At 40.8% G+C, this 115343-nt stretch carries 118 protein-coding genes, 1 pseudogene and 1 riboswitch; of the genes and pseudogenes, 21 read left to right on the top strand and 98 right to left on the bottom strand.

Going from position 1 to position 115343, the window contains the following annotated elements:
• Positions 1-132 precede the first annotated feature (132 nt).
• From ABRT01_RS00595 to ABRT01_RS00545, 11 genes are all read right to left on the bottom strand, one after another.
• Entirely contained in the window at positions 133-1899 is a 1767-nt protein-coding gene (locus ABRT01_RS00595; protein WP_269412334.1) for an ATP-binding protein, read from the bottom strand.
• Positions 1899-2612, bottom strand: coding sequence for a response regulator transcription factor (locus ABRT01_RS00590; protein WP_269412333.1), 714 nt, complete (start codon positions 2610-2612; stop codon positions 1899-1901). The genes ABRT01_RS00595 and ABRT01_RS00590 overlap by 1 nt, the downstream gene beginning before the upstream one ends.
• A 176-nt stretch (positions 2613-2788) precedes the next feature.
• Positions 2789-3976, bottom strand: coding sequence for a c-type cytochrome biogenesis protein CcsB (ccsB, locus tag ABRT01_RS00585; RefSeq protein WP_367746050.1), 1188 nt, complete (start codon positions 3974-3976; stop codon positions 2789-2791).
• Positions 3977-4014: 38 nt separating this feature from the next.
• Positions 4015-5997 (bottom strand): cytochrome c biogenesis protein ResB, encoded by a 1983-nt coding sequence (gene resB, locus ABRT01_RS00580; RefSeq protein ID WP_439649455.1) that lies wholly within the window; start codon positions 5995-5997, stop codon positions 4015-4017.
• Between the two features lie 24 nt (positions 5998-6021).
• On the bottom strand, positions 6022-6594 hold the full coding sequence (gene resA, locus ABRT01_RS00575) for a thiol-disulfide oxidoreductase ResA (protein WP_269412330.1): 573 nt from the start codon (positions 6592-6594) through the stop codon (positions 6022-6024).
• A gap of 54 nt (positions 6595-6648) precedes the next feature.
• A complete protein-coding gene (locus ABRT01_RS00570; protein WP_269412329.1) occupies positions 6649-7389 on the bottom strand; it encodes a pseudouridine synthase in 741 nt (246 codons plus the stop codon).
• 107 nt (positions 7390-7496) lie between these two features.
• Positions 7497-8027 carry a spore maturation protein gene (locus ABRT01_RS00565; RefSeq protein ID WP_269412328.1) on the bottom strand — a complete coding sequence of 177 codons (531 nt, stop codon included), beginning with the start codon at positions 8025-8027 and terminating at the stop codon, positions 7497-7499.
• 2 nt (positions 8028-8029) lie between these two features.
• Entirely contained in the window at positions 8030-8614 is a 585-nt protein-coding gene (locus tag ABRT01_RS00560) for a nucleoside recognition domain-containing protein (protein WP_269412327.1), read from the bottom strand.
• A 1-nt stretch (position 8615) separates the two neighbouring features.
• Entirely contained in the window at positions 8616-9719 is a 1104-nt protein-coding gene (locus tag ABRT01_RS00555; protein WP_269412326.1) for a D-alanyl-D-alanine carboxypeptidase family protein, read from the bottom strand.
• A gap of 116 nt (positions 9720-9835) precedes the next feature.
• The gene (gene scpB, locus ABRT01_RS00550; protein WP_269412325.1) at positions 9836-10429 is read right to left on the bottom strand and encodes an SMC-Scp complex subunit ScpB; all 594 of its coding nucleotides are present in this window, start codon (positions 10427-10429) and stop codon (positions 9836-9838) included.
• A complete protein-coding gene (locus ABRT01_RS00545; RefSeq protein ID WP_269412324.1) occupies positions 10426-11169 on the bottom strand; it encodes a segregation/condensation protein A in 744 nt (247 codons plus the stop codon). The genes scpB and ABRT01_RS00545 overlap by 4 nt, the downstream gene beginning before the upstream one ends.
• Before the next feature lie 206 nt (positions 11170-11375).
• Here ABRT01_RS00545 and ABRT01_RS00540 point away from each other — a divergent pair, with 206 nt between their 5' ends.
• Positions 11376-11459, top strand: coding sequence for a YjcZ family sporulation protein (locus ABRT01_RS00540; RefSeq protein ID WP_064503397.1), 84 nt, complete (start codon positions 11376-11378; stop codon positions 11457-11459).
• Between the two features lie 149 nt (positions 11460-11608).
• Here ABRT01_RS00540 and ABRT01_RS00535 read toward each other — a convergent pair whose 3' ends face one another.
• The 15 genes from ABRT01_RS00535 to ABRT01_RS00465 all read right to left on the bottom strand — a co-directional run bounded on the left by ABRT01_RS00535 (position 11609) and on the right by ABRT01_RS00465 (position 24513).
• A complete protein-coding gene (locus ABRT01_RS00535) occupies positions 11609-11980 on the bottom strand; it encodes a GNAT family N-acetyltransferase (protein ID WP_269412323.1) in 372 nt (123 codons plus the stop codon).
• A gap of 369 nt (positions 11981-12349) precedes the next feature.
• The gene (locus ABRT01_RS00530) at positions 12350-12811 is read right to left on the bottom strand and encodes a M50 family metallopeptidase (protein WP_269412322.1); all 462 of its coding nucleotides are present in this window, start codon (positions 12809-12811) and stop codon (positions 12350-12352) included.
• Positions 12812-12846: 35 nt separating this feature from the next.
• A complete protein-coding gene (locus tag ABRT01_RS00525; RefSeq protein WP_269412321.1) occupies positions 12847-13284 on the bottom strand; it encodes a peptidylprolyl isomerase in 438 nt (145 codons plus the stop codon).
• A 118-nt stretch (positions 13285-13402) separates the two neighbouring features.
• A complete protein-coding gene (gene lysA / locus ABRT01_RS00520) occupies positions 13403-14707 on the bottom strand; it encodes a diaminopimelate decarboxylase (protein ID WP_269412320.1) in 1305 nt (434 codons plus the stop codon).
• Positions 14708-14883: 176 nt separating this feature from the next.
• Positions 14884-16380, bottom strand: coding sequence for a spore germination protein (locus ABRT01_RS00515; protein ID WP_269412319.1), 1497 nt, complete (start codon positions 16378-16380; stop codon positions 14884-14886).
• Between the two features lie 28 nt (positions 16381-16408).
• Complete coding sequence (locus ABRT01_RS00510; RefSeq protein WP_269412318.1) at positions 16409-16837, bottom strand: stage V sporulation protein AB; 429 nt, start codon at positions 16835-16837, stop codon at positions 16409-16411.
• Positions 16830-17432: a stage V sporulation protein AA gene (locus tag ABRT01_RS00505; RefSeq protein ID WP_269412317.1), complete on the bottom strand. Its 603-nt coding sequence runs from the start codon at positions 17430-17432 to the stop codon at positions 16830-16832. Before ABRT01_RS00505 ends, ABRT01_RS00510 begins: the two co-directional genes overlap by 8 nt.
• A gap of 107 nt (positions 17433-17539) precedes the next feature.
• A complete protein-coding gene (sigF, locus tag ABRT01_RS00500) occupies positions 17540-18295 on the bottom strand; it encodes an RNA polymerase sporulation sigma factor SigF (protein ID WP_269412316.1) in 756 nt (251 codons plus the stop codon).
• A gap of 11 nt (positions 18296-18306) precedes the next feature.
• Complete coding sequence (spoIIAB, locus tag ABRT01_RS00495; protein WP_269412315.1) at positions 18307-18747, bottom strand: anti-sigma F factor; 441 nt, start codon at positions 18745-18747, stop codon at positions 18307-18309.
• The gene (gene spoIIAA, locus ABRT01_RS00490; protein WP_269412314.1) at positions 18744-19097 is read right to left on the bottom strand and encodes an anti-sigma F factor antagonist; all 354 of its coding nucleotides are present in this window, start codon (positions 19095-19097) and stop codon (positions 18744-18746) included. The genes spoIIAB and spoIIAA overlap by 4 nt, the downstream gene beginning before the upstream one ends.
• A 176-nt stretch (positions 19098-19273) precedes the next feature.
• Entirely contained in the window at positions 19274-20455 is a 1182-nt protein-coding gene (locus ABRT01_RS00485; protein WP_367746046.1) for a D-alanyl-D-alanine carboxypeptidase family protein, read from the bottom strand.
• 178 nt (positions 20456-20633) lie between these two features.
• The gene (locus tag ABRT01_RS00480) at positions 20634-21938 is read right to left on the bottom strand and encodes a pyrimidine-nucleoside phosphorylase (RefSeq protein ID WP_367746045.1); all 1305 of its coding nucleotides are present in this window, start codon (positions 21936-21938) and stop codon (positions 20634-20636) included.
• A gap of 108 nt (positions 21939-22046) precedes the next feature.
• Positions 22047-23228, bottom strand: a complete 1182-nt coding sequence (deoB, locus tag ABRT01_RS00475) for a phosphopentomutase (RefSeq protein WP_367746044.1) — start codon at positions 23226-23228, stop codon at positions 22047-22049.
• Between the two features lie 182 nt (positions 23229-23410).
• Entirely contained in the window at positions 23411-24301 is an 891-nt protein-coding gene (gene xerD / locus ABRT01_RS00470; protein WP_367746043.1) for a site-specific tyrosine recombinase XerD, read from the bottom strand.
• 5 nt (positions 24302-24306) lie between these two features.
• Positions 24307-24513 (bottom strand): DUF4227 family protein, encoded by a 207-nt coding sequence (locus ABRT01_RS00465; protein ID WP_367746041.1) that lies wholly within the window; start codon positions 24511-24513, stop codon positions 24307-24309.
• A gap of 269 nt (positions 24514-24782) precedes the next feature.
• On the opposite strand from ABRT01_RS00465, the gene ABRT01_RS00460 reads away from it, so the two are divergent.
• Genes ABRT01_RS00460 through ABRT01_RS00440 form a run of 5 tightly spaced genes read left to right on the top strand, consistent with a single transcriptional unit; the run spans position 24783 to position 30089 of the window.
• On the top strand, positions 24783-27119 hold the full coding sequence (locus ABRT01_RS00460; protein ID WP_367746039.1) for a xanthine dehydrogenase family protein molybdopterin-binding subunit: 2337 nt from the start codon (positions 24783-24785) through the stop codon (positions 27117-27119).
• The gene (locus ABRT01_RS00455; protein ID WP_367746037.1) at positions 27119-27952 is read left to right on the top strand and encodes an FAD binding domain-containing protein; all 834 of its coding nucleotides are present in this window, start codon (positions 27119-27121) and stop codon (positions 27950-27952) included. Before ABRT01_RS00460 ends, ABRT01_RS00455 begins: the two co-directional genes overlap by 1 nt.
• Before the next feature lie 2 nt (positions 27953-27954).
• Entirely contained in the window at positions 27955-28443 is a 489-nt protein-coding gene (locus ABRT01_RS00450) for a (2Fe-2S)-binding protein (protein ID WP_367746035.1), read from the top strand.
• On the top strand, positions 28427-29527 hold the full coding sequence (locus ABRT01_RS00445; RefSeq protein ID WP_367746033.1) for an XdhC family protein: 1101 nt from the start codon (positions 28427-28429) through the stop codon (positions 29525-29527). Before ABRT01_RS00450 ends, ABRT01_RS00445 begins: the two co-directional genes overlap by 17 nt.
• A complete protein-coding gene (locus tag ABRT01_RS00440) occupies positions 29460-30089 on the top strand; it encodes an NTP transferase domain-containing protein (RefSeq protein ID WP_367746030.1) in 630 nt (209 codons plus the stop codon). The genes ABRT01_RS00445 and ABRT01_RS00440 overlap by 68 nt, the downstream gene beginning before the upstream one ends.
• A gap of 11 nt (positions 30090-30100) precedes the next feature.
• Here ABRT01_RS00440 and ABRT01_RS00435 read toward each other — a convergent pair whose 3' ends face one another.
• The 6 genes from ABRT01_RS00435 to ABRT01_RS00410 form a co-directional block, all read right to left on the bottom strand.
• Complete coding sequence (locus ABRT01_RS00435) at positions 30101-30493, bottom strand: hypothetical protein (RefSeq protein WP_367746028.1); 393 nt, start codon at positions 30491-30493, stop codon at positions 30101-30103.
• 72 nt (positions 30494-30565) lie between these two features.
• Entirely contained in the window at positions 30566-31237 is a 672-nt protein-coding gene (locus ABRT01_RS00430; protein WP_269412302.1) for a DUF421 domain-containing protein, read from the bottom strand.
• A gap of 195 nt (positions 31238-31432) precedes the next feature.
• The gene (gene fur, locus ABRT01_RS00425) at positions 31433-31888 is read right to left on the bottom strand and encodes a ferric iron uptake transcriptional regulator (protein WP_269412532.1); all 456 of its coding nucleotides are present in this window, start codon (positions 31886-31888) and stop codon (positions 31433-31435) included.
• A 117-nt stretch (positions 31889-32005) separates the two neighbouring features.
• Positions 32006-32644 (bottom strand): stage II sporulation protein M, encoded by a 639-nt coding sequence (spoIIM, locus tag ABRT01_RS00420; protein WP_367746026.1) that lies wholly within the window; start codon positions 32642-32644, stop codon positions 32006-32008.
• Between the two features lie 171 nt (positions 32645-32815).
• A complete protein-coding gene (locus ABRT01_RS00415) occupies positions 32816-33994 on the bottom strand; it encodes an endonuclease Q family protein (protein WP_367746025.1) in 1179 nt (392 codons plus the stop codon).
• A 3-nt stretch (positions 33995-33997) separates the two neighbouring features.
• Positions 33998-34543, bottom strand: coding sequence for an NUDIX hydrolase (locus ABRT01_RS00410; protein WP_269412299.1), 546 nt, complete (start codon positions 34541-34543; stop codon positions 33998-34000).
• A 112-nt stretch (positions 34544-34655) separates the two neighbouring features.
• Here ABRT01_RS00410 and ABRT01_RS00405 point away from each other — a divergent pair, with 112 nt between their 5' ends.
• Positions 34656-35576, top strand: a complete 921-nt coding sequence (locus ABRT01_RS00405; protein ID WP_367746024.1) for an aldo/keto reductase — start codon at positions 34656-34658, stop codon at positions 35574-35576.
• Positions 35577-36491: 915 nt separating this feature from the next.
• On the opposite strand, the gene ABRT01_RS00400 is transcribed toward ABRT01_RS00405, so the two are convergent.
• From ABRT01_RS00400 to ABRT01_RS00390, 3 genes are all read right to left on the bottom strand, one after another.
• On the bottom strand, positions 36492-37268 hold the full coding sequence (locus ABRT01_RS00400; protein WP_367746023.1) for a class I SAM-dependent methyltransferase: 777 nt from the start codon (positions 37266-37268) through the stop codon (positions 36492-36494).
• Positions 37269-37349: 81 nt separating this feature from the next.
• Positions 37350-38534: a 2-methylaconitate cis-trans isomerase PrpF gene (prpF, locus tag ABRT01_RS00395; RefSeq protein WP_367746021.1), complete on the bottom strand. Its 1185-nt coding sequence runs from the start codon at positions 38532-38534 to the stop codon at positions 37350-37352.
• Between the two features lie 241 nt (positions 38535-38775).
• Complete coding sequence (locus ABRT01_RS00390; protein ID WP_269412295.1) at positions 38776-39366, bottom strand: histidine phosphatase family protein; 591 nt, start codon at positions 39364-39366, stop codon at positions 38776-38778.
• A 193-nt stretch (positions 39367-39559) separates the two neighbouring features.
• Between ABRT01_RS00390 and ABRT01_RS00385 the strand changes: the two genes are divergently transcribed.
• From ABRT01_RS00385 to ABRT01_RS00365, 5 genes are all read left to right on the top strand, one after another.
• Entirely contained in the window at positions 39560-40789 is a 1230-nt protein-coding gene (locus tag ABRT01_RS00385) for a DNA polymerase IV (RefSeq protein ID WP_269412294.1), read from the top strand.
• An 18-nt stretch (positions 40790-40807) separates the two neighbouring features.
• On the top strand, positions 40808-41149 hold the full coding sequence (locus tag ABRT01_RS00380; RefSeq protein ID WP_367746019.1) for a YolD-like family protein: 342 nt from the start codon (positions 40808-40810) through the stop codon (positions 41147-41149).
• 63 nt (positions 41150-41212) lie between these two features.
• Positions 41213-41368 (top strand): hypothetical protein, encoded by a 156-nt coding sequence (locus ABRT01_RS00375; RefSeq protein WP_269412292.1) that lies wholly within the window; start codon positions 41213-41215, stop codon positions 41366-41368.
• A gap of 388 nt (positions 41369-41756) precedes the next feature.
• Positions 41757-41861 (top strand): YjcZ family sporulation protein, encoded by a 105-nt coding sequence (locus ABRT01_RS00370; RefSeq protein WP_269412531.1) that lies wholly within the window; start codon positions 41757-41759, stop codon positions 41859-41861.
• A gap of 44 nt (positions 41862-41905) precedes the next feature.
• Complete coding sequence (locus ABRT01_RS00365) at positions 41906-42043, top strand: YjcZ family sporulation protein (RefSeq protein WP_269412291.1); 138 nt, start codon at positions 41906-41908, stop codon at positions 42041-42043.
• A gap of 157 nt (positions 42044-42200) precedes the next feature.
• Here ABRT01_RS00365 and ABRT01_RS00360 read toward each other — a convergent pair whose 3' ends face one another.
• The 13 genes from ABRT01_RS00360 to ABRT01_RS00300 all read right to left on the bottom strand — a co-directional run bounded on the left by ABRT01_RS00360 (position 42201) and on the right by ABRT01_RS00300 (position 52861).
• Positions 42201-42794 (bottom strand): class I SAM-dependent methyltransferase, encoded by a 594-nt coding sequence (locus ABRT01_RS00360; protein WP_367746018.1) that lies wholly within the window; start codon positions 42792-42794, stop codon positions 42201-42203.
• A 38-nt stretch (positions 42795-42832) separates the two neighbouring features.
• Entirely contained in the window at positions 42833-43609 is a 777-nt protein-coding gene (locus tag ABRT01_RS00355) for a class I SAM-dependent methyltransferase (RefSeq protein WP_367746016.1), read from the bottom strand.
• Between the two features lie 31 nt (positions 43610-43640).
• Positions 43641-43940, bottom strand: coding sequence for a calcium-binding protein (locus ABRT01_RS00350; RefSeq protein WP_367746015.1), 300 nt, complete (start codon positions 43938-43940; stop codon positions 43641-43643).
• Positions 43941-44002: 62 nt separating this feature from the next.
• Complete coding sequence (locus ABRT01_RS00345) at positions 44003-44467, bottom strand: DUF6398 domain-containing protein (protein WP_367746013.1); 465 nt, start codon at positions 44465-44467, stop codon at positions 44003-44005.
• A 23-nt stretch (positions 44468-44490) separates the two neighbouring features.
• The gene (locus ABRT01_RS00340) at positions 44491-45063 is read right to left on the bottom strand and encodes an RQC-minor-1 family DNA-binding protein (RefSeq protein WP_367746012.1); all 573 of its coding nucleotides are present in this window, start codon (positions 45061-45063) and stop codon (positions 44491-44493) included.
• The gene (locus tag ABRT01_RS00335; RefSeq protein ID WP_367746011.1) at positions 45030-45248 is read right to left on the bottom strand and encodes a hypothetical protein; all 219 of its coding nucleotides are present in this window, start codon (positions 45246-45248) and stop codon (positions 45030-45032) included. The genes ABRT01_RS00340 and ABRT01_RS00335 overlap by 34 nt, the downstream gene beginning before the upstream one ends.
• Before the next feature lie 149 nt (positions 45249-45397).
• A complete protein-coding gene (locus ABRT01_RS00330) occupies positions 45398-46573 on the bottom strand; it encodes a hydroxymethylglutaryl-CoA synthase (protein WP_367746010.1) in 1176 nt (391 codons plus the stop codon).
• Positions 46574-46956: 383 nt separating this feature from the next.
• The gene (gene pnpS, locus ABRT01_RS00325; protein WP_367746009.1) at positions 46957-48333 is read right to left on the bottom strand and encodes a two-component system histidine kinase PnpS; all 1377 of its coding nucleotides are present in this window, start codon (positions 48331-48333) and stop codon (positions 46957-46959) included.
• A complete protein-coding gene (locus tag ABRT01_RS00320; protein WP_269412283.1) occupies positions 48330-49034 on the bottom strand; it encodes a response regulator transcription factor in 705 nt (234 codons plus the stop codon). The genes pnpS and ABRT01_RS00320 overlap by 4 nt, the downstream gene beginning before the upstream one ends.
• 137 nt (positions 49035-49171) lie before the next feature.
• Positions 49172-49960 (bottom strand): phosphate ABC transporter ATP-binding protein PstB, encoded by a 789-nt coding sequence (gene pstB, locus ABRT01_RS00315; RefSeq protein WP_367746094.1) that lies wholly within the window; start codon positions 49958-49960, stop codon positions 49172-49174.
• Between the two features lie 30 nt (positions 49961-49990).
• Positions 49991-50875 carry a phosphate ABC transporter permease PstA gene (pstA, locus tag ABRT01_RS00310; RefSeq protein WP_367746007.1) on the bottom strand — a complete coding sequence of 295 codons (885 nt, stop codon included), beginning with the start codon at positions 50873-50875 and terminating at the stop codon, positions 49991-49993.
• Positions 50876-51847 carry a phosphate ABC transporter permease subunit PstC gene (pstC, locus tag ABRT01_RS00305; RefSeq protein WP_367746005.1) on the bottom strand — a complete coding sequence of 324 codons (972 nt, stop codon included), beginning with the start codon at positions 51845-51847 and terminating at the stop codon, positions 50876-50878.
• 111 nt (positions 51848-51958) lie between these two features.
• Positions 51959-52861: a phosphate ABC transporter substrate-binding protein gene (locus ABRT01_RS00300; RefSeq protein ID WP_367746002.1), complete on the bottom strand. Its 903-nt coding sequence runs from the start codon at positions 52859-52861 to the stop codon at positions 51959-51961.
• 877 nt (positions 52862-53738) lie between these two features.
• Between ABRT01_RS00300 and ABRT01_RS00295 the strand changes: the two genes are divergently transcribed.
• Positions 53739-53945: a putative holin-like toxin gene (locus ABRT01_RS00295; RefSeq protein WP_367746000.1), complete on the top strand. Its 207-nt coding sequence runs from the start codon at positions 53739-53741 to the stop codon at positions 53943-53945.
• A gap of 662 nt (positions 53946-54607) precedes the next feature.
• Here ABRT01_RS00295 and ABRT01_RS00290 read toward each other — a convergent pair.
• The 4 genes from ABRT01_RS00290 to ABRT01_RS00275 form a co-directional block, all read right to left on the bottom strand.
• Positions 54608-55648, bottom strand: a complete 1041-nt coding sequence (locus ABRT01_RS00290) for a GIY-YIG nuclease family protein (RefSeq protein WP_367745999.1) — start codon at positions 55646-55648, stop codon at positions 54608-54610.
• A gap of 214 nt (positions 55649-55862) precedes the next feature.
• Positions 55863-56447, bottom strand: a complete 585-nt coding sequence (locus ABRT01_RS00285) for a histidine phosphatase family protein (RefSeq protein WP_483101654.1) — start codon at positions 56445-56447, stop codon at positions 55863-55865.
• 105 nt (positions 56448-56552) lie between these two features.
• Positions 56553-56810 carry a phosphoribosyl-ATP pyrophosphohydrolase gene (locus ABRT01_RS00280; protein WP_367745996.1) on the bottom strand — a complete coding sequence of 86 codons (258 nt, stop codon included), beginning with the start codon at positions 56808-56810 and terminating at the stop codon, positions 56553-56555.
• Between the two features lie 140 nt (positions 56811-56950).
• Positions 56951-57181 (bottom strand): YfzA family protein, encoded by a 231-nt coding sequence (locus ABRT01_RS00275; protein ID WP_483101653.1) that lies wholly within the window; start codon positions 57179-57181, stop codon positions 56951-56953.
• 667 nt (positions 57182-57848) lie between these two features.
• Between ABRT01_RS00275 and ABRT01_RS00270 the strand changes: the two are divergent.
• Positions 57849-58850, top strand: a pseudogene (locus tag ABRT01_RS00270) (LLM class flavin-dependent oxidoreductase).
• 182 nt (positions 58851-59032) lie between these two features.
• Here ABRT01_RS00270 and ABRT01_RS00265 read toward each other — a convergent pair.
• The 6 genes from ABRT01_RS00265 to ABRT01_RS00240 form a co-directional block, all read right to left on the bottom strand.
• On the bottom strand, positions 59033-59113 hold the full coding sequence (locus tag ABRT01_RS00265; protein ID WP_367746093.1) for a putative holin-like toxin: 81 nt from the start codon (positions 59111-59113) through the stop codon (positions 59033-59035).
• 169 nt (positions 59114-59282) lie between these two features.
• Complete coding sequence (locus ABRT01_RS00260) at positions 59283-59705, bottom strand: helix-turn-helix domain-containing protein (protein WP_367745993.1); 423 nt, start codon at positions 59703-59705, stop codon at positions 59283-59285.
• 393 nt (positions 59706-60098) lie between these two features.
• Positions 60099-60308, bottom strand: a complete 210-nt coding sequence (locus tag ABRT01_RS00255) for a hypothetical protein (protein ID WP_367745992.1) — start codon at positions 60306-60308, stop codon at positions 60099-60101.
• 18 nt (positions 60309-60326) lie between these two features.
• A complete protein-coding gene (gene sspO, locus ABRT01_RS00250; RefSeq protein ID WP_269412276.1) occupies positions 60327-60479 on the bottom strand; it encodes a small acid-soluble spore protein O in 153 nt (50 codons plus the stop codon).
• A gap of 222 nt (positions 60480-60701) precedes the next feature.
• Positions 60702-61508, bottom strand: a complete 807-nt coding sequence (locus ABRT01_RS00245) for an SDR family NAD(P)-dependent oxidoreductase (protein WP_269412529.1) — start codon at positions 61506-61508, stop codon at positions 60702-60704.
• A 3-nt stretch (positions 61509-61511) separates the two neighbouring features.
• A complete protein-coding gene (locus tag ABRT01_RS00240; protein WP_367745991.1) occupies positions 61512-62474 on the bottom strand; it encodes an MBL fold metallo-hydrolase in 963 nt (320 codons plus the stop codon).
• A gap of 299 nt (positions 62475-62773) precedes the next feature.
• On the opposite strand from ABRT01_RS00240, the gene ABRT01_RS00235 reads away from it, so the two are divergent.
• From ABRT01_RS00235 to rnz, 3 genes are read left to right on the top strand one after another with little or no spacing between them, the layout of a single operon-like run.
• Positions 62774-63520 carry a glycerophosphodiester phosphodiesterase gene (locus ABRT01_RS00235; protein ID WP_367745990.1) on the top strand — a complete coding sequence of 249 codons (747 nt, stop codon included), beginning with the start codon at positions 62774-62776 and terminating at the stop codon, positions 63518-63520.
• A gap of 12 nt (positions 63521-63532) precedes the next feature.
• On the top strand, positions 63533-64549 hold the full coding sequence (gene namA, locus ABRT01_RS00230; RefSeq protein WP_367745989.1) for an NADPH dehydrogenase NamA: 1017 nt from the start codon (positions 63533-63535) through the stop codon (positions 64547-64549).
• An 11-nt stretch (positions 64550-64560) separates the two neighbouring features.
• Positions 64561-65487, top strand: a complete 927-nt coding sequence (gene rnz, locus ABRT01_RS00225) for a ribonuclease Z (RefSeq protein WP_367745988.1) — start codon at positions 64561-64563, stop codon at positions 65485-65487.
• Positions 65488-65556: 69 nt separating this feature from the next.
• On the opposite strand, the gene argH is transcribed toward rnz, so the two are convergent.
• From argH to ABRT01_RS00135, 18 genes are all read right to left on the bottom strand, one after another.
• Entirely contained in the window at positions 65557-66933 is a 1377-nt protein-coding gene (gene argH / locus ABRT01_RS00220) for an argininosuccinate lyase (RefSeq protein WP_367745987.1), read from the bottom strand.
• A 58-nt stretch (positions 66934-66991) separates the two neighbouring features.
• A complete protein-coding gene (locus tag ABRT01_RS00215) occupies positions 66992-68221 on the bottom strand; it encodes an argininosuccinate synthase (RefSeq protein WP_367745986.1) in 1230 nt (409 codons plus the stop codon).
• A gap of 124 nt (positions 68222-68345) precedes the next feature.
• Positions 68346-69314 (bottom strand): ornithine carbamoyltransferase, encoded by a 969-nt coding sequence (argF, locus tag ABRT01_RS00210; RefSeq protein WP_367745985.1) that lies wholly within the window; start codon positions 69312-69314, stop codon positions 68346-68348.
• The gene (gene carB / locus ABRT01_RS00205; protein ID WP_367746091.1) at positions 69311-72502 is read right to left on the bottom strand and encodes a carbamoyl-phosphate synthase (glutamine-hydrolyzing) large subunit; all 3192 of its coding nucleotides are present in this window, start codon (positions 72500-72502) and stop codon (positions 69311-69313) included. Before carB ends, argF begins: the two co-directional genes overlap by 4 nt.
• A gap of 19 nt (positions 72503-72521) precedes the next feature.
• Positions 72522-73691: an aspartate aminotransferase family protein gene (locus ABRT01_RS00200; protein ID WP_367745983.1), complete on the bottom strand. Its 1170-nt coding sequence runs from the start codon at positions 73689-73691 to the stop codon at positions 72522-72524.
• Positions 73688-74497, bottom strand: a complete 810-nt coding sequence (gene argB, locus ABRT01_RS00195) for an acetylglutamate kinase (RefSeq protein WP_367745980.1) — start codon at positions 74495-74497, stop codon at positions 73688-73690. The genes ABRT01_RS00200 and argB overlap by 4 nt, the downstream gene beginning before the upstream one ends.
• A gap of 13 nt (positions 74498-74510) precedes the next feature.
• Entirely contained in the window at positions 74511-75734 is a 1224-nt protein-coding gene (gene argJ, locus ABRT01_RS00190) for a bifunctional ornithine acetyltransferase/N-acetylglutamate synthase (protein ID WP_367745979.1), read from the bottom strand.
• Between the two features lie 12 nt (positions 75735-75746).
• Complete coding sequence (argC, locus tag ABRT01_RS00185) at positions 75747-76790, bottom strand: N-acetyl-gamma-glutamyl-phosphate reductase (RefSeq protein ID WP_367746090.1); 1044 nt, start codon at positions 76788-76790, stop codon at positions 75747-75749.
• Between the two features lie 155 nt (positions 76791-76945).
• Positions 76946-77395, bottom strand: a complete 450-nt coding sequence (locus tag ABRT01_RS00180; RefSeq protein ID WP_367745978.1) for a hypothetical protein — start codon at positions 77393-77395, stop codon at positions 76946-76948.
• A 20-nt stretch (positions 77396-77415) separates the two neighbouring features.
• Complete coding sequence (locus ABRT01_RS00175; protein WP_367745977.1) at positions 77416-78414, bottom strand: ABC transporter ATP-binding protein; 999 nt, start codon at positions 78412-78414, stop codon at positions 77416-77418.
• Entirely contained in the window at positions 78407-79432 is a 1026-nt protein-coding gene (locus tag ABRT01_RS00170) for an ABC transporter ATP-binding protein (RefSeq protein ID WP_367745976.1), read from the bottom strand. The genes ABRT01_RS00175 and ABRT01_RS00170 overlap by 8 nt, the downstream gene beginning before the upstream one ends.
• 33 nt (positions 79433-79465) lie before the next feature.
• Complete coding sequence (locus tag ABRT01_RS00165; protein WP_269412262.1) at positions 79466-80323, bottom strand: ABC transporter permease; 858 nt, start codon at positions 80321-80323, stop codon at positions 79466-79468.
• A 51-nt stretch (positions 80324-80374) separates the two neighbouring features.
• A complete protein-coding gene (locus tag ABRT01_RS00160; protein WP_269412261.1) occupies positions 80375-81319 on the bottom strand; it encodes an ABC transporter permease in 945 nt (314 codons plus the stop codon).
• A gap of 72 nt (positions 81320-81391) precedes the next feature.
• Positions 81392-82996 (bottom strand): ABC transporter substrate-binding protein, encoded by a 1605-nt coding sequence (locus ABRT01_RS00155; RefSeq protein WP_269412260.1) that lies wholly within the window; start codon positions 82994-82996, stop codon positions 81392-81394.
• Positions 82997-83290: 294 nt separating this feature from the next.
• Complete coding sequence (locus tag ABRT01_RS00150; protein WP_269412259.1) at positions 83291-84898, bottom strand: ABC transporter substrate-binding protein; 1608 nt, start codon at positions 84896-84898, stop codon at positions 83291-83293.
• Positions 84899-84926: 28 nt separating this feature from the next.
• Positions 84927-86123 (bottom strand): M20 metallopeptidase family protein, encoded by a 1197-nt coding sequence (locus tag ABRT01_RS00145; RefSeq protein WP_269412258.1) that lies wholly within the window; start codon positions 86121-86123, stop codon positions 84927-84929.
• 94 nt (positions 86124-86217) lie between these two features.
• Positions 86218-86322: riboswitch (SAM riboswitch) on the bottom strand.
• Between the two features lie 130 nt (positions 86323-86452).
• Positions 86453-87700 (bottom strand): DNA polymerase IV, encoded by a 1248-nt coding sequence (locus ABRT01_RS00140; RefSeq protein WP_367745975.1) that lies wholly within the window; start codon positions 87698-87700, stop codon positions 86453-86455.
• Positions 87701-87796: 96 nt separating this feature from the next.
• Positions 87797-88924 carry a M20/M25/M40 family metallo-hydrolase gene (locus tag ABRT01_RS00135; RefSeq protein WP_269412255.1) on the bottom strand — a complete coding sequence of 376 codons (1128 nt, stop codon included), beginning with the start codon at positions 88922-88924 and terminating at the stop codon, positions 87797-87799.
• A 171-nt stretch (positions 88925-89095) separates the two neighbouring features.
• Between ABRT01_RS00135 and prli42 the strand changes: the two genes are divergently transcribed.
• Positions 89096-89242 (top strand): stressosome-associated protein Prli42, encoded by a 147-nt coding sequence (gene prli42 / locus ABRT01_RS00130; RefSeq protein WP_367745974.1) that lies wholly within the window; start codon positions 89096-89098, stop codon positions 89240-89242.
• A gap of 19 nt (positions 89243-89261) precedes the next feature.
• Here prli42 and ABRT01_RS00125 read toward each other — a convergent pair whose 3' ends face one another.
• The 8 genes from ABRT01_RS00125 to ABRT01_RS00090 form a co-directional block, all read right to left on the bottom strand.
• Complete coding sequence (locus tag ABRT01_RS00125; RefSeq protein ID WP_367745973.1) at positions 89262-90251, bottom strand: aromatic acid exporter family protein; 990 nt, start codon at positions 90249-90251, stop codon at positions 89262-89264.
• Between the two features lie 99 nt (positions 90252-90350).
• The gene (locus ABRT01_RS00120) at positions 90351-90782 is read right to left on the bottom strand and encodes a BrxA/BrxB family bacilliredoxin (RefSeq protein ID WP_269412252.1); all 432 of its coding nucleotides are present in this window, start codon (positions 90780-90782) and stop codon (positions 90351-90353) included.
• A 117-nt stretch (positions 90783-90899) separates the two neighbouring features.
• Entirely contained in the window at positions 90900-92174 is a 1275-nt protein-coding gene (locus tag ABRT01_RS00115; RefSeq protein WP_367745972.1) for a dihydrolipoamide acetyltransferase family protein, read from the bottom strand.
• A gap of 52 nt (positions 92175-92226) precedes the next feature.
• Entirely contained in the window at positions 92227-93210 is a 984-nt protein-coding gene (locus ABRT01_RS00110; RefSeq protein WP_367745971.1) for an alpha-ketoacid dehydrogenase subunit beta, read from the bottom strand.
• Between the two features lie 15 nt (positions 93211-93225).
• The gene (locus ABRT01_RS00105; RefSeq protein WP_367745969.1) at positions 93226-94218 is read right to left on the bottom strand and encodes a thiamine pyrophosphate-dependent dehydrogenase E1 component subunit alpha; all 993 of its coding nucleotides are present in this window, start codon (positions 94216-94218) and stop codon (positions 93226-93228) included.
• Positions 94219-94366: 148 nt separating this feature from the next.
• A complete protein-coding gene (lpdA, locus tag ABRT01_RS00100; protein ID WP_269412248.1) occupies positions 94367-95788 on the bottom strand; it encodes a dihydrolipoyl dehydrogenase in 1422 nt (473 codons plus the stop codon).
• A 116-nt stretch (positions 95789-95904) separates the two neighbouring features.
• Entirely contained in the window at positions 95905-96999 is a 1095-nt protein-coding gene (locus ABRT01_RS00095; protein ID WP_269412247.1) for a Leu/Phe/Val dehydrogenase, read from the bottom strand.
• A 166-nt stretch (positions 97000-97165) separates the two neighbouring features.
• Entirely contained in the window at positions 97166-99247 is a 2082-nt protein-coding gene (locus ABRT01_RS00090; protein WP_367745968.1) for a sigma 54-interacting transcriptional regulator, read from the bottom strand.
• A 184-nt stretch (positions 99248-99431) separates the two neighbouring features.
• On the opposite strand from ABRT01_RS00090, the gene ABRT01_RS00085 reads away from it, so the two are divergent.
• Positions 99432-99671, top strand: coding sequence for a DUF2627 domain-containing protein (locus ABRT01_RS00085; RefSeq protein WP_367745967.1), 240 nt, complete (start codon positions 99432-99434; stop codon positions 99669-99671).
• A 100-nt stretch (positions 99672-99771) separates the two neighbouring features.
• Entirely contained in the window at positions 99772-101118 is a 1347-nt protein-coding gene (locus ABRT01_RS00080; protein WP_367745965.1) for an aspartate kinase, read from the top strand.
• Positions 101119-101204: 86 nt separating this feature from the next.
• Here ABRT01_RS00080 and spo0A read toward each other — a convergent pair whose 3' ends face one another.
• The 14 genes from spo0A to accB all read right to left on the bottom strand — a co-directional run bounded on the left by spo0A (position 101205) and on the right by accB (position 114664).
• The gene (gene spo0A / locus ABRT01_RS00075) at positions 101205-101987 is read right to left on the bottom strand and encodes a sporulation transcription factor Spo0A (RefSeq protein ID WP_269412244.1); all 783 of its coding nucleotides are present in this window, start codon (positions 101985-101987) and stop codon (positions 101205-101207) included.
• Positions 101988-102239: 252 nt separating this feature from the next.
• Positions 102240-103520, bottom strand: coding sequence for a SpoIVB peptidase (gene spoIVB, locus ABRT01_RS00070; RefSeq protein WP_367745964.1), 1281 nt, complete (start codon positions 103518-103520; stop codon positions 102240-102242).
• A gap of 204 nt (positions 103521-103724) precedes the next feature.
• Positions 103725-105455, bottom strand: coding sequence for a DNA repair protein RecN (gene recN / locus ABRT01_RS00065; protein WP_367745963.1), 1731 nt, complete (start codon positions 105453-105455; stop codon positions 103725-103727).
• A gap of 49 nt (positions 105456-105504) precedes the next feature.
• The gene (ahrC, locus tag ABRT01_RS00060) at positions 105505-105954 is read right to left on the bottom strand and encodes a transcriptional regulator AhrC/ArgR (protein ID WP_269412241.1); all 450 of its coding nucleotides are present in this window, start codon (positions 105952-105954) and stop codon (positions 105505-105507) included.
• Positions 105947-106789: a TlyA family RNA methyltransferase gene (locus ABRT01_RS00055; protein ID WP_269412240.1), complete on the bottom strand. Its 843-nt coding sequence runs from the start codon at positions 106787-106789 to the stop codon at positions 105947-105949. The genes ahrC and ABRT01_RS00055 overlap by 8 nt, the downstream gene beginning before the upstream one ends.
• 23 nt (positions 106790-106812) lie before the next feature.
• Entirely contained in the window at positions 106813-107385 is a 573-nt protein-coding gene (locus ABRT01_RS00050) for a hypothetical protein (protein WP_367745961.1), read from the bottom strand.
• 1002 nt (positions 107386-108387) lie between these two features.
• Positions 108388-109272: a polyprenyl synthetase family protein gene (locus ABRT01_RS00045; RefSeq protein WP_367745960.1), complete on the bottom strand. Its 885-nt coding sequence runs from the start codon at positions 109270-109272 to the stop codon at positions 108388-108390.
• The gene (locus tag ABRT01_RS00040; RefSeq protein ID WP_269412524.1) at positions 109272-109508 is read right to left on the bottom strand and encodes an exodeoxyribonuclease VII small subunit; all 237 of its coding nucleotides are present in this window, start codon (positions 109506-109508) and stop codon (positions 109272-109274) included. The genes ABRT01_RS00045 and ABRT01_RS00040 overlap by 1 nt, the downstream gene beginning before the upstream one ends.
• Entirely contained in the window at positions 109492-110892 is a 1401-nt protein-coding gene (gene xseA / locus ABRT01_RS00035; protein ID WP_367745959.1) for an exodeoxyribonuclease VII large subunit, read from the bottom strand. The genes ABRT01_RS00040 and xseA overlap by 17 nt, the downstream gene beginning before the upstream one ends.
• On the bottom strand, positions 110889-111743 hold the full coding sequence (gene folD / locus ABRT01_RS00030; RefSeq protein ID WP_367745958.1) for a bifunctional methylenetetrahydrofolate dehydrogenase/methenyltetrahydrofolate cyclohydrolase FolD: 855 nt from the start codon (positions 111741-111743) through the stop codon (positions 110889-110891). The genes xseA and folD overlap by 4 nt, the downstream gene beginning before the upstream one ends.
• Positions 111744-111824: 81 nt before the next feature.
• A complete protein-coding gene (gene nusB, locus ABRT01_RS00025; protein ID WP_269412235.1) occupies positions 111825-112199 on the bottom strand; it encodes a transcription antitermination factor NusB in 375 nt (124 codons plus the stop codon).
• Between the two features lie 171 nt (positions 112200-112370).
• Positions 112371-112766 (bottom strand): Asp23/Gls24 family envelope stress response protein, encoded by a 396-nt coding sequence (locus ABRT01_RS00020; RefSeq protein ID WP_367745957.1) that lies wholly within the window; start codon positions 112764-112766, stop codon positions 112371-112373.
• A 26-nt stretch (positions 112767-112792) separates the two neighbouring features.
• Entirely contained in the window at positions 112793-114148 is a 1356-nt protein-coding gene (gene accC / locus ABRT01_RS00015; RefSeq protein ID WP_269412233.1) for an acetyl-CoA carboxylase biotin carboxylase subunit, read from the bottom strand.
• Between the two features lie 12 nt (positions 114149-114160).
• Positions 114161-114664, bottom strand: a complete 504-nt coding sequence (gene accB, locus ABRT01_RS00010; protein ID WP_269412232.1) for an acetyl-CoA carboxylase biotin carboxyl carrier protein — start codon at positions 114662-114664, stop codon at positions 114161-114163.
• A 383-nt stretch (positions 114665-115047) separates the two neighbouring features.
• Here accB and ABRT01_RS00005 point away from each other — a divergent pair.
• Positions 115048-115343, top strand: a 296-nt coding sequence (locus tag ABRT01_RS00005) for a transposase (protein ID WP_367745956.1), incomplete at its 3' end; no start/stop codon positions are given.

The raw sequence follows: 115343 nt of genomic DNA, 5'->3' as shown, positions 1-115343 counted from the left end.
AAAATCATGATTTCCATTCCTGCAAAAAAATGAATCCCCAAACGGTTCATGGTCCATTTGATGAATCGTTTGGGGATCAGAATACTTTTAAGCGGATGTTCAAAAGGTCCGGTAAAATTTTGAACACGCACGTTAATGATTTTCATGTGTCGGGATTTTAAATGTAAATGTCGTACCCTGGTTCAACTTACTCTGAACTGAAATGCTGCCATGGTGGGCATTAATGATATTTTTGGCGATTGACAGCCCTAAACCGGTCCCTTTCTTCTTGGTATTTCTTGTTCTCGATTTATCCGCCTTATAAAACCGTTCAAACACAAATGGAAGATCTGCTTCAGGAATACCACTTCCGCTGTCTGTTACCATCACATGCATCTCATCGGCATTCGTTTCCACAGTTACCTTTACAGTGCCGCCTGAATCCGTATGGCGAATAGCATTATCAATTAAATTGGTAAATACCTGTTCGATTTGATCCTCATCACATGTGACGATAGGATTGGCGATACTTTTTGACAATGTTAGCTTGACATCCTGTTCATCAGCAATACCTTTAAACTTCTTCATGATTCGTTCCGCAAATGGTTCAACTTCCACAGGTGCCAAATTCAACTGGGTATGACCTGCCTCCATGCGGGCGAGATCCAATAACTCATTGACCAGACGACCCATTCGTAGTGATTCTTCATGAATAATTTGTGCCAGGTCATTTTTTTCTTCCGGGCTTTCAGCAACATTATCAACAATTGCTTCACTATATCCTTGCATTAACGATATAGGTGTCCGCAATTCATGCGATACATTGGCAATAAAATCTTTACGCATTTTATCCAAGCGCCGTTCCTCGGTCATATCACGGATGACTGCCACAGCACCTCGCACAAACGACTGATCGTATAACGGTGTCATGATCATTACCCAGTTTCTTCCCAGTATACTAATTTCTTTTAGAACCTCTGTTTCTCCCTCAATAACCTCCTGGAGAACCTGGTTTAAATCAGTGGGAAGTTTCCAATTTGCTTCGTCAACAGGAAGATTATGTTCAAAATACCAATCCCGAACAAACCGTTCCGCTGGTGGGTTCGTTACAATCATATCGCCATTTCGATTCATTGTGATAACTCCATCAGCCATTGAATTAACGATCCCGGATAATTGTTCTTTCTCTTGTCTTAGTGCATTAATATGGAAATTTAACTGTTCACCCATCTGGTTAAAAGCTGTGGCCAATTCACCTATTTCATCATGCGTCAAAATAGGTACCTTTTTATTAAATTCTCCTCTTGTTAAATCAATGGCAGCTTCCCGCATTTTGATTAATGGTGAGGTAATTCTTGTTGAAAGGAACACAGCAAAGATTATTGTTAACACAATGGCAATTCCGGCGGCCAGAAAGATAATTTTAGTTGTTTGAGCTGTTGTTTGATTAACAACATTCAATGATTGGTAAACAAAAACGGCTTCATCATCAGAAACGGGTAATCCAACAATCATCATCTTCTCATCTTTGCCTGGAATTGCTGCTTGCTTTTTGACTTTATTGTGCTTATCCAATACATCGGACAAATCTTGATCATCGGCTATCCATTGCTCGTTTAATTTTTCCAAATACGTATTATTGCTGGGAGAGACCCATAACCCGTCATCTTTATGGACAATGGCCACCCTGCTGGAAGGGTCTTTGATCCGATCGGTCATTTCATAGAGTAAATCTTCGTCATCGTACTGTTCCATCAGATAAGATACCTTTGTAGCGGTTTGCATTAAATCTTTCTCCGCCTCTGCGATATGAAAGTTCTCAAAAAACTCCAATAACAAAATAGTCAGTATAAATAAGACAAAAGAAACCAGCAATAAAATAGTTACTGCCAGTTTCCCAACTACACTGCGCCAGAACATTATGATTCGTTCACCTCAAATTTATAGCCGACACCCCAGACGGTTACAATCATTTTTGCCGCCTCATCAGAGACTTTACTTAACTTTTCGCGAAGTCGTTTAACGTGGGTGTCCACTGTTCTCAGGTCACCAAAAAATTCATAATTCCAAACTTCCTTCAGCAATTGTTCCCGATTGAATACTTTATCAGGCGCCTTTGCTAAAAAGCAGAGCAATTCGTATTCTTTTGGGGTTAAACTAACATCATTGCCATCAGCAGTAACCCGGTGCGCATCTTTATCAATCGTCAGGTGCTCAAAAACAAGTAAATTCGTCGGACCTGTCTGTTCTTCACTCACATTGGTGCTAGTTCTGCGTAATAAGGCCTTCACTCGTAAAACCACTTCACGGGGGCTGAACGGTTTAACAATATAATCATCAGTTCCCACCTCAAAACCTTGTACCCGGTTGGATTCCTCCCCTTTTGCGGTTAACATAATAACAGGCGTATCCTTTTCTTTACGCAATTCCTGGCAGACTTCAATGCCGTCCATCCCGGGCATCATAATATCAAGCAGTATCACATCATAGTCTGTTTCCGTGGCCATTCGCAAAGCATCCCTGCCATTATCCGCTTCTTCAACAACAAAATCATCACGTTCCAAATACATCCGAATCAATCGTCTGATTCGTTCTTCATCATCCACAACTAGAATGGTTGCATTTGTTTCCATTTTACTTCACTCTCCTCTTATACCCTACCTAAAGTAAGTATAAATGAACTATCTAAAAAAGTATAAGAAAACACTAATATTCAGGATCACACGCCCACAGCATGATGAAACGGAAATGAGGAAACCGATCAAATCGATTTCCCCCTGTCTCATTTTATAGTTAATGTTGTTTACAACTATGCATAGGAGTGTAATCCAGCCAATATCAGATTAACCGCAATCAGGTTAAACATAATGATAGCAAATCCACCCGCGGCAAGCCAGGCAGATTTTTCACCATGCCAACCTCTGGATAATCGCAAATGAAGAAATGCGGCATAGAAGAACCATGTGACAAGTGCCCATACTTCTTTTGGATCCCAGCCCCAAAAGCGACCCCAGGCCTGCTGCGCCCAAATAGAGGCAAAAACCAGTCCCCCTAAGGTAAAGAGTGGGAAGCCAATGGCGACGGCTCGATAAGACACCTCATCCAGTAAATTTGGACTAACTTTTTTTATTAATGGCTGAATGGTAGCGCCGACTCTTTTTCTGGCAATCAAGCGGAAAATGAGATAGATAACCAGTCCCACAAACACGGACCAGATAACCGAATTAAATTTACGTCCCGCGTCTGCCCCATGCATCCAGGAAGGTGCTTGAAACCATGGACTCATGGCATCTTGCGTTAATAATTTCCCATCATGCGGTCCCGCAATTGCCGGCATTTGATAATCGACTGTTGTTTCGTTTCCTTGTTCAATATATTGGAACTCAGCATGATAATCCATAGCCTTGAATATACCACCTGCTACACTAAACCCAAGCAGAATAAACAGTCCGAATAAAATAACCTCAAGCCAGAAAGTGCGTGCACTACCTTTTGATTGATCAATTTGGCGAATCAAATACATCAAACCGGCAACAAAACTGATCGACAAGATGGCTTCGGCTATTGATACAGTTGTTACATGGATGTATAACCAATGGCTTTGCAACGATGATATCAAAGGCGAAACATCTGTTGGAAAGATACTCGCATAGGCGATGACGATTAATGCAAGTGGCAAAGCGAATAAACCCAAAATGTTTAACTTGTAAATAAAGTAAATGATGATAAACGCCAAAACAAGTCCCATACCAAAAAAGGTGACAAACTCAAACATATTACTGACGGGAGCATGTCCACTGGCGATCCATCTGGTCACAAAATACACAATCTGTGCCGCGAAGCCAACCAGGGTCAGGGTAATGCCGATTATCCCCGACACCCCCTGCTTCTGCTTCTTCTTGTCGTCTTTAATCGTTGCCCCAAAGAAAATGGTAGCAATCAAATATAGAAAAAAGGCGGTATATAACGCTGTACCGCTAATTTTTAAATAATCCATCAAAAAACCCCCTTTTGAACTACCTTTTTATGCCTTCCTTAATCATCTTCCAATTCTTGTTGATCCACTACCATATTCACATTGGTTCCTTCAATTGCTTTTTCAATATCTTTCTTAATGCCGAACCAGTTCTTGTTTGTATGGGCAGCCACAAGCAGTCCGTTGTCTTTTGGATGAATCCAAATCCTTCTATGGTGCCAGTACATACCTTGTGCCACCCCGATTAAAAAGATGATTGCTCCAGCAATGAAAAATGGGAGGGTATAATCTTTTTTCACCTGGATGCCACTAACATCATGAAGTTTCATACCAGCGAGACCAAGCTTGTATTGATTTCCTTTTGTGATCGCGTCATTTTTGCCAATACCAACAAAGCTTTTTTCTGCTTTGTCACTGCCGGGTGGATAAACCGACAATTCTAAAGCTGGATTTCTGGGATATTTGGATTTTGATTTTGCCTGTCCGTCTTCCTCTTCATAATCAGGGTAATACTCATCAACGACCACCCTGGTTCCATTATCAAGTTTGTATTCTGATTTTGGTTCGTTAAAATTAATTTTGAATTTGCCAAGTTCGCCTTTCAGCTTGTAATCTTTAATGTCCAGCTTATATTGCGAATCTTCTCCAGCTGCCGAAATGCTCCCGTCCAACCCGACAAAACTTGTCTCGGGTTTATCACTGTCTGGCGGATAAACGAAGAACACAAATGCGGGATTTTTCGGTTTATCACTATGCGATTCTGGTTTGCCGCCTTCCAGATAATAATCGGGATAATATTGTTCAGCTTGCACACGGTAACCATTATCAAGTTTGTATACGTCTTTTTGATTGTTCAAATCAATCGTAAACGTTCCCAGCGTTTTGTCATTGTCCTTATCCGTTGTATGCAACTTAAACGTTAAATGATCATATTCTTTATCTTTCGTATCCGCCTTTAGAATGTTAAATGACATACTCGTAAACTCATTTTGCTGATAACCGGATTGATACAAGGTATATTTGTCAAATTTCAGTGGCTGGTTGAGCCGAATTTTCCCCTCGGTTACTTTTTCCAAATCCGGTTCTTCGCCTGGAATGGAATCACCTGATTTTTTATAAATCACCGCATCGGTTTGATGGTTTTTCGGTACCTCTCCTTGTTTTTCTATGGCATCTTTAAATTTGCCACCTGCTTCTTCTGGGTCCCATGTATCAAGAATAAAACCTTTATTTTCGATATAGTATTCCCCATTTGTGGAAGGAATAACGGTACGCTGACCTTCCCTGACCCATACATAGTCATCCGAAAAAAGAAGTGGTGTCATTCGCAGTATCGCAGCTAATAAAATAATAATCAGGCCAATATGATTTACATAGGGCCCCCAACGCGAGAATCTTCCTTTTTCCGCTAAAATATGGCCATTTTCATCCCGGACTTTATAACGCTGTTTCCTAAGTGATGCCTTGATTTTTTCTTTCTCTTCTGCGGTAACATTTTCTGTTTCACTATATAGACGCTGGCGATTTAAAAACGTTTCATGGCGTTTTGGTTTCTGCCTTTTTAACGCTTTGTAAAGTGGTACAAAACGGTCAAGGCTGCAGATGACCAAAGAAACACCGATTAACGCAATTAATATCATATACCACCAGGAACTATATAAATGATGAAATCCCAGTTGATAATAAATTTTCCCGAGTATGCCATAGGTAGCCTCGTAATAGACTGCGGGATCGCGTGAAACAGCATCTGCCGGTATGTATTGTTCTTGCGGGAAGATGGTCCCAATTGCTGACGCGACTAAGGCAAGACAAATTAACCATACCCCAACCTTCACAGAGGAGAAAAAGCTCCATATTTTATCAATAATTGACTTATTATATGTCTGTGATCGCCGGGCGCTACCGTCATAACGCATATTTAGCAATTTTCGTTTATCGTTACCATCAATGTGCTGATTTCCCTCAATTGGCTTCCCGCATGCTTCACAAAGCACGGTACCTTCGGGGTTAACGTGCCCACACTCACATTTTACATCATTCACACTCATAGAAATCCCTCACATTAATTATTTGGGCTCAATTTTTTTCAGATGATCCTCCAGTGTATCCAACGTTAATGCTCCTTCAACAACCTCTTCCACCTTGCCGTCCGGATTAATGAAAAAAGTACTTGGAAGCGGTTCGACACCATACTGATCCAATACCTGATTTTTGGTGTCATGGAGCACAGGGAATGTCAAATCATACTTATTAATAAACTTGTCAATAACAAGCTGCGTCGCATCAAGACTGACTGCGACAATTTCCACCCCTCGTTCCTTGTATTTGGGATATAACTTCTCCATGTAGGGCATTTCAGCTTTACATGGATCACAATAGGTCGCCCAAAAATTAAGCATAACACCCTTTCCCTTTAAATCACTTAGTTGAACCGACTGTAAATTGTTACTATCGTTCACCTGGTTTAATTTAAAATCAGGAGCATCATCACCTTTTGCCACTTTTGCATTATCCTCGGTTAAATTGGAAATCAAGGCATAACCTACAGCCACTACCAATATCGCCAAAATAACTGATCTAAAAATTAAACGGTTTCGTTTTTTCTTTGTTTTGTCCGGTCGCTGTTTTTTCTCCGTCAATGCAGTCACTCCCCATGTTATTATATCATGTGTGTGATATGGTAAATTTGACTATTATTCAACAATTTTTGTAGCTGCTTCACGCATCATCTTTACTTCATGTGGTGTTAATGCCCTGAATTCACCGGATTTCAACCCTTTTAATGTTAGCATCCCGTACCGCTCCCTTTTCAACTTGATAACAGGGTAACCAAGCCCGTCCATCATGCGCCTGACATGGCGGTTTTTTCCTTCATGCAATGTCATTTCGATAATTGCTGTGTTTGCATCTTTATCGGTTGACAAAAATTTATAGCCAATAATTTTTAACTTGTCATTATCTACACGGATGCCATTACGCAAACGATTCATTTCTTTTTTGGATGGGATTCCCTTTACTTTTGCCACATAAACTTTGTCCATTTCATAACGGGGATGCATTAACAGGTTGGCAAATTCCCCATCATTCGTCAATAAAATAATCCCAGAAGAGTCATAATCAAGCCTTCCAACCGGGAAAATTCGCTCTTTTACCTCAGGGAAAAAATCAGTAACTACTTTTCTATTCTTGTCATCTTTCACACTCGATATAACGCCACGCGGCTTATACAGCAAATAATAAACAGGTGCCTCTTTTTCGAGTGGTACGCCGTTTACTTCCACGTCATCATGAGGCGAGACTTTGGTGCCAAGTTCTGTCACTGTTTTTCCATTCACTTTTACCTTTCCATCAACAATAAGCTGTTCAGCCTTCCTTCTTGAAGTAATTCCGCTTCTTGCAATCACCTTCTGCAAGCGTTCCTCTATGTTTGCCATATTTATCACCATGTTTCCTGAAATTTAATGATCCTTTGGTATTTTACCTTTTATCTCCCACCAACACAATAGTAGCGTTAACTATAAGTTAACGCTACTCTAAAGGTTTATCCAAATATAATAGTGACGATTACAATCGAGGCAATTATACCAATTAAATCAGCAATGAGTCCAACTTTTAACGCATATCGCATTTTTTTAATACCAACAGCACCAAAGTAAATGGTTAATATGTAGAGTGTCGTGTCGGTACTTCCCTGCATGGTAGATGCCAGCCGGCCTATAAAGGAATCAGGTCCGTTCGCGCTAATCAACTCTGTCGTAATACTCAAAGCCGCAGTACCGGAAATCGGCCTGATCAATGCAAGTGGTACAATATCAGCAGGAACGCCAATCATGCTTAAAAATGGTGTTAACATATTTATAAAAGCTTCAAGTGCACCAGACGCCCGTAAAATCCCGATGGATACAATCATTCCTACCAAAAAAGGGAGTATGGAGAAGGCCATTTTGATACCTTCTTTTCCTCCCTCCACAAACACTTCATAGGTTTGAACGCGCTTGTAGGTTGCCACAATGAGGACAAGCATGATAAAGCATGGAATAAGCCAGGTACTTATTGTGGTCATGACCGCCATCTTTATTCCCTCCTAATACTGCGATGGTAAAATATCCGATCTACTATTATAGCCCCAAGTGATGACATAATGGTGGCAACAATTGTTGTACCGACAATTTCCGTTGGCGAAACGGAATGATAATGCATACGAATAGCAATGACTGTTGTCGGGATAATTGTCAAACCTGATGTATTTAATGCCAAAAACGTAATCATCGATCTTGACGCGGTATCTGTGCCACTTAATTGTTTCATTTGCTCCATGGCTTTAAGACCCATTGGAGTTGCTGCATTCCCGAGTCCGAATATATTTGCAGTGAAGTTGGATAAAATATAACCCATTGCCGGATGATCTTTGGGAATCTCTGGAAATAATTTGGCGACAGCTGGACGAAACAGCTTGGTGAGCCTGCGTAATATCCCAGCTTTTTCAGCAACCTTCATAATCCCCAGCCAAAATACCATAACACTGATTAATCCAATTGATATGGTTACAGCCTCTTCAGCACTCTCAAATAATGCCTTATTTACTTCATCCATTGTGCCATTTATCATCGCGTAAAAGATGCCAATAATGGCCATGGAAGCCCAAATAATATTAACCATACTAATCCAACCCTGTCATTTGTTTTAATACTGACTTGGTATCTGTGAATAATGTCTTCTTCTTTGCCTGCTGATCCTCTTTATAAACAGGTACTTCTTCAAGCGGGGTTCCATCCAAATAAACGATGGTCTTGCCAATTTTCTCCTTATTGTTTTGCAGGTCTTTATTCAGCATGAACGTTTTCAAACGGATACTATTTTGCTCTTGTGAATCCAAGGGATAAGCGATGTTTTGATGAATAAACCCTGTCGTTTTTTGATTAGTCCCTTGTACATGGTACGTCATTTTACCTTTATCAAGTACCGATGTCATCTTATATTTGTCAAATGCCCAATCATACATTCCGATATGGTCCTGCCAGTCATCAGGGGCATTTAAGGTAACAGCAATCAATTCCATGTCATCTTTACGTGCTGTTGAAACCAATGTTCTCCCGGCAATTTTGGTAAAACCCGTTTTCCCGCCGATGCAATAATCATAGTACCGCGTTAATAGCTTATTTTTATTTTGCCAGGCATATTTTTTTGTCGTGGCTTTATAGGTGATTGCCCCGGTAATTTTTCGAAAGGCATCGTTATCCATGGCATATTGCATCAGCAGTGCCATATCATATGCGGTGGAATAATGCGTTTTTGAATCGAGACCATGCGGATTATCAAAATGGCTATTTGTCATTCCCAACCATCGGGCTTTTTGATTCATTAAGTAACTGAATCCTTCTACACTGCCACCGACGTGTTCTGCAATTGCTACCGCAGCATCATTTCCCGAGCGCAACATTAACCCATAAACAAGATCCCTTAACTTGATCTTCTCACCCTCCTCAAGATAAATAGATGACCCCCCAGCATAGACTGCCCGTTTCGAAACAGTCACCGTATCGTCCATTTTTCCAGATTCGATTGCGATAATGGCGGTCATGATTTTTGTTATGCTGGCAATTGGACGGCGTTGATTGGCATCTTTTTCATATAATACTCTTCCGGAAGATTGCTCCATTAAAATAGCCTGTTTCGCGGATGTGCTTGGCTTTGCTTGTCCATCTCCGGGGAAAGCAAGCATACATAATCCAACAAATATGACGGTTACAAATATCCAGCGCATATGGGGGTCCTCCCGTAGTTTTTGTGTCTCTACAGTCTATGCTGGACAACTTATAGTATGATAAAAAGGTGTAACTGCAAAAGAAAAAACCTTTACACAATCATTGTGCAAAGGTTTCATTTGGAATGTGGTTCTTCGTCTGTACCGGTAGTAAAATTCTCAAAAAATAAATCTGCTTCATGTTCAACTGCATTCTGATCAATCTCTTCAGGCAACGGTGGTAATTCCTCCAAAGAGGTCAGCCCAAAATACGTTAGAAATTCTTTGCTTGTCCCAAACAGGATTGGACGCCCAATTCCTTCACGGCGCCCTACTTCTTCAATCAAAGATCTGGAAAGCAATGTCTGTACCGGCCGTTCGCTTTTCACCCCACGTATTTCATCAATTTCTGTTCTGGTTATTGGTTGCCGATAAGCGATAATCGCCAATGTTTCTAATGCTGCCTGTGACATTTTAGATGATTGTGGCGTTTCCAATAGTTTTTTTAAATAATCACTATGTTCCGGTTTCGTTGTCAGATGAAATGCCTCATGAGATTTTATAATCATCATCCCTCGTTCGGTGTGCTCATATTCGTAGGCTAATTCCTCAAGCATTTGTTCAACCGTATCCGAATGAACCTCCAGTATGCTTGCAAGTTGTTTCACGGTAATGCCGTCGTCACCACTGGCAAACAGCAAACCTTCCACAATCGCTTTTAATTCATTCATGCTTTCACGCTTCTTCCATCAAAAACATATAAATCCGCAAGTTGTTTTTCTTGTTTACAATATACTTGTTTCGTTTTCATCAACTCTAATATGGCGACAAAAGTCACAACAATATGAGAACGTGAACGGTAGGTAAACAGATCATCAAACAGAATCCCGTCCCGACTCTGTTTTACCACCTGGATCACTTCCTCCATCCGTTGCTCCAGTGAAATGTCAACCCGGTTTATTTTTGTTTCGAGAGGCTCTTTCCACTTTTTCCTTTCCAACATGTTATTTAATGCACCCAGCATATCATAAATGGAAACATCCCCTTGCACCATAGGCTTTTGTGTTTCAGTATCAGGGATTCGAACTGGGGCACGGGTGAAGATTTGGTGGTTATCCATTTCCTTTTCTTTCAATGTCTCGGCTGCTTGCTTATATTTTCGGTAGGCTATTAGGCGCTCCATCAACTCTTCTCGCGGATCCTCTTCATATCCTTCATCTTCCATGTCCAATTCCTGTTTTGGCAATAGCATTTGGCTTTTTACGGCTAGCAATGTGGCAGCCATAACCAGATATTCGCTGGCTACATTTAATTCCAACTGTTGCATGGTGTGGATGTACTCCATATATTGTTCCGTTATTTGTGCGACCGGAATATCGTATATATTAATCTCATATCGGTTGATTAAATGCAATAATAAATCAAGCGGTCCTTCAAATGAATCAATTTTTACCTGATAAGCCTGATTCATTGTTTTCTTCCTTTCGCATAAAAAATATCGACCAACGTAACTGTTTAAACAAATACAGCATACCAAAATTATAGGTTTTAATCATTAAAAAATGATAAACATAACATATGCGCCTATACACTATTCCAATGTCCTACATAAGTTATTAACGAAAGATAAATGTTGATTAGACATTTATTCTTTAAGTTCAAAAGGAGGAATTTCAAATGGGTGCAGGTTATGGCGGTGGATTTGCGTTAATCGTCGTATTGTTCATTTTACTCATTATCGTTGGTGCTGCTTGGCTATAGAATGATAGCCTTGCGTGCGAATGCATAACAAATTGTTCATTTGTTTGTAGTTTGCAAACAAATAACGACCGACAAAGAGCCAACCCAATGAAAGGGTTGGCTCTTTGACTTGATCTCGTCATTTTGATAAAGCCGTGAAAAAGATGTTATCAGTCATCATCTTTTTCACTATCATCAGAGGTACATTTATTGTAAAAATCTTGAATATGTTCATCTGCGCAAACGGCATATTTATCCTGATACATTGACTTAATTTCATTGATCATTTTCTTGCCAATCCCCGAATTGCGATGGGAAGGATTGACTGATATGTGCTGGACAACTGCATTAAGATCATTCTCAATACGTACACCAATCGCACCTAGCACATCATCTTCTTTCCATAGAAAAAGGTGCCAATCGGGATTTGTCTCGTATTCCTTTATGGTTTGTTGCAATTTTTTTACATCCTTTTCATTTGGCATAAAAGAAAGTAAACCCATTGCAATTTTTTCCGAATTTTTTTTATAACGAATTAACATAGATACCCCTCATTATGAAAATAACCTGAAGATCATGGAAAGAAAACGTAGCCGGCAAATACTTAAAAAACATTTCTATATCGATATCGAAAGCATTCTACCAAGTATAGCGTAATATATATTAATGTGCCTGAACAACATGTTCTTGTCAACTATTATTGATTTCGCGATACCTTATGCACATCCTCTTACAGAACGAACACAAACCAATAAACAACTCCCCATGTCATTCCAATGACAAGCAAAAATGCAAATAGGATCCAATTCTTTTTACGCTGACTCAACTATTTTTTCACCCTTTATTTCAGCATTGACAACATTCTATTTTGCTATACGAAAGTCAAACCCTTGAAAAAAACACCACGTATTTTATTTGCAGGTTTTGTAACGGTTTAATATGGCTTTTACAATCGTATAGCCATCCGATTGTTTCCCGTTTAGGTGAAACGGTATTAAATTAATCACTGCCAGCCACATATTAAACAAAATGAATGCACGGACAAATCCATAAGAGAAACCGGCGAAATAAAATACCACAGCTGCAGCAATTACGTTACTGACAGGACCACACAAACTAATGATAATGATTTCCCTTGATTTATACGGTTTATTTCTTTCATTGTAGGCCATGCCGCCCAGAAAAAACAATAGATGAAGGGAAACCCGAATTCGCTTACAGGAAAATGCTGCTATCTTATAACCGGATCCAATGGATAGTATGATAGAATCAGCTTTTGCCCATTTTGCACCAAGCACATGTCCTAATTCGTGCAATAAAGTGCTAATTGGTGCAATAATAAAAACCAGCAATAGCACAAGATAAATATTCATACCACACATCCCAGTGCATTCACATGAGGTAATGCTTATTCGTCAAAAACTTTAACTTCCTTCATTACATCCCCGTTGTGCATTGCTTTGGCATGTTCCACACCAGATGTTACTTGTCCAAAAACGGTATGAACACCGTCCAAGTGCGGTTGAGCCTCGTGGACAATGAAAAATTGACAGCTCCCGGTATCTTTTCCTGCATGTGCCATTGATAAGGATCCTTCCACATGCCGGTGCGGGTTTCCTTCTGTTTCACATTTGATGGTATAACCAGCATTGCCAGTCCCGTTTCCGTTTGGACACCCGCCCTGGCTGACAAAACCATCGATTACCCGGTGAAAGGTCAGACCATCATAAAATGATTCATTTGCCAGTTTTTCAAAGTTTGCGACTGTTCCTGGTGCTTCATTTGGATATAATTCAAATTCGATTTTATCGCCATTTTCCATCAAAATATAGCCTCTTTTAGCCATTATTTATTCCCCTTTATGATTGAAATCAATGTTATCTTACCATGTATTTTCTGTTTTTAAAAGAATTACGAGCAAAACGGCAAGATACTCAAGCAAAATTTGACATCTGGGCCTGCCCTTATTCATAAGACAAATCAAACTGTACAACATCTTGATAGGTTTCCCGGGCAACAACCAGTTTCGCGACACCGTTCTCAACAAAAACAACAGCGGGCTTGGAAAACCGGTTATAATTATTGGACATGGAATACCCATAGGCACCCGTTGAAAAGACCGCCAGAATATCTCCATTGTCTATTTCAGGGACCGGTAAATCCCATATGAGCATATCACCTGACTCACAGCACTTGCCGGCAATAGAAACGGTTTGTATTGGCTGATGCTCTGCTTTATTGGCAATGACACCCTCATATTTCGCTCCATATAAAGCGGGACGCAAATTATCGGTCATTCCCCCATCAACTGACACATATTGCCGCACGCCAGGGATTTGCTTCATTGCCCCAACCGTGTATAACGTAATACCAGCATTGCCAACAATCGCACGTCCCGGTTCGAGCCAAATTTCCGGCATAGGAATCGACAATTGTGTGGCACGCCGCTGAACTGCATCTACCAAATGCTCTACATAGAAATGTAATGGGATCGGGTTATCTGATTCGGTATAGCGGATGCCAAAGCCGCCACCAAGGTTTAAGACTTCCGGTATATAGCCGTATTGTTGGTTCCACTTTTTGATTTTTTCGAACAACTTATCGGATGCCAATAAAAAACGATCGGTTTCTGTGATTTGTGATCCAATGTGGCAATGCAGTCCTTTAAACCGAATTTGTTCATGAAAATACAGCTTTTCAAAGGCTTGATCAACTTGTCCATTTTGCAAACTGAAGCCAAATTTGGAATCCTCATTCCCGGTCAAAATATATTGGTGTGTTTTTGCTTCAATACCCGGGGTCACACGCATCAGTACGTCCATTGTTTTATTGTATTTCTTTAATAGTATATCAAGTAAGGAAATGTCATGGAAATTATCGACCACGATACAGCCAATCCCATGTTTAATTGCCATTTCCATCTCGTTTTTGCTTTTATTATTACCATGCAAATGAATCCGTTCCACTGGAAAACCAGCCCGTAATGCGGTATATAACTCTCCCTCAGAAACAACATCAAGGCTCATATTCTCCTGTTTGGCTACCTGAAGCATGGCAATCGAGGAAAATGCTTTACTTGCATAGGCTACCTGTGCCTTTACCCCTTTCTGTTCAAACGTCTTTACAAACGCTCGACAATTGTTACGAATCAATGAAACATCATATACATATAACGGGGTTCCATATTGCCTTGCCAAATCAACAGCATCAACACCCCCGACCATTAAATGGCCCTGTTCTGTTGTAAATGGATGATTATCTATTATCATGTATTGTTACCGTCCCTTTCCAAACTAAAACCGTTCCAAAGTGCTTGTTCAAAAAGATGAAACAGTTGCATTTGTTAAACTTATGAAAAGAACTTTATCATATTAAAGAAAAAATGAAAAGGAAATAACAATGGAAATGTTTCCTTCCATTGTTATTTCCAATGTCAATTTCCGGGTTATTCATCAACTTTTCCCCTCGGTAGCGGCTGACGATAGGCATTGCGAGGATGGACAATACTTGGCCGTATATCAGAAAATGGCATGGGAATTCGAAATACAACATGCATCAGCGCCTTCCCATTAAATGGTATAAACGGCCAAAAATATGGTGTTTTCAACGATTTCAGGCTTACCAGGAATAGGGTGAACACAGTAATACCAATAACAAATCCATACACCCCAAAGAATGCTACAGCAAGCACTAAAAGAACTCTAACTATATTATTGGCGACACTTAACTCATAACTTGGTGTAACATAGGAACCGATTGCACTGACGGATACATATAGTATTACTTCCGGACTGAGCATCCCTACATCAATCGCTATCTGCCCAATAAGTACAGCGGCGATTAACCCCATCGATGTTGCCAACGGTGTAGGTGTATGAATGGCAGCCATTCGTAAAAATTCTACTCCTATGATTCCTAAAATAATTTGAACAGCAATCGGGATTGTACCTTCTTCATTTGGACCAATGAATGATAAGGATTCAGGCAATAACGTTGGGTCCAAGGCAAATAATAACCAAAATGGCAAAAGGAAAAGAGATGCCAAAATCGCCAGCATTCGCTCCCACCGAATAAATGTACCTATCGCTGGACGCTGGCGGTACTCTTCCGCATGTTGTACATGGTGAAAGAAAGTCGTAGGAAAAATAATTACACTTGGTGATGTATCAACAGTGACAACAACATGACCTTCCAGCAAATGATGAGCAGCAACATCCGGTCGTTCTGTATAACGAACCATTGGATACGGATTCCACTTGTTTTTAATCATAAATTCTTCCAGTGTTTTATCGGTCATCGACATTCCATCAATATCCACTTTTTGGATTTCTTTTTTGATTAAATCCACCAGACCAGGGTCGGCAACATCCTGTAAATAAGTTACACAAACATCCATTTTTGACCGTTCGCCAATTCTCATCATTTTATTGCGAAGCCGTTCATCGCGAATACGTCGCCTGGTGAGGGAAGTATTTTCAATGATATTTTCCGTATAGCCATCCCGTGAACCTCTTACCACATGTTCAGTATCAGGTTCCTCTGGCGTTCGTCCAGGATAATGACGTACATCAATCACAAATGCATCACTATAGCCGTCAATAAAAATCACAATTAACCCGGACAACATTTGGTCTACTGCTTCATCCATTGATTTAATCTGTTCTACCTGTTGGTGGATCAAGCGATTTTCAATAATGGACTGGACTTTTTTCCTTTCCGTTTCACGGTCATTTATTTCGATCAGCACTTTTAAGATTTGAATAATGTTGGATGAATCAACCATCCCATTTAAATAATAGAGCTGAATTTTAGTTTTTAATACGGTGATCTCGCGAAAACCTACATCAAATGATACATTGACACCAACATGTTTCTCCATGTATTTCTCTGTCTCATGAATATCCGGTGAGATGGGACTCTTATTTTTTTTCGTGTCCGACATGTTTGACTCACTCCATTCTATGCTCGTTTTATCTGACAAAGATCAGCCATTGAAACAACGATCCGGCTACTTTTCCAAATACAATCGCCATAAGCAGACCTAATAAATATGGTTCCAGACCAATCCGTTTGGATAGAATCGGAAAGACATTAAGAACCTCAGTTAAGGCAGCTGCCAGCATCCCATTAAAAATCCCGTGAAATGCACCTAAAATTACAAGTATAATGGCAGGTTCACTCCATGCTATATCGGAAAATGACATATAGGTACCAAACAAAAGACCGGCAATAATACATGCACTATAAGCGGGAATCAGCCGATCTGTTTTACTTAGTTGGATAAGTCGGGGGATGACACCTAAAACGGTTAAGAAGCCAACAAAACCACCGCCCACAGCAAGACCACTGGCAAATCCAATAATGATCTCGGCGATAATTTGCAACCCATGACTAATCATCTAACTTATTTTCGTAATGCATGACATATTGATTCAGATCCTGCTGATAATTAAATAGTTCAATTTCGAGCGGACTTGGTTCTTCATTAAACCGTTTTTTAAACCAGTGATTAAAGAATAACAACATCCCGACTCCCAGCCCAAATGAATATGGTATTTGTATCCAAAGTGGGTACTTGCTATGTTTTCCAGTTAATAAATAGTGTATTTTTTGTTGCACTTCCTGCATGCTGACATCGTAATGAAAATTCATAATCGTCATTGCTGCTCCGATAAACAATATAATCCAGACAAAAGATGCTAATATGACAGATGGTGTTTTTTTTGTTTTTGTAATCCAAATGATAGTCTGTTGTGGTCCAACAAGTTGAAATTCCAAATCCGAAAATAACTGACTTAAATGATCAATAATGATAAAACCATCGATAACAACGATATTCCGATCCTTTTTCGTGATATGATAAAGGGTTGTTTCCTCCATTTGCTGTTTGAAATGAGAGGATGTAGACAAATAAGCAATGTCTTTTAACAAGATTGTCTTCATTCCAGTTATTTCTATCTTTTTCTTCATGCGAATGTACACGATATTTGTCATATGTATCACCCCATACGGTTAGCATTCGCAAAAACTCACTTTTTATGAACACAAAAAGCAGATCATCTTTGTGATGATCTGCTTTTTGGTTTTTGTCTGTTGCTATGTCAGCCCATTTTATCCTTCATATCATGCAATATTTTTTTCTCTAATCTTGATACTTGTACTTGCGATATTCCCAAGCGATCCGCCACTTCAGATTGGGTTTGATCCTTGTAATACCGCAAGTAGACAATAAGTCGTTCCCGCTCATTTAACCCCCGTATTGCCTCCTGTAGTGAAATTTTGTCAAACCATCGTGTATCCGTATCAGCGATTTGATCCAATAATGTAATCGGATCCCCGTCATTTTCAAACACCGTTTCATGAATGGAATGCGGTGATTTCGCTGCTTCCTCCGCATGGACAACATCTTCAGCCAAGATATCCAATTCATCAGCTATTTCATGAATGGTAGGGGATCTGCCCAGCCGTTTGGTTAGTTCATCTTTCTTCTTGCGGATTTTATTTCCAGTTTCTTTAAGTGTCCTGCTCACTTTTATGCTACCATCATCGCGAATAAACCGCTGGATTTCTCCAATGATCATAGGAACAGCGTACGTGGAGAACCGGACATCATAGGAGAGATCAAATTTATCAATGGATTTGATCAAACCAATACTGCCAATTTGAAATAAATCATCCGGGTCATAGCCACGATTGATAAAACGCTGCACAACTGACCAGACAAGCTTCATATTCCTTTCTACGAGTAAATCCCTGGCATCTTGATCGCCTTGTTGACTCTTATAAATATATTCCTTTACTTGCTCATCGGTTAAAGGATCATCTTTGCGATTGAAATGCTTAACATTTACATCCATTGGCAAGTCTCCTACTTACTCACCGTTTTATTTTTTGTTAATTGTTTCGTCATGTAAACAGATGTGCCTGCTCCTGCCTCCGAGATAACTTTAACCGAATCCATAAAATTCTCAATGATCGTAAAGCCCATGCCCGATCGTTCCAGCTCAGGTTTCGAGGTAAATAAAGGTTGTCTGGCCTCTTCTATATCGCCAATCCCTACCCCATCGTCTTTGATGATTAATTCTAATTCATCGTCACGCAATACACATGTGATATAGACTTGATGATCCGGTTCATTATTGTACCCATGAATAATCGCATTTGTTACAGCCTCGGATACAACTGTTTTGATTTCCGTCAGCTCATCCATTGTCGGATCAATTTGTGTGACAAATGCGGCCACTGCCACACGGGCAAACGATTCATTTTCACTAATACTGGAAAACGCTACATTCATTTCATTATTCATGATGCCACCCCCAATGTAACTAATGCATATTGTTCGTTCTCCTCCAAACGAACGATTTTAAACATCCCGGACATCTCAAACAACCGATTAACAGCCGGCGAAACAGAACAGACTACCATTTCGCCACCCAGTTGAAGAACCTCTTTATACCGTCCCAAAATGACTCCCAGACCTGAACTGTCCATAAATGATACGGCTTCTAAATTTAGTACCACATGTTTTACATCATTTTTATACAACATATCCTTCCACGCAGTACGTAGCTTCTCTGTTTCATGATGATCGAGTTCTCCGGCTAATCGGACAATCAACACATCTTCTTTTACATCGAATGTAGTCTCCAAACTCATTTGTGTCTCCTCCTCCATAGGTTGTACCTTTTCATTTCAATATGAAGCCCCTCAATTCCTGCATGACGACAAAAGAAGAAAAAAACCGACAAAAACAGAATGAAATTTCATTTAGTAAGGTTCGTCGTAACCACACCAAAAGCGCAGACGGTTGGTGCTGCGCTTGGTTTGATTGGTTAGCGTGATTTTGTTAGTTCGCCCAGAGAGCGTTTAAATAACGTGAAGAAGGATGCTTGTTTTACATCTTTATTCACGGTTAACGGTGTTTTTGACAAGACCTTTTTACCGTCTTTTACAACTAACGTTCCGACCTTATCTCCTTTTTTCAATGGCAGGTTTATGTCATCCATTTGCACTGAGGTGGCAATATTTTTCGGTTCTTTTCCTTTTTCATACAAGGTGCTGATCGATTCCGAGGCGACAACATCCACCTTACCATCTTCTGCTTTTAATAATTTCAGGGTTGTAATTGGTTGCCCTTTTTTAAATAGTTTCTTGGTACTAAACTGGTTAAACGCGTAATCCAGCATGTTGGTAACGTTGGCATTTCGTTCTTTTGTTGTTTTGGTCCCCATCACAACAGCAATCGCCCGCATATCATTCTTTTTGGCAGTTGCTGTCAGGCAATATTTCGCCTCATTCGTATAGCCTGTTTTCAATCCATCAACACCTGGATAAAATTTTACTAGTTTATTGGTATTGACCAGCCAGAATTCATCCTCGGTTCCTTTGCGTAAGTAATCTTCATATAACGAGGTATAGTCAGTAATCTTTTCGTATTTTAATAGTTCTTTGGCCATTACTGACATGTCATGTGCTGTACTGTAGTGGTCATCAGCCGGCAAACCGGTACAATTATTAAAATGGGTATTTTTCAGACCCAAGTCCTTAACCTTTTTATTCATTTTTTGTACAAATGCTTCCTCACTGCCAGCAATACGTTCTGCCAAGGCGACACTCGCATCATTACCGGAAGCAATGGAGATTCCCTTTAACAGATCATTGACAGTCATTTCCTCGCCAGCTTCCAAAAAGATTTGTGATCCTCCCATGGAAGCGGCGTTTTCGCTAACTCGAATTTTTTCGTCCAATTTTAAATTACCCCGATCGAGTTCTTCCATGATGAGCAGGAGGGTCATTATTTTCGTCATACTCGCAGGTGGAAGCTCTTCCTGGCTATTTTTATCAAATAGTATTTTTCCAGTATCCCGCTCAATCAGGATAGCCGATTTTGCATCGGGAGCAAGATCAAGGGATTCCTTGGATTTATCCGTTCCTTTCTCTGCGGCAAAAACAGACAAACTAGAGAACCATAATAAAGTCATAACCATACTAATCAAAAAAACATTCTTTTTCATAGCCTTACCTCCAAGAGTCAATATATTTCTAGGATTGACAGGAAGCATTGTTTTTATAACTTGAAATGGCATCTGTTTTTCGGTAATTAATGATGGTATGTACCGAAAAATTGAAGATTAGCACCGATATAGACAACGGGCACATCATCTGGATGATGTGCCCGTTGTCTGTGAAATATCATTCAGTTATCATATCGTAAATCAAAGATGGCGCTTTTGCCGGGTGCTCAGCAATGGTAATGCTTGTATACAATTTTTCTTTCACCTCATCGAGCTGCTCTTGATTCGCATGGATCGTTACCAAAGTTTCTCCCGCCTTGACACTATCACCAACTTTTTTGTGAAGTACAAGACCTACTGCAAGATCAATATCTGATTCTTTTGTCGCCCGTCCAGCCCCAAGCATCATCGCTGCCGTACCAATGTCGTCTGCGATAATACTTTGAATCGTGCCGGAGTTCTTCGCCTTTAACTCGATTTTTTGGGCAGCTGCCGGTAGTAGTGTTGGGTCATCCACTACGCTTGCGTCTCCACCTTGGGAGGCAATGAAGGTTTTAAATTGTGCCAAGGCTTTACCAGTTTGGATACTTTCCTTTAGTTTTAACCTGGCGTCATCAAGATTATCTGCTTTGTTGGCTAGAACGACCATTTGGCTGCCAAGTGTGAAACATAATTCGGTTAAATCTGTTGGTCCATTACCTTTAAGTGTTTCAATGGCTTCCTGAACCTCCAATGCATTTCCGATTGCTCTGCCAAGTGGCTGACTCATATCTGAAATGACGGCCATCGTTTTTCTGCCTACATGATTGCCAATGGAAACCATTTGATGCGCCAGTTCCTTGGCATCTGCCAGGTCCTTCATGAAGGCACCTGCACCCGTCTTCACATCCAACACGATCGCATCAGCCCCGGAGGCGATTTTTTTACTCATGATTGAGCTGGCGATCAGTGGAATAGAATCCACTGTAGCGGTCACATCCCGTAAACTATACAGTTTTTTATCAGCAGGTGTTAAATTACCGGTTTGTCCTACAACGGCCACCTTATTCTTATTAACCAACTCAATAAATTCATCGCCTGTCAATTCCACATGAAATCCCGGGATAGCTTCCAGTTTATCAATGGTTCCGCCAGTGTGTCCCAATCCGCGCCCACTCATTTTTGCAACCGGGACACCTAATGAAGCAACCAGTGGTGCCAGGACTAATGTGGTAGTATCGCCTACACCACCAGTGGAATGTTTATCAACCTTTATCCCGGAAATCGCAGAAAGGTCGATTTTATCTCCAGAATCAACCATTGCTGATGTTAAGGTAGCACATTCCTCCGGGGTCATGCCCTGATAGTAAATCGCCATTAATAGAGCACTAACCTGGTAATCAGGAATGTCTTCTTTGGTATATCCCTCAACAAAAAAACGAATCTCTGCTTCAGTTAATTCCCCACCATCGCGTTTTTTTTCAATGATATCATACATTCTCATATAAACCCCTCGATTCATCCTTAAATTACTCTCGTCTGTCAAGATGGAAATTATGTATCGATTGGAAATCAGGGAATAACCGATTTCCAATTCATATTTGTCTGTTGATCAAATGTCACCCAAAAAGCTTTTTCCATGCTCTGGCATTTTTATGTCAAAATTATCGGCAATGGTTGCACCAACATCTGCAAAGGTTTTTCGTAATGGCAGCTCTTTGCCTTGTTTACTGCCGATATGATAAACAAGCAATGGAACGTATTCACGCGTATGATCAGTTCCATGATGAATTGGATCATTCCCATGGTCAGCTGTAATTATCAGCAAATCTTGATCAGTCAGTTTATGCAAAACTTCTGGAAGTCTGGCATCATATGCTTCTAACGCCTCCCCATATCCTTTTGGATTACGTCGATGACCATATTTGGCATCAAAGTCAACCAAATTTAAAAAACTGATTCCGGTAAAGTCCTTATCCATAGATTCCACTATTTTGGTCATGCCATCTTCATTGTCTTTCGTCCGAATTGCTTCGGTAACTCCTTCCCCATCATAAATATCGGAAATTTTCCCAAGGGCAATCACGTCATAACCACTGTCCTTTAATTCATTCATTACTGTCCGTCCAAATGGTTTTAGTGCATAATCATGCCGATTGGGAGTGCGTTCAAATGCCCCTGGCTTGCCAACAAATGGTCTGGCAATCACTCGCCCAACCATGTATCGTTCATCTAATGTCAGCTCCCGGGCAATTTCACAGATCCGGTAAAGTTCATCAAGCGGAACTACCTCTTCATGGGCGGCTATTTGTAACACGGAATCGGCTGACGTATAAACGATCAGGTCACCCGTTTTCATATGGTCCTCGCCAAGTTCTTCAATAATAGCTGTTCCGGAAGCAGGCTTATTACCAATTATTTTCCGGCCTGTTTTTGCTTCCAGTTCATTGATTAATTCAGGTGGAAAACCATCAGGAAATGTCCGGAACGGCTGTTGGATGTTCAACCCCATAATTTCCCAATGACCGGTCATCGTATCTTTTCCATTAGATGCCTCTTGCATTTTTGTATAACAGGCTAATGGTGTAGCTGCTTTTTCTACCCCATCAATTTCTCGAATGTTACTTAACCCCAATTTACCCATATTTGGCATATGAAGCCCATGCCCATGCATCCGCTCCGCAATATGACCAAGTGTATCCGCACCTTGATCACCAAATTTGGCCGCATCTGGTGCTTCGCCGATCCCGACCGAATCCAGAACAATTAAAAATACCCGTTTAAATTGATTCATGATCAAACCTCCCAGTATTATCTTCCCTGTTTATATTTTAATTATGTCTATTTTGTCACTAGCAACGCGACTATGTGTGATTTCATTCGTATGTGCACAACGGAATGAAGATAGAAATAAGAGTTTCCCCTTCTGGCTTCGTTTTATATCGTCTTTGGAATTGTCGGACAATAGTCGAACTATTACGCCCGTGGATGATACATATTATAGACATCTTTTAATCTAGCTTTTGTCACATGCGTGTAAATTTGCGTAGTAGAAATATCTGCATGTCCAAGCATTTCCTGAACCGATCGCAAATCAGCACCATTTTCCAACAAGTGGGTCGCAAAGGAATGTCGCAGTGTATGCGGTGTTATTTTTTTGGTAATACCAGCATCCCTGGCTGCCTGCTTTAAAATCTTCCAAACGCCTTGCCGTGTTAAAGGCCTGCCATGCTGATTGACGAATAATGCTTTTGTGTCCTGATGTTTAACCAATTTGCTGCGGGCATCGTCTATGTATTCCTGGACCGCGTCTTTGGCAAGATCACCAAGCGGAACAATTCGCTCTTTCGCTCCTTTTCCCAAACAGCGAACAAATCCCATGGTTAAATGAAGATCACTAATCGGAATGGTAATCAACTCTGTAACCCGCAGTCCCGTCGCGTATAACAACTCAAGCATCGCCTTATTTCGTATTTTCAATGGCGTATTGCCACTGATGGAAAGCAACGCCTCCACATCGGCAGGTGATAGAACATCCGGCAGTTTTCTTTCCTGTTTGGGGGTTTCAATGTGTAGGCATACATCATGGGTAACAAGTTGTTCATTAATTAAAAAACGATGAAACAGGCGAATGGATGACAGAATTCTTGCGATGGTGGCAGCAGATTTACCATTGTCCTTTAACATATAAAGAAATCCCGTGATATCCCTTCGCTTGACAGCCTCCCATTGTACCATCCCTGTAGCAGTTTTGATGTAATGCAAATATTGTTGTAAGTCCCGATGATACGACTTTAGCGTATTATCCGACAATCCCCGTTCGATTTTCAAATGATGAAAGAAATCTTCCAATTGTGATTCCAACATGACTATTACTCTCCTAATCGAAAAAATAAATGCAATCGATCAATGAAACGGTTGTCGGTCTTAAATACTTTGACAGATGGTCCTTCAGGTGCATCATAACGATGGATTTGTTCATATTCAGTATGCATCGCCTGAAGTCCAAAATAAAACAAAAACGTGCATGCAACAAAAATAACGAAAATCTTTAATGTGTCCCATATTATTTGCTTCACAAGGCATGTCCCCTTCTAAATTAAAGCTATCTTATTTAAAAGATATGCCAAAAAAGTAGAACAATATACATAGAAGCAATAAGAAAACGCAAATGGGACCATTTTGCTAACGTAAACATGAGATTAGTAAAGACCACATTCTAAACGAACCATACCTTTAAAATACGCTATTTTCGCCCATTTGTAAATTAGAGTGACCGTACATTGTATAAATGAAATTGGAGTGGCAAATACTACAATCTATAGTCTGAAATCCGAGGTGTGTGGAGATGAATAAAGAGAATTTTTCCGTTGTCGGGAAGGATGTGCAACGGATCGATGCTGCGGATAAAGCATTTGGCCGGGTAAAATATACTGGAGACATTTCTATCCCAGGAGTCCTGCATGCGGCCTTACATACAAGTGATTACGCGCATGCCAAAATTAAATCTATTGATACAGTAAAAGCTTGGGAAGTTCCCGGCGTGCAGGCTATTTTAACCGGTGAGGAAGTACCACTGCTTGTTGGTCCATTGCTTGCTGACAGGCCTATTTTAGCACAGAAAAAGGTTCGTTATTACGGTGAACCGGTTGCAATGGTAGTTGCCGATACTATCCAGCATGCAAAACAGGCTGCAAATCTTATTCACATAGACTATGAGGAACTGCCTGTTGTCAATTCTCCTGGTGAAGCGATCCTGCCCAATGCTCCGTTAATTCACGAGGATTTAGGTACATATAAAGTTCAAGTGGAAGGAGTCCATGCAATACCCGACTCCAATATTGCCAACCTGACCAAAATCCGAAAAGGCAATATGGAAACCGGCTGGAATGAAAGTGATATAACCATTGAAACAGATTTGTCCTTCTCGCCGTCTGACCATGCAGCACTGGAAACAAGAGTCGCCCGGGTGGAAATTCTTCCCGATGATCGAGTTATGATTTATTCCTCAACACAGGGGCCTTTTTATATCAAAAAATTATTCAGTCAGTTTTTCAATATTGACGCAGGGAAAATATCGGTGCATACGCCCATGCTCGGTGGCGCATTCGGCGGAAAAGGAACCGTACAACTTGAATTTCTGGCCTATGTAGCCTCCCGAGCTGTTGGAGGGAAAATGGTAAAAATCCAAAATTCAAGGGAAGAAGATTTAATCACTTCACCCGTTCATATCGGATTGGAGGCGAAGGTAAAACTTGGTGCATCCAGCGACGGGAAATTAAAAGCAGCCGCTTTCGAATTTTTGTTTGACAGCGGAGCCTATTCCGACATGGGTGCCGGCATGAGTAAGGCTGGTGCCGTCGATTGCACCGGCCCTTATCGAATTGATCATGTCACCTGTGATTCCCATTGTGTTTATACAAACCATCCATATGCCACCTCATTTCGAGGCTTTGGACACAATGAATTAACATTTGTCATGGAACGAGCCATGGACATACTTGCCGCAAAGTTAAATATGGATCCCCTTGAATTACGATTGGCAAATGCTATCAAGCCAGGTGATACAACACCAACCCAAACCCATTTAAATGCCAGCAATATTGGTGATGTATCTTCATGTATAAAAAAGTTAAAACAGCTTATCAATTGGGATGAAGGACAACAGATTACAACAAATGACGGTAAAATACGAACAAAAGGAATCAGTTCATTTTGGAAAACCTCGAGTACGCCGCCAAATGCAACAGCCGGCGTGATTCTCACCTTTAATCGCGATGGGAGCGTGAATTTGAATTGTGCTGCCGTGGAACTTGGCCAGGGGACAAAAACGGTGCTGGCACAAATCCTGGCTGAACGATTGAAAATGGATATGAAAAAAATTCATGTGACCATGGAAGTAAATACCCAATATGATCCGCATCAGTGGAAAACGGTTGCCAGCAGTACAACCTATTTGGCTGGACGAGCCGTGATCGCCGCAGCTGAAGATGTAATCAAACAATTAAAAAATACCGCATCAATTGTACTAAAGTGTTTACCTGATGATCTCGATGTGGCAAATGGGATGGTTTTTATCAAGGATAGTCCTGAGTATGGAATAAAGATCAAGGATGTCGCGAATTCATACAAATATCCAAATGGTAATTCCATCGGTGGTTTGGTCATTGGTGAAGGGTCTCATGTTGTGCGGCATTTGACACCATTGGATCCGGAAACTGGTTTTGGTAAACCGGGACCGCAATGGACAGTTGGTGCGCAAGCGGTCGAAATCGAATTCGACCCACTCGATTGCACATACAAAATTCTCAAAGCAGCAACTGTCCTTGATGCTGGAAAAGTGATTAATCCAAACGCGGCAATTGGGCAAATGCGTGGTGGTATGTATCTGGGACTAAGCTGGGCATCCAGAGAATCGTTTACCTTTGATGATAATGGAAAGGTACTTAATCCGAAACTAAGATCCTATGATATTCTGCGATTCAGTGAAGCCCCGGAATACCTTGTTGATTTCGTGGAAACACCACTTGTCGATGGACCATTCGGAGCCCGCGGGATTGGCGAATATGGGGTCATCGGTATGGCCGGCGCTTTAGCCAATAGTTTATCACTTGCCTGTGGTACGAATATGAACCAGCTTCCCCTGGTACCTGAACTGATTTGGCGGAAAAGAGGAGGAAGCTAATGATAGCCTTTGATTTTGAATATTATAAACCAACAACCATACAGGAAGCGGTCACGCTATTTTACGATTTGCAGGCAAACGGGAAAATACCCCACTACTATGCGGGCACAGAATTTATTAGCCGGGCCCGAATGCATGAGATCCAAGTGGATGCAGTCATCGATTTAAAAGGAATCCCTGATTGCAATGAATTTCAGTTCAACGGAAATCAACTTGTGATTGGTTCAGCTGTTACATTGACAACCATTGCTGATTCCAACCTATTTCCCTTACTGTCAGACGTTTCACGTGCGATTGCACACCGAACTGCCCGCAACAAAATAACAATTGGCGGCAATATTTCCGGGCATCTATGTTATCGGGAGGCCCTTCTTCCTTTTCTGTTAGCCGACAGCGAGGTTGTCATTGCGGAAAAAAAGGGGATCAGAACAACTTCCATTCATAAAATCTATCAGAACGGCGTACAACTGAATGATGGAGAATTTCTTATCCAGATCATCACGGATGGTCAATTTTCCAACTATCCATACTGGAGCAGCAAAAAAACAAAACATTCCAATGTGAACTATCCGATTGTCTCTCTCGCTTCCATGAAAGTGGACGGAAAAATAAGGGTTGCACTTAGCGGTGTATGTGATTTCCCTTTTCGAACGGAGCAATTGGAGTTGGTATTAAATGACACCTCCCATTCGGAGCAAACAAGAATCCAACAGGTACTAAACCATCTGCCGGGTGCAACGCATAACGACATGCATGGATCACGGGAATACCGGGAATTTGTGCTGGCACAGGAACTGGCGAAATTATTGCAACGTAGCAAGGGGGTATCCTGACGATGAAAGCAGCACAAGGAAACTTGGTTACATTAAACATTAATGGTCTGCAAAAAAACCTATATGTACGCAATGCAGAGACACTTCTATATACATTACGCGATCAACTGGGACTGATGGGAGCAAAGCCCGGGTGTGAGAATGGCGATTGCGGCACATGTACCATTCTTATCGATGGCACTCCCATTAATTCCTGCCACATACTAACTGTAGAAGCAGTCAATCATCAAATTACAACGATTGAAGGATTACTTGACCAGACTGTGCAAAATGATTTCATCAAAAATTGGGCGATTCAATGTGGATATTGTACACCCGGATATGTACTTAATAGTTATGCCCTCATCGAAAATTGCCCTGATGCGGACGATGCAGTAATTGATGAATGGCTGGAATCCAATATTTGCCGATGTACTGGATACCAGGAAATCAAGGAGGCTGTAAAAAGCATGTTGAATGTGAGGAAAAACAAAAATGGCTCATATTATTGAAATGCTTGATGAAATCGCAAATTCGGATGAGCAAAGTGTGTTAGCGACAATTATTCATGTAGAAGGGTCAGCATACCAAAAAGAAGGAACATCGATGCTGTTTTCCGCAAATGGAAAGCAAATAGGCATCATTAGTGCAGGCTGTTTGGAAACTGATTTGGCAATTCGGGCGACTGAACTGATGCAAACGTCATCGGTTCAAAATCAGACATTTGTCTATGATACAAGTGCCGAGGACGACTTATCCTGGGGTCGCGGTGCTGGTTGTAACGGAAAAATCCATATTCTCCTGGAAAAGGTGAATTCTATAAACTACAAGGATTTACTTACATTAAGGGCTTATCTTCATCAGGGCATTCCAGTAGTAGCAATGAAGATTTTTGAAAAAGATCCTTCGTCTGTTCGCACGCTCTATGTGTCGAAGGATCAGCATATGTTTGGCCATCGTGATGCCATGTCACATCAATTGAACAAAATTGCACGTCACGCGAACAAATCACGTCTGCAATATATGGAAAATTTGGGTAGCCATATCTTTATTCATCGTTTTGAACCACAACCCCGCCTGTTTATTTTTGGAGCAGGGCCTGATGTCATTCCTTTGGCAGCTGTAGCAGCTAAAACCAATTTTAAGGTAATCATCTGGGACTGGCGGCTGGCAAGGCTGAACAAAATGGATTTTCCGGATGCAAGTTTTATCAAGATCCCATCCATTCCGGAAATGGTAAAAGAACTGGATTTCTGGCCAACCGATTCCATTATGATTACGACCCATGATTTTCAAAAGGACAAAGAACTGCTTGCATCACTGTCCAGTCAACAGGTAAACTACTTTGGCATTCTCGGTCCACGTAAACGTACTTCCAGGCTCTTGCATGGAAAAAACATACCAGAACACGTTCATTCTCCCGCAGGACTGGCAATTGGGGCTAAGGACCCTGAAGAAATCGCTATTAGCATTGTTGCTGACATGGTTCAGGTTAAACGAGAAAAATCGTATGAAAAGAGGTTAGCCGGTGACACGAGACGAAATAGCAGCCATTTATCTAGCAGCAGGCAGAAGCAGACGTTTTGGCAAGAATAAACTGCATCAGCCACTTGGGAAGAATGGATCACTGGGTAGTTTTGCCCTTCGTACTGCCCTACAATCGTCCCTGGACCGGGTAATTGTTGTGACCAATACGACGGATAGGCTTAATTGGATACCGAATGACTGGCTCTCGACGTACCAAGGAAAATGGGTTCATGTTGCATGTAAAGATGCCGGCAAGGGCCAATCGTATTCATTAAAATGTGGCCTGCATTACGCAGGAAAATTCCATATGAAGGCGGCCATGGTTCTTTTAGCCGACCAGCCATTCATTTCCACGAGGATGATTAATCAACTGATTGAACAGCATAGACAGAACCCAGATTTATTATTTGTTGCGGCAACCTTTTCTGGTATAACACGACCGCCAATTTTGTTTACCAGCAGTATATTCCCAAAACTATTCCAATTACAAGGTGATCAAGGGGCCCGCCAATTGCTACAGCATGAATCAGCAAAAGGACGTTTTGTTCATTTTTCCGACCCCTGGGCTTTTTTTGATGTGGATACAACAGCGGATTACCAGATAATTAAAGACTGCACCATGCATATGTAACCGGGAATTCCTTATTGCATGGATGTTTTTACCAAGTTCAAGGTTTGTGCTGCTTGCTGGATTTGCTGATCAAGCTGTTTTAGTTGTTGCTGGGTCTCTTTGGGTAACGCCAAAGAAAGTTCAGGGGCAGATGTTTTTAATTGTTTCAGCTGTTGAGTTGCCTGCTGCAGACTTTGTTCAGCAGCTTGTAGTTGAACTTGTTGCGGATTGGCTGCCTGGGCCTGTCGAACCGATTGATGCGCCTGTTGCAAGGCGTTATGTGTTGCTTGAAAAATCTGCTGCAGCCGTTGCTGGTTTGGGGATGGCTGCTGCTTCGTTTGCATTTGTACCTGTAAACCATTTAGTTGCTGTTGCATGAGTTGTTGCTGCTGATAACGTTCCAATACAGTCTGTTTTGGCTGCAAAATGATCGCTCCTTTGGGGTAATCAGGAAAATAATGTCCTTCTGGTATATATTTTGCGTGATGTTATCTGTTTTATCCGTTACCATAATCAATGGTCAGCAAATGATCATCTTTGTCACGTACAGCCGCATAAAAAATAGTCTCATGATTTGGTTGACCGGCGGATTTTAATTCTTTCTTCAGCCATTGTTCATCCTTATTCATATGTTTCAGGTTACGATACTGGATCTTCCCCTCGACAATAACAGCCACTGGGATACCCTGATATGCTGTTTCGATCCCTAATTGTTCGGGAGTTACCGGTGTAGCCGCTTGTTTCGGTATAATACTAATCTCCCCGCTCGGTTCAATTATCGCAAATTCAACCAGGGTCAAGTCGGGATAGCCTTTTTCACGAAGCGTAGCCAGCACACCTGCCAGGGTAAAATGAGATTGCTTTAAATTTTCCTTGATTAGTTTACCATGTTTGATAATCAATGTCGGCTTGCCAATGAATAGTTTATTCAGGTAATTGACAAGTGCAAGTTTGGAAAAAACGATATGAAGCACACCAATAGCGATTAATCCGCCAATGGCATAGCTCAATTTATCATTTGCTAACGGCCCCATTGCCAATGTAATAACAAAGAAAAGACCTGTCAGATCATGCGCTGTTAATTGCGCAAAAGCAGTCCTCCCCATTAGCCGGATAACACCGATTGCCAGAATGTACAATATGACCGCTTTCCCAATAAACAAAAACACCAACTAACCCTCCTCTTCTAAGGTTAGTATGTGTTATCTTTATGGGAAATATAGACACATATCAAAAACCTGGACAATCGGGTAATCCTTCAAAGGCACAAAAAAACCGCCCAAAATATGGACAGTTCACCTCATTCTTTTCTTTTTTCATTTCCGCCGAACCATGGGTATGTAGCAAAAAAAGAACATGTCAATCTATGTTGACTTCACAGCAACTTTTTGACAATTTTTGCAGATACCATGGAAGGTAAGACGATGGTCCTTGACTTGAAAACCCCAGTCATTCTCAACGATTTTCTCTACATCCTGCAACAAATCATCAACAATTTCTTCTACTGCTCCGCATTCAATACAGACAAGATGATGATGAAAATGTTCTGCGCCTTCTTTACGCAAATCATAACGAGAAACGCCATCACCAAAATTTATTTTATCAACAATTTTAAGTTCCGATAATAGCTCCAATGTGCGATAAACTGTAGCAAGCCCAATTTCTGGTGCCTTTTCTTTTACAAGCAAATAGATATCTTCAGCGCTCAGATGATCTTCTTCGCGTTCCAACAATACCCTTACCGTCGCTTCCCGTTGTGGAGTAAGCTTATAGCTTTGTGCATGGAGTTGCTTTTTGATCCGATCAATCCGGTGTTCCATAGCCATGCATAATCCCCCTCCCTCTTCCCATCTTCATTATATGCATTAGGAAAACAGGTGTCAAAGTATAATCATTTTAAATTGCTATCAATAATTATTATTATATAATAATTACTTTTATTTATAAAGGGATTTGAGTAATGTTTCCATGGCTCCATGACTGACAAAAGCTTCCATACCGGCAGCAGCGACGGAACAAACCAATAATAAGGAAAAAACAGTAACATATCTGCCAAATGGTTGTAAAATCGGCTGGGACAATTTATTGGAAAAAAGTTTATTTAATAGGGTCAGGGAAAAGATCATCGATAGACTTCCGGCAATAATGTAAATGGGAATGACTAGAATATTTTGCGGCGCAATTGCAATCGATGCAAGTGCCAATCCCTTCATGCCAAGCTGATTTACAATAAACCCTACCGAAAAACCGACTACCAAACCTTTGACAAACAATAAAATCCAAACTACCGGCAACCCGATGACAGACAGCCCTAACACAAACAAAAGCAATAAATACTTGGTATGATAAAAGAAACTTTCCTTTAAAATATCTGCGCCTGCAATCTGGTCTTTATCGGTAATTTGCCCAAAAAAACGTTCCAAATAAAAAAACAAATCCTGTTTTTGGACAAAATTCATACTGTTTACGATAATTGCACCAAAAACGATACCAGTTAGAAACAAAATAACCATAAACAGATATATTGCTGCATGTTCCTTTATGTGATTTACAGCTAGCGTTCTTTTTTGGTACATCGGAATCCTCCATTCGATTTTAAGATGAACGTAATAATTTTTTAGACACGCCCTTATAATAAAATCTATGAAGAATTCCTGATAATAATACCATATTTACATTTTTAATAGTCTTCTTTTTCCGGATTGGCTACACAGTCCGGAGTAGTAGACCTTTGTCCGGACCGTCATTTAACTGTCATTCGATTGGGCAATACTTCCATATCGGCCACCGCCGCCTGCATGAATCGTCTGCTTTCCTTCTCGCATTTGCATAATCGCATTTGCTAGTTTTTCCGGAACCGTTTCTTGCAATTCTTTCAATGTGGCATGATGAATGACATACATCTCGGTTTGAAAACGATCTAATAGTTTTTGGAATGTTTTTGGACCTAGTTTTGGCAAATATTCCAAGGGAACCTGATACAGATACGGCGGGCGCTCCCTTGTTACTTCCTTGGCATCTGCTAATTCTTGAATCCGGTCAAATACGCCATTGATAATTTTTTTCGATCCACAGTTTGGACATTGTTCCGTTTTATACGTCACTTGTGTTAAACAATTACTGCAAACGGTTGTGTGGTACTTACCCAATTGCGGATTCATCCCAAAATTTTTGGTGATTTTTCGTCCGTCCACTTCATGTAGTGCCCAATCAAATTCTTGAAATGATGGCTCTTCCATCAAAATTTCCTGATACTCTCTGGCAATCTTCGCCAGGGAATGGGCATCCGAATTGGAGACAAAGGTATAGTCATGTAATTCGCTGATTTGATCCGCCATATCGGTATCTGAACTTAACCCAAGTTCAATTCCATCGATTAAATCAGGATCAAATACCTCGGTTAATGATTGGTGTACCCCTTTGCCATACATACTTTTAAACGGAGTAAACACATGGGCCGGGATGAAAATGCCTTCCAGTTCTTTGACTTTATATTGCAGTTCCTTTGCGGTTCCATAATAACGTTGCGAGCTCAATGTAATATTTTTCATCTTGGTTGTCAGCCACTCGGAAAAACGTTCCATCATATCCAGAGTTGGGAGAAAACAGAGAACATGAATGGGGCCTTTACAGTTTTCATCATAAAATTCAATTTCCGAGCCCAATAGTAGGGTTACCTGTTCAAATCGGATCCCGCCATTGTCCAATTCATAAGCGGAACCCTGCTCCATTAATTGTTTGATCTCCTGTTGCACCGCGGGGGCATGGCTATCAATGACTCCGACCATTTGAATCCCCTTATTTCTACTGGCCTCTTTTAATATGTTCGTTAATGTCAGGCTTTTCGCACCGGTTATTTTCACTGGTTTATTGTACATATCCCGGCCAATATGAATGTGCATATCAGCAAAATAGGCTTGTAACATGGTTTACATCATCTCCAACATTTCTAAATACAGAATTGCATAGTTTGTCTTGGCATCATGAATTCGTTGTTCCTTAACATATTGTTTTGCTTCATCCAAAGTTAATTCCACGAGTTCAACAAATTCATCATCGTCACCAGCCACTTTTTCTTTAAGCGGTTCCAGCTTGTCCGTTAAATAAATATACATTAATTCATCGGCAAATCCCGGCGAGCTATAGAAAGAGGTAACAAGCTTGAGGCTGCTGGTTGTAAATCCTGTTTCTTCTTCCAACTCCCTTACCGCTGTTACTTCCGGTTTTTCTCCTGCCTCCAGCTTGCCAGCGGGGATTTCCACCAGCGATTTTTCCAACGGTTTCCGATATTGTTCCACCATCACAATTTTTTTGTCTTTGGTAATTGGAATAATCCCCACCCCTCCAGGATGTTTGATTAATTCCCGCTTGGCAGTCTTTCCATCTGGCAATGTAACATCATCCACTTGTAGCTTGACCACTTTTCCATTATATATCTGTTTTGTTTGAATGGTTTTCTCTTCAAATTTTTTCATATGATCACCTTCATTTTATAAGCTACTCCCCATTTTACCACATTTAAAAACTTGAGTTTGTGCATGTCTATTTTTACAATGGAATTACGAATGGAAAACGGAGGGAATTAATATGAAGCAAAACCGATTAGGTAAATCAGACATATATGTATCCGAGCTAACACTTGGCTGCATGTCATTAGGGACAGATCAAGCCAAAGCCCAAACAATTATTGACAAAGCATTAGCGGCAGGCGTCAATCATCTGGATACCGCTGACTTATACAATTTTGGTTTGAATGAAGAAATTGTCGGTGAAGCAATAAAAGGAAAGCGGCAAGAAATTATTCTCACATCAAAGGTTGGCAATCATTTTAACCGTGATACCAAAGACTGGTACTGGGATCCATCCAAAGAACATATTAAAGCAGGTCTAAAGGATAGCTTAAAACGATTGAACACTGATTATATCGATTTTTATATGTTGCACGGCGGTACCATCGATGATCCAATTGATGAATCCATTGAGGCTTTTGAACAACTAAAACAAGAGGGGCTCATTCGTGCGTATGGAATATCATCGATTCGTCCAAACGTCATCCGGGAATATGTCAAACGGTCCCATATCGATGCAGTGATGATGCAGTATAGCATGCTGGATCGCCGTCCCGAGGAAGAAGTATTGGACTTGCTGGCGGAAAACCACATTAGCATCCTTGCCCGCGGGCCATTAGCGAAAGGGATCTTAAGTAAGAATGGAAGAAAACAAATCGAACGTAAATCACGGGATGGATATTTAGATTATACGTATGAGGAATTAGTAAAGATTTATGATGAAATAAAAAATGTGATTGGCAAGGACACCTCGTTCAATACTGCAGCACTTCAATATGTACTCCATCACCCAGCAGTTGCAAGTGCTGTATTTGGGGCAAGCTCAGAGGAACAGCTTGCGGAAAATACTGCAATGGACTCGTCTGCAGTACTTACTGAAGAAAAATATCGGGCACTACAAGCTATTACCAAACCAGTTCAATATACGAACCATCGGTAATTTTTATGCGGGATTGCCATGGTTTTTGTGGTAATCCTGTTTTTTATTTGTTAGACATGGTTGTAAGCTGAATGAGTAGCAGTTCCTACCCAAATTCGGGCACTCTCTCCCGACTTTGTCACTCTCTGTCCCGACTTCAGTGCGCCGCCTCCCAAGTTGTGCAAGTTTGAGATTTCCGATAAATCCCAAACTTGTTATAGGAACAAACAATCGATTATGTTATACTAAACATAACAATAGACTGGTTTCGCATGAGAGAATGGCACACGTTACCTTCAATTGATTTCCCCTTTGAAGGGAGGTGGTGCCTATGGATATGGAAAGTGTATTAACGCTGATGATTTCGTTCGGCATGTTAATTGCCTTTATCATGTCCGATAAAAATGACAAAAAATAATCCCTCATGTACTTTAGCCAGGCCGTGAGGGATTATTGCTTCACTGTGCCAACCCTTGAATGGGGTTAGTCTATTGGAACCGCTCCATGTTACAGCATGGGGCGGTTTTTCCTATTGTATGAACTTCTAAGGTTATTATACCACGAATCAGGCCATTGTAAACCAGACTTTAATCCACGATCTTAAGATGTTAACTGTAGTGCCGGTACCACTGACAATTAACTAGCGTTCGCGATGAAACTAATGAGACCACCTATAGCTAGAATAACAGGGATAAATGACAAACTCGATATCGAACTACTTGTCATTAGTCCATAAACACCGTAAATGCATATGATGAGACTAGCAATTAACCCAATCCATATTCTAATTTTTTGTTTATTTATGAATAATTCTGAAAACTATAATGTGCTTAGTAATTAAGATTATCTATTCCAGTTCTAATTGTCTGATACTATAACGTCTTGTTGTTAAGCGATTATGTATGATGGAATCTCCCACTCTATTCTATCATCGGATCATTTCTCCGCCGCCCAAATCGTCCATCGATCTTTTTCTACAATTAGACCATCTTCTTGTATCAATTGGTTTACATGATCAGCAAATTGCAACACCCGTTGATCTGATAACTCATGGAGAATCGAACGTCCATTTCGTGATTTAATATCGTTGAGCAGCTGTTCCTTGTTCGCATACGTTTTTCGTATTTCCCAAAGCTTTATTTCATTTATGGAGTGGAAACCCGCATTTATCAGTTCAGCTTTAACGGTGGTGGAAGCATATCTTCTTTTTGTCTCGATCTCTCCAAGATGCGGAAATAAAGAAAATAAGTACCCGCGAATATGATGATGATCTCCTTGGATGAGACAATCTTCTGGTGTTCTATCCTGTACCAACAGCATTCTCTTTGGTTTCAAAATTCTATGGGCCTCGGAAAAACAAGCAGCCAAATTATCAAGATGATGAATGAGTGCTCTTTCCAAAACCAGATCTGTATATGCACTTGACAATCCAGTACTATAAGCATTTCCAAGTTTGAACTCGATTTGTTCATACAAGCGACAATATTGCTCAGCTCCATCAAGCATGACTTCCGAAAAGTCAATGCCAGTGATGGAGGGAATGCCCAAATCAGCAAGTGCCTTTGCATATATCCCTCCGCCTGTTCCAATATCCACTGCCTTGTTAATTACCCGTCCTTGAATGAGTGCTGTTATTGCTGATAGCCATGTATCATCGACTTTCCTTGTCACATAACTATGTTTATTCTTTTCATTGTGAAAATCAATCCCCATCCCAAACACCCCTTTAATGTTTATGCTTTCAGTTTACGGAAGGTAGTTTACATGGATAATTTAAAAAAACGAAAACTTATCTTATTTGGTAAGGTCGTTAAAATCAGGTAGTAGAACGGACCCCTCCATTAATCTTCTTGCACTACGACTCATTACAACCTTTTTTACTGTCCAGCCGATTTCTTCCTTTGCAGCTTCGGCACCTACTGTTAAAGTACCAGACGGGTGACCAAAGCGAAGTTCGGACATAACGTCGCCTAAAATCTTGCTAACAATAGTCCCTGGTATTGAAGCTGCAGCCGCAATTGCTACTGCACCTGTACCAGTCATGGCGTGATGCAGCTTGCCCATTGAAAGGATTCGCGCCAAAATGTCGATATTATCCCTATGTACTTCTTTTCCATCCGAAGTGGTGTAACTAGTTGCTTCTTCAAAAAATGCAATTTTAGGTGTGTGCTGACGCTTCTTAGCATATTCTACGCTTTCCTCTAAACCCATAATTACTGCACTATGAGCCCGTATTAACTCAAAACGGTTCAGTAAGTCTGCATTCCTATTTATATCATCCTGAAGCTCCGTCCCTCTAAGCCCCAATGCAGACGCCTCCACAAAGACAGCAGGATTCCCGGCATTAATTAAAGTTGCCTCTACTTCTCCTATACCCGGGATATGAATGATATCTAGTGGATTCCCTGTAGGAAACATCCCACCACCATCTGTACTCTTTTCATCAGCACCAGCAGGATCAAGGAATTCCAATTTTATTTCTGCTGCCGGAAAGGTTACCCCATCAAGTACGAAATCCCCTAGTTCCTGTACTGTCCCGTTCTCTATTGGAACATGAGCTATGATTTTTTTCCCGATATTCTCCTGCCAAATATTAACCGTAACTATTCCGTTCTTTGGCGCTTCTACCAAACCTCTATATATTGCAAATGGACCAACGGCCGAAGTAAGATTTCCGCAGTTGCCACTCCAATCAACCAAGGGCTGCTCAATGGCTACCTGCCCGAATAAATAGTCTATATCACATCCTGGACGTTCACTTTTGTTTAAAATGACCACCTTACTGGTACTTGAAGTTGCACCTCCCATTCCATCGATCTGCTGCCCATAAGGATCTGGGCTTCCGATGACACGCAATAATACTTTATCCCGTATTACCGGGTCAGTAGGTAAATCATCTTTTAGAAAAAATACCCCCTTGCTTGTTCCGCCCCGCATATAAGTTGCCGGAATTTGAATTTGTTTTCCCCAATTACCCATTTTCTTAGTTAGCTCCCTTGTTTTTAATGACCTTACCACACACTTCTACTTCATTCCCAAAATCCCTTTTTTCAATAACAACCCAATTGGAAAGATGCATGATTTGAATGGAAAATTGGACTAAGCAGCGCTAGTTATCCGGACTGCGTAACATTTTTATTATCACTCAACAATAGAATAGGGGACGATTATATTAACTCCCTTTGATACACAAACGTTAATTCCGTATAATATCCTGTGCTCAAAGTAATGAATCTGCGGTTATGTGCCTTGTACAATTATGCAGCTCCAATTTCCATCCGTTTTCATTTTTCTCCAGGATGGTCAATGAACAATTGCCGAGTGATTCTTCCACATCATCATCCGGGACCAATTCCCCGAGCAGTCGCCTAATAAATGATCCATGACTGACAATCAATATATTTTTCCCGTTATTCTCACTAAGGATTTCAGCCAATACAGACTGTCCCCTTGCCATAACACAATCATCGCTTTCCCTTTCCAGATCCAGATTTCGCCAATTGATACCCCATTTTGCTATACGTTCTTTTTCCGTTGTTCCTTCAATTAGCCCTCCACCAACTTCACGAAGCCTTGGATCGAAATGGATTGTGACACCATTCATTTTATTCGCAATCATTTCAGCGGTTTCTCTGGCTCTTGCCAAATCACTAGCATAGATCACGTCCCAATCTTCTGTTTGCAAACGCTCCGCAAGTTTTGCAGCTTGTTCACGTCCCTCATTATTAAGGGGTATATCCGAACTTCCTTGCGCTCTACGCTCCTGATTCCAATCTGTTACACCATGCCGGATAAATCCAAATTTTGTCATCTTTCCACATCCAATCTTTTTGTTGTCTATAGGTAGAGGCATTGCCTTTTATCTCCTGCGTGTTGTTCACTCTGTAATCATTTTATCATAGTATCCGCGTACCGCACATTCTATAAATTACCATTGAATAAAGAACGTATATTCGCATATAATAAATACACGAACTTTAGTTTCTGTAGAGGGGGATTGTGGCGTGAAACGCGTTATTTTCTTGGTGGATATGCAAACATTCTATGCTTCTGTAGAAAAAGCGGAAAATCCGGAGTGGAAGGATAAACCAGTCATTGTTTCGGGGGATCCGGAGCGGCGGAGTGGAATTATACTGGCTGCCTGCCCAATTGCAAAAAAATATGGCGTAAAAACAGCTGAAGCATTATGGGAAGCGCAAAATAAATGCCCGGAAGCGGTTGTTGTCAGACCGAGGATGCAGCGATACATTGATGTGTCCTGCCAAATCACCGAAATATTGGAGCATTATACCGATTTGGTTGAAGTGTTTTCCGTTGATGAACAGTTTCTGGACGTCACCGGAAGTCAAAAACTTTTTGGCGATCCATTTACGATTGCCCGCAAAATCCAGCAGGAAATCATGGAAGAAACGGGTGTTTATACGCGGGTTGGTATTGGTCCGAATAAAGTGTTGGCCAAAATATCCTGTGATGCCTTTGCCAAGAAAAACGCGGATGGTATTTTTCAGTTGGATCAATCCAATATGAAAGAAACCATGTGGGAACTCCCAATTGGTAAGATGTTTGGAATCGGCAGTCGGATGAAACAACACCTGCAACGGATGGGAATTCAAAAAATTGGGCAGCTGGCCACCTTTTCTGTGGATGCATTAACCAAACGCTGGGGCATCAATGGGCAGGTCTTATGGCAAACCGCCAACGGAATTAACAATGCTCCAGTAACGACAAAGACACATGATCACCAAAAAGCGGTTGGCCATCACATGACGCTGCCCCGAGATTACGAAACATTTGACGAGATTAAAGTGGTTTTATTGGAATTAAGTGAAGAAGTTGCCAGACGTGCCCGTGCCGGTGGCTATCGCGGCAATACTGTGTCGGTGGGGGTTCGGGGGATGAATGTGACGTTTCCGACCGGATTTCATCGGCAAGTAAAGCTCGCAACGCTGACCAATTTCGGGATGGATATTTTCCGGTCTGCACTATATTTATTCCGTATGCACTGGGATCGGCAGCCCGTTCGTAGTGTTGGCGTTACGCTATCACAGCTGCAACCGGCCGATCCTTTCCAGCTCAGCTTTTTTGATTTTTCCTTGAAAAAGGAGCACTTGTCAGAAGCGATGGACTATATTCACGACAAATATGGTCCAACCGCCATTGTTCGAGCAGCTTCCCTAACTGATGCCGGGCAGGCTTTTGATCGGGCTGAGAAGATTGGTGGTCACTATAAATAAAAGGAGAAAAGACGAAAAATGAACCCAAATAAATTAACCCCTGGACAAAATTTAATGTGGGAATCCAGCCGTATGATGCTGCCGGAGCACAAAGCACGCATTCGCAAACACCAAAAGGAACTAACCAAACGAACCAAGCCAATTATCGATGAACAGCAAATGGCTTTGTTTTCCCAAATTATTTCTGATGCAATGAAACAGGATCTTGATTTACGGATTGAACTTTTTCATCCCTATCATGATCATTTTGTAACAGGGAAAATAGAAAAGATTGTCCCCGGACAGCAATTGAAATTGGTTTCGGCGGAAGACAGTGAGTGGATTGCTTTTACTGAAATGATTGATATTGCTGTTTTGTAAGTGTATAAATCCTTTCAATCAACAAAAAATAACCATCAATCCATACATGAAAGGATAATTAAAATGAATAACGACAAGGAAAACAAAAAATCTGCAAAGAAACAAGCTGGTAAGGTAAAATCCTATCAAGAAATTAACAATGAAATTTCTGATAGTAATACGTTAAAACAAATGCAACCAACACCACAACCAGAAGACTTTGAGGAAATCGATTATTGACTCTGTAACCCCCCTTTATGCTTCATGTTTTAACACGTGTCCAAAGATCGCCAAATCAAAAGCAAGAGCCTCGCCTTATCATTTGATGAATTTTGGACACCCTCTTTAAAAAATCACCTAACTAAAAACACACAATTTATGTATCTCACAAGATAATCCCAAGTTGCTTCCCTTTGCTCTTTACATTCGTCAAATAAATCCAGCCAGTACCATCGCACAAAATAATTACATAATGACCAGAAAAGTCACAATAAAAAACGCATGTACGCTAGTCTTGAAAAAAGTCACCCAAAAAAGAGGCGGACTTGGGATAATGTCCCTAACATTCGCTACCTGCTCACATATATTGATTGTAGGCAGTATGGAGGTGATACTTGAATAAGCAAGGCTGTTTGCAGGAGCAGGATATGGTGGCGGATTTGCTTTAATCGTTGTGTTGTTTATCCTATTAATTATTGTATTGGCAGCCTATGTTGGAGGATATGGATATTAAACGGCAAGATAAAAATTTTAATTAAATGAAGGAGGAATTTTATTATGGGTTTCGGTTGTCGTAACATGTGTGGTTGTGGAGGATACGGATACGGCGGTGGATATGTCGGTACTGGCGGCGGATTTGCATTGATCGTTGTATTATTCATCCTTCTTATCATCGTTGGCGCTTGCTGGTGTTAATCACCAGCAGTGCATTGGAAAGTAAAACTTAAAAATACAAAGCAATGCAGGCTGTCAGATTACCGGCAGCCTGTTGACGTTTTCACAAAAAACAAATAATGAGCGTTACAACAAACCCTTATTGTTAATCAAATCATTCCAAGGTGATGCTTTTATTCTACTTCGCATTTGTCACAGTAATCACCAAAAACAAGCCGTTATACATATGGTCAACTTGTTTTATTGATAGTTCGTCCCGTTGTAGCAAAGTTAATGTATCACGGTTTAGGTGACAGCCATCACAAATTTTTTTCCAAGCCGGTGTCAACAAATCCTGTATTTTCCCTAAGAATTTTTGCTCCATACGAACATGCTCGAATAGTAAAATTTGCGCATTGGGTTTGCTAACGCGGGTTATTTCTTTTATTGCTTGTTCGGGGTTTGGAATTGCACAAAAAACAAGGGTTGCGATTACTGTATCAAACGTATTATCTGCAAATGGCAGTGCTTCCGCCTCAACTACATGCGTTTCAATTGGTACAAGGGCTGCCCGCTTGCGTCTTAAGGCATGCTGTTCCATCAGCGGATTCAGATCCACCGCGTCCACGTGTTTCGCCTGATAGTAATATGGAAAATTCAGCCCTGTTCCCGCTCCAATTTCCAAAAACCTTCCCACTGCTTTCCCGACAAGTGCTTTACGAATCCCTTTGAACCGGGTACGTTCGAACGGCAACATTACCATATCATATATATACGGGAACCATTTATTCATCGTCACTTCCTCCTGAAGCCTGTTTCTTTTAAAGTAGATCACTCCTTTATTCCCTTGACCCTGATCCGTTCATAATCCGCAATCCAGCTATTATCTTGAAACATGGTATCCCGTAAATCATTTTCCACACCCGTAATTATCTTTTGGATTGTTTCATACTCCAACCCGATAAACATCATTTTGCCAAACATCTCGATCCAATTTCTCAATCCGTTCCCGCCTTCAAGTGGTGTTGGACGTTCGAATTGACTGGCATAGACAACTTTAAACCCAACCAGCTCCATTAACGATGCATACTCACCAACACTTGGAAAATACCACGGAAAACGTTCCTGCTGATAAGTTAGTCCCAACATAGCAAATTGCTTTTCAATAGAATTGGTGATTGTTTTTACATTTCCTTTCGCACCAAATTCCGCTACAAAACGACCGCCTTTTTTCAGGCTATGATAAATCGACTGCAGGGCCTTCTCCGGCGACTTGATCCAATGAAGCGTTGCGTTGGAAAATATCGCATCAAACGTCTCATCAAAAGGTAATGCTGTAGCATCACCAACCTGAAACGGTATATCTGGATACTTAAACCGGGCTTGTTCAATCATATTTGCTGATTTATCCTTTCCTGTTACATAGACACCGAGATCATAAAGCGTTTTTGTTAAGTCTCCGGTGCCGCAGCCAAGATCAAGAATAGACTCTCCCATGTTCGGTTCCAATATATTGATGACATTATTCCCATATTTGGAAACGAATCCATGCTTCCCGTCGTAAAGGTTTGCATCCCATATATCATCTGATTCTACTGGTTTATTCATCAAGTTCTCTCCCTAACCATGCTTCACTATTCTAACGATAATTCCAAAACCATGTTTGATAATCGTCAATTAGTTGATAATTTACATTTTCCTCATCGACTACAATATCAGCTAATTCCCATATTGTTTTCTTTCTTCCTTCCCTACATTCAACGAGGATTCCGTAAAATTCTTCAAATTGTATCTCTTGATCCAGCTGGAGACAATTCAACTCATATTCAGTAAATGAAAGCGGTCCCGTTTCTCCTTCATAAGTTGCTCGAAAAGGAAAAGTCAAGTGCTGTTGCAAATACCGGTAGTACCTTCCCAAATGCTCGTTCGTTACTTCCATCAATTCAAATCGTTCACTGTCACTTTTATCTTGTATGGTAACACCCAGGATTTCGGCTACCCTTAATTCCCATCATCCAAATCTGTCTTAATCATATCGTTTGGAACGAGTAGTCCATTTATCATTGACATATTATTAAGTGGATTCTCTTGTTTAACCGACTCTGTTGCAAACTCACTATCAAAATAGGACATGTTAAACATATCGCGAATCTTTTTTGACTTTTGCGAGACAGTACTTTTATTTGTATGAAAATATTCATTGATATCTGTAACAGAAGCATATGGGTGCGTATCCTCATCAAATAAAAAATTCACCGTCCCCAATGCATGAATAATGGCTGCGGCCCAAATTTCAATTTTTCCGGAAATAAATGGCATATCCCGTTTTCTGGCCATTTTATCGATCAGCTTTTTTACAACCACCTCATATTCCTCATTTAAATACGTTTTGCTAAAATCACCTGTAAGCTGAAGTAACTGCTCTTTCTTTTCTGCTAATTTTTCTTTTGCGGCCGTCACATTCATTCTCCTCTCCTTTTGAGACTGTTTCAAAATAATTCGCCAAATTTCCGTTCCAACCGGCATTTTTCACATCGTTTTGGCCACTGAAAACCCATGTCTTTAAAAAACTTTTGTTCTCCGATTGAAAAGGTAAACCGATCACCACATTCCCAGCACTTTAGCTGTATATCCTGTGGGGCAGATCCTTTTAATGCTTCGTTCCATTCCTGTTGCCTTTCCAAAGCTTCACTACGATCAACCTGTTCTCCAGATTTCAACATGCCGATTGTTTTCCTGATTTCCGCACGTACCTTTTTATAGTCAACCTGTTCCCATGCCTCCAGATACGGGATATATTTAGTTTCCCCCGATTCCTGCGCTTTTTTCAATAGCAAGAGTATCATTCCTCGATTGCGATCCTTTAAGTAGGTCATATCTGGTATTGGTTGATCTTCTTCTATCCACTTATCCCATTCAGCCAAAAATTCATCCGCACGCCGATCCCGTTCAATATACCAGCCGCGTTCCGTGAACACAATCATCGGAAGTTTCCCTGAATATTGAATATCAAGGAAATCATAATCGATCATCCACTCAATTTTTTCCTTGACCGCTTCCATTTTTTCCGGTTTGAAATAACCATAGACTGGGCATTGTCCAATTCCAGTGCAAGAACCTTTTTCTCTCGTGAACCTTTCAGGATTTTGGCAAGCAATGTCCGTCCGCCTTGTGCAATAATTTCATCTGCAGCCCGTAATATAGCCAGGATTTCATGTTCCGGTAATGATTGGGTCGCTGTTTCCATTGGGATTATCCTTTCTTTAAAATAGTAATAGCCAAACTATCTTTCCGATTAATGTAACCATTATTATATACTTTTTACCGCTACCCTGCCAAGAATAAAAATAGAACCATAGCATTGGCGCTCGCTATGGTTCTACTAATTTGTTACAGTTATTTAGCTGATTTATTGATGTATTGTCGCTTATTATCCGTTATACCTGCAAAGCAAATGGTTGCAGGATCCTGGTCGATTTCCAATTCCACCTTCCGATCATTCGTGGGTAAAGTTTCCTCAAAAATGGCTTCGTATTCAGGAACAGTTACCTCGGTACGTTCAGAAAATAGCTTGGTATGTTGGTCTATTTGCAGGTGTTTTCGGTAATTTGGTTGCAAAATTCCACTGAAGAACTCACCTACTGCACCCGAGCCGTAACTATATAACCCGATTCTGGATCCCGCCTCCAGGCTTTCTTTTTGTTCTAATAACGATAACAAGCTTAAATACAACGACCCCGTATAAATGTTACCGACCATTCGGTTATACGTGGTACTAATTTGATAGTTGTCCATTAATCGCTCCTGATCCGATTCTGTTCCTTCATCCAAAATGGTGCGTAACGCCTTTTTACCCATTTTTGTATATGGCAAGTGATAACAGATTGCTTCATAATCATGCAGTTCCAGACCTGTCTTTTCTTTGTATTGCCGCCAAACGTTATTGAAAAACGCAATATACTGTTCATTGGAAAATTTTCCATCCACAAATGCCTTATCAGCGTAAATTGGCCGCCAGAAATCCATAATATCAGCGGTCATGTATGCATTATGTTCTTCCAAAACCATAATTTTTGGATCTGCACTAATGAGTAATGCAACTGCACCAGCCCCTTGCGTAGCTTCTCCCGAGGTATTCAAACCATAACGGGCGATATCTGATCCCAATACCAGCACTTTGCTTCCTGGATGTAGTGCGATATGCCCTTTAGCCATTTGGATACCAGCAGTTGCCCCATAACAGGCCTGTTTTAATTCAATGGCGCGTGCTTGTGGTTTTAACCCAAGCAATTGATGGACATATACCGCTGCTGATTTGGAGTGATCAATCCCCGACTCCGTTCCAAAAATAACAAAATCAATCTTCTCTTTATCATCGTCATCTAATATTTTCAGGGCCGCGTTTGCTGCAAGTGAGACAGCGTCCTGAGTTAGCGGTGGAATTGCCATTTTTTCCTGGCCGATTCCGATTGTAAATTTCTCGGGTTCTACATTTCTACTGACAGCCAGTTTGTTCATGTCTACATACAAATGAGGTGTATAAAAGCCTATTTTATCGATTCCTATTTTCAATTTTCTTCTCTCCTGCTTGCTATAAAATTTATATATCATGTGCTGGAGAAAAACCCCAAGCCGCATCGATACTTCGTGATTATTTTCACATACCTGTACAACCTTAAGTTAACAGTATAAATAATAATATAAATGGGTGTGAAAAACAATGAAAAGGTTGCACTGGGACGGACCTGGTTAAAACTACCAGGTCCGTATCGAGCAGTTTGTATAAATCGGCAATTAAGCCGTCCGTTCAATTCAGTTGACGGCTTTCCAGGAAAAATATAATAGTGCTGTCATTCGGGACACTTGTAGCGATTCCAACTTTATTTACCTCTTAAGCGAGGGTCGTGTATTATTGTAATACTCGCTTCTCCATGGTTGATCCGATATTGTAAGTTCTATTCTTGTGACCTAGGGAATATAATTTTAAACGTTGTCCCTTTCCCGATCTCGCTTCTTACATCAATTCTTCCGTTGTGCGCCTCTGTTAAGTGTTTAACGATGGCAAGCCCAAGACCTGTACCGCCGGAATTCCGGCCCCTTGCCTTGTCAACGCGATAAAAACGCTCAAAAATTCGCGGAATTTCATCCAAGCTTATTCCTATCCCGTTATCCTTGACAATAAATTCAACAGTACGAGGGAATCCTTCAACATGAACATGTATAAACCCTTTTTCAGGGGAATAAACAATAGCATTTGTGATAACATTAATGAACATTTGTTTCAAGCGAAAAGGATCGCCCTCGATCACGGTATGTCCTTCCGCCCCGGATTGTATATCAATGCTTTTTTCTTTTGCTTCTTCTTGTAGTAATTCAAGCGTTTCATCTACAATTTTACTAAGATCCACTTCTTGCCAATTCAGTTGAAACGTATCACTTTCAATTTTTGAGAGTTCCAGTAAATCATAAATTAACGCTTCCAATCGCTCACTTTCTCTCAAAATAATCGTCATAAATTTCTTTCTAATATTTTCATCTTTCATCTCTTCATCCAACAGTGTTTCGGCAAATCCCTTTAGAGAGGTAACAGGGGTTTTTAATTCATGGGACACATTAGCAACAAATTCTTTTCTTACTTTTTCTAGTTTCTTTAGCTCAGTAATATCATGAAGGACGACAACAATTCCTTTCGCATGACTGGAACCGTGTTTAATTGGGGCACAGTAAATGTCAATATATCGTCTTTCAATACCAAGCGGCAGGATAACGGATTGACGTACAATCGTTTCGTTAACGATGGATTCATGTATTGTGTTTCTAACTTCCTCATCATGGAGAACATATTGATAGTTTTTGTGGAACCAATCTCCTTTTTTAATATGAAACATATCCTGGAAGGTTTGATTGGCAAGCCGTAAATGCCCGTCCATATCAATGAGAAGTAAAGAACTGTCAATGTTTTCAATTAACGTCTCCAACTGGTCTTGTTGAATCTGGGATAACTTGACCGTTTTTTGCAAGCTTTCTCCAAGTTCGTTCAAATGACGATTTAGCTGACCGGTGGATTTCGGCTTATCTATGTATGTACGTGTACTGAAATTACCAGCTGTGAACTGCTTGATCATTCTAACCGATTCATCCAATGGTTTTGCAAAATTCCTAATGACAAAATATCCAATGAATAGGAACAAAAGGAATGTCGATATTAACACTACGGAAACGAGCAACAAGTGTCCTGAAAACAAAAATAGCACAATTCCGGCACCTAATAGTAACACCAATAATATCCCACTCAATATAGCCATAAATTGGAATACGATATGGTGTATCATTTGGGTTCCTCCAATTTATATCCAAATCCGCGAACCGTTTTTATATAACCCGGTTTTTTCGTATTTTCTTCAATTTTTTCACGCAAATGGCTAACATGCACATCAGCAATTCTTGTGTCACCGACATAATCAAAATTCCAAACCGCATTGAGAATTTGTTCCCTTGAAAGAACATTGCCCTTATTTTGTGCTAAATACACGAGTAATTCAAATTCCTTCGGCGTACATTCCATTTCCTGGCCTTTGAAATAAGCTTCATATTTTTTGGGGTAAATTTCCAATTCACCAATGACTATTTGTTCTTCCTTTGATAATTCCAATTCATCATTTGCAAGAATGGTACGTCGGAGTACCGCCTTTACGCGGGATACGACTTCCCTCGGACTGAATGGCTTGGTAATGTAATCATCCGCCCCCAGCTCAAGACCGAGTACTTTATCAAATTCGTCATCCTTTGCCGTTAGCATAATAATCGGGGTGAGCAATTTCTGTTCCCTTAGCTGTTTGCAGACATCTATTCCATCCATCCCCGGCAACATTAGATCAAGAACAATTAAATCAGGCTGTTTTTCTTTGACTAGATGGAGAGCGGTAAGACCATCCGTGACGGGTATTACCTCATAGCCAGCTTTTGTGAGATTAAATTCAAGCAATGTAACGATGGAGATTTCGTCATCGACAACCATGACTTTTTCGTTCATTTTCACACTCCATTCTGCGTTTATTGTTTAACGGACTTTTGTTCCACACATCAGGGGACACTATGTTTAATATATACAAATCATTTGAAAACCTCAATGAATGTTAACATTTGCTTCAGGAATCACTCAGGGTTTATTTATCCAAACTTACCTGAGATATAGTCTTTCGTACGTTGATCAGACGGATTTGAAAAAATGGAAGCTGTATCAAATATTTCCACCACCTCACCATTAAGGAAAAATGCAGTTTGATCCGAAATCCGTGACGCCTGCTGCATATTATGGGTTACGATCACAATGCTAAATTTTTCTTTTAATCTTTGGATAAGTTCCTCGATTTTCAATGTTGATACCGGGTCGAGCGCAGATGTCGGTTCATCCATTAAAATGACACTTGGTTTCACAGCTAAACAACGCGCAATACAAAGCCGTTGTTGCTGACCGCCAGAAAGGCCATAAGCATTCTGATCAAGACGGTCCCTTACCTCATCCCATAGCGTTGCGTCCCTTAGACTTTTCTCAACAATTTCACTTAGATTCTTTTTATTTTTAATTCCCTGCATTTTGGGCCCATAAGCCACATTATTGAAAATGGACTTGGGAAATGGATTCGGCTTTTGAAAGACCATACCAATCTCTTTGCGAAGTCTTACAACATCAATTTTTCGATCGAGTAAATTAACATCCCCGTAGACAATTTCACCTTCACATCGTGCTTCGGGTATTAAATCATTCATGCGGTTGAGTGTTCTTAAAAAAGTGGACTTTCCGCATCCTGATGGCCCAATTAAGGCTGTGATAGCTTGTTTTAGAATCGATAAGGAAACATTTTTTACGGCATGGTTTTCTCCATAATAAACATTCAAGTCTTTAAGCTGAAAAATTGGGGTCGTTTCATTAGCCATTGGCATGACGTTGCTTTTCATCTGTGTACTTATCAAGATAATTTTCCTCCCTTAGTTACCATTCATTTTTTTGTAAATGACATGACCAATCCAACGTGCAAGTAAATTAAACAGTAATACGGCAATGACCAAGACAGCAGCAGATCCATTTGCGACTTCCCTTATGTCCGGAATGATCCCATTCGCATTCACATTCCAAATATGAACGGATAGAGTTTCCGCTGGACGGAAGATATTTAATGGTGAATTTGCTGCAAATGGGTTCCAATTTGTGAAATTGAGGTTTGGCGTCGAAAGTCCTGCTGTGAATAACAATGCTGCCGATTCACCAAACACACGTCCCGCCGACAAAATCACCCCGGTTAAGATTCCTGGAAACGCGGCAGGAAGCAATACAGTTTTAATCGTATGCCAGTGGGGAACACCGAGCGCGAGACCTGCCTCTTTTAATTCAATTGGGATAGAACGCAATGCATCTTCAGACATTCTGACAATGACCGGTAAGTTAAAGACCGTCAAAGCAAGCGCTCCTGATAGAATCGAATACTGCCAGCCAAAGTAATTGACGAACAGGAGCAAGCCAAACATTCCAACAACAATAGATGGTAGTGATGCCATGACTTCCACACAAGAACGAATGAATGATGTTAATTTATTCGGTTTTGCATATTCCGCAAGATAAATTCCGCCAGCTATGCCAAGGGGAACAACCATGACCATTGTAATGAATAAAATGTAAAAGGAATTCCACAGCTGATTTTTGATACCACCTCCTGTTAGAAAGGAACTGGAATCAGTGGTTAAAAAACCAAGGTCAATTTGCGCAATACCATGATATAAAATATAGCCCAGAAGAGTAGCAAGCATTCCGATCATAACCAGGGCACAGCAAATTATCAAAGTGGTTGCTATATGGTTTACTGTTCTACTGTTCATTTACACTTTCCTCCTCCGGGATAAAAATCGAATAAAAATAATAAATACATAGGACATCACAAGTAGAATCAATCCCAAGGACCAAAGCGCATTGTTATGCGGACTTCCATAAGTTGTGTGTCCCATGCTAAGGGTGGTAATCGTTGTTAATGTTGCAGCGGGATCCACTAAAGAATTCGGCATTCCCTGTGCATTGCCAATAACCATTTGAATGGCCAGTGCTTCCCCAAATGCTCGTGCCATTCCAAGCACAATCGCTGTCAGTAATGAGGGTAAAGCAGTTGGAATAACAACTTTATAAATGGTTTGCCATCGCGTTGCCCCAAGCGCATATGAAGCGTCATGCAAGTGGTAGGGGACAGACCGAATCGCATCGGCTGCAATACTTGTAACAGTCGGTAAAATCATCATACCGACAACAATTGTTCCAGCCAATAAGCCGAAACCAGTTCCCCCGATAAACTGCCTAATAAGTGGAACGATGATCGATAATCCAATCAAACCATAAACAACGGACGGAATGCCAACAAGTATTTCAATAACCGGTTGCAGTACCCTCTGCCCCCATTTCTTGGCGATCTCTGTCATGAAAATGGCACTTCCAATTCCGATCGGGGCTACGAACACGGCGGCCAGAAAGGTTACCGACAATGAACCGAAAATAAATGAAAATGCGCCGTATGAAGAATTTTCTTCTCCCGTTGGATTCCACTCTGTCCCGGTAATAAAATCAAATATGTTGATTCCGTCTTGAATAAACAACTGCAAGCCTTTGATCGTCAAAAAAAGTGTAATTGCCACGGCAGCCGCCATCATAAAGAATGCACTAACGGTAATGATTAATTTTCCTCGTAATTCACTATTTCTGCAGAACAGGGCTTTACTGATTTTTTGTCTTTTCACAAGTCTTTTACTGGCAAATGTGGTATTAGCAGTTGGGTTCCATTCTACCTCATTGTCGTTTAGAGCCATTCAATCAACTCCTCCTTCTCCAAACCATACTTTCTGGATGTTTTATACTGAATCATAAAAGGTATAAACGGGGTAGACATTCCTTGTATTACCTACCCTACGCTTATAATTTTATTTCTTAGTTATTTCACCTTGAGCATTACGCTCGACATTCATTTTTGAGGCTGGGATATATCCTTGCTTAGCGACGGGGCCATTTTGAATTGTATCGCTCATCATATATTCAAGAAACGCCTTTTCCGCACCGTCTGGTTTACCGTTTGTGTACATGTGCTCGTAAGCCCAGATCGGAAATTCGCCGGAGATAATACTTTCGTCCGTTGCTTCGACATTGTCAATATTCATTTTGACAACGGAATCATCGAAGTAAGAGAATGCTAGATACCCGATCGCTCCAGGGGTTTCCGCAATAATCTTTTTCACTGTGTTGGAAGAGTCCTCTGTGATCCCTTCGGCAGGCGCTGTACCGTCCAAGGCAAAATTAATGAAAGTAGCGCGTGTGCCCGAGCCGTCCGGACGGTTAACAAGTGTTATTTTTTCATCCTTACCGCCGACTTCTTTCCAGTTTTTTATTTTCCCGGTAAATATCTTGATCAGATCGCTTTTTGAAAGATTGGTTACACCTGCGTCAGGGTGAACTGCTGCAGTAATACCAACAACAGCTACTCTGTGATCAACCAATTTATCAGCTGGAATGCCTTCTTGTGATTCCACAAAATAATCAGAGTTTCCAATATCAAGATTTCCTGCAGCGACCTCACTAAGCCCTGTACCACTACCACCGCCTTGCACTTGAACCTGTGTGTTAGGGTATTTATTCATAAATTGTTCAGCGGCAGCCGTTGCCAATGGTTGAAGAGCACTTGAACCACCGATAATAACGGATCCGGATAATTTGTCTTTGTTATTGTCGGCTTCACTCCCCGATTTGCCATTCGCTGAATTTCCGCATGCAGTTACAAAAACCATCAATGTAACGAAAGTTATTAAAACCAGTTTGTTTTTCACCTTCACAATAATCCTCCTTAGGAATGTAATATGTTCTCGCAACTACAAGGCTATAGATCAATCGTTAATTGAGTATTAAGAGAATGTAAAGGTTTTGTAAAGAAATATTGTTCCGATGAATAAATGTTTTGTCCTTTTATTCATCGGAATATTTCAATATCGAGGCTTGTACGGGAAGTAGTAACTTCTGCATTGCCCAAAGGACGTGGACAATACAGAAGTTACTACTTCCCGGCACATGAGGATCGGAAAAGCAAACCAACGAGCTTTTTCAAAGGAAGGCAGACCAAAACAGGCTTACGATCAGGGTTGGCATACCCCTTTTGCAGGGGCACGTCAATTTTACCGGATTTTTGAATGTCCTCTATTAGAGCGTGTTCAAGAAATACCTTTTTTAAAGAATATGAACCGGAAGTAAGTAATCTTTACTCCCATAATTGGAAATGAAAGTAAATGGTGTGAATTGCGGAGGTAGTAATTGAATATTCAATAATTTGTAGTCAAAAAAAGGACATACTTCCCCCTTGGATTTAAATAGTTTTTTAAAAACCATTTGAAGTATAGATAAACTTGAAGATTAAACAGCTAAAGGCAATGACATCTGCTCAATTTGCTGTTTATGCAACTCTTTAATTTTTTCAACATGATCTTTGGGCAAAACCGTTTCCCGTACATGTTTGATCATGCGTTCAATCAACCTAAATATGTCTCTCATAATGAAAAAGGATTGCACTTTCTCCGTTGTTTTGACAGGGGCCTTTTTATGACGCAAGACCGATCCTTATTAAAGATGAGCGCCCTTTTACGGAACAAAAAATGACGCTATTTGTTGTTAGATTTTTTATCTAATTTGAATAAAAATAACCTAGTAATTAAAGTATAAATGATAGCAATATGTTATAATAAATTCAATAGACTGGCTTCGCATGAGGGGTTGGGTAGCGCTGTCGATCTTCCGTTAGTCTTCGCTTGGGAGACTTCCCAGGGAGGGAGGTGCTTGCCAATGGGCATTGTTAGTGCTTTAACGCTTATGATATCCTTCGGGACGTTAATCGCGTTAATTATGTCTGACAAAAACCATAAAAAATAACCCCTCCAATGCGTTTCAGAGGCGCTGAGGGATTATTTTTTTACCTAATGCTGCCTGCCCCCTCTTGATGGGGTTCAGTCTATTATGACCGTTCCATGTATCAGCATGGGCGGTCTTTATTAGTGTATGCACTTATTATCTTTCTATGTTAATTATACCACAAAATCAATGTTTGTACACATACTTTATTTTTACCTCTTTGTTATCAAAAAATCTTATTCGATTAGGGCACCCTTTAACGGAACACTCATTTATTATTTACCAAGGAAAGTTCTTAATATAATTAACACAGACCCGCCTTGCTCTTTTTATTTTATTCAGCAAAAGAAAGGAAAGTGGCTGGTTTCGCTATGATCTATTTTATTTAGTGGTCTCTTTTATCGTCCCTAGCTATTTTGCTTTTGTTTTAACGTAAGAGCTTTTGTTCGACGTTCTTTTAATTTCATAATGTGAGTTTCGCTTATGTTAATTTTTCCTGACCGTAAACGGTCAATCGCTTCATCAATTATTGCAACTTCATTGTCATAGTCCTTTAGTTTTCGATATGCCATTGCATAAGATGTATATAATACTGGAGCATCGTAGCCGTTGTACCGTGCTATATCGAATAACTCAATAGCGCTTTCAAGGTTGCCGTCTTTTCGTTCCTTATCCCCTTTTTCTCAATATGATGAACCCTCGTCAAATCCTTTTTCCCAATCGTTTAGGTTCTTAATATCTTTTAGTGGCACTCGATTGTGGATTGGATTAATAGGTACTTCTTTTTCATTGGAAACTGTTTTAATTTCACCAAGCTTTTCTTTTAAAAATCCCCAGACATCAATTAAATGATAAGTGGGTATGTTCCGTTCTAATTTCTCTAATGCTTTCTCTTGATCGTTGTTATAATTCGTCACGTAGTCGTCCCCAATATAGATCCAAGCTGTAACTGATTTTGCAAATTGGCTTTTCAGGATTCTGCTGTTATTTGCTGACAATAATGCCATTGTTTCACCTTGATATTTTTCAAGTTTTCCGTCATAAATTGTGTTAACTTCATCCCTTATATTTCGCGTGATAAAGACTACCACTTTTAAGCTCTCATCTTTAACGTTGTCAAAAGGTCTAGATTTCATTCCATAGTAATGTTCTTCTATCTCACTCGCATAAAAATGCGGAGCTGTTTCAAACCGAAGCTCAGGTGTTTTAAAACCGCGGTCATAACCATTATCTCTTTTAGCTGTAAAGGGGATAATACGGTTTGTAAGTCTATCATTTGTTTCATTCAATATTCGTGTCATTTCTTGACTCTCCAGCTCTATTGCTTGTTCTTCTGTCAATCCTTTTCCAACAAAGCGGGAGGCTGTACCATACATTTTTCGGATCTTTTCGGCTTCATAGGCCCGTTCATGGTATGTTTTATAACGATTACCCCGGCCTTTCCCGACATAGAATATTTCGCCAGTATCCTTGATAAACCATTCATACACATAAAAATCTGTTTTTGTACTGCCGGTAGAATCGCCTACGGGTGATGAAGATATAGAAATCCCGAAGTCTTCATCAGAGGAGGATATCTTCAAAGATAGTCCCATACCCACGTCAGTATCGATTCCATTTTTTTGATGCTTATCCTCTTCATCCTGTGTCTCCTTTAAATCCCCTTTATTATCACTATATTTTTCTTGTGTTTTCATTCCGAAAAATTTGCTAAAAATACCCATTTTATTAACCACCTTTCCGAGCAGCCCCATATTATTCAGCACCTATAAACTATTAAACAATATGGCCCTATACACCAAGATAGGTTTCTTGAACGTGCTTGAAGATATCTTCCCTTGTTAACATACTAAGTAATTCCTCCAGTTGATGCGCCGCCTAATTTCTTCTCTCATTTCACCCGACATTTATAGTATTCAACAACTGCGCCTCGATTGCCTAATACTGCACATTTATCCAGCCACCATCTTCTAGAAAATCATCTCTTGTAAACAAACGATTAGAAATCAATTGACGGTAAGATGTAATAGTGCCATCGTGAGAAACAATATAAGCTTTTCCCTTTGATTGCTGCTTACACCATCTAAGTAACCTCTCACCAAGAACTTTGAATTCCCGAACAGGCATAGTATTTATACCATTAGTCCATAATTCTTTGGGAAAATGTTGGTCTAAAGCAAAGATGGGAAATTCCCTTTTTATAATTTCTATCCCTATAATTTCATCACACGGAAGCGTGTGCCCCTCGGTTTTTTGGGGAAACAACCTAGGTGATACCATTGGACTTATAATTTTTTCGCATTGTGTATCATTGCTCCAAATAAGGGCGGTTTCCATCGTTCTCCTTGTAGGGCTTACAACAATAAAATCGTTTTTAGACAAAGGCAAATGATGTCTTAACATTTTAGCTTGTTCTATACCTTTATAGGTTAATGATGGATTTTTGATTAGTAAACTATCTGGGGTATTTAGTGTATGAATTCCCTGACCGTGTCTTATAAAAGTTAGGTCCAAGTCTCTCACCAGCCCTTATTTAAAATTAATCCTTTTTCCACATAATGGCCCGAGCGTATTGAGGCACAGTGCTTCTTCCACAACTGCGTTCAATTGCGGCATAAAACATTGGAATTATTTACTATCGTCAACGGCCACTAAATAAACTTTTTCCTTGAATCCACCGCGTTCATTAAATTTCTTTTGCCTTGCTTCTTCTACATCTTTGAATCCTTTTCCGTGAATCTCGGATAAGGAATGTATAACCTCCAGGACATCAGAAAGCTCTTCGATTGCCTCTTCATCATTTTTTGTTTCCAGATATTCATTCAATTCTTCTTTAAGCTTTTTCTTTAGTTCACTAAAATACTTTGATTGCTCAAGCGTTTTCACATATTCCCCCATTTTGATTAATTATTTCTGGAATTTTATCGCGAACAAGTTTATTATAAACTTTTATTCCCTGCCTCCCTTTTGTTAAAGAATATCCCCAATCTTGAAATGCCGCTATGCCGCAATTGCGCTCCGTTTGCTTAACTGGGTTTCGTATCCTTTTCCTTAAATCCAAGAACTGCGGTTTTTATTAAAACGTAGATTATGTGAAGTATTCCAACTGTCGTAATAAGTTTAAAAATGGGATTGTCATAAAGGATAAACCATTTATAAAAAAAGGGATTTTCCGCTATGCCACTTGCAAAATTACCCATCCTGTTTAAATTCGGTTCCAAAAATGTCCCGTTAATAGCAATAAAGATTATTTGCATAATTAAAAACAGGCCCGCAGTTATAATCAATCTTCTCAGTTCATTAGCAAAGCCCTTTTTCTTTTTGGAGTACTGGCTAAGATTTAACAGAGAACTTTTCAGCTCACCTGCATCGCCTTTTTCATTTGTTTTTTCCTCCTGCTTATGACTTATGCAACACTTTGGCCAAATTGTTGCATTGTCACAATACGTTTTGTCAATGTGATTGTATCAAACTTTTTTATAAATGATCGAACTTATTTCAAAGTCACAACAGACCCCATCAATGATACTTTTAGCCATGTTATCATCATTTTTGCTTCACGAAGCTGCTCTAGAATCGTTTCATTTAAGAAAATAAAATCTCCCTTGAATATCTGACATTTGAGACTTCTCATTCGATGAAGTGGCCTAAAGCAATCCCACCTTCTACTCCATTATAACATAAGGGACTGTCATTTTAATGAATTATTCAACATCTGTTCCTCATTCAGCCAATCCGCATACTACTCCCCGACGATGACAATCAAGCTGCTTTCTCACCGGGAAGTTTATGATTAAATTCAAGCAATATCCTGAATCGGGTTTGGTCACCCATTTGTGATAAACACCAAGCAATTAGATTTGTTTCACCCAAACTTATTGCTACAATAAATGCGAAACATTATCAGAAAAGAGGTAAAATGTGATGGCAAATATAAATATTCCCGTATCAGTCTTGAATCTGGCTCCCATTCGTCATGGCGGCGGCTCGAAGGATGCAATAGACGATATGGTTGATTTGGCACAAGCAACAGACAAGATGGGCTATACACGATATTGGATAGCGGAGCACCATAATACGTCAACACTAGTAAGTTCAGCCACATCCATTTTGATTAAACATGTGCTGGAACATACGGAACATATTCGTGTTGGCTCTGGCGGGGTAATGCTGCCTAATCACGCGCCTTTGGTTGTTGCGGAACAATTTGGTACGATGGCTACCATCTATCCAGATCGTCTGGATTTGGGATTAGGACGGGCGCCAGGAACGGATCAGTTAACAGCAAGCGCATTGAGACGGTCAAACAGTGATACTGTCTATACATTCCCGAATGATATCTAATCACTGCTTACCTATTTCGGACCAGAAGAAAAGCAAGGATTCGTCAAAGCATACCCGGGTGTTGATACCAATATTCCAATTTATATTCTTGGATCCTCGCCAAACTCTGCTCATTTAGCGGCTGAACTGGGTCTTCCGTATGTATTTGCTTTCCATTTCGCCCTCAGATTTACGGAGGATGCCATTTCAATTTATCGCGAGCACTTCCAGCCATCGGAATACTTGGATAACCCATATATGATGGTATGTCTTAATGTCATCGCGGCTGAAACAGACCAAGAAGCAGCATATGAATCAACAACACTTCAGCAATTTTGCTTGAATGTTGTACGCGGTGCAAAAGCGCCGTTATGTCCGCCAGTTGAAAACATGGATGATCTTTGGAACTCGCAAGAAAAACAAGCAGCCATGTCGATGTCCAGCATGACGTTACTGGGGAGCAAGGATACCATACTGACTCAGTTGACGGCTTTCCAGGAGAAATATAATGTAGATGAACTCATGGCCGTGTCATATATTTATGACAAGGACAAACAGAAACGTTCCTATGAAATTTTGAAAGAAGTGGTTGGTGAAGAATAAGTAAGTACGGGACTTTTCAATGATTTCACCTTGGTGATTTTATGACGTAAAATTTATTTAGGTGGTAATTCATAAGTACTCACGCATACAATAATAAAAAACCGAATGGTACAGCTATCACCAAACGGTTTTAACCTAATGAACATAAAGTTAACTACCCAAAAATGCTTGTGACAGGGTAGTTATTTTTTTTGCTCAGACAATACTGCGACCATCAATGTTCCAAATGAAATCATCAGAACAAGCGCCTCGAATACAGACATGCTGCATCTCCCTTTCTGTTTGACTTAAAGGAGTTGTGCTGTTTTATCCGATTCTGAATTTTAACATATAGTTTTTGATAATTTTCTTTAAAAATGATTATATTTAACGATATGGGTGAAACAGCTTGTCTTATTCCACTTTTTTTAAAATACAAAAAAGACGAAGCAGCTAAAGTGAATCTTCGTCTACATAAATACACTTGTGTAACGGTGGACATCCTAAAACCAGCCAAATTTTTATAAATAATTCCAACCGCGGCTGGGATAAGTTGTTAAAAATTTTACTTATGTTTGGTGGCTTCATGTTCAATTGATCGGCGATATCCTTTATGTAGATATTTTTATTTTTCGCTATTTCTTTAAACCGGTTTTTAATGACTGGTTGCTGCGTATTTTCCATGAAAGGATTAAGCCTGTCGAATTGTTTGATTTGTTCAATCTTTTCCATAATACAGCCTACAACAAACTCTTCCATTTTGTAATCATCGCTTCTGGTTTTGTCGCGGTGACGATTAATCAGATTTTCCAGCTCAGTTATTTCCTTTAATTGGTCATATATGTCATCTTTCAACCTTATGATCACGGTTTTCATGTATAAATCACCTCACAGTTGGAAAAATGGTAATGGAAAGGATGATAAAATTGCTGAGACATAATGATAAAGAAGATGTTATCGATGTTATCCATGAGACATTTGACAAAGGGAGAAAAGGCTAAAATTTAGGACAACCTCTCCAGCGTTAATCGAGCAATGTCCAATCTCTAAAATAGGATCCAATTCATTATAATTGGATCCTATTTCGTTAGCGAGTCTTTACTATTACATATTCTGTTTTTACCGAAAAAATACATGTTGTTCATACTTTCAGTTGGAGGAAAAAATAGTATCAATAATGAAAACAACGAAAAAACAACCAAGATACAACCTGGAAATCTTGGTTGTTTTTTTATAATAGGGTGTCGGCAGTTCATTTCCCTGTCCTTTTTAATCTTTTTCTTGTTTTACAGAGGCAGTTGCACCTGGATGTTTCGGCCGTTTAAATCCCTTATCCAACCTTCCCGCATTTTCAATATCTCCGGAAGCTTTATACCCTGCTATTTCCATGTTAGACGTTGTTCCATAAAACCCCATTCCACCAAGCTCTGCATTAACATTTTCCTGTATTTCTCCATTTTTGCCTTTTTTATCTGCCATCTTGTCAACCTCCTTGGATTATTGTCGCTTCTTTGTCTTTTTATTATTATACCTTTCAGTTGCAGTCAAAGGTTCATTAGCAAATTCATGATCAAATTCTGTTGATAATTTTTTTCTGACAGCCTGCTCATCACTCATGGCACCGGTATTTTTATTTTTCTTGTTCGCCATTGCAATACACCTCCACCCCATAGTCTTTGTTAATTGTGGAAGAGTATGCACACCAGGAACGATACAATCGTAAATTTTCAGTAACCCATGATATGAATATTTTGCATCCACATAGATGATCCGATCGAAATGAAGTAGTGAAGGGAAGAAGTGGTTGTCCATGTTTTCAAAACAAACAACCACAGTCATTAAAAACTGTGGTTCAAGGAAAGGTTTATGATTCTATTTTTTATTAAATTGCCGTTTCAACAATCGTTCTATTAAACCAGGAAAAAGTTGATAGATTTTATTTCCAAATGCCATCCAATATGGCAAATTTATTTCTCTTTTGTTTTGAAACAGATTTTTTACAACCTTTTTGGCTACTTTATCCGGATCCAGCATGTGGCGCGCAACATTTTTCTGATAGGTACCATTCGGGTCAGCTGTTTTAAAAAAGTTGGTTTTTACCGGCCCAAGATTAACTGCAGTGACAAATATTCTATTTTCGGCTGCTTCCATCCGTAATGCATTGGTAAAGCCAAGCACCGCATGCTTTGTAGCAGCGTAAACAGCGGATTTTGTTGTAGCAATTTTTCCTGCCATGGAAGCAACATTCACAATATGACAGACTCTGCGGTTTGCAGAAAAATGTGGCAGCAATTGCTTCGTTCCATTGATTAATGCATAGACATTTAATTCAAACATATGATCCAAATCGTCCCATTCCACATCTTCAACTGCGGCAAAGACACCAGCACCGGCATTATTAATCAGCCCATGAATCTGTTGATGTTCCGTCAGAATTTTTTCCAAAACCTGTGCATAGGCATCATGATCGGTTACATCTGCTTGATACACATATGACCTGATATCAAACTCCCGAACAAGCTTATCCTGTAAATTTTCCATTTTCGCTCCGGAGCGGGCAATCATAATTGGAATACCACCATTTTTAGCAATGTGCCAGACAAGACGTTCGCCAATCCCGCTGGATGCACCTGTTACAATAATTCGTTTATTCTTGATCAGTTGTTGTTTCACGAGCATCACCTATTTAATTTGATAGAAAAGTATACCATCTTTCACGGATTCCAGTATTTTCCCCTCATTTTCAAGAAAATCCAATTGGCCGATGGTTTCAGACATGGTTAAGTCAAGCTGTTTTGCAAACTTTTTGGGAAATAATTGCTGACAAATTGCAAATGGTGTTTGTTCCTTAACCTGAAGCATTTCAAATACTTTATTTGCCCGTTTTTCCTGCAGTTTTAGCTGGGCTGGTATCAATTCATCCAGATTCGAAAACACCTCATTGTGACCCGGGTACACTTTTTGGATTCCCAATTGCAAACACTTATTTAAATTACTTCGATACTGCAGTAATGGTTTTGGCCGTTCTTGTCCTTCATTATAAGGTGGCTCCAATACCGGATTCGGGGTAATATGGGCCAGCAAGTGATCACCGCCAATAAATGACCCATCTGCTTCCCGAAAAAAAGATAAATGACTTTGTGCATGCCCCTTTGTCCCGATAACTCGCCATTGGTCATAACCAGGTAAAACATCCCCTTCATCGATAACAGCTGTTAATGACCCTTCACCAAGATGTCCCAGTTCTGATTTCATTTGCTCCAAATATTTTAAATATACGTCCGGAACACCAAAGAATGCGAAATAATCCTTAAAAAATTGTTCATACCGGTTGAAAAATGATTCATCCTTCGTCAACCATGGTTCATTAAATGAATGTCCGACAATGGAATGTGCACGTGGAAATTCTCCAACAAGTCCAATATGATCTGGATGATGATGGGTTAAAATAAGTTGTTCAATATCATTAGGCGAGTAGCCTAGTTGCTTTAATTGTAATACCAGCGCTTCCCATGCTTCTTTTGTTCTCACCCCCGCATCAACGAGCGATAAAACGTCACCTTTTAAGAGGTAAACATGTACATCTCCTACTGCAAAAGGCGTGGGAATCGTTAGCTGATGAATGGTGTCGTGTAATACTTTCATCATAAGCCTCCAAGTGAATGGTCGTTCAGTTTATTACTATTTTACACTTTTTCTTCGTTTTTGTCACTTTTATCTCTTATCCCTATCAATCGTCGATCACCCATTTTCCTGTCTTCTCCAGGGGATCACCTGTCTCGGTTCGATTTTCTTCAAATTGAATACAAAAACACCTTTTAAACCGAAGTAGTATATACATAATAACCAGGGACTGACTGCAAAGAACTGACCGTTCATGTAATAAGCATTTGAAATTGACTTTTGCTGTGAATTACAACACAATCATAGAGGGGGTGAAACGTGTGACAACCAAAATCATTGCACATCGCGGTGCCAGTAAACTTGCTCCAGAGAATACAATGCCTGCCTTTGAGCTAGCTTATAAACAAGGGGCAGACGGCATCGAAACTGATGTGCAGCTTACCAAAGACGGCATACCTGTGTTAATCCACGACGAACAGGTGAAACGGACAACAAACGGAAAGGGATATGTCAAAGATCTGACGCTAAATCAACTAAAACAATTGGACGCTGGTACCTGGTTTTCCAAAAAGTTCATAGGTACCACGATCATCACATTGGAAGAATTTTTACAATGGATCAAACCCAAGTCGTTATACTTAAATATTGAGTTAAAAAATACTAAGATAATCTATAAGAACATGGAAACAATTGTGTATGATATGCTATCACACTACGACTTATTACATCGAACGACACTGTCCACATTCAATCCCTTTAGTGTCAGACGGATAAGTGAACTTTGCCAAGACCTTGATATTGCTTTATTGACTTCCCGAAGAAATCCAAACCTTGTACATGATGCCAAGACAATGGGAGCAAATGCACTGCATGTCAAGTTTCGCTTGCTTCGGTCATCCCTTAAGAAGGCATGTCATAAAGAGAATATGACACTGCGAGTATATACCGTGAATCGACCGATGCATATGCGTCAATGTTTCACCCAAAAAATAGATGGTCTGATTACTGATGTTCCTAATCTCGCATTGCAACAGCGTAGCGCATATCAGTTAAAACATAAAAACTAGGAGGAATTATACATGCAAAAACTATTTACACCAATACAATTTCAAGACGTGGAACTAAAAAACCGGATTGTGATGTCACCGATGTGTATGTACTCTTGCTACAATGAGGATGGTATGATCACACCGTTTCACTTCACCCATTTAGTCAGCCGGGCTGTTGGTCAAACAGGGCTTGTGATCACGGAGGCTACCGCTGTTCAGCCTGAAGGTCGAATTTCTGCACAGGATTTAGGAATTTGGAATGATGCGCATATCCCCGGACTAACAGAGCTGAATGAACAGTTGCATGCATATGGTGCAAAAACAGGTATTCAACTCGCGCATGCTGGTCGAAAAGCGGAACTGGAATCAGAAATTTTTGCACCATCTGCGATTCGATTCGATGATTCATATAAAGTTCCAAATGAAATGACAATCGATGATATCAAACAAACCATTGATGCGTTTAAACAGGGGGCACGACGCGCAAAAACTACAGGCTTTGATATTGTGGAAATTCACGGTGCACACGGATATTTAATCAATGAATTTTTATCACCATTAACCAATAAACGAACAGATCAGTATGGTGGTTCACCAGAAAATCGCTATCGTTTTCTTTCTGAAATTATTGATGCGGTAAAGACAGAATGGAACGGTCCGATTTTTGTCCGGATCTCAACAGATGAATATCATGAAGATGGCAATACCTTGGATAACATGCTTTATTTTGCTGAAGAAATGAAGAAGCAAGGCATTGATTTAATCGATTGCAGCTCAGATGGTGTTGTACCGGCAAAAGTTAATACGTATCCAGGCTACCAGGTACCCCGATGCGAGACGATTAAGCATAAAACAGCTATTGCAACCGGTGCAGTGGGACTGATCACAACTGGTAAGCAAGCAGAAGAAATTTTGCAAAACGAGCGTGCAGATGTTGTCGTTATCGGACGGGCATTACTCCGGAATCCATATTGGGCTAAGGCCGCAGCTGACGAACTAGGTTATGACATCGAAGCCCCGATCCAATATGAACGCGGCTGGCGGTAGGAGGTAGACAGATGGAATTAATCTTCCTTGGCACGGGTGCAGGAGTTCCCTCTTTGGAACGAAACGTCACAGCGATCGCGCTTGCCATGCAACAAGAGGCAAACAGTATCTGGCTGTTTGATTGCGGTGAGGCAACCCAGCATCAAATCTTAAAAACATCCATCAAACCGCGGAAAATAAACAAGATTTTTATTACCCACATGCATGGCGATCATATTTTTGGGCTTCCAGGGTTTTTAAGCAGCCGCTCCTTTCAAGGTGGCAATGATTTGTTAACCGTTTATGGACCAGCCGGGATTAGGGATTTTATCGAGACAAGCTTGCGTACAAGTGGAACACACTTGACGTATCCGCTTGAAATTGTAGAGGTAACGGAGGGACAAGTTTTTGCGGATGAAAACTTCACCGTTTATTGCAAAAAATTGCAGCATGGTATTCCTTGTTACGGATTCCGTATTGTCGAAAAAGATAAACAGGGCGAGCTAATGGCCGATAAGCTGAAAGCCTCGGGTATCAAGCCGGGTCCGATTTATCAGCAGATTAAAGAAAATCCAATAGTCACAACGCCTGATGGACAAGTGATCGAACGCAAAGATTTTATCGGTCCTGATAAACCTGGACGGATTATTTCGATTCTTGGCGATACAAGAAATCCGGAGCAAAATAGCGCATTTGTGGAAAATGCCGATTGTCTCGTACATGAAGCAACATTTGAGCAGAACAAGGCAGATCTTGCCAAGGATTATTTTCATTCCACCACTGCACAGGCGGCTCAACTTGCCCATGATGCAAATGTCAAACAGCTCATCCTGACGCATATCTCGTCGCGCTATCAAAAGGCAGACAATGTCTGGTTACGTCATGAAGCACAAGCGATTTTCCCCAACACGGAAATCGCCAGTGACTTTTTTCGGACAACCATTCCTGCCAAAAAATAAACGAACGAACAAAACGCTTGGGAGTTTGTTACCAAGCGTTTTGTCATTTATTCAAGTTACAGCTTGCCATTATCCCTCCATCACTGCTTTCGCCTGTGCCAATTGCTGCTGCACCTGACTTTTCGCCGTACCACCCAAACTTTTTCGCGCATCTACCACATGTTTTGGTTCAAGAAATGTAAAAACGTCCTTTGCAAATAATGTGCTAAATGATTGGTATTCATCTAGTGATAGTTCAAGCAAATATTTCTTCTGCTGGATCGCGTATAACACGATTTTCCCGATGATTTCATGCGCTTCACGAAATGGCAAACCTTTCGTCACCAAGTAGTCGGCTATATCCGTTGCATTGGAATAATCCTGGTCAACAGCATGATACATGTTTTCCTTTTTCACCTGCATCGTATCAATCATCGGCGCCAACAGACGTAATGACCCATCAAGCGTTATCACTGTATCCAGCAGCCCTTCCTTATCCTCTTGCATATCTTTGTTATACGCAAGCGGAAGACCTTTTAAAACGGTTAACAGACCAAATAAATTCCCATGTACCCGGCCGGTTTTCCCTCTTAGAAGTTCTGGTACATCCGGATTTTTCTTCTGTGGCATGATACTTGATCCGGTACAAAACGAATCATCCAGCTCGACAAAATTAAATTCCTGGCTGGACCAGATAACCAACTCCTCCGAAATTCGGGATAGATGGGTCATTAAGATCGAAGCAATTGATAGAAACTCCAGTACAAAATCGCGATCGCTAACCGCGTCCAGGCTATTTGGATAAACCGTATCAAAGCCAAGCAACTCTGCGGTACGCTCCCGATTGGTTGGAAAAGTCGTCCCTGCCAGTGCACCAGCGCCAAGTGGCGACCAATCTACGCGTTTTATACTATCCTTCAGTCGCTCTTTGTCCCGTTCCAACATCCAGAAATATGCCAGAATATGATGGGAAAACAAGATCGGCTGTGCCCGTTGCAAATGTGTGTACCCCGGCATGATTACATCAATATTCGTATCTGCCTGATTGACAAATGCTTGCTGAACTGCTGTTATTAGGTTAATCATTTCCTTTGTTTTCTTTTTTACATAAAGATGAATATCGGTTGCCACCTGGTCATTACGGCTTCTTCCTGTATGCAGTTTCCCGGCAACTGGTCCAATTTCTTCAGTCAGCATCCGTTCGATATTCATGTGAATGTCTTCATCTTCAATCGTATAATTAACAGATCCTGACTTGATTTTCTTTTTAATCGTTTGTAATCCGTCGATGATTTGCCGTGCTTCTTCATCTGTAATAATCGCACATTCACTTAGCATCGTGACATGGGCAATACTTCCCTCAATATCTTCTATGGCAAATTGCTGATCAAATTCAATGGATGCCGTGAATGATTCAACCAGTTGATTGGTTGCTTTGGTAAAACGTCCGCCCCAGAGTTTTGACATAAAATGTTCACTCCTTTATGTATAGCCTGCGGAAGCTCAGTAAACTTCCGCAAAAAAACTATTGATAGACTTCTTCTTGATGTTTTTTGTTTTTGTTTTGATGAATCTCGGCATGAACCTTGGTTGGCAATCCCCAAAGCTTAATAAAACCGACTGCAGCATTATGATCAAACATATCTCCCTTTTCATAGGTAGCCAGTTCCTCATTGTACAGACTATAATCTGATTGACGGGCAATTACTGTATGGTTGCCTTTGAATAATTTTACACGTACCTTACCGGAAACGGTCTGCTGCGTCTCTGCAACAAAGGCATCAACGGCGGTGCGTAACGGTGAATACCACAGGCCATCATAGATCATTTGGGCAAATTGCTGGTCAACTGTTTTCTTAAATTGGGCTACTTCACGCGTATGGGTTAAAAATTCCATTTCCTGATGTGCTTTGATAAGAATCAAGGCAGCTGGGTTTTCATAGACTTCACGCGATTTAATCCCAACCAAACGATTTTCGATATGATCAATTCTACCAATCCCATGCTTGCCGCCCTCTTTATTCAATGTCTCAATGATCGACACTGGATCCATTGGCTGGTCATTCAGTGCTACTGGAACACCCTTTTCAAACGAAATATCCACATATTCCGGCTGGTCTGGTGTTTCTTCTACCGGATTCGTCCAGGCAAAGGCCTCTTCAGGTGCAACATTCCACGGATTTTCCAATACACCAGCCTCACAAGCTCTGCCCCAAATGTTGGCATCAATCGAAAATGGGTTATCCAAATCAACCGGAACTGGAATACCTTTCTCCTTAGCATAAGCAAGTTCTTCATCTCTGGTCATTCCCCATTCTCTAACTGGAGCAACAACCTGTAGATTAGGGTTTAATGCCTGGATAGAAACCTCAAAACGCACCTGATCATTTCCTTTTCCAGTACAACCATGGGCAACCGCGACCGCTCCTTCCTGCTCAGCGACATCGACCAACAGTTTGGCAATTAACGGCCGACTTAATGCGGAAGATAACGGATATTTGCCTTCATATAAGGCATTGGCCTGTAATGCCGGCAACAAATAATCATTTGCCAACTTATCCTTGGCGTCAATCACAATTGCTTTAATCGCACCAACGTTTAGCGCCTTTTGTCTGACCGCTTCCAGATCTTTCTCTTCCCCAAGATCAATCGCCAAAGCAATCACATCATAATTATATTTATCTTGTAACCATTTAATTGAGACAGATGTATCCAATCCCCCGGAATATGCCAATACAATCTTTCCTTCACTCATGTCAATCCCTCCAAATTTATTTATCCCACACGAACTAGCAATAATTATCCATTCGCTTTTCAACTAACATTCAGCTGGAATGAAGTTCCACTTATCTGATAATACCATTTAATTAACAAGCTTCCTATTCATTTGATAATAATATTTTTAGTAATGCCTTTTGTACATGCAATCGATTCTCTGCTTCATCAAAAACAACTGAATGCGGTCCATCGATAATATCTGCTGTTACTTCCTCTCCACGATGGGCCGGGAGACAATGTAAAAAGATATAATCCTCGTTAGCGTGTTGACAAAGTGTTTGATTCACTTGAAACTCGTGAAAATGACGCTCCTCACTTTCCACTTCTTTTCCCATACTGGCCCATACATCAGTAATAACAATATCCGCATTAGTTACGGCCTCAATCGGGTTTTCGCTGCAAGTTAGTTTACTTCCGTTTTCTTCCGCTTCTTGCTTCATCGTTTGGTAAATTCCATCATCTGGTTCATAACCGGCAGGACAGGCAATAGTCATATCGATACCTGTCTTTACTGCCCCCTCGATCAGGGAATGACACATATTGTTATGGCCATCTCCCAGATAAGCAAGCTTCAATCCAGCAAGTTTTCCCTTGTATTCGTATATTGTTAATAAATCGGCCAGGACCTGTGTTGGATGGTGCATATCCGTCAGACCGTTTATCACCGGAATCGTGGCCTCTTTTGCATAAGTTTCAATGATGTCATGCCCAAAGGTACGAATCATTAAGCCATCCACATATCTTGATAATACTTTAGCGGTATCTGCATTCGATTCCCCGCGTCCCAATTGTATATCCTGTTTACTTAAAAATATTGCATTTCCACCGAGCTGCTGCATACCAACTTCAAAGGAAACCCTCGTACGGGTGGACGCTTTCTCAAAAATCATTCCAAGGACTTTCCCTTGTAAATATGGTTTATGAACGCCTGCTTTTGTTTCTTTCTTCAATTTGACAGCTTCATCAAGCAATGCCATCATTTCCGAACCATCAAGTGCGTGTAATGTTAAGAAGTCCTTTTGCTGCAACACTGGCCGTGCTTCCTTCGCTTTTGTCACTGCACTTTTCAAATCAACATCCCCTTTTTATACGTTGTGTACTGCTGATGATATTCCTGAAGTGATGTAACACTGGTTGCTGTCCGAACCATACCATCAAATGCAACTTGTAATGTTTCTGCTGAGGTAAATAATGTAACCTGATAGTTAATCGCCAATGTTCGTATTTGCTCGCCATTTTTCTTCTGTTGTAACCCATTTGGAATAACAATTGCCCCTGCTAATGTCTGCTTGGCAAACAACTGCTCCATTGTTTCGGCATCATTGTCAATCTTCTGGTTTGGCATATGATGTTTAGTTAAATATGCACTTGTTCCCGGTGTTGCCAGTAAGGTAAAGTGCTGACCAAGTTGTTTTAGTATCGGCAGAAGTAACGACTTTTCCCGATCGGAAACTGAACATAACAGATATGGCTTTTCCGGGTCCTTTGTTAATGTATATGCTTTTGTATCGGCAGCCTTTGCCAATGCTTCCTGGTAATCCATTGCAAGACCGAGTGTTTCTCCAGTCGATTTCATGACAGGTTCCAGCTTCGGATCGACGCCTGCTAATTGTCCCGAAGAAAATACTGGTACTTTCACAGCATAATAGTCAATGGGTTCCGGAAAACGGTTCTCACCAAGTTTTTCTCCAAGCTGTACGCGAATGGCGTGCTCGACCATCGGAATTCCTGTTATCTTGCTGATCATTGGAATTGTTCGTGATGCCCTTGGATTCACTTCAAGTGCATAGATTTGTTGATCTGTAACTACGAACTGCATATTCACCAGGCCAACAATATTCGCTTCACGACAAATGGATGTCGCGTATTTAATCAGTTGAGCTTGTTGAGCATCAGATAGTTGGACGGGTGGCATCACCGCGATACTGTCTCCGGAATGCACGCCGGCACGTTCCACATGTTCGGCAATCGCAGGTATGAAGCAATGTGTTCCATCACTGATAATATCTACCTCCGCTTCCAGACCGGGTGTATATTTATCAACAACAATTGGCCATATACGTTGATCTGAATCCGTTAATATTTCTAAATACGTATTCAACATTGCTTTCTCATGAATAATATACATCGATTGCCCGCCAATAACATAAGATGGCCGGACAAGAACCGGATAACCGATTTTTTGAGCGCAAGCCTGCAATTCCGATACACTATACGCCATTTCGCCCTCAATATGCGGGATATTGATTCGCTTTAATAGCTGATAAAAATGCTCACGATCCTCGAGTAAATCAATATTTTCTGTTGAGGTTCCGTAAATCGCAACTCCAGCTCCAGTCAATTCGCGCGCTAAATTGATCGCTGTTTGCCCCCCAAACTGAATCATGACACCTGTTATTTGTTCGTGTTCGATTACTGCCAGAATATCTTCTGTTGTTAATGGTTCAAAATATAATCGATCGGCAACCGCACTGTCCGTACTAACGGTTTCCGGGTTGTTATTTACAATCACTGTGGTATATCCTAATTTTTTCAAAGCATAAACAGCATGAACCGAGCTATAATCAAACTCCATTCCCTGCCCAATTCGGATCGGACCGGAACCTAAAATTAATACTTTTTTCGGGTCATTCGATGCCTTTTCCGGATTCACTTCCCGTTGCCAGGTCGAATAAAAATAAGGAAAATGATTTTCTGATTGAACGACCTGATAACGGGCGGTTAACTGGTTCGCTTTTAGTTTTTGCTGTACTTGTTGCTCGGTTGTCCCCAGGTATGCTGCCAAGGCCACATCGCTGAATTGCATTTGTTTCGCCTTTAACAACTGCTCCTTGGTCACGGACTCCAATGATTCATTCGCAAGCATTTGCTCCATTTCAACCATTTGTTTCATTTCAATTAAGAAAGGTTTGCTAATGGAAGTTTGCTGGTAGATTTCCGTAATACCTTTTCCTTGACGAAGTGCTTCGGCTACAGCAAACAGTCTTAGATCAGTAGGCAGTTGCATATGTTGCAATAAAACTGAATAATCCTTACCAGCAATCAATGGATGTGCTAATGAATGCAATCCATTATCCAACGAACGAATCGCCTTGTTTAACGCCGCGGCAAAAGTTAGATCAATTGCCATTGTTTCCCCGGTTGCTTTCATCTGCGTACCCAGTTTTCTGTCCGCTGTAGGAAATTTATCAAACGAAAACCGCGGGATTTTGACCACTGTATAATCGATATTAAGCTCATGAACTGTAGCAGTTTTGGTTGGGAAATAGGAATCCAATGATTGACCCAGAGCGCATTTGGTAGCAATTTTAGCGATTGGACAACCAGTAGCTTTTGAAGCTAATGCTGAAGAACGACTAACCCTGGGATTGACTTCAATCACCGCATATTCATTGGCATCTGGTTTCAGTGCAATTTGGATATTACAAGCACCGATCACACCAAGATTGCGAATGATGTTTACCGCTGCAGTACATAACATGGTATGTTGTTGTTCGGTCCACGTTTTTGCCGGAGCGACAACAATTGAATCCCCCGTATGGACGCCAACAGGATCAACATTTTCCATGCTGCAAACAATCACACAGTTGTCATGAATGTCACGTATCACCTCAAATTCGATTTCTTTCCAGTCTTTAATGCTCTTTTCGATTAGCACTTGGTGAATGGGACTTAGTTTTAGCCCAGTGGTCACAATCGTCTGTAATTGTTGTTTGTTTTCGGCAAATCCACCACCTGTACCACCAAGTGTATAGGCAGGACGGGCAATAACCGGATAACCGATTTTATCTGCATAATCAATCGCATCATTCAGCGTTGTCGTGATATATGAATCCGGAACTGGTTCGTTCAACTGTTTCATCAGGGAGCGGAATTGTTCCCTGTCCTCTCCTTTTTGAATCGAATCTACGGTACTACCTAATAATTGCACATGATACTTTTCCAATAATCCGGATTGATAAGCTTGTAATGTTAAATTTAATCCCGTTTGCCCGCCAAGCGTACCAATCATGCCGTCCGGACGTTCCTTTTCGAAGATTTTTTCAAGTGTTGCAAGATTCATTGGTTCCAGATAAATAGAATCAGCGACTGTTTCATCGGTCATAATCGTTGCCGGGTTGTTATTTAGTAATACAACCTCGATGCCTTCTTCTTTCAATGCCAGGCATGCCTCTGTACCAGCATAATCAAATTCAGCTGCCTGCCCGATCACAATTGGTCCGGAACCAATAACAAGTACCTTTTTAACCGTTTCGATAAGTCATCCCCCCTGTAAGTTATGCATACACTTGTTGCAATGCATTTCGAAACTTTTTTGCAAACAACGTAACATCATCTTCAGTAATCGTTAATGGCGGTAGCAGTCGGATAACGGTTGGTCCCGCTGTTAGAATCAGTAATTTTTCCTTGATGGCTGCCTTGACTATGTCACCTGCTGAACTGTCTGTTTCTATTCCAATTAATAATCCACGACCGCGAATTGCTTTTAGTTGTGGAAAATCCTGTTTTAGTTGATTGAGGTACGTCAGTAAAATATGGCTTTTCTCCTCCCCGTTTACGATTGCTGATGTATGTTGCAATTCGTTGATAGTCGCTAATCCAGCTGTTGCGGCCAGTGGATTCCCCCCGAACGTGCTGCCATGAGTTCCTGGCTGAAACGCCTTGGAAACTTCCTTTTTCGCCATCATCGCCCCGATAGGAAAGCCGGAACCCAATCCTTTGGCAATTGTTACCACATCGGGATCAAACCCATACTGCTCATGGGCAAATAAGGTACCAGTACGTCCCATCCCTGTCTGTACTTCATCGACAATCAGCAGGATGTCATCATCTGTACAAATTTGCACCAGTTCATCAATCCATTGCTGTTCTGCCGGATGGACCCCGCCTTCCCCTTGAACAAGCTCGAGCATCACCGCAGCAGGTAATTCTTCTTTCAATTTAGTTAAATGATCAAGGTCATTATAAGGAAATTGAGTAAACCCGCTGAGTAACGGAGCAAAACCGATCTGAATTTTTTCCTGCCCGGATGCACTTAGTGTCGCCATGGTGCGTCCATGAAATGATTGTTGAAAGGTGATGATGTTACTTCTTTCTGGATGGTATAAACGAGCAAGCTTAATGGCCGCTTCATTTGCTTCTGCACCACTATTACAGAAAAACACTTGTTCCAGACAGCTATTTTCGGTTAAAGCTGCGGCTAATTGCTCTTGTACATTGATGTGATATAGATTGGAACAATGCCAAAGATTCTCCAGTTGTTGCATCAATTTCGTCTTGACTGCATCTGGTACATGCCCGAGATTGCAAGTGCCGATTCCCGAGGTGAAATCCAGATATTGATGACCATCTGCATCCCAAACATAACAACCTTTTCCTTTTACAGGATTTACGTGAAATCGATTGTATGTCTGCATTAATGGCGAAATCATGGTATTTGTCTTCATCGTATTCCTCCTTGCTGCAAATTCGCTGGCTCCCGCTGTAAAGTAAATGAGGTTCCCACCTGTTTCCCGACTGTCAGTTTAATCAGGCTATCCTGCTCCAGGCCGTTGAAGATGACAACACGTTTGATACCTTGTTGTAAACAGCTAATTGCTGCCCGGACTTTCGGAATCATTCCACCATGAATTTGTCCCGATTCGATCATCATTTCTACGTCTTGGGCATCCAAACGGGAGATCACGCTATCGTTCTGTAAAACCCCTGCAACATTTGTGACCATATATAGCGGAGCATGGAGTGCCTTGGCTACAGCTCCGGCTGCCAAGTCAGCATTGATATTCCAACGCTGTCCACTTTGACCGGCTGCTATGGGGGAAATAACCGGGATTTGCTGTTGTGCGGTTATCTCCGTCAACATTTTCGTATTCACCGTTTTAATTTCACCTACAAACCCCAATCTTTGCTGATCTTGCAATGGTTGTGCCTCCAACAATCTACCGTCAACGCCACTTAATCCAACCGCATCACCACCACTCACATGGATATTTCGGACAATCTGCTTGTTAATCGATCCAGATAGAACCATCTCTACAACATCCAGAACATCTTCTGTAGTGACTCGCATACCATCAACAAATGACGTGGCAATGTTCAGTTTTTCAAGCAAAGAGGAGACCATTGGACCACCGCCATGTACAATCACTGGCTGTACGTGATATGCTTTTTTTATGGTTACGATATTTTCGTAAAACGTTTTGGGAAGTTGCGGTAAAATGCTGCCGCCACATTTGATAACTACATATGCCATTGCTTTCCTCCCCTTAGGTACGATAGGAAGCATTGATTTTTACATAATCATAGGAAAGATCACAGCCCCATGCCATCGCTTCCTGCATACCGCTATTTAAATTCGCCTGAATAATGATTCTTTCATTTTGCTTTAAATATTCATGTACAACCGCCTCATCAAATAAAACTGGTAAACCGTTATCGATAATTTTACTCGTGCCAAGCGAAACGGTAAGCTTATTTGGATCAAACGTAATACCGCTGTAGCCCATCGCACAAATAATTCTTCCCCAGTTGGCGTCAGCGCCGAATACCGCTGTTTTGACAAGACTTGAGCCAACAATCGATTTGGCAATTATTTGCGCATCTTCCATACTATTGGCACCTTTCACTTGTACCTCAATTAATTTGGTTGCCCCTTCGCCATCTCTGGCAATCTGCTTGGCTAGCGATTGGCAAACTTGTATTAAAGCCTCTGTGAATAATGAAAGATTATCTTCATCCGCTATAGTGATTGTTTTATTCGAAGTCTGACCATTTGCCATCACCATTACTGTGTCATTGGTGCTTGTATCTCCATCAACGGTAATGCAATTAAACGTCTGGTTTACAGCGGTTCGTAAAGCCATATCCAATGCTTCTGATTCGATTGCTGCATCGGTTGTGATAAACGAAAGCATTGTCGCCATATTGGGATTAATCATTCCGGATCCTTTAGCAACCCCGCCAATGGTTACCAGCTTCCCATCCAGTTCCAGCTGTACACAGGCGTTTTTGGTAAATGTATCAGTCGTTAAGATTGCTTTTGCAAAGTCAGCTGGAACAGATTTATCGAGATGGATAGCTTCAATTCCAGCAACAAGCTTTTCCATTGGCAATTGGTCCCCGATGACCCCAGTTGAATTGACTGCAATGAAGTTGTCAGCAACACCCAACTTCTCAGCGAATAAATGACGCATGTGATAGGCATTATGTAAACCTTCCTCACCAGTACAGGCATTGGCTACTCCGGAATTAACCAGTAAACCTTGAATCTTCTGTGCTGTTGCAATACTATCCTTTGTAACCTGTAAAGGTGCTGCCTGAAAAAGATTTGTCGTGTAGACAGCAGTCGTATTTGCAGGAACTTCTGAATATAGCCAGCCAAGATCGTGTCGTTTTCGCTTGATACCACAGTGCAGACCCCCGGCGTGAAAGCCTTTGGGTGTCGTAATGCCTTCCTCTACCTTGTTGATCTGCGCCAATTGTTTTGCCATGTTTTCCTCCTTCTATGGGTAAACCGGAATTACATTAAGTGCTGTCCGCTCATCCCAATTATTTAATAGATTCAGATTTTGGATTGCCTGACCCGCCGCACCTTTAACAAGATTATCAATTACTGAAACGACGATTAACAAATTTGTGCGCTGATCAACCGCAAGACCAATATCACAATAGTTCGTACCATACACTTCTTTCGTTGTCGGCGAGATACCCTTTGGTCTAACCCGAACAAAAGGTTCATTTTGATAAATTTCCTGATACAACTGCACTGCTTCACTATCAGTTAACGGTTTTTTTAACGGCAAATATGTTGTACACAAAATCCCTCTCGTCATTGGAACAATATGGGCAGTGAATGATAAATGTATATTCTGTCCGTGAATATCAGAAATGATTTGTTCAATTTCCGGTGTATGTTGATGGCTTGCCAGCTTATAAGCTTTGGTATTTTCATTGATTTCAGAGAACACGATTCCTTGTGATGGTTTTCGTCCGGCACCAGATACCCCAGTTTTCCCATCTATAATAATCGGACCATTTATATCGATTATTTCCGTTTTTAAGGCAGGCATGATTCCGAGTATGGCAGCTGTTGGGTAACAACCGGGATTAGTAATAAATGTGCTTTCTTTTATCCTTTCTCGGTAAAGCTCCGGGAGTCCATATACCGCCTGCCTTAAATATTCCGGGTCAGCTGGTGATTGTTGATACCATTGTTCGTATAAGCTGCCATCCTTTAAGCGGAAATCACCGGAAAGATCGATACACGGCACCCCCTTTTCGATAAACGAAGGGGCAATTTCTTTGGTTACCCCTGAAGGTGTTGCGAAAAATAGGACATCAACCCGGTTGCTTACTCCCTCCGCATCCAGCTTTTCCAACGGAAGTTCCACAATGCTATGTAAATGCGGATACTGATCAACAATATACTGTCCCTGGGTGGAGTTGGATACAAGCAATTCTAATGTTACATGAGGATGATTGTGCAACAGCCTGATGAGTTCCGCTCCACCATATCCGTTTGCACCTACAATTCCTACCTTCAAGATTTGTCAGCCCCTTACGATTAATTTGATTGTGTATCATTATACGTATTCATGTATAAAAATGCAATAGTTTTTTATATTATAATTTCACTTTTTCAGAATTGAATCATTTATAATAAAAAACAGCTCATTTTGGTATGAGCTGTTTTCACAAACTATTAGTTTAGAGCGTAGGTTTGCAGAATACTAATTTCATAATTTATTTTATCGCTTGTGGCATCAACATGAATCGTCCAGTTTGGAGATAACATATCGTTAATAACCGCTAATTGTTTTTCTGTAACAGAAATGCCGCTGAGTCCATTTTCGGTGTGCCGATAATCTTTATCTGCTTCCATACCGAATTTAAGCCTAAGTAATCGTTGAATCCCCTTAATAGTCACAAACTTCAGGGTGTACCCATCGTTTAATATGCAAGAAAGTGCTTCCGTATCTTGTTGGTATAAATCAACCAACCGCGTAAAATCAAAATGGGGATTGAAATTTTTCCATTCACTTACATTGCCTTGTTTTACTTTTTCAAGCAGTTCTTGGTTTGATATACCATTCGCACGTATTGTTTCGATTAAAAATGCATCCATTTGCGTAATTTTGTTTCGTTCAGTCATAATTATCCCCCTTGTTGCAATTACTGTACAGGTGTAGCATCTTTCTTGTTAATCGGATAAAAACAAGCTACTTGGTGATTGTCCTCACCTTTAGATTCTAATGCTGGAATATTAGCTTTACAATGCTCTGTAGCAAAGGGACATCTTGTATGAAATACACACCCGGTTGGTGGATTAGCGGGAGATGGCAGTTCACCACGTAATACTATTTGATTGCGTGACTGCTCTTTTTTTGGGTCTGGTAATGGAATCGCCGACAATAATGCATTCGTATATGGATGCTGTGCATTTCGATAAAACGATTCGCCGTCTGACACCTCCATCATTTTCCCCAAATACATGACAGCTACCTTATCCGCAATATGCTTGATAACCGATAAATCGTGTGCAATAAATACATAAGTAAGATTCAGTTCCTTTTGCAAGTCTTCAAACAAATTAATCACCTGAGCCTGGATTGACACATCCAAGGCACTCACTGGTTCGTCGCAGATAATTAATTTCGGTTTTAAAGCAATCGCACGAGCAATCCCGATACGCTGCCGTTGACCGCCGGAAAACTCATGGGGAAGCTTATGATAATCATCAGGTTTTAGACCTACAAGTTCCATTAATTCCTTTACCTGTTGTTCCTCATTCGTTATCCGCTTATATGCCCTTAATGGTGCTGCAATGATATCGCCGGCTTTCATCCGTGGATTCAGACTTGTAAACGGATCCTGGAAAACCATTTGTACATCCTCACGTAACCGACGCATTTGTTTCGAATTATAATGGGTAATACTTTCCCCTTCGAACAAAATATCTCCAGACGTCGGCTTTTGGAGCCCGATAATCGTTCGGGCAAGTGTACTTTTCCCGCATCCGGATTCCCCGACAATACCAATCGTTTCACTTTTATCAACCGATATATCGATACCATTAACCGCTTTTACGCTAGCATTCGATTTTTTAAATAGCCCATTATTAATCGGAAAGTGAACATGAAGATCACGTATTTCCAGCAAAGACTCAGTCAAGACTATTCACCTCATTTTGTTCAGTAGCTTCGATTTCTTGTTTACGCACAGTAAATTCCTCATTTGTAAGAATACACGCAGCGCGATGGCCTTCACCCCTAGTAGTCAAAGATGGATCCACTTGCGTACATTCCTCCGTTGCAAACGGGCAGCGGGGATGAAAATTGCATCCTGCCGGCGGATCTACAAGATTTGGCGGCTGTCCCGGGATTGCCAGGAGACGTTCCTGGATGTCCGCATCAATACGCGGCAATGAACGCAGAAGTGACCACGTATAAGGCATGGACGTTCGGTAAAATATATCCTCTACCGTTCCTTCCTCGACAATTCGACCAGAGTACATTACCAACACCTTATCCGCTAAATTTGCAACAACTCCCAAATCATGCGTGATGATCATAATTGCCGTTCCATATTTTTGTTGAATATCCTTCATCAAATGCAATATTTGTGCTTGAATAGTAACATCCAGTGCAGTTGTTGGTTCATCTGCAATCAGTAATTTCGGCTGACAGGCTAGAGCCATCGCAATCAAAACCCGCTGCCGCATTCCACCGGAAAACTGATGCGGGTAATCCCGTAATCGGCGTTTGGGATCCGGAATGCCCACGTCAGATAACAGCTCCAAAGCCTTTTGTTCGGCCTCTTTACTTGACATCGGCTGGTGGGTGCGAATCGCTTCTATTAACTGTTCTCCGATCCGAAAAACCGGATTTAAGCTGGACATCGGATCTTGAAAAATCATCGCAATCTCATTTCCACGAATATTACGTAGTTCCCGTTCATTCAGTTCCAATAGATTTCGGTCTTCCCACAGAATCTCACCCTTAGGATAAAAAGTTGGAGGCTGTGGATTAAGTTGGATAATGGAGAGAGCAAGCACACTTTTACCACTTCCAGATTCCCCAACAATGCCAATCGTTTCCCCCGCTTCTACGGTTAAAGACACGTCGTCAACCGCCTTTACTATGCCATCTGGTGTATCTAAATGGACTTTCAGATTCTTTACTTCCAACATATTGCTCACCCCTTTGATGCTGAAACCTAATAATTAGGCAAATTTTTGTTTTCGTTGTTTCATGGAACGTTTCGTTGCTTTTTTCAATTTTTTTGCATGTGGATCAAATGCGTCTCGCAACCCATCCCCGAGCAAATTTAAGGCAAGTACAGTAATCACAATAGCAAGCCCCGGAAAAATAGAAAACCATGGTGCAATAGTAATGTAAATTTGTGATTCCTGCAGCATATTTCCCCAAGTCGGTGTAGAAGGATCGACCCCAACCCCTAAAAAGCTAAGTGCTGCCTCGGCCAAAATTGCCTTGGCAAAAATAAACGTTCCTTGCACAATAATTGGGGAAAGGATATTTGGCAAAACATAGCGTGTTAAAATAACCAGATCACTTGTCCCTGTTGTTTTAGCCGCTTCCACATATTGAATCGAATTAATTTGCAGTACCGTTGACCGGACAACCCGGGTCATAACCGGCCAAAAAGCTAGCGTCAAAGCAATGATAATATTTGTAATGCTACCACCCAATGCCGCTACCAATGCCAATGCAAGCAATAGTGCCGGGAAAGCCAGCATGCCATCGATTATCCGCATGATGATGAAATCTGCTTTTTTGTAATATCCGGCGATTAATCCGGTAATGGTTCCAAACATAGTTGACAAAAATGCAACAACTACACCAACCAGCAGGGATACCCGAGCTGCAATAACAGTCCGGGCAAATATATCCCGTCCAAAGTCGTCTGTCCCAAACCAATGTTTCCCAGTCGGTCCCAATAATCGATTGCCAGAGTCAATATCGTATGGGGATAACGGGAGCCACCATGAAGCCGTGATTGTAGCCACTGCCATAAGGACAAGTACGATTAATGATAGCAAATTACGCTTTTTCTTTAACATGGTTGAAAACCCCTTTTTGATTTTGATCCCATTTCAACAAATAGTTCCGGTTTAATCGTAGCGTATTCTTGGGTCCAAAAACGCATAAAGCAAATCGACCACCAGATTTACCAAAACATATATCGCAGCGATAAATAAGACAACTCCTTGAATAACCGGGTAATCTCTTCGGTGGATCGAATCGATTAAGAGCTGACCAATCCCAGGGATGGTGAACATAGTTTCCAAAATCACCGTTCCACCAAGTAAACCAGCTACCGTTGTACCGATAACAGTTGTTGTAGGGATCAACGCATTGGAAAACACATGTTTCATTAACACCCTGCTTTCTTTGACACCTTTAGCACGTGCAGTCCGTGTATAATCCTGATTTACGGAATCAAGCATGCCATCCCGCAGCATCCGTGCAATCAGGCCAATTTCAACAGCTGCCAGCACAAAAGCAGGTAGTAAAAGATGGTATAGCCAATCACCAAATCCTTCTGCCATTGGGATATATCCGGCAACAGGGAAAATTGGAATTGCTACTCCAAAAGCAAGTACTAATAACATCGCAAACCAAAACTCCGGAATCGAAACACCAAGCAGTGACACCGAAATAAACATTGGATCCAAAACCGTTTTCCGTTTCCATACAACAAAAATAGCCGTTGGAATTGCAATCAGTAAAACGAGTATTAACGAAAGAATCATTAAACTAAATGTTGGGCCAAAATGACCAATAATAATATTTAAAACCGGTTCCGATGAGTAAACCGATTGTCCAAGATCCCCTGTAACAATGTTTTTGATCCAATCAAAGAACTGGATCACCATTGGCTTATCTAATCCAAGCTGGCTTTCCAATTGGGCAATGCTTTCTTCTGAACTGTCTTCCCCCAAAATAAGAAAGGCTGGGTTCCCAGGTGTCAAATGAACAATTAAAAAAACAATAATACTGACAATAAACATAACCGGTATGATGGATATTAATCGACGTATGGTATACTGAAGCAACTTATTTCCCTCCTTTGAATGAAAAGGGAAGCACGTCGGGATACAAAATGACAATGCTTCCTACATAATCATTTACTTACTCTTCCAAGTATTCCAGAACCGTTGTCCGACCCAGCTATCATAGTCTTTTAATTTATCGCTTTTGGCATCAAGAGTAGATTCATTAACTACCTTAATAAACGGAAGTTCCTCGTTAACGGTCTGGTTCATTTTCGCTAAAATCTCCTTCTTCTGTTCCCTAGAGTTGGCAGTGCTCCATTGATTTAATAATTTTTCCCAACGATCACTGTTGTACCAGCCGCTACTATTGGTATCTAAAATTAGCATACCAAGCTCACTCGGGGAGAAACGGGTTGACCAGCCAACGACAACCAGATCCCAATTTTTTGGATCCTGCCATTTTTCCAAATATGTTGCCCATTCATATGGTTCCAGTTCAACTTTGAATCCGACTTCTTCTAATTGTTCCTTGAGCACCTCGGCAATTTTTTCATAACGAGGATAACTATTGCTAAACATGATTGTGATTGGCTTTCCATCATAACTTGATTCCTCTAGGAGCTGTTCCGCTTTGTCCTTGTCATATGCCAAATAACCATCTGTTCCGTCTTCTGTATATAATTCCTTTTGTTCGGGGTCAAACAATCCGCCATCAAAGTGATAAAACTCATCGTTTCCATAGGTTGCCTCAGCAATGGTCTTTTTGTCCAGGGCATGGTTTAATGCCTTACGTGCCTTTATATCATCAAATGGTGCTTTTGCTTTGTTCGGTGTAATCGTTGAGTAGCCATTAATATATGACACTGGATCCATTTTGGGGTCACTTTCGACCATTTGATATAAATCCGGTGGTACTTGTTGCACATAATCATATAGATCCGTTTTTAAACCATTAATCATTACTTGTGGATCTTTGACAATTTGAAACTTAATTTCATCCAAGTAAGCTACTTTCTTCCCAGTTAACCCGCCCCAGTCGGTTTCATCTCGAGCAGAATAATCCTCGAATTTAGCAAGGACAATTTCACTTCCGCGGTCCCATGTTTCAAATTTAAATGGACCGGTACCTACAAGTTGCTCTGGTTGCAATGGTTGTTCCCCAGCGTCTTTAGCAATCTTCTCCGGGATAATGGTAAGCGCCGATTTTGGTGCAGCCATATCCGCCAAAAGTGGGCTATATACTTGGTTTAACGTTATCTCAACCGTATGTTCATCTGTTGCTTTTACCTGATCAATGTATTCGCTGGCGATAGTTCCAACAGAAGATACCTTTCTCCATCGGTCAATCGATGCAACCACATCATCCGCGGTAACAGCAGAACCATCGTGAAAGTTCACATCTTTACGAATATTGATTGTATAGGTTTTTTGGTCATCACTTATTTCATAATCCTCCGCAATCATTGGTCTAGGTTTGTAGTCTTTATCTAGTGCAAACAGTGTTTCAAATATATGCCAGCCTACATCCCGGGTTACTGTGGCCCCTGTATACATCCAGTCAATCGTGTCTGGATCGGCGGATATCGCGACATTTAATGTTCCGCCTTCTGTTGGTTTTTGCTTAGCGGAGTCTGTATTTCCGTCTGAAGCGGCATCTTTACTACAGCCGATGAGACCACTCATTAGAAACAGACCTAATATTGCAATAAAAATATGATTATATTTTTTGATATTCACGGTAATCCCCCATTTACACCTTATCAGTAATTCTATAAAACTATCTATCATCCTTATAATTTTTTATTCTCTTCTGTACTTTTAAGCCAATACCTCTTTATATTTTTCACACAGTATAAAAGCGTCTTTTATCGATAAAATATACAGTAACGAGTTCGCAATTAGGGTTCAAAAACAAAAGTAATCCCACCATTTAACTTATGTATTAAAATTTAATACGTGAACTAAAATTTCGTCATTATCTTGTAGTTATGTAAAACGGAAGCCCGTTATAAACGGGACCTCCGTTACATTCTACTCCATTTGTTTCCAGGTGTTCCAAAAACGAGGTCCAACCCAGTTCTCCAAATGACGAACTTTATTACTTTTGGCGTCAAACCGCTTCACATTAGAAATTTTTATAAATGGTAGTTCATCATATATGGTTTGATTCATTTCACCTAAAATTTCTTGTTTCTCTTCCGTTGATTTGGCCGTTCCCCACTGATTTATTAATTCTTCCCAGCGTTCGCTTGTATACCAGCCGCTTCTTGCCGCATTTAACTCCAGCATACCAAGTTCACTAGGAGAAAACCGGGTAGACCAACCAATAACAACTAAATCCCAATTCGATGGATCCATCCATTTTTCCAGATAGGTCGCCCATTCATAAGGTTCTAACTTCACCTTAAATCCTATTTCTTCCATTTGTTGTTTGGCAATTTGCGCAATCTTCTCATACTCCGCTGTGTCATTGGAATATAAAATGGTCAGCGTCTTCCCATTATAATTTGACTCATTAAGCAGTTCTTTTGCTTTCTGCTTGTCATAAGCTAAATAGTTGTCTATTCCTTTATCTGAATAAAGTTCCCCTTGTTCCGGATCAAATAATGCTCCATCAAAACTATAAAATTGTTCATTTCCGTATGCAGCCTGAGCAATTGACTTTTTATCCAATGCGTATTGAAGCGCCTGACGAGCCTTAATATCGTCAAACGGAGCCTCTGTTTTATCCATTGAAATAATGTTATACCCATTCATGTAGGTAACCGGGTCTAATTCTGCATTAGCATCAATAACATCAAACAAATCGGCTGGAATGCTTTCAACATAATCGTATATTCCTGTCTTTAATCCATTTACCATTACTTGTGGGTCTTTCACAATTTGAAAATTAAGTTTATCAAGGTAAGCCACTTTCTCTCCGGTTAAACCATTCCAATCTGTTTCTTCACGAGCTGTGTAATCATCAAACCGGGTTAAAACAATTTCATTTCCTTTATCCCATTTTTCAAATTGATATGGGCCAGTTCCAATAAGCTGGTTCTGCTTAAGCGGCTTATCATCTGCTTCGTTGGCAATTTCCTCAGGTATGACAATCAAGGCTGATTTTGGAGCAGTCATATCGGAAACAAAAGCATGGTAAATTTCCTTTAATTTAATTTCAACCGTATACGCATCAATCGCTTTTACTCGCTTAATATATTTACCAGTAATCTTCCCGACAGAGGATACTTTTTCCCAACGTTCAATGGAGGCAACAACGTCATCAGCTGTCACGGTGGCGCCATTATGAAATTTCACCCCTTTACGCAACTGAATAGTATAGGTCTTTTCGTCATCACTAAGCTTATAGTCCTTTGCAATCATTGGTTTTGCACCAAAATCCTGATCTAAGGCAAATAGAGTTTCAAACATATTCCAAGCGATGTCTCTTGTGGCAGTCGCAGAAATATACATCCAGTCAAGGGAATCCGGCTCAGATCCGATCGCCACATTCAGCTCTCCTCCCTTAACCGGGGTACCGTCTGTTTCTTTATCTGCATTCTGACTGTTACTATCCTTTGAACAGCCAATTAAACCAATAATGACTAATGAGATTATTAAACGTAATATGATTTGCAATGATTTGTAAACCTTCATCACACTCCCCCATGTTCATCGCTCATATTTAAAACAAATAATAAGAAACAATTTTCGTAAATGCCTTTTCAATATTCAACAACGCCCGCTCATCGATATCAAAATTCGGGTGATGATGTGGGAAATGTGTGCTTTCATCATCATTTCGTGAACCAACCCGGAAGTATGTACCTGGTTTTTCTAATAGAAAGTAGGAGAAATCTTCAGCACCCATGCCTGTTTCAAGATCAACAACCGAACTCTCTAAAAAAGTTTCACTTAATAGCTTTTTGACTGTTTCCGTTTCTGTTTGATGGTTATACAATGCTGGATAACCAAATAAATAATCTATTTTCGCTGTTGCCTGAAAACCGGCTGCAATGCCGTTTACAATTGAATAAATCTGCTCGCTCACTTGCGTTCTTACTTTTTCATCAAATGTACGTACCGTTCCTTCCAATCGTGCAGTTTCAGGGATAACGTTAAATGCATTTCCCGCCTGAAACACACCAAGCGTGACGACCGCCGATTTTAATGGATCGACTCTCCGGCTGACGATTTTTTGCAAGGCATTGACAATATCACTGCCAATAACAATCGGATCATTGGATTGATGTGGCCTTGCTCCATGGCCTCCAGTTCCTTCAATTGTAATTTCAAATTTGTCGACTGCAGCTGCTTTATATCCTGCCCCTACACCAATTTTCCCCAATGGAATGTCAGATGCAAGATGTGCAGCGAATACGTAGTCTACGCCATCTAGTACATTTTCTTCTATCATATATTTTGCTCCCCCGGGAGGCAGCTCTTCAGCAGGTTGGAAAATGAAGATGATCGTACCATTTATATACCGGCGATACTTGCTGAGGGTTTTAGCTGTTCCCAATAAAGCAGCGGTATGACCATCATGACCGCATGCATGCATGACACCAGGGTTTAATGATTTATATGGTACATCCTTTTGATCTTCAATCGGCAAGGCATCGAAATCTGCGCGCAATGCAATTGTTTTTCCGGGTTGATTTCCTTCCAAAATGCCGATGAGTCCATTACCACCAATGTTTGTCCTTACCTTCAGTCCGAATCCGATCAGTTTTTCTTCAATAAATTTAGCAGTGTTTTCTTCTTGAAATGAAAGTTCCGGGTGTTGGTGCATATACCTTCTCCAACCGATAATTTCCTCCAAATTCTGATCCAGCTCTGAATAAATCGATTCAAGAATATTGTTTTGCTCCTTAATGTTCATGCTCCGTCTCCCCCTTTTTATGATTAAATAGCTAAAAAATCCTCTTCCTTTAAGACAAGAAGAGGGTAAACCACATTTAATCACATATGGCTCCTTCTTATCTTCTGAACACATACACGTTCACAGGAATTAGCACAGTACTGCCACAGTCTGTTGCCAGGCATCACAGGGCCAGTCCCTCCACCTTTCTTGATAAGAATCTTTAATTGTTGATTGGTTTTAATGTTAACAATACTGGTAGGGATTGTCAACATAAAATACGCAGCCCACATACATTTTATGCTTGATCCCCACAAAAAAGCCCACACCATATATAATGATGTGAGCACTTATCTCTTGTAATCATCCAGAAAATCCTTTTGAAAACTTGTATGTGGTTGTTCATCCTTTTCAAGATTCGTCAACTTCCTAAATGGGTTTTTGCCGTATTTTGTGGTTAATTCATCAATTGCCTTATTGAGCTTTTCCTTTTCCGCTTCCTGCTCATACGTGAATAAATCCAGTTGGTAGGCGATATTTTGTTTCTCATCCACATCCTGAACCGTTATACCAAGCAAACGGATTGGCTCCAAATTCCAGTGTTTTTGAAATAATTCATTGGCAACTTGAAGAATATCCTCTTTTGTCTCAATATATGTTTGCAGTTTTTTGCTTCTGGTAATTGTTTTGTGGTCATGATAGCGAATCATGATTTGAACACTGCTTCCTGCTGCCTGTTTTCGTCTCATCCTGCGTTCCACATTTTCAGCAAGCTGGTGCATCAGTTTGCGGATTTCTGTTTCATCGGTCGTATCTTCAGGTAATGTTTGTGAACTGCCAATGCTTTTAAACTCATTAACAGCATCTGGATCAACCGGCCTTGGATCCACGCCATTAGCCCGGTTTTGTAATCGTTCTCCGTTAACTCCCAAAACCTGTTTAAGCCGGTATACATCATGACGGGCCAAATCACCAATGGTTATGACATCAATCGCGTTTAATTTACGGGCTGTTTTTTCCCCAACGCCATACATTTCACCAACTGGAAGTGGCCATAACTTCTGAGGAAGATCACGCTTACGAAGAATGGTAATCCCCATTGGCTTTTTCATATCGGAGGCCATTTTTGCCAAAAATTTATTTGGCGCAATGCCAATGCTGCAAGGTAAATCCAGCTCGTTTTTGATTTGTTTCTGCAATTTTTCAGCAATCGTAATCGGATCGCCAAGCTGTTCGCATTCCGTAATATCCATATAACCTTCGTCAATGGAGACCGGTTGTACGAACGGGGTGATTGCAGCAAGCATTTTAAACATTTCCGTTGAAGCGGTTCGATATCGATCAAAATTAGGTCTCATGACAATCAAATTGGGACATAGTTTGCGTGCCTGCCACAATGTCATCGTTGTTTTAACCCCTTTTTCCCTGGCCTCGTAACTGCTGGTTACCACAATTCCTTTTCGTTCCTCAGGATTTCCGGCAATTGCCAGCGGTTTCCCTTTTAGCTTAGGATTATAAGCCATTTCAACTGATGCATAAAAACAATTCATATCAATATGGAAAATTACCCGCCCGTTTTTCGGATACCATTGAGACATGTTATCCACCCTTTGCGAACTGTTGTTTCTAACATTATAACATATATGAAAGAAGGGCTGGAATATCCCAGCCCTTCTTTCGTGAAATTCCAGTTATTATTGTTTGGCTGCTTCTTGAGCAATTGCAGTGATTAATTCCGTAACTTTGACCAGTTCGTCAACAGGAATGCGTTCATTGGTCGTATGAATATCCTCATAACCAACGGCTAAATTCACCGTTGGAATGCCAAAGCCAGCAATCACGTTCGCATCACTACCGCCGCCGCTTTTTAACAATTTGCTCTCCCTGCCGATTGCTTTGGCAGCATTGCGAGCTACTTCAACAACTTGATCACCCTGTGTTTGCTTGAAACCTGGGTACATCACTTTCACATTTACTTCAGCACTGCCTCCAAGTTCGTTCGCCGTTGATTCAAATGCTTCTTTCATTTTCGCCACCTGTTCCTCCATCTTTTTCGGAACTAGCGAGCGTGCTTCCGCTAATATTTCCACATAATCGCAAACAATGTTCGTCTGTTTTCCACCTTCGAATCGGCCAATATTGGCAGTCGTTTCTTCATCAATTCGGCCCAAAGGCATTTTTGCAACCGCTTTGGCTGCAAGGGTGATGGCCGATATACCATTCTCCGGTGCAACCCCGGCATGGGCAGTCTTTCCTTTCATGACCGCAAATATTTTGGCCTGCGTAGGTGCGGCAACAACAATATCCCCTACCGTACCATCACTATCAATTGCATAGCCGTATTTCGCCTTAAGCATTGCCGGATCCAAGGATTTTGCACCAACTAAACCGGATTCTTCTCCTACCGTGATAACGAATTGGATATCACCATGTTCGATCTCGTTTTCTTTTAAAGTACGAATCATTTCCAGGATAGCCGCTAGTCCGGCTTTATCATCAGAGCCAAGAATGGTTGTTCCATCAGAAACAATATATCCATCCTGAATGGAGGGTTTGACACCATTTCCAGGGACAACTGTATCCATATGTGATGTAAAATAAATCGTATCCACATTGTCCTTTGTTCCTTCCAAATGGCAAATTAAGTTTCCTGCACCATGTCCTGTCTCTGACTTACTATCATCTTCTACAACATCAAGACCTAAGTCTGTAAACTTTTGTTTTAAGACCTCTGCTATTTTACTTTCCTGACCTGTTTCCGAATCAATCTGCACTAATTCCATAAATTCTTCTACTAGACGATCTTGATTTATTTGAACCATTACCTTACACTTCCTCTACTTTTCAGATTATCATTATCTACATTTGTAAAAATCTTATAGCCACTTGATGGAACTCCATGCAATTTTCTCCCTTCATCTTGTTTACACTTGTCCTAACCAACTTTTAACGATAAAATACAGGTAGGATTCGCCAATGAGGGAGGAATACTGGTGGTACGAAAACCAAAAAACAAACAGGTAAAACCAACGGAAAAGAAACACTCAAAACAACAAAAACGTTTTAAACTTATTGTCTACCTGATGATACTCGCCATGCTTTTAACATCACTTACAACTGGACTAGCCATGTTTTTATAGCAATATTCCAAAGACTGGACTACCGGCCTGTTTGGTCGGTACCAGTCTTTTTATTTTTGTCCACATCGCTTGCCTTGTATTTCTTTTTCAATATTAAATAGTCTTCAATATCATGCAGCAATCGAAACAGGTTTGCCCTTGTTTCAAATTCCTCCTGTGTCCTTGGCAGTGGTTCTTCGTCAAACTCTTTCTTGAGGTTTTCCAGTTCATCCAAAAACAGTTCTGCCGTATTCTCAGGATGGACGGATTGGGATAATTTCTCAAAAAAGTCGGCAATCGATTCCGAAATAGTTACGGTATTTGGCAGTTTGGTGACAAGCGGAAGCATTCGCCGCAAAACTTCAAACTGTTCTTTCCGCATGATAAAGTAATCCTGATAGGGGTGCTTCTGTCTCAGTAAATGATTTTCCATATCCCGTTCCACAAGGTCATTCGCTTCTTCTAGAATATGTTCTACCTCGGTAATTTCTTTTCCACTCCATGATTCATTTCTATCCCGTATGTACGAGGCAATTTCCATAAGAATCGTTTGAAAGTTTTTTTCCAATTTTCGCTGCATTCGTTTTAACTTTTTTTCCAAACTAGGCATATATAAATTAACCAGTAATCCAACGCCAACTCCTACCAATATCAGTAAGAACTCTTCGAAAATAAATCGTACAGTAATATGCCCGGCACCATATAACTGCAAAATAATAACCGAACTTGTGGCAATACCTTGTGATACTTTTAGAAGTACGGTAACGGGAATAAACAGTAACAGCATAATTCCCACTGATATTGGATTATAGCCGATTGTTTCAAAAAATACAAAAGAGAAAATGAGTGCTAATGTACATGCCAAAAAGCGATCCCACGCACTTAAGACGGATCGTTTTCTTGATGGCTGAATACACAGCATCGTTAAAATACCCGCAGATACATAATTAGTTACACCAACCAATTGAGCAAGCGTAATCGCAACCGGTGTACCTATTGCTGTTTTAATGGTCCGATAGCCAATTTTCACGATACAAAGCTCCCTTAACAAGCGAACATTTACATTATTGACCAAAAATGAGGCTGACCCGTAAATCCATGAGACAGCCTCAAAAAGATATTGAAGTTTTTATACTTCTTCACAATTTTCATCAAAAATATGCTGCAGTTTACCCATTACATCCATCGCTGTAAAACCTTCAATATCATGACGCTCCAGCATTGTCACAATTTTTCCGTCTTTTAGAAAAGCAAACGATGGTGATGAAGGCGGATATCCTTCAAAATAGGTTCTGGCCTGCTCGGTTGCTTCCTGATCCTGTCCGGCAAAAACAGTTACCAGATTATCTGGTCGTTTATCATAATGAATGGCGTTTGCAGCAGCTGGACGAGCAACACCACCGGCACAACCACAAGTTGAATTAACCATTACCAGCGTTGTCCCTTTACGGTTGAGTGCCTCATCTACTTGTTCTGGACTCTTCAATTCTTCGTATCCAGCTTCGACGATATCTCTGCGTGCAGCATCGACTACATCATTCATAAATAGATTAAAATCCATCTGAACTTCCATCCCCTTAATTGAAATATTGTTAAATCCTATTCATAGCTTATCAATTTTATCAAAGGATTTCAATTCAAAGTGCCTGCCCTGTAATACCTTCTTGCAAAACACGCACTAATAAATCGATGTTGTATCTTTATTCATGTTTTCCAATATTGCTTTAACCTTTGCCAAAAATCTGCCGCAAACAAGGCCATCCAAAATCCGGTGATCCAGTGACAGTGATAGGTTCACCATATCTCTGGCAGCAAACATGTCATTAATAATCATTGGGCGTTTGACAATTGATTCCACCTGGAGAATTGCTGCTTGTGGATGATTAATAACGCCCATGGAATGTATCGAGCCAAACGTACCGGTGTTGTTCACCGTAAATGTACCACCCTGCATATCATCCGGGGTTAACTTGCCGGTACGCGCTTTGTCGGCAAGCGTGTAGATTTCTTTTGCAATGCCTTTAATACTTTTTTCATCGGCATGTTTAATTACCGGAACAAATAATTTATCTTCATTCGCTACTGCAATCGATATATGAATATCCTTTTTTTGGATGATTTTATCACCTGCCCAAGTGCTGTTTAGTTGCGGATATTCTTTTAATCCTTGGGCGATAGCTTTGACAAAGAAGGCAAAGAAGGTAAGACTAAATCCCTCTTTTTGTTTAAAGTCATCTTTGATTTGATTACGATACGATACAAGATCTGTCACATCTACTTCAACGGTCATCCAGGCATGGGGAATTTCCTGTTTGGAACGAACCATATTCTGGGCAATTGTTTTACGCACGCCGGTAACTGGGATTTCGATATCCCCGGTGTTAGTTGTCTGTTGCTCGAGACCAGCAGATAATGATGGTTGTTGGATCGTTTGATGTGTTTGTTGGTCTTGTGCCGTTTGTTCTGCTGTTGTCGATTCCGGTGTCTTTCCGGATGCGATTATTTTTTCGATATCCTTCCTGGTTATCCGGCCGCTTCTCCCACTTCCATTTACCTTGGTCAAATCAATATTATTTTCCTGGGCCATCCGTAATACAGCAGGGGAATACCGGGTTTTCATGGATTGATCCGTTTCAATATCCTCCTGGACTGCATGAACTATTTCCTGATTTTCATCTGCTTTGGTTGTGCTCTGTTCATTTTTTATTGCTTCTTCTGTTTCTATATAACCGATTAGTTCACCAACCGGAATGGTATCTCCTTCTTGGGCAACGAGCTCTTTTACCACACCCGTAAATGAGGATGGTACCTCAGCGTTCACTTTATCGGTCAATACCTCCGCGATTGGGTCATATTTATTCACCTTATCGCCGACTTTTACCAACCAGGAGCTAATGGTACCTTCCGTAACACTTTCGCCAAGCTGGGGCATCGTAATTTTCTCAGTGGCCATATAATCCCTCCTTCGTGAATATCCGTCATTTTTCCAATTGTATATGCCTTCTTTAGAATTCCGCCAAATCCCGTATCGCAGTTTCCACTTTATCTGGATTGACCATGAAGTATTTTTCCATTGTTGGTGCATATGGCATAGCTGGAATATCTGGTCCCGCCAGTCGTTTAATAGGGGCATCGAGTTCAAACAAACAATTTTCAGCAATAATAGCCGCAACTTCCCCAATAATACTTCCTTCTTTGTTATCTTCCGTAATCAGCAGTATTTTTCCCGTCCGTTGCGCTGCTTCAATAATCGTGTCTTTATCAAGAGGATAGATGGTACGTAAATCAACAATATGCACATCAATTCCTTCCTCCGCCAATTTTTCGGCTGCCTGCAAAGCGAATTGGACACATATCCCATATGTAATCACTGTAACGTCTGATCCTTCCCGCTTCACATCTGCTTTACCAATCGGCAACACGTAATCATCGTCTGGCACCTCCCCTTTCAGCAACCGGTATGCACGTTTATGTTCAAAAAACAAAACTGGATCATTGCTGCGGATGGATGCTTTTAATAAACCTTTCACATCATATGGCGAAGAGGGCATAACGATGGTTAAACCTGGCTGATTGGCAAACATTGCTTCAACCGATTGGGAATGGTACAGCGCGCCATGAACCCCTCCGCCATACGGTGCACGAATAGTAATCGGACATTCCCAATCATTGTTTGAACGGTAGCGTATACGGGCTGCCTCGGAGATAATCTGGTTGACGGCAGGCATAATGAAATCCGCGAACTGCATTTCTGCGACCGGACGCTTTCCGTACATGGCCGCACCAATTCCAACACCCGCAATAGCAGATTCAGCGAGTGGGGTATCCATCACTCTTAGATCGCCAAATTCATCAAATAACCCCTTTGTTGCCCCAAACACACCACCTTTTTTACCAACATCTTCCCCCAGGATAAATACATGTTCATCCCGCTGCATTTCTTCTCTTAATGCTGTGGTTACAGCCTGAATATACGACATTACTGGCATAATCAATCTCCCTCCCTACGATTCATAGACAAATTTCAATGCTTCTTCCGGCTCGGCGTATGCTGCATTTTCCGCATAATCGGTCGCTTCATTGACTTTTGCAGCAATGTCATCCAGAATCTCTTGTTCAAGTGCGTCTGTCAAGATTTCCTTTTCACGTAAATATGCTGCAAATGTAACGATAGAATCTTTTTTTCTGGCCGCTTCCACTTCTTCACTATTTCGATATTGGCGGTCATCATCATCACTGGAATGAGCGGTCAGCCGATAGGAGACAGTTTCAATTAAAGTCGGACCTTTACCATTAACCGCTCGTTCGCGTGCCGTTTTAACTGCTTCATATACTGCCAGCGGGTCATTACCGTCGACTGTCATACCAGGCATACCATAACTACTTGCCCGGTCAGATACTTTTTCACAAGCCAATTGCCGTTCAATCGGTACCGAAATAGCATATTTATTATTTTCAACCATGGTAATCACTGGTAATTTATGGACGCCAGCAAAATTCAATCCTTCATGAAAATCACCCTGGTTGGAAGATCCTTCTCCTAGCGTAACGAGGGATACAATGTCTTTTTTCTCCATTTTTGCAGCCAGCGCGACACCAACCGCATGTGGAACTTGAGTTGTTACCGGGGATGATCCGGTAATAATTCTGTTTTTCTTTTGGCCAAAATGCCCGGGCATCTGCCGTCCGCCGGAGTTTGGATCTTCTGCTTTCGCAAAACCGGATAACATGAGATCACGTGTCGTCATGCCAAACGATAGTACAATACCCATATCCCGGTAATACGGTGCGACATAGTCTTTTTCCCGGTTTAATGCAAAAGCCGCGCCAACCTGTGCTGCCTCCTGTCCTTGGCAGGAAATGACAAAAGGAATCTTCCCTGCGCGATTTAACAGCCACATCCGTTCATCAATTTTTCTTGCCAGTAACATGGTTTTATACATATCTAAAACCTGATCATCTGACAAACCCAGTGTTTCATGTCGGTTATTTGCCATAAATGGTGCCTCCTTCTTAACAATCTATTATTTTCGGCTTTGTTTGCCTATAGAGGATGTTCAATAAGCCCGAGAAGAATTCACATTTCAAAGGGGAGCTTTGACTAAGCACCCCGGTCCTTTTTGAACACACCTTAAGAAAAATGGATTATCCGTGAATTTGTTTGCCATCAACAGCAAGTGCAGCTTCGCCAATTATTTCAGATAAAGTTGGATGCGGGTGAATGCTTTCAGCAATTTCCCATGGGGTAGCATCAAGTATCTTGGCAAGCCCGGCTTCGGATATCATATCAGTGACATGAGGTCCGATCATATGGACTCCCAACAAATCATCATTTTGTTTATCCGCGACAATTTTAACAAAACCATCCGGCTCACCATATACGAGTGCTTTACCAATCGCCTGGAATGGAAATATGCCTGCCTTTATTTCTTTTCCCTGTTCTGTGGCTTGCTTTTCCGTTAAGCCGACACTTGCTATTTCCGGGCTGGAATAAATACAAGAAGGAATAGTATCGTAGTCAATTGGCTCTGGGGCTTGATCAGCCATATGCTCCACCGCAATGATCCCCTCATGTGAAGCAACATGGGCCAGCTGCATGCCGCCAATACAATCTCCAATTGCATAAATATGGGATTCCTTCGTTTGATAATACTGATTGGTTTTTATCATCCCATGATCCACCACGATGTCCGTATTCTCTATCCCGATATTGGTTGTATTTGCCAGGCGTCCAACTGAAACAAGCATTTTCTCCGCTGTAAAACTTTCCGGCACCCCATTTACCTCGACTTGGATTCGTACCCCATTTTCGATAGCTAATGACTCTGTTGACACGTTTGCACCAGTAACAATAGAAATTCCTTTTTTCTTTAACAGTTTTTCAGCTTCCTTGGCAATCGCCTCATCCTCTGTTGGCAGAATATATGGCAAGTATTCCAATAAAGTCACATCGACACCGAAATCAGCAAGCATAGATGCCCATTCAACCCCGATAACTCCACCACCAACAATAATGAGCGATGCCGGCAATTCTTCCATTTGTAATGCATGGTCAGAATTCATGACATGTTCCCCATCAATCGTTAATCCAGGTAATGATTTTGGAGCTGAACCAGTGGCAATTAATACATTTTTGGGAACGATCATCGTGTTTTCATCCCCGTTTGCATATTCAACAGAAATCGTTCCGGGCATTGGTGAGAATATACTAGGGCCAAGTATTCGGCCAAAACCTTCATACACATCAATTTTCCCTTTTTTCATTAATCCTTTTACACCCTGGTGCAGGGTTTGCACCACACGTTTTTTTCGGTCTTGAACCTTGGCAAAATTCAATGTGACATCACTTGTTTCGACGCCATAAATATTTGCTTCTTTCGTTTGTCTGAACACCTCGGCACTTCGGAGCAATGCCTTTGAAGGAATGCACCCGCGATGTAAGCATGTGCCTCCGAGTTGCTCCTTTTCAACAACAGCCACTTTCATTCCTAACTGGGCACCACGGATGGCAGCTACATAGCCACCTGTTCCTCCACCAAGAATGGCAAGATCATATTCTTCCGTCATAACTCCATTCTCCTTTTTCAAAATCAACGTTTCATTTTCAAATATATTATATCGTGGTTGAACCAGGACTTTATACTATTGATTTAAAATGGATGTTCCAATCCAGTCAACCTTCATTATCTACGGCTTAATGTATGATGTCCATTTAACAGGAACTGGCTGCGGGATTTGCTGACAGAAGCAATGCGCTCTTCAGCCATGCGATCTGCAGCAACGTAGGTAGGAATTTGATCCCGGTTGGCGATGGCAAACACCTTCGTTAAGCTGTCATAAATGGTTTCTACTTTTCGCATTGCCCGATCCTGATTATAACCTTGTAATTCATCGGCTACATTAATAACGCCACCAGAATTAATCACATAGTCAGGAGCGTAAACAATCCCTTTTTCATGAATAATATCTCCATGTTCCGGATGTTTTAATTGGTTGTTTGCCGAGCCCGCAATTGCTTTTGCTTTGAGCTGTGGAATTGTTTCATCGTTAATGGTGGCACCTAGTGCGCATGGTGCATAAATATCACATTCCACGCTATAGATATCATTTGGGTCAACCGCCTTTGCACCATAAGCATCAACAGCACGATCGACTGCTTCATTGTTGATGTCGGTAACAATCAAATTTGCCCCTTCTTCATGCAAATACTTGCAAACGTTGAAAGCAACATTGCCAACCCCTTGTACGGCAATAGTCCTCCCGGTTAAGGAATCAGATCCAAACGCGGCCATTGCTGCTGCCTTCATCCCTTTGTATACCCCATATGCGGTGACAGGAGATGGATTACCGGATGAGCCGAATTCCGGAGATATCCCTGTTACAAAATCTGTTTCCATATGAATCAGATCCATATCGTCAACTGTGGTGCCGACATCCTCGGCTGTGATATATCGTCCATTCAAGCTTTGAATATAACGTCCAAACGCCCGAAACATCTCCGGATTCTTATCTTTTTTCGGGTCACCAATAATAACCGTTTTTCCGCCGCCAAGGTTTAAACCGGCTGCAGCATTTTTATATGTCATCCCTTTAGCCAGGCGTAATGCATCTTCTATTGCTTCTTCCTCAGAATCGTATGTCCACATCCTTGTTCCACCAAGGGCAGGACCAAGCGTTGTATCATGAATTGCAATAATTGCTTTGAGTCCTGAATTTTTATCCTGACAAAAAACCAATTGTTCATAGTCGTCTTTTTCCATATAATTAAATAGTTCCATTTTCTATTCCTCCCCAAATGAACCCCTATGTTGCATCAGGATTGTTCATTATACTTAGTTGTGTATCGTGTTGAAGTGCCTAAAATAATATTGCAATTTCCATGCCAATTAAATTCCTTTGTAAGCGCTTCATTTCCTTTAGAGATTACCATGCAAAATTTTGCACTTATGAAAGGTCTTGCAGGTTATTTTTTTCAATTTGATATTTACTCATTTTATAATACAAATTACGAATGGAAACATCTAAATCTTTTGCTGTTTTAGTTTTATTATAATTGTTCTGTTGGTACACTTTTTTAATATACTGTTTTTCATAATTTTCTATGGTATGCTTTAGTGAAGTTCTCGTGTGCTTTATTTCTGAAACTTGTGCTTCCGGATTTTGCTTAACAGATGCCAAATCCAAATCGGGAATATGTTCCACGTTGATTTCTTCTTCATTCATGTCCATATAAATGATTGCGCGGCCAATTACATTCTCCAATTCCCGAACATTGCCCGGCCAGTGATATTTTTCCAGTCGTAATAACGCTTTGGTAGAAATAGAGCGGACATGGCGACCATAATCCCGATTAATTTTTTCAATTATATGTTCAATCAGGCATGGTAAATCAGTTTTGCGCTCTTGTAGTGCAGGAATATAGATTGGCAAACGGTTCAAGCGATAATATAAATCTTCTCTGAATGTTTTGTTCATAATCGCTTTTTCCAAGTTTACATTGGTTGCGGTAATAATACGAACATTGATCGGAATCGGGTCTGTCCCCCCGACACGGACGATTTCGTTTTCTTGTAGCACCCGCAATAATTTGGCCTGCGTATGTAATGATAACTCACCAATTTCATCAAGAAAAATACTTCCCATGTTTGCCTCTTCAAAAAAGCCGCGTTTCCCACCACGTTTCGCTCCGGAAAATGCCCCCTCTTCATAACCAAATAATTCACTCTCCAGAATTGACTCTGCAATGGCTGCACAATTCACTCGGATGAATTTGTTATGCTTGCGGTCACTCTCGTTATGAATCGCATGGGCAAACAGCTCTTTCCCCGTTCCAGACTCACCCCTTAACAGGACAATTGCCGGTGTGCGCGCCCCGATCTTCGCTTGTTCAAGCGCAAGTTTCAATTCCGGAGAATCACCAATTATATCGTCAAATGTATACTTGGCCTCTAAGTTACGAATGATCTGCCGTGCCCGCTTTAACTCATTGGTCAATGCTTTTATTTCGGATACATCATGGAGAACGCCAACACTCCCTTTGATCTTGCCATCCACGATTACAGGAGCAACATTGACCAGCACATCACGTTTGGCAGCTCCAACCTTCATTCGAACTCCCCGTACAGGCTTGCGGGTTTTTAACACTTCCATGTGCATACTTTCACCTTCTGAAATATCAACATTTGCCGGTTTGCCGACCACATCCATTTCTTTTAAACCGGTTATCTTCGTATACGCCGGATTAATCATAATACCCTTGCCGTTTTCATCAACAACCGATATGGCTTCGTCGGATGAATGAATAATCGCCTCCAGCATGGTTTTAATTTCAATTAAATCAGTATTTTCTTCTGCAAGGGTCATCACTTCGGTAATATCCTTAAAGACGGCGAAGGCTCCAACCAGCTCACCATCTGCATCAATCATTGGGATCCTTGTGGTAATAACCTGCTTGCCGTTTTCCAAAAGTAATTTCTGATTCACTTCCTTTACCCGGCTATGTAATACATGGGGGAGTCTGCTTTGGGCGATTAAATCCGTAATTGGCTTACCCACAGAAGCCTCTTTTGCAATGCCCGTGATTCGTTCTGTGCTTTTGTTGACAAATTGAACAATACCTTGATTATCAACGACAATCATGCCATCGCGAATATTATTCAGGATCAGGTGTTGATGATTCATTTGTGTTTTGATATGGCGAAATAATGATTCCTTTTCGTCTAATAATTCGACAATAATATAGGCAATGGAACCAGGAATTACAATCATTTTCCCATGACTTGTTTGCATTAATTCATCAAGTACTTGTTCATTCCCCGTCACCTCAATGACAATATCGACGTCCTCATCCATCCATTCCTTCCAGTTTGAACCGGTTGGAATACCATAGATTTTGGCCAGTTCAAGCCCTTTTGCCTGTTGATTATGGTCAATAATCGCTACGACCTGCATCCGATCAGCTACATATAACATTTCCAGTAAAGCGGTTCCACCCTTACCTGCCCCAACAATCAGCACCCGTTTCATTAAACCCCACCTTGCAATTTTTTGCATATTATTATCATACGCTAATCTGCACATTTCAGCAAACATTACATCGTTTCTATCTTCATAGTTTTTTGCTATACTGGCAATGGACAAAGTCATCAAGCGCAAACGGAAAGCAATAAAAATGATGAGCAAAATTTTTTACATTCAAAGGAGAATGAACATGCGAATAATTGCGGTCTTAATACTGGTTGTTCCAGGAGTTATCGCGGCCTATGGTATAAAATTGATGCGGGATGCATTATTTAATGAACTAACAGCAGTCTTTCTCCACATCGGCCTGCAATTTTTTATCGGCTTTATCCTTTTTGCTGCCGGAATCGGATTTATCGGCGGTTTTATCGTCCACCGCGACCGTAAACGGCAAGCTGTTAAAAAACAGATACAAGCAAATAAAAGATGACTAATTATGTAATTTAGTTATCTTTTTTTATACACAAAAGACTAATAATGTGGTACCATTTGTAACATTATTATAAATCTTTATTTATTGGAGAGATATTATGAAGGTAGCAAAATTTGGAGGAAGTTCGGTAGCAAGTGCGAACCAAATCAAAAAAGTCGGTGCGATTATTAAACAGGATCCAGCAAGAAAATTTATTGTGGTGTCAGCACCAGGGAAACGCTACAAAGATGATATAAAAATCACCGATACGTTAATCAAGATATCGGAAAACGATGATCAGGACCGTCCATATGAAGATTTGCTCGACCTGGTTAACGATCGTTTTCTAAGTATCCTTGAGGAACTTAACCTAACGTCTGCGATTGCTCATGAGCTTCACCAAACCATAGAAGATGTATTGGCAAGTGATGCAGAAAATTCACTTAAAGTAGATACCATTAAGTCGCTGGGCGAAGTTTTTTCAGCAAAAGCGCTTCAAGCATACTTAACATCAATTGGTGTTGAAGCTACATACTTGAACCCGGAAACCGCAGGCATTATTGTGAGCGATCAACCCGGAAATGCACAAGTTCTTGAAGAAAGTTTTACCAATTTGTATAAATTACGTCAACAAGATGGCGTGCAAATCATCCCCGGTTTTTTTGGATATACGAAGTCAGGAAAGTTGGTTACTTTTTCCCGGGGCGGATCTGACATTACAGGTTCGATTGTCGCAGCAGGTGTACAAGCCGAACTTTACGAAAATTTCACCGATGTCGATTCCGTTTATACCGTAAATCCATCGATTGTTGAACAGCCTAAAGAGATAACCACTATCACTTATAAAGAAATGCGTGAGTTATCATATGCCGGGTTCTCTGTATTCCATGACGAAGCATTAATCCCGGCGTTTAAAAAAGGAATCCCGGTTTGCATCAAAAATACAAATAACCCAAATGCACCAGGTACAATGGTGGTCGCTGAAAAGGAACCAACGGAACAATGTGTTGTCGGAATTGCCGGTGATGACGGGTTTTGCAGTCTCTACGTCAGCAAATATCTGATGAACCGTGAGTTGGGTTTTGGACGAAAATTATTGCAGATCTTTGAAGACGAAGAAATTTCATTTGAACATGCACCATCGGGAATTGATGATATGTCTGTTGTCATTCGGCAAAAATACTTCACAAAAGAGAAAGAAAGAAGAGTGATCGAACGAATAGAATCGGAATTACACGTTGATACCATCAAAATTCATCGTGATTTGGCAATGATCATGGTTGTCGGGGAAGGAATGATCAGTACGGTCGGCGTAGCCAAAAAAGCGACAAGTGCGATTACCGATTCCGGTGTCAATATCATGATGATAAACCAGGGTTCATCTGAAGTTTCCATGATGTTCGGTATTCAGGAAGTAGACCTGGAACGTTCGGTGCAATCATTATATAAAGCGTTTTTCACCTGATTTTTTTGAAAGTCAGCGAATAGCGGCAAAAATAGCACGGTGAGTTTGTTACGACAAATTCACTGTGCTATTTTATCCCGCCTGCATCAACTTGCCTTATGTTCCAGCCTTAATCGGTCAGCAACCATTGCGATGAATTCCGAATTCGTCGGCTTTGCTTTGGAAATGTTCACTGTATATCCAAATAATGCCGAAATGGATTCAATATTACCTCTGCTCCATGCTACTTCAATGGCATGTCGGATCGCCCGTTCTACCCGTGATGCCGTTGTATTGAATTTCTTGGCAATGTCCGGATACAATACTTTTGTTATGGATCCTAATAATTCAATATCATTATAAACCATGGTAATGGCTTCCCTTAAATACATGTACCCCTTGATATGCGCCGGCACACCAATTTCATGAATAATATTGGTAATGCTTGCTTCCAAATCTTTTTTCTTTTGTTCTTTCTTATTAAATTTTCTCTGGTTTGAATGGCTAATACCGCTGCTTCCTTGTACTTGCCGAATCTGATCCGCCAAATTGTCCAAATCGAACGGCTTCAGAATAAAGTAGGAAGCACCCAAATCCACTGCCTTTTTCATGACTTCCTCCTGGCCAAATGCAGTCAGCATGATCACATTTGGATCATGCTCTCTATTCATGTCCCGTAGTTGGTTAAGCACCGCCAGTCCATCGACATGCGGCATGATAATGTCTAATATCAAAACATCCGGATCAATGTCATCTAACAATTCCAAGCAATCACGACCATTATATGCAGTACCGATAACCTCGATATCCTGCTGTCCTTCGAAATAATCCTCCATAAGTTGAATCAGCTCTCTGTTATCATCGACTAAACAAACCGTTATTTTTTCCACAGACTTGTTCCTCCTTTATGTATTTCCGGTCTCTACGTAATGTATTCGACATTTGATTTAAATATCCTCTATTTATTTAAAAAACTTTAATTTTTACGGAAAAAACTTTGTATATCTCTGATTACCTTCGTTTTACGACTACATTTGATAAAAATTGCGGTTTTACGACAAAACGCTACTATTTTTGTCGTATTTTGTCATAAAAAATACTCAAAAGCAATGTTTTCTAAAGCTTTTGAGTACCCTTTATTATTAGCTTGCCTTTTTTTGGGAATTATTAACGTTTATTCCCGCCTCCTGCAACATCCACTCGATATGAACACCATAACCGGATGTTGGATCATTAACAAATACATGGGTAACGGCACCAAGAACCTTTCCATCTTGAATAATCGGGCTGCCGCTCATACCTTGTACAATTCCACCTGTTTTTTTCAGCAATTTGGGATCGGTAATTTTAATGATCATTCCTTTTGTTGCCGGATATTTCTGTGGAACACTGCTGACAATTTCGACATCAAAGGCCTCAACTTTTTCACCATCAACCACCGTTAGGATTTTGGCAGGTCCTTCTTTTACCTGATGTGATAAAGCAATTGGCATTGGTTTGTCGTAAATACCATTTTCAACAGATTTCTTTAATTTGCCAAAGATCCCATACGGACTATTTTTTGTTATATTACCCAATTTATCGTCTTTTACAGAGAACTTTGCTTGCTTCTCTCCTGGGGCACCGTTATCTCCTTTTTCAATCGAAGTCACTTGGGAACCGACAATGGTACCATTATGGACTTGAATCGGTTTTTGCGTATCCATATCTGAAATAACATGCCCTAACGCACCATATTTTTTGGATTTGGGTTCATAAAATGTCATTGTTCCTATACCTGCTGCTGAATCGCGGATATACAAACCAATTTGATATTCAGATGATTTTTTATCTTTTTCCGGGTGAAGCGTCGTTTTCATCGTTTCTTTTCCCCGTTTGATTGTTACATCCAAATCTTCGCCGCTTTCCCCAGCTTCTTCCACATAAGGCTTTACATCTGCCATTTCTTTTACTGATTTCCCATTAATTTTTAAAATGATATCGCCAACTTTTATGTTAGCTTTCTCTCCAGGGGATGAGGCACCATTATCGCCTTTGACCAAATGATGTCCAACAACCAAAACGCCTAGCGTGTGGAGCTGTACCCCGATGGATTCACCGCCAGGTACAACCTTAACATCATCTAAAACGGAAAGATCCACCTTTTTTACGGGGAAACCTGCCACATTATATACCAATTGGCTATTTCCCGTTTTGGATGCCTGAAATTTGGAGGAGTTTATTGCCTGAACATTTTTGTTATCGGTTTTAATCTTTATCTTATCTCCTAGAGCAGGAACTTCAAATGGAGCTTGGTTGATGAATGTGACCAATTTATTGGGAATGGACAGGTATTGCTTCAGTGGTGTAAAAAAAGGAACTGCAATCATCGCTGTCAGAAGCAAAACACCAACCAATATTCGTATTTTATTTGTGTGCTTCAATCAATTCACTCTCCTCGTTCCTTGCCCATACCATATTTATTTCTGTATTTCTAATTTGACCGAACGAGGTCCTTTTTAAACTGGGGAATGATAAGAAAAGCAGTGTAACATTTCCTTTTTCAAATATTTAGCGCAGAAAACAAACAACCAGACATAATTGTCTGGTTGTTTGAGCATAATTCAGGGGATACCCATTATTGAATGTCAATTAAGCTGCATTTGTATTTTTTGTTTAAAACTTTCGGCCAAATCCAGTAATTCCTTTGCATGTTCTTTTGCTGTATCAGTTAATTTCGTACCGGTAATCATCCGGCTAAGTTCGTCAGTTTTTTGCTTGGTCGTTAACTCGGTTACAGCTGTGACCGTTCGATTGTTATCCGCATGCTTTTCGATTAACTGATGTGTATCAGCCATAGCAGCAACTTGCGGCAAATGGGTAATACATAAAACCTGGGAATCAGTAGAAATGCGAAAAATCTTTTCGGCTATTGCTTGGGCAACCCGGCCGCTAACCCCGGTATCCACCTCATCAAAAATTACACTGGTTACACCTTGGTGTTTGGCAAAAATGGTTTTAATAGCTAACATAATTCTGGATAATTCTCCACCAGAAGCCACTTTTGTTGTATCCTTTAATGGTTCACCAGGATTGGTTGAAATAAGAAAACGTACATGATCATAGCCATTTTCAGATAACCGCGGCTGTTTAACCGGATTTGTTTCATCGTTATTCGCATCGAAAGCAACCGCAAATGACGCTTTTTCCAAATATAATCCGGCAAGTTCCCGATGAATCGCTTCTGTTAATTGTTTTGCAGCAAGCTTGCGAATATCATGCAATTGTTTTGCTTCCAAATACGCATCTTGTTCCAATTCGTTTATTTCATCGGCTAATTGAACCAAATGGGAATCTTTATTGGTAAGCTGCTCGAGTTCTTCCTCAATGTTCGCCATATACTCAAGGATGTCATTAACAGTAGGTCCATATTTTTTCTTTAAACGATTTATTTCATTCAGTCTTGCTTCCAATTCATTTAGGCGTTCGGGATTGTATTGCAATGTTTCACTATAATTACGCAATGCAACAGTTAATTCTTCAATCATATAGTAATGGTTGGACAATTCTTCTGCTTTTTCAGCAACAAAATTGTCGTACGCTTGATTCTCCTGGAGTGATTGGCTTGCCATGCTTAACCATTCCAAACCTTTTTGTTCCCCGTACAGAGCGTTATAAGCATCTTGAAGCCCGTGATAAATACGTTCAAAATTCGCCAGTCCCGCACGTTCTTCTTCTAGTGTTTCATCTTCATTGGGTTGCAGTTCTGCCTTTTCCAGCTCGTCCATTTGAAATTGAAGAAGATCAAGGCGGTGGGCAGTTTCTTGTTCATTCTCGGATAACGACTGATAGCGCTTTTTTAATGTTTGTAATTTTTCATATAATTGTAGGTAGGTGGTTTTAGCTTGTGAAATAGCCTCTGGATCATACATGTCAAGTAAGCGGATATGGCTATCAGGATCCATTAAGCTTTGTGTTTCATGCTGACTATGAATGTCGATTAATGTTTTTCCAAATTCTTTCAGGATGGCTAACGTTACCAATTTTCCATTCACCCGACAGATGCTTTTCCCGCTTGCTGTAATCGTTCGATGTAAAACAACCATTTCATCCTGGATATCAATCCCGTATTGTTTTCCGCAATTGTAAATGGGATGATCCGGATTTTCGATAGTAAACAAACCTTCAATTTGTGCCTTTTTGGTGCCATGCCGGACAAATTCAACTGAACCGCGTCCACCGGCAAGTAATTGAATGGCGTCAATAATAATCGACTTACCGGCTCCAGTTTCACCCGTTAAAACAGTGAGACCTTCTTGAAAGGTTAGTGAAATATGATCAATTATAGCAAAATCTTGAATGGATAATTCCGTAAGCACGTTACGTCTCCCCTTACAAAATAATAAATAAAACTTTGTATCTTTTTTATTATAGCATACTTAAAAAACGATCTTTAATAAGCAATGATTCAGCCTCCGTGTGGCAAATAATCAGACATGTATCATCCCCGCATATCGTACCCATAATCTCTTCCCAATCCAAATTATCAATCAAAACCCCAATCGCATGTGCATTACCTGGCAATGTTTTTAGCACAATAAAATGGCTGGCATGATCAATTTTGACAAATGCATCCACAATTAAGCGTTTTAATTTATCCAGGGGATTAAAGCGTTGGTCAGCTGGGAGACTATACTTATGCAAACCTTTGCCTGTTGGTACTTTTACCAGATGCAAATCCTTTATATCCCGGGAGACAGTTGCTTGGGTGACATTATATCCAAGACTTTTTAAACGATCCACTAATTCATCCTGTGTCTCAATTTCGTTTTCTGTAATTAATTCACGAATTTTAATATGACGTTGAATTTTACTCATCATTTTCCCTCTTTTTTACGATGAAATTATGGTGTGCCTTGGCGACTAATTGCCTCAATTCAAAATCGGTGATGGTTCTACCAGTTTTGTCATGATTCCAGCCAAAATGAGCTAAAAATTCGATATTGCCATCGCCGCCGGTGATTGGTGAGTACGTTATGTCGAAAACTTGGTAGCCTTCTGCTTTGGCAAATGCAATGATTGTTGTCAAAACCTGAAGATGTACCCGCTTATCCCGAACAATTCCTTTTTTGCCAACTTGTTCACGCCCCGCTTCAAATTGCGGTTTAATTAGGGCAATAATATCACTGTTTTCAGCCAGCAATATTTTTAAAACAGGTAAAATCAATTTTAATGAAATAAAGGAAACATCGATAGTAGCAAAATCCGGTCTTCCTTTGTCAAGCATATCTGGTGTTACATAGCGGAAATTGGTTCGCTCCATCACCACAACACGGTCATCATTCCTTAACTTCCAATCGAGCTGATTATAACCAACATCAATGGCATAACTTCTGGTTACCCCCTGCTGCAAAGCACAATCGGTAAAACCGCCTGTTGATGATCCAACATCAACCATAATCCGACCATTCACAGAAATCGCAAAATAGTTCAAGGCCTTTTCCAGTTTTAGGCCGCCCCGACCCACATAAGGCATCTGCTTACCCTTAATAACCAATGGAATCGTTTCGTCTACCTTCACACCGGGCTTGTCCATCCGCTCCTGGTCGGAAAATACTAAACCGGCCATAATAACCCGCTTTGCCTTTTCCCGTGTATCGATTAAATTCCTTTCAACTAATAATACATCCAATCTTTTTTTTGCCATATGCATAATCCTCAATTTTGTTGATTTTTTTATTTAGATAATATCTTGATTTTGAAACGGTGATCTAAAAACGCAACCACTTTTCCAGTGTAAAAAATAATATTCGTGGAGGCATGGATCGCAAAATATTTTCCAAATGCTTTCCCGCCCACAGTTATTGCCGCAACTAAACTTGTTAAAAACACGTTTAAGGCTATTTGAGCAGAAGAGCCATCGCCTTGTCTCAGCATGTTGGCAATTTGTAACACAACAATAGTAGTTGCTGTTCCACTAACAATCCCGGAGATGTCACCGATCACATCGTTACAAAAACTGGCAAACCTGTCAGCATTACGAATAATTCGGACCGCCTCTTTTGCCCCATTTATTTTTTCAGCAGCCATCGCATGAAATGGCTTCTCATCTGCAGCAGTTGCGGCAATTCCCAGCATATCGAATACCACGCCAATTAAGACGATAAACAGTACAATCAATAATCCAACAACCCACATGACATCACTTAACAATGACTGTGATATGACTGAAAAAATTGCCGCTAACACAAATGTGATAACGGCAGTGGTTAAACTAAATTTAATCGAGCTTTTTATATGTGATTTCATTCTTTACCTCATTTGAATAAATTAGAGGATGTTCAAACAGTCCGGTAAAAATGACGTGCCCCTGCAAAAGGGGGTATACCGACGCCTGAGCGCAAGCCCGTTTTTAGTCGGCCTTCCTTTGAAGAAGTTCGTTGGCTTGTTTTTCCGCTGCTCAACCTATACAAGCCCGCTGCTCAAAACTACGCCGCCTCGAACTTCTTGGTCCTTTTTATCCTCCTTTTGAACACTCTTGGTATGTAGAACCGGAATGGCCGTACAAAAGATTAAAACTGTGGCTTAGGTCCAGTAGGTTTTCCCAGATGGTTACCCAATGTTGCCATAAAAGGCGGTTCCCCTTTAAAACCATCTCGGCTTGTCACCAAAAGCCGGACTGGATTACCACTTAGTCCACACTATAATCTCTTTTATACGTCCATAAGAACAGTCTAGGAGATTTCCTCAACAGCCTTTAACCGTTCCCTAGCCTCTTTTGCAGTCTCGATTTCATGGAGAAAACAATAGTGAAACCAGTGGCCATCTGATTTACTATTTTTAAAGTCCAATCCTCTCAAGTACCACTCAAGGCAGGCTACGCTGCATGTGAGTTGTCCCTTCCCTCACATAAGCAGGTTCATACCCCATTCCATAATGATTCCTAGGCTTAGTCATCACGACAGATATGGGCCTCCGCGGTAATAGGGTCATCGCCCACATGCCTTTGTGGATCGCCCTAAAACCTTAACTCCCAGCACTGACCCAAGGCTGGGCGCCTCAAGCCAACACAAGGAACTTCATCGATGTGCCCTTTAGCAGATTTTTAGGCCTGCCTTCAGGAGCGGAGGGCTGACTAGAATACTGCACCATTCCGTATTGACTATATTATAGCATGTTTCGCACCAAATTTCTACGATTTTACCATCATGACGTCAGGATGCAGGTCCTTTCACATTGCCATAAGACGACATCCCTCAAGTCGGTTCTTGCATCCAAAGCGATCCACAGCCGGCTTCAACGCCTTTGTTTTTAATGGTCGCGGTTACTAAAATAATCAGTTAGTTCCATTAGTAAGGAAGTTTCCGCTCCGGCTTTTTCCAAGGCTGTATTCGCTTTTTCTTTATAAACTTGTTTCTTATTTTGTGCGCCATCGAGACTCAATAATTTGGGGTATGTGTTTTTGTCGTTGGTTACATCGCTGCCAAGCGGTTTGCCGATTTTATCTTCATCACCTATTACGTCAAGAATATCATCCTGAACTTGAAAAATCAGTCCCAAACAGTGTGCAAATTCCCGCAAATGTTCCAGTTGGCCAGGTGTTGCTCCTCCAAGATATGCACCAGCCGTTATCGCAAACGCAAACAACTCCCCGGTCTTTTGTGCATGAATTTCTTCCAGTTCTGCCAAGGATATTTCATTGTTTTCCGCTTCCATATCCAGCATCTGCCCAGCCACCATTCCTTTTGGTCCACTGGCCTGAGACAGCAGTTTAATAACCTTCACCCTCTGGTCCTGAGTAAGCAGCGGATCATCAGCAATAATTTCGAAACTATACGTCAATAAGGCATCACCAGCCAGGATTGCGGTCGCTTCATCAAACACACGATGGTTTGTCGGTTTTCCACGGCGGAAATCATCATTGTCCATCGCTGGCAGATCATCATGAATCAGGGAATACGTGTGAATCATTTCCAATGCGACTGCTGTTGACAATACGTTACTTTTCTCCTTGCCATATGCTTCAAAGCCAGCCATGAGCAAAATTGGACGCAATCGTTTTCCGCCCGCTTCAAGCGAGTATAGCATTGCTTCTTTTAAACGATTGGGAATCCGTAATGATTGACAATAACGGCGCAATTCTTCATCGATTATTTTCTTGTTTTGTTCGATATACTGTTCAAATGTTTGCGGCACTACTCTTCCTCCTGAATCGTAAATGGTTCCGTTTCTCCCTGTTCATTCATTATTTTAGTCATTTGGTCTTGTACCTGTTTCAGTTTATCATTACATAATTTGGAAAGTTTCATACCGTCCTGATAATAGGAAATGGCCTTTTCCAGAGGTACATCTCCTTCTTCCAGCCGTTCTACAATCTTTTCCAATTCTAACATGGCCTCTTCAAACGAAATTTCTTCAGATGTCGTCTCCATCATGCTCCTCCTTCATATTCGTGCCTTGTCCGGTATCGAGTTTTCGTGACCGGTATTTCTCAATAATCCTGCAATCCAGTAATCCGTCCGCAAGCTGAACGGAAATGTCCTCATTTGAATCTACAGCCGCTATCGATCGGATAATCTGACCATTGGCTGCATATGGAATGGCATAGCCACGTTTCATCGTTTCCAGTGGATTTAACAAGGATAGTTTATCAATCATATTTGCAAACGTTACAGATTTTCTTTCAACGATTTGCTTCATAGCATTACGCTGTTGTTTGGTTATTTGCTTTAATTCCTTTTTCATTTGTTCCAACAATTCTCGGGGATGCTGATTTAGTAAACGTTGTTCAATCACTCGTAATGACCGTTGTTTATCGGCAGTCACTTGATTAAAACCTTTTTCCACTCGTTCAACCAGCTTATCCAGTTCCTGCTCTTTTTGAACGACAAGCTGTTCGGGATACCGAAAAGCATATGCCCGTTTCATACGGTTTAAATGCGTTTCAGCCTGAGTGATATTTTGGGTCATTATTTTCGTCAAGGAGCGTTTGAACCCTTGAATTTTATCCATTAGTTCCACTTGTGAAGGGACAGCGAGTTCTGCTGCTCCGGTTGGGGTTGGTGCGCGCAAGTCGGCGATGTAATCACTAATCGTTACATCTGTTTCATGTCCGACAGCGGAAATGATCGGAATTTCTGAATGAAAAATTGCTTGGGCAACGATTTCTTCATTAAAGCTCCATAATTCCTCAATCGAACCGCCGCCTCTACCGACAATAAGCACATCGAATGCTGCCAGTTTGTTGGCATATTCGATCGCCCGTTTAATCGAATCAGCAGCAGCCTGTCCTTGCACAAGTACCGGTATAACAGTCGTTTCAACGATCGGGTACCTTCGTTTAATTGTTGTAATGATATCACGAACAGCAGCTCCAGTTGGTGAAGTAATCACACCAATATGCTTTGGATATTTTGGTAATTGTTTCTTGATGCTCTCTTCAAAGTACCCCAATTTATGTAGTTTTTCCTTTAATTGTTCAAAAGCTAAATACAATGCACCAATGCCATCGGGTTGCATTTGCTGAATATAAAGCTGGTACTGCCCTTGTGGTTCATATACACCAATTTTCCCTTTGATCAGGACACGCATACCATTTTCCGGGACGAATTTTAAATACCGGTTATTTCCGGCAAACATAACAGCTCGCACTTGCGAATATTCATCTTTTATCGTCAGGTACATATGACCCCGGCTATGGTGTTTAAAGTTGGAAATTTCTCCTCTTAGCCAAATGATTTGCAAGTGTGGGTCGGTATCAAATTTCCGCTTTATATATTTTGTCAGGGCCGTAACTGTTAGATATTTATCGTTCAATGGTCTGCCAGTCCAATCGCAGCTTTAATCGTGTTCTTCAACAGCATGGTAATCGTCATTGGCCCCACACCTTTTGGCACCGGAGTAATGTATGCAGCTTTTTCCTTTGCACTGTCAAAATCAACATCACCCGTAAGCGAGCCATCAGCCAATCGATTGATTCCTACATCAACAACTACAGCTCCACCCTTCAAATAATCGGCATCAATTGCATTCGCCCTGCCAACAGCAACTACGAGGATATCTGCTTGTTGCGTATGATGTTTTAAATCCGCTGTTTTGGAATGGCAATACGTTACCGTCGCATTTTCATTGAGCAAAAGTTGGCCAACCGGCTTGCCAACTATATTGCTTCTGCCAATGACAACCGCATGTTTACCAGCTATTTGAATATCCCGGGATTTTAGCATGGTTATAATTCCATATGGTGTGCAAGACAGGAATGAATCCTTACCTGTCATCATTCGACCAACATTAATTGGATGGAACCCGTCAACGTCCTTCGCCGGATCAATTGCCTCAATGATCGATTGTTCCTGGATATGTTCCGGTAATGGTAACTGAACCAATATTCCGTGAACATCCCGATCATGATTGAGCCGGTCAATCAATTCAAGCAATTCTTTTTCTGTTGTAGACGAGGGAAGTTCAATGATTTGCGATGAAATCCCTATTTCCCCGGATGCTTTTTTCTTCCCATTTATATATGATTTTGATGCCGGGTCATCTCCAACTAACACTACCGTTAAATGTGGTATTAGTCCTTGTTCACGTAAGCGGGATACCTCTGCCTTCATCTCCGCCTTGATTTCAGCTGCCAATTCCTTACCATTTATCACTTCTGCCGTCAAGTCCTCATCCCCTTTTGATTTATGGGCCGTTTACCCTTTCTTCTTGGTTGAGTTTACTCGCGCTTAAAAAAGGAGGCGGTATTACAGCCCGTTAATGCGTGATAAAACGCCATTAACAAATTTACCGGACTTGTCATCCCCGTACGTGTGTGCCAATTCAACAGCCTCATTGATGGAAACCTTTGCTGGCATATCATCAAGATAACGTAATTCATAAGTTGCTATTCGCAGTATAGTCCGTTCTACTGTCGCGATCCTGGTGATAGACCATTTCTCCAAATGATTCGTAATCACTGAATCAATTTCTGTTTTATGATTGATGACACCTGACACAAGTTTTTCCAAAAATGCATCCTGTTTCACTTGCTCCTCTGCAACATGTTTGGGGTTTATTTCATTGATGTCCAGTTGAAATAAAATTTGAAAGGCCTTCTCTCTTGCCGCATGACGTTTCATCAAAACACTACTCCTTCTATTATATCTCTACAAATCATAACATGATTACATGAAAAGTAAAAGCGCTCTGGTAGCTGGGCATGCACCTTTGCGAACATGGATATATCATATAGATTCTCCGCAATAAAAGCCATGGCCAAGGGCGTATTCCTTGGACCATGGCTTTTATTTCTATTCGTCGGTTTCTGTTTGTTCACGATTTTCCATTTGGATCCCAACGACATGAATGTTAATTTCCGCGATTTCAAGTGCAGTCATATTTTTAATTGTCTGTCTGATATTCGTTTGTAGCTTTTGAGCAACTTCCGGAATGGAAACGCCAAAGTTTAAAACGACATACAGATCAATCAATATCCCTGAATCAGTTAATTCGACCTTGACCCCTTTACCATGTGACTTCTTCCCTAAGCGTTCCACCACCCCGGCAGCAAAATTGCCACGCATAGATGACAGGCCGTCTACTTCAGAGGCTGCAATACCGGTAATTACCTCTATAACCTCAGGGGCAATTTCAACCTTTCCAAGACTTGTATCATCACTAACGTCTAATAATGGTTGTTCACTCATATTTACCCTCCTTTTGAACACTCACCTTATTCAATTTCCTCAATCGGATGTTCTTCCAGGAACTTCGTATTAAAATCACCGCCAACAAACACTTCATGGTCCATAATGATCCGATGAAACGGAACCGTCGAATAAATCCCTTCAATAACATATTCATCCAAGGCACGTTTCATCCGTTGAATGGCTTCTTTTCTTGTTGGCCCATAGGCGACTAATTTCGCAATCATGGAATCATAATATGGCGGTATGGTGTAGTCCGGATATACTGCTGAATCAACGCGAACCCCTAAACCGCCTGGTGGTAAATACATCGCAATTTTGCCTGGTGAAGGCATAAAGTTTTTAAACGGGTTCTCCGCATTAATCCGACATTCAATTGCCCAGCCCTCGAATTCAACTTCTTCCTGGGTAATAGATAATGGTTTGCCGTTAGCAATATTAATTTGTTCCTTAACCAGATCGATGCCAGTGACCATTTCAGTTACCGGATGTTCCACTTGGATACGTGTATTCATTTCCATAAAATAGAATGACTTGCTCGACCGGTCAAAAATAAATTCAATCGTACCTGCTCCAACATAGTCTACCGCTTTGGCGGCTTTTACAGCAGCTTCACCCATTTGCTTCCTTATTTGAGGTGTCAACGCTGGTGATGGCGATTCTTCTACCAATTTTTGCAATCGGCGCTGAATCGTACAATCCCGTTCACCCAAATGAATTACATTCCCATGCTGATCCGCTAAAACCTGGATTTCAACATGGCGGAAATCTTCAATAAACTTTTCCAAATATACGCCAGCATTACCAAAAGAGGTTTCTGCCTCTTTTTGTGTAATCCGGATTCCCTTGATCAGGTTGTCTTGATCATGAGCAACACGGATCCCTTTTCCACCGCCCCCGGCAGTAGCTTTAATAATGACTGGATAGCCAATCTTTTCTGCAACTTCGATTGCTTCTTCTTCGGATTCAATGATTCCTTCAGAACCGGGAACGATTGGTACATCCGCGTTCTTCATTGTTTCCCTGGCAACATCTTTGATTCCCATTTGCTGGATAGCATTCGAGGATGGACCAACGAAAGTAACATTACAAGCCCGACAGATCTCGGCAAAATCTGCGTTTTCCGATAAAAATCCATATCCCGGATGAATGGCATCCACCTCGGTCATCGTAGCAACACTCATAATGTTGGTGAAATTAAGGTAACTATCTTTGCTTGATGTCGGCCCAATGCAGTATGCTTCATCAGCAAGCTTTACATGTAATGATTCTTTATCTGCCTCTGAATATACAGCAACAGTTTCTATGTCCATTTCCTTACATGCGCGAATAATTCGAACAGCGATCTCCCCTCTGTTCGCGATCAATAGTTTTTTAATCATGCTATCGTCCCCTTACTTCGTCTTGACTCGGAATAACGGCTGACCATATTCCACCAATTCGCCATCATCCACTAAGATCTCGACGATTTCTCCATTCACTTCCGCTTCAATTTCGTTAAATAATTTCATTGCTTCAATGATACAAACCACGGTATCTTTTTGCACTGTGCTGCCTTTTTGTACATATGGATCTGCCTCCGGTGATGAAGAAGAATATAATGTACCGACCATTGGGGACGTAATCTCATAATCGTAATCAACGGTTGATTCGTTGGTGTGGGCGGTTTGTGATACTTGCGCTTGATCTTGCTCTGCTACTGGCTGTGGCGATGGATTACTAATTGTTTCGGCAGGCTTTTCAACTGGGGCTACTACCTTTTGAACTGGTTGCACCATCGTTTCACCCAAAGCCTTCTTCATCGAAATCGTTGTTCCCTGTGTTTCATAGGTAAATTCGTCAATAGATGTTTGGTCGATCAATTTAATTAATTCCTGAATTTCTTCTACATTTAACATTTCCTAAGCACCCCTTTGTTTACAGGACATTCAGTTGTGAATTCCTAAAAAATTAATACCAAAATATAAAAACAGGTCCTAAATTGTTCCCTTTCACATTTTACGATAAAGCCTTAACAAACATCAAGGGCAATACCTTCAAAATGCTTTATATTCTCTCTCCAATGGCCAAATAACAGTCTAATTATAGCAATAATGTGATCAGATTGCGAATACAAAATAAAGAGGCTGGGACAAAACTCCAGTAAATAAAAATTAAGGCGTAGGAGCTTACACTAAAAAAGTGTAGGCCCCACGCCTTTTTTGACATTATTTTAGTAAACAAAAAGGACACCCTTTGATAAAATTAAAGTAACTACACAATAATTTATGGAGGTGTCCTTATGTTTAAACATTATACCATGAATCAGGTAGTTTTGCCGCTAGATTTAGAAATTAAATTGAAAGAGAATGATATTGCTTTTGCGATCAATGATCTTGTCGAGAGTATTCCCGAAGAGGTTTTCGATGACTTTATACGACAAACCGGCCGTCCTGCGTACCATCCTCGCATGATGTTGAAAGTCATTTTGTGTGGGTATACGCAATCCGTGTTTTCTGGTCGTAAAATAGAAGCTTTATTACAGGATAGTATCCGCATGATGTGGTTGGCTCAAGGACATGAACCCAGCTATCGCAC

The organism is Lentibacillus sp. L22 (assembly GCF_040812445.1).
In the GTDB taxonomy this organism is placed as follows: domain Bacteria; phylum Bacillota; class Bacilli; order Bacillales; family Amphibacillaceae; genus Lentibacillus_C; species Lentibacillus_C daqui.
The sequence above is the reverse complement of the archived record's forward strand: the minus strand, read 5'-3'. Positions and strand labels throughout refer to the sequence as shown.

What these genes read in the sequence shown, in the direction of transcription:
- ABRT01_RS00595 (WP_269412334.1), bottom strand. Translation starts at nt 1,899, where the DNA reads ATGTTCTGGCGCAGTGTAGTTGGGAAACTGGCAGTAACTATTTTATTG.
- ABRT01_RS00590 (WP_269412333.1), bottom strand. Translation starts at nt 2,612, where the DNA reads ATGGAAACAAATGCAACCATTCTAGTTGTGGATGATGAAGAACGAATC.
- ccsB (WP_367746050.1), bottom strand. Translation starts at nt 3,976, where the DNA reads ATGGATTATTTAAAAATTAGCGGTACAGCGTTATATACCGCCTTTTTT.
- ABRT01_RS00570 (WP_269412329.1), bottom strand. Translation starts at nt 7,389, where the DNA reads ATGGCAAACATAGAGGAACGCTTGCAGAAGGTGATTGCAAGAAGCGGA.
- ABRT01_RS00565 (WP_269412328.1), bottom strand. Translation starts at nt 8,027, where the DNA reads ATGGCGGTCATGACCACAATAAGTACCTGGCTTATTCCATGCTTTATC.
- ABRT01_RS00560 (WP_269412327.1), bottom strand. Translation starts at nt 8,614, where the DNA reads ATGGTTAATATTATTTGGGCTTCCATGGCCATTATTGGCATCTTTTAC.
- ABRT01_RS00555 (WP_269412326.1), bottom strand. Translation starts at nt 9,719, where the DNA reads ATGCGCTGGATATTTGTAACCGTCATATTTGTTGGATTATGTATGCTT.
- scpB (WP_269412325.1), bottom strand. Translation starts at nt 10,429, where the DNA reads ATGAATGAATTAAAAGCGATTGTGGAAGGTTTGCTGTTTGCCAGTGGT.
- ABRT01_RS00545 (WP_269412324.1), bottom strand. Translation starts at nt 11,169, where the DNA reads ATGAATCAGGCTTATCAGGTAAAAATTGATTCATTTGAAGGACCGCTT.
- ABRT01_RS00540 (WP_064503397.1), top strand. Translation starts at nt 11,376, where the DNA reads ATGGGTGCAGGTTATGGCGGTGGATTTGCGTTAATCGTCGTATTGTTC.
- ABRT01_RS00535 (WP_269412323.1), bottom strand. Translation starts at nt 11,980, where the DNA reads ATGTTAATTCGTTATAAAAAAAATTCGGAAAAAATTGCAATGGGTTTA.
- ABRT01_RS00530 (WP_269412322.1), bottom strand. Translation starts at nt 12,811, where the DNA reads ATGAATATTTATCTTGTGCTATTGCTGGTTTTTATTATTGCACCAATT.
- ABRT01_RS00525 (WP_269412321.1), bottom strand. Translation starts at nt 13,284, where the DNA reads ATGGCTAAAAGAGGCTATATTTTGATGGAAAATGGCGATAAAATCGAA.
- lysA (WP_269412320.1), bottom strand. Translation starts at nt 14,707, where the DNA reads ATGATAATAGATAATCATCCATTTACAACAGAACAGGGCCATTTAATG.
- ABRT01_RS00515 (WP_269412319.1), bottom strand. Translation starts at nt 16,380, where the DNA reads ATGTCGGACACGAAAAAAAATAAGAGTCCCATCTCACCGGATATTCAT.
- ABRT01_RS00510 (WP_269412318.1), bottom strand. Translation starts at nt 16,837, where the DNA reads ATGATTAGTCATGGGTTGCAAATTATCGCCGAGATCATTATTGGATTT.
- ABRT01_RS00505 (WP_269412317.1), bottom strand. Translation starts at nt 17,432, where the DNA reads ATGACAAATATCGTGTACATTCGCATGAAGAAAAAGATAGAAATAACT.
- sigF (WP_269412316.1), bottom strand. Translation starts at nt 18,295, where the DNA reads ATGGATGTAAATGTTAAGCATTTCAATCGCAAAGATGATCCTTTAACC.
- spoIIAB (WP_269412315.1), bottom strand. Translation starts at nt 18,747, where the DNA reads ATGAATAATGAAATGAATGTAGCGTTTTCCAGTATTAGTGAAAATGAA.
- spoIIAA (WP_269412314.1), bottom strand. Translation starts at nt 19,097, where the DNA reads ATGAGTTTGGAGACTACATTCGATGTAAAAGAAGATGTGTTGATTGTC.
- ABRT01_RS00485 (WP_367746046.1), bottom strand. Translation starts at nt 20,455, where the DNA reads ATGAAAAAGAATGTTTTTTTGATTAGTATGGTTATGACTTTATTATGG.
- ABRT01_RS00480 (WP_367746045.1), bottom strand. Translation starts at nt 21,938, where the DNA reads ATGAGAATGTATGATATCATTGAAAAAAAACGCGATGGTGGGGAATTA.
- deoB (WP_367746044.1), bottom strand. Translation starts at nt 23,228, where the DNA reads ATGAATCAATTTAAACGGGTATTTTTAATTGTTCTGGATTCGGTCGGG.
- xerD (WP_367746043.1), bottom strand. Translation starts at nt 24,301, where the DNA reads ATGTTGGAATCACAATTGGAAGATTTCTTTCATCATTTGAAAATCGAA.
- ABRT01_RS00460 (WP_367746039.1), top strand. Translation starts at nt 24,783, where the DNA reads ATGAATAAAGAGAATTTTTCCGTTGTCGGGAAGGATGTGCAACGGATC.
- ABRT01_RS00455 (WP_367746037.1), top strand. Translation starts at nt 27,119, where the DNA reads ATGATAGCCTTTGATTTTGAATATTATAAACCAACAACCATACAGGAA.
- ABRT01_RS00450 (WP_367746035.1), top strand. Translation starts at nt 27,955, where the DNA reads ATGAAAGCAGCACAAGGAAACTTGGTTACATTAAACATTAATGGTCTG.
- ABRT01_RS00445 (WP_367746033.1), top strand. Translation starts at nt 28,427, where the DNA reads ATGGCTCATATTATTGAAATGCTTGATGAAATCGCAAATTCGGATGAG.
- fur (WP_269412532.1), bottom strand. Translation starts at nt 31,888, where the DNA reads ATGGAACACCGGATTGATCGGATCAAAAAGCAACTCCATGCACAAAGC.
- spoIIM (WP_367746026.1), bottom strand. Translation starts at nt 32,644, where the DNA reads ATGTACCAAAAAAGAACGCTAGCTGTAAATCACATAAAGGAACATGCA.
- ABRT01_RS00415 (WP_367746025.1), bottom strand. Translation starts at nt 33,994, where the DNA reads ATGTTACAAGCCTATTTTGCTGATATGCACATTCATATTGGCCGGGAT.
- ABRT01_RS00410 (WP_269412299.1), bottom strand. Translation starts at nt 34,543, where the DNA reads ATGAAAAAATTTGAAGAGAAAACCATTCAAACAAAACAGATATATAAT.
- ABRT01_RS00405 (WP_367746024.1), top strand. Translation starts at nt 34,656, where the DNA reads ATGAAGCAAAACCGATTAGGTAAATCAGACATATATGTATCCGAGCTA.
- ABRT01_RS00400 (WP_367746023.1), bottom strand. Translation starts at nt 37,268, where the DNA reads ATGGGGATTGATTTTCACAATGAAAAGAATAAACATAGTTATGTGACA.
- prpF (WP_367746021.1), bottom strand. Translation starts at nt 38,534, where the DNA reads ATGGGTAATTGGGGAAAACAAATTCAAATTCCGGCAACTTATATGCGG.
- ABRT01_RS00390 (WP_269412295.1), bottom strand. Translation starts at nt 39,366, where the DNA reads ATGACAAAATTTGGATTTATCCGGCATGGTGTAACAGATTGGAATCAG.
- ABRT01_RS00380 (WP_367746019.1), top strand. Translation starts at nt 40,808, where the DNA reads ATGAACCCAAATAAATTAACCCCTGGACAAAATTTAATGTGGGAATCC.
- ABRT01_RS00375 (WP_269412292.1), top strand. Translation starts at nt 41,213, where the DNA reads ATGAATAACGACAAGGAAAACAAAAAATCTGCAAAGAAACAAGCTGGT.
- ABRT01_RS00365 (WP_269412291.1), top strand. Translation starts at nt 41,906, where the DNA reads ATGGGTTTCGGTTGTCGTAACATGTGTGGTTGTGGAGGATACGGATAC.
- ABRT01_RS00360 (WP_367746018.1), bottom strand. Translation starts at nt 42,794, where the DNA reads ATGAATAAATGGTTCCCGTATATATATGATATGGTAATGTTGCCGTTC.
- ABRT01_RS00355 (WP_367746016.1), bottom strand. Translation starts at nt 43,609, where the DNA reads ATGAATAAACCAGTAGAATCAGATGATATATGGGATGCAAACCTTTAC.
- ABRT01_RS00350 (WP_367746015.1), bottom strand. Translation starts at nt 43,940, where the DNA reads ATGGAAGTAACGAACGAGCATTTGGGAAGGTACTACCGGTATTTGCAA.
- ABRT01_RS00345 (WP_367746013.1), bottom strand. Translation starts at nt 44,467, where the DNA reads ATGAATGTGACGGCCGCAAAAGAAAAATTAGCAGAAAAGAAAGAGCAG.
- ABRT01_RS00340 (WP_367746012.1), bottom strand. Translation starts at nt 45,063, where the DNA reads ATGGAAGCGGTCAAGGAAAAAATTGAGTGGATGATCGATTATGATTTC.
- ABRT01_RS00335 (WP_367746011.1), bottom strand. Translation starts at nt 45,248, where the DNA reads ATGGAAACAGCGACCCAATCATTACCGGAACATGAAATCCTGGCTATA.
- pnpS (WP_367746009.1), bottom strand. Translation starts at nt 48,333, where the DNA reads ATGATACACCATATCGTATTCCAATTTATGGCTATATTGAGTGGGATA.
- ABRT01_RS00320 (WP_269412283.1), bottom strand. Translation starts at nt 49,034, where the DNA reads ATGAACGAAAAAGTCATGGTTGTCGATGACGAAATCTCCATCGTTACA.
- pstB (WP_367746094.1), bottom strand. Translation starts at nt 49,960, where the DNA reads ATGAAAAGCAACGTCATGCCAATGGCTAATGAAACGACCCCAATTTTT.
- pstA (WP_367746007.1), bottom strand. Translation starts at nt 50,875, where the DNA reads ATGAACAGTAGAACAGTAAACCATATAGCAACCACTTTGATAATTTGC.
- pstC (WP_367746005.1), bottom strand. Translation starts at nt 51,847, where the DNA reads ATGGCTCTAAACGACAATGAGGTAGAATGGAACCCAACTGCTAATACC.
- ABRT01_RS00295 (WP_367746000.1), top strand. Translation starts at nt 53,739, where the DNA reads ATGATAGCAATATGTTATAATAAATTCAATAGACTGGCTTCGCATGAG.
- ABRT01_RS00290 (WP_367745999.1), bottom strand. Translation starts at nt 55,648, where the DNA reads ATGGGTATTTTTAGCAAATTTTTCGGAATGAAAACACAAGAAAAATAT.
- ABRT01_RS00275 (WP_483101653.1), bottom strand. Translation starts at nt 57,181, where the DNA reads ATGCAAATAATCTTTATTGCTATTAACGGGACATTTTTGGAACCGAAT.
- ABRT01_RS00265 (WP_367746093.1), bottom strand. Translation starts at nt 59,113, where the DNA reads ATGTCTGTATTCGAGGCGCTTGTTCTGATGATTTCATTTGGAACATTG.
- ABRT01_RS00260 (WP_367745993.1), bottom strand. Translation starts at nt 59,705, where the DNA reads ATGAAAACCGTGATCATAAGGTTGAAAGATGACATATATGACCAATTA.
- ABRT01_RS00255 (WP_367745992.1), bottom strand. Translation starts at nt 60,308, where the DNA reads ATGGCAGATAAAAAAGGCAAAAATGGAGAAATACAGGAAAATGTTAAT.
- sspO (WP_269412276.1), bottom strand. Translation starts at nt 60,479, where the DNA reads ATGGCGAACAAGAAAAATAAAAATACCGGTGCCATGAGTGATGAGCAG.
- ABRT01_RS00245 (WP_269412529.1), bottom strand. Translation starts at nt 61,508, where the DNA reads ATGCTCGTGAAACAACAACTGATCAAGAATAAACGAATTATTGTAACA.
- ABRT01_RS00240 (WP_367745991.1), bottom strand. Translation starts at nt 62,474, where the DNA reads ATGAAAGTATTACACGACACCATTCATCAGCTAACGATTCCCACGCCT.
- namA (WP_367745989.1), top strand. Translation starts at nt 63,533, where the DNA reads ATGCAAAAACTATTTACACCAATACAATTTCAAGACGTGGAACTAAAA.
- rnz (WP_367745988.1), top strand. Translation starts at nt 64,561, where the DNA reads ATGGAATTAATCTTCCTTGGCACGGGTGCAGGAGTTCCCTCTTTGGAA.
- argH (WP_367745987.1), bottom strand. Translation starts at nt 66,933, where the DNA reads ATGTCAAAACTCTGGGGCGGACGTTTTACCAAAGCAACCAATCAACTG.
- ABRT01_RS00215 (WP_367745986.1), bottom strand. Translation starts at nt 68,221, where the DNA reads ATGAGTGAAGGAAAGATTGTATTGGCATATTCCGGGGGATTGGATACA.
- ABRT01_RS00200 (WP_367745983.1), bottom strand. Translation starts at nt 73,691, where the DNA reads ATGAAGACAAATACCATGATTTCGCCATTAATGCAGACATACAATCGA.
- argB (WP_367745980.1), bottom strand. Translation starts at nt 74,497, where the DNA reads ATGGCATATGTAGTTATCAAATGTGGCGGCAGCATTTTACCGCAACTT.
- argJ (WP_367745979.1), bottom strand. Translation starts at nt 75,734, where the DNA reads ATGGCAAAACAATTGGCGCAGATCAACAAGGTAGAGGAAGGCATTACG.
- ABRT01_RS00180 (WP_367745978.1), bottom strand. Translation starts at nt 77,395, where the DNA reads ATGACTGAACGAAACAAAATTACGCAAATGGATGCATTTTTAATCGAA.
- ABRT01_RS00170 (WP_367745976.1), bottom strand. Translation starts at nt 79,432, where the DNA reads ATGTTGGAAGTAAAGAATCTGAAAGTCCATTTAGATACACCAGATGGC.
- ABRT01_RS00165 (WP_269412262.1), bottom strand. Translation starts at nt 80,323, where the DNA reads ATGTTAAAGAAAAAGCGTAATTTGCTATCATTAATCGTACTTGTCCTT.
- ABRT01_RS00150 (WP_269412259.1), bottom strand. Translation starts at nt 84,898, where the DNA reads ATGAAGGTTTACAAATCATTGCAAATCATATTACGTTTAATAATCTCA.
- ABRT01_RS00145 (WP_269412258.1), bottom strand. Translation starts at nt 86,123, where the DNA reads ATGAACATTAAGGAGCAAAACAATATTCTTGAATCGATTTATTCAGAG.
- ABRT01_RS00140 (WP_367745975.1), bottom strand. Translation starts at nt 87,700, where the DNA reads ATGTCTCAATGGTATCCGAAAAACGGGCGGGTAATTTTCCATATTGAT.
- ABRT01_RS00135 (WP_269412255.1), bottom strand. Translation starts at nt 88,924, where the DNA reads ATGGTTCAAATAAATCAAGATCGTCTAGTAGAAGAATTTATGGAATTA.
- ABRT01_RS00120 (WP_269412252.1), bottom strand. Translation starts at nt 90,782, where the DNA reads ATGGATTTTAATCTATTTATGAATGATGTAGTCGATGCTGCACGCAGA.
- ABRT01_RS00115 (WP_367745972.1), bottom strand. Translation starts at nt 92,174, where the DNA reads ATGGCCACTGAGAAAATTACGATGCCCCAGCTTGGCGAAAGTGTTACG.
- ABRT01_RS00110 (WP_367745971.1), bottom strand. Translation starts at nt 93,210, where the DNA reads ATGCCAGTAATGTCGTATATTCAGGCTGTAACCACAGCATTAAGAGAA.
- ABRT01_RS00105 (WP_367745969.1), bottom strand. Translation starts at nt 94,218, where the DNA reads ATGGCAAATAACCGACATGAAACACTGGGTTTGTCAGATGATCAGGTT.
- lpdA (WP_269412248.1), bottom strand. Translation starts at nt 95,788, where the DNA reads ATGACGGAAGAATATGATCTTGCCATTCTTGGTGGAGGAACAGGTGGC.
- ABRT01_RS00095 (WP_269412247.1), bottom strand. Translation starts at nt 96,999, where the DNA reads ATGGAACTATTTAATTATATGGAAAAAGACGACTATGAACAATTGGTT.
- ABRT01_RS00090 (WP_367745968.1), bottom strand. Translation starts at nt 99,247, where the DNA reads ATGAAACGGGTGCTGATTGTTGGGGCAGGTAAGGGTGGAACCGCTTTA.
- ABRT01_RS00085 (WP_367745967.1), top strand. Translation starts at nt 99,432, where the DNA reads ATGCGAATAATTGCGGTCTTAATACTGGTTGTTCCAGGAGTTATCGCG.
- ABRT01_RS00080 (WP_367745965.1), top strand. Translation starts at nt 99,772, where the DNA reads ATGAAGGTAGCAAAATTTGGAGGAAGTTCGGTAGCAAGTGCGAACCAA.
- ahrC (WP_269412241.1), bottom strand. Translation starts at nt 105,954, where the DNA reads ATGAGTAAAATTCAACGTCATATTAAAATTCGTGAATTAATTACAGAA.
- ABRT01_RS00055 (WP_269412240.1), bottom strand. Translation starts at nt 106,789, where the DNA reads ATGCATATGGCAAAAAAAAGATTGGATGTATTATTAGTTGAAAGGAAT.
- ABRT01_RS00050 (WP_367745961.1), bottom strand. Translation starts at nt 107,385, where the DNA reads ATGAAATCACATATAAAAAGCTCGATTAAATTTAGTTTAACCACTGCC.
- ABRT01_RS00040 (WP_269412524.1), bottom strand. Translation starts at nt 109,508, where the DNA reads ATGGAGACGACATCTGAAGAAATTTCGTTTGAAGAGGCCATGTTAGAA.
- nusB (WP_269412235.1), bottom strand. Translation starts at nt 112,199, where the DNA reads ATGAAACGTCATGCGGCAAGAGAGAAGGCCTTTCAAATTTTATTTCAA.
- ABRT01_RS00020 (WP_367745957.1), bottom strand. Translation starts at nt 112,766, where the DNA reads ATGAGTGAACAACCATTATTAGACGTTAGTGATGATACAAGTCTTGGA.
- accC (WP_269412233.1), bottom strand. Translation starts at nt 114,148, where the DNA reads ATGATTAAAAAACTATTGATCGCGAACAGAGGGGAGATCGCTGTTCGA.
- accB (WP_269412232.1), bottom strand. Translation starts at nt 114,664, where the DNA reads ATGTTAAATGTAGAAGAAATTCAGGAATTAATTAAATTGATCGACCAA.